Origin of the sequence: Campylobacter sp. RM12637, from assembly GCF_020137645.1 — a bacterium.
Lineage (GTDB): Bacteria > Campylobacterota > Campylobacteria > Campylobacterales > Campylobacteraceae > Campylobacter_E.
On the sequence record NZ_JACGAV010000004.1, the window covers coordinates 1 to 115,343 of the forward strand.

The window sequence follows — 115,343 nt, forward strand, 5'->3', positions numbered from 1 at the left end:
CTTACCTTTAAAAATAAGATTAATTATAGCAAATAAAAAATTATTAATCTATTATTTATTGTCTTAATGCTTTAATTTATATAGTTAATGATTTGATAATTTATTTCATTTGGATATTCTCTTAAATAACACACTACTCCGTAATCTTTATCATTACAGCTTGTTATAAAATCTTTATAAATTATTTTATTATCACATAATGATGGATTGTTTCTAATAAAAACTTCACAATCTCCTATAAATTTTCTAAGCAGATATTGTTTTGGTGGATTTGTGTAGCACTTGCATTGAATTAGCCTTATTTCACTATTTTTATACGCTATTAAATCTATGCCTTTATCGTTTTTACCATTTACAAAACCATTTGGAAAAACCTTATAACCTATATTTTCATAGTATATTTTTATTTGATATTCGTAATTTTTGCCTTTTTTGATATTTTCTAATTTGATTTTATTTTGTGCGTTTTTTTCTTCACTTATTTTTAATTCATAAGACTGAATTAGTTTATCTTTTTCTAGCTTATAGTATCTATTTAATTCTTTTAATTTTTCTTCATAATCTTTTTCTTTTTCTAATATCAATTCTTGTGCTTTTTCAATGGCTATTTTATTAATATCTGAAGTTGTTAAAGTCTGTAATCGTTTTAACTCATCTTTGAGTTTTAATAATTCTTCTTCATATTTATAGTTTTTGTATAGCAAAATATTTTTATCAGTTTTTGTATCTTCGTAATCTTCTTTATCTATTTTTAATGTTTGAATTTCTTTATTTTTATCATTTATAAATTTTTCTGCCTTTTTTATAAATAAAACGAATATACCAAGTAATATGAAGTAAAAAATAGTTATTATTAAGCCATAGTAATTATGTAAAAATTCTAAAATGCTAAATAACATACAATTACCATAGGAATTTCAAATGAAATTCCTAAAATCAATCTAAATCTTTAATGATTTCTTCATCACTTTTTACAACCATTCCAGAGCCGTGAATTACGCTCGGAATACAACTTGTGCAAATATCTACTGGCTTATTGTTTTTATGAGCTCTAATAAATACTGCGTGCTCGTCTTCGCTAGCTTTTAGACTACATACATTACAAATAATTTCATTGTTTAAAACCATAATAATCTCCTTAAAAATAAAATTAAATACTACAAAAAAATCAAAATATAAAAGTTATTTTTAATCAATTTAAAGGCTGTTTTAATCTTAATTCATTTTGAAATAATAAATGAGCTAGAAATATTACAAAAAATACAGGTAGAAAAAACCCAACATAAGGAATATTTGAAGCCAAATAAAATAAAAATACGCAAAAAATATATTTAAATTTAAAAGGTTTAAAACTTAAAAAATCATTTTTATTTAAAACACAACTAGCCACATCGTAAATTAAAAAATTAAAAAATAAATAAAACATTAAGCAAAACATTAAAAATGATGCTATGAAATTTAATATAGGAATTATATGAAATAAAAGCACAAAAAATAAAAAAAATAAGAATTTCAATACGATTTTAAACAAAAGCCAAGTTATTTGAATTAACCCTATTTCATCTAATTTATTGTAATTATAATGCTTTAAATTGATTTCTCTAACTATCATTGGAGTTAAAAATGAAGTAATAACTAAAGCAAAAAATATAGATAAATATAAAGCTAAAAAACCGCCACCTGAAATAGTAATTATCATAATAAATATTTGTATGGCGTGTAGTATCATCGCACCTAAAAAAAAGTTAAAAGCTTCTTCGTTAAAATCTAAACTACCAACATAACTAAATGCAAGTGTTAATAAACTAACAAATATAATTGAGCTTATAATTAATGGAAATAAAGAAAATGCTAAAAATCTAAATGTAAAAAAATCTTTTAAGCTAATAATGAAATTATTCATATTTATACCACTTAATTACTTGAGAAAATAATCCGTTTCCATTAAATCCTATTGGCATATTTTCAATACCTTTAATTTTTTTATTATAAGCTAAAAAATAATTGTAATTTACCAAAAATACATAAGAAGGGTTCATTTTAATCTGCTCTTGAAACTCTTTGTAATAATTCTCTTGCACTTGATTTATGGTATTTTTTGCTTGAGTTTTATTAATCTTATTTGTATTTAAAATAGTTGCAAAATTAATACTATCATATACTTCAATATCTACAATCTTACTAGCTTCATTATCATCATTGTTGGTTTGTAATACATCTGTTAATATTCCAAAATCTTTTAATTGCATAGCAAGATTTTCGGCTATACTTAAGTAGTCTTTATTGTTTTTATCTACATAAATTTCTAATTTTAAAGGTAAATCTAATTTTTTATAATAATTTGCTGTGCTTTCTTTATTAATATTTAATTCTATACTCTTTTTATCTTTATAAAATCCTAATTCATTTATAATTTTTCTAGCTTCTGCTCTATCACAACCATTATTATTTAAACTTAAAATATGTTTATTAATACTAAAATTCGGTAATTGATTTAAAATAGATTTGTTACAAATAATCAAAGAAATTGCATATCTTAATTTCCTATCATAAATTACTTTATTATTTAATTGTAACGCTATAGCATGATCTGATTCTAAAGTCTTATATACTAAATCATCATCAATATTTTTTATATTTTTATAATTAATCAAGCCAACATCAATTATGTCATTATTTAAAGCATTTTTTATTTGAACTTCATTTTGATAAAACTTAAAAACTACCCCATCATTAAGTGCTTTAAAAATAGCATTAGGATTTTTTACTAAAACTATTTGTTCATTGTTAAATTGCTTTAAATTATAAGTACCAAGACCAATAGCATCACTATTAAACCAACTTAAACCATATTTAATAAGAGCATTTTTTGACATAATCCCTAGCGTTAAAGAATTTAAAAAATCATTATCTGGATACTTCAATACAAATTCAACTTTATATTTATCAATTATATTTATTTGAGAAATATTATTATAAAATCTACTATAATTTGAATTAAAAAAGTGATTTATAATTATTTCATAAGTAGTTTTTACATCTTCTGAAGTAAATTCTCCAAAATCTATATTATTTTTTATAAAATGAAGACCTTGTTTTAATTCAAATTCGTATCTTAATTTATCATTACTTATTTTGTATGAATTAGCTAGTGCGGGAATTAATTCTTTATTATTATTTTTATAAAACAAACCTAAATATAATAAATTTACTAAATCATCATTTGGATTATAAATTGGATTTATATTATTTGGTTGATTTTTCATAGCTACTTTAATTAAATCAGCAGATAAAAAATTAATTGAAAATACTAAAAATAATAATAAAAACTTTTTCATAAGTATCCTTAAAATAGCAAGTAAAAACTTGCTATTTCGTGATTAGAAGTTAGCTTTAATTTGTGCTACCCAGTTTGCAATTCTTTCGTCTGTTAAATCTTCTTGATTGTCATTATCTAATGCAAGACCAACGAATTTGCCATCAACTACTGCTTCTGAATCTTCAAAATCATAACCATCAGTTGATACTTCGCCAACTAAATTTGCACCAGCTTCTTTTAAAGCTTTAGCAAGTTTTCCCATACCGCCGCAGAAAGTATCAGAATAGCTTGAGCTATCTCCCATACCAAATACAGCTACTGTTTTACCAGCTAATTTTAGACCACTAAAATCAAATGAATCCCAATCATCTTGTAAGTCACCACTACCCCAAGTTGAAGTTCCGCAAACTAATTTATCAAAACCATTTAGTTTATCAGCATCAACATCAGCGATATTTAATAATTCAGCACCTAGTGCTTCTGCAATTTTTTCTGCTGCGCCTTCTGTATTTCCCATAGCACTTCCGAAAACTACTGCTACTGACATAATTATCTCCTTAATTTGATTTGCGACATAATTTTACCATTTGAAATTATTGTTAATCATTAACCAAATTCTTTTTACAAAAACCTTAGTTATATTAATTTATTAATATAAGAAAAAGTTAATATCACTTATCAAAAATCCTTATTATTACTTCATAATAATTATTAAATTAAAAATATTATTAAAAAATTTTTATTATTTACTAAGTATATTTTATTTTAAAATAAAATTATTATTAAACTTATTTTTTAATTAGGAGGTTTTATGAAAACTAAAGATAGAAGAGACTTTTTAAAGTTTTCTGGCTTAGTGTATGGCTCTATTTTAATGCCTAATATTGCTTTATCTAATAGTATAGATATTGATGATATAAAATGGGATGAATATTATGATGCAATAGTAATTGGAAGTGGTTTTGCAGGAAGTGCAGCTATGCTAAGTCTTTTGGATAATGGTATTAAAAATGTTGTTATGATTGATAAAATGCCTTATTTAGGTGGTAACTCGGCTTATTCAGGTGGTTCAATGGCTGTTGCTGGCTCAAAATTACAAGCTAGAGATGGAATAGTTGATGATATTAATCTACACATACAAGATACATTAAAAAGTGGTAAGAATTTAAATGATTTAGAATTAGTAAATATTATGATAAATGATGGAGTAAAAACTCTTGATTGGCTTATAGATAATGGAGTTAATTTTAAGTGGGTTAGTAGAAGTGGTGGTCATAGTGTTCCACGCTCTCATTCAGCAGGTGCAGGTAGTTATATCACAAGACCATTACAAGAACAAATTCTTAATAGAGGCGGTAAGATTTTAACAAGAGTTATAATGGATGATATTTTATATGATAAAAATCATAAAGTTGTTGGAATTAAAGTAAGAGAAAAATATCAATTTAACTTTGAGCGTGGATATGAAGAAAAAAACAATGAAAGTGGAATTACTAAATATTATAGAACCTTTGGTGGTATTATCTTAGCTACTGGTGGTTGGGGAGCTGATTTAAAATTTAGACAAATATTTGATTCTAGTTTAAGAGATGATGTATTAACCACAAATCATTTAGGAGCTACTGGCTACACAGCACAAAAACTAATAAATGATAATGTTAAATTCATAGATATGCAATATATTCAAAGTATGCACGTAACAAGTCAAGATGAAGGCGGTTTTGGATTTGCTTATAGATGGATTACTAGGGCTTATGCTTATGGAATGATGGTAAATCCTAAAACAGGAAAAAGATTTGTAAATGAAATTACTGATAGAAAACAAGGTAGCGATGCGATATTAGCTATGAATGAAAAAGGTTTAAATCCACCTGTTTTAATTATGGATATAAATGGCACTAAAACGGTTGATATAGAAGATTTAAATAGGGGCTTATTAGTTGGTGCTGTAAAACAATTTGAAACAATGGATGAATTAATAGCTCATTATAATATCAATAAAGAGCCTTTCTTAGAGCAGTTAAAAAGATACAATGAATATGTTGAACTTGCTTCAAAAGATAAAGATTATAAAGACCCAGAATTTAATCGTAATTTTTCAGATTACAAAGGAAAGTATATAAAAATAGAACAAGCTCCATTTTTTGCTGCAAGACCAGGACCAAAAGTTCATCATTGTATGGGTGGAGTAAAAACTAATAAAGATTGTGAAGTATATGATAATGATATGCAATTAATTCAAGGTTTGTATGCGTGTGGAGAAATTACTGGCGGAAGACACGGATATAATAGATTGGGTTCTAATGCGGTTTTAGATTGCTTAGTTTATGGAAAAAGAGCTGGAAATACTCTAGCAAAAAATTATAATTTATTAAGGGGTTAGCAATGAGATTTATTACTATTATATGTTTATTTGCCTGTTTTTTATTTGCAAATGAAAATGTATTGAAGGATTCGTTAGGAAAAGTAAATGTAGATTTTAGTGAAAAAGCCTATGAAGTTAAAGGAATTCATAAAAAATTAAATCTTAAGTGTAATGATTGCCACCTAGAAGCACAAGCGAAAGATTATTCATCAGCTATGCTAAATAGTTGTATAAAATGCCACGGGGATTATTCAAAACTAGCAGAATATACTGCAGGTTACGGACATAATAACAATGTTCATCAAAGCCCACATTATGATAAATTAGACTGCGATAATTGCCATAAAACTCATAAGCCATCTGTTAATATGTGTGCTAAATGCCATAGCCAAGAAATCTTAAAAAATTTAAAAGTAAAATAAAGGAGAATACATGAAAAATAAAATAGCTTTTACTTGTATGATAGTAATCATAACTCTTGTTTTAGTATTCTTAGGAGAAAAAATTGTTCATGTAACAGGCAAATATCCGTTTTGTGGAAGTTGCCATTCTTGGGATGGACCTATAGCAATCACAAATGTTAATGATGATATACACGGGGCTAAAAATCCTAAAGGAGTGGTAGTTAATTGTGCTGATTGTCATTTACCACACGATAATTTGGCAAAATACTTATTAACTAAAGCTAAAAACGGAATAGCAGAAGGCTTTACAACTTTAACAAAAGACCCAACTAAAAAAGATTGGCTAGCAAATAGAGAACACGCTAGAAAAAATTATACTTTTGATAGCTCTTGTCTAAAATGCCACGAAAATGCTTTCGTAAAAGACAATGAAAGCACATTACCAATCCATCTTACCTATCTAAGTTTTAAAGGTAGTGCTGATGAGATGAAATGCACCGATTGTCATAAACATGTAGGGCATAAAGATTTAGCACAAACTTTATATGATTTAAAGGACACAACTCCACATAGTTGGGAAGATTGGGAAAAACAAAGAGCTAAGCAATAAGCTTAGCTAATAGAATTTAGAATTAATTCTAAATTCTATAAATTCTTTTTCAAACTTAACTCAAATTCTTTTTCAAACTTAACTCAAATTCTTTTTCAAACTTAACTCAAATTCTTTTTCAAACTTAACTCAAATTCTTTTTCAAACTTAACTCAAATTCTTTTTCAAACTTAACTCAAATTCTTTTTCAAACTTAACTCAAATTCTTTTTCAAACTTAACTCAAATTCTTTTTCAAACTTATTGATTTTAAAGTTCCATTTGATTTACTTCACGCCAAGCTTCAAGCAAACCATTAGCAACTTTCATAACTTCATCCAATTTAGCAGTATCGCTATCAATTATTACCTTACTAAGTGTGCTAATTTGATGAGAATAAAGCCCTTGTAAATAATAACTAACATCGCCTTGACTAAAGTCTAAATAATTTAATAGCTCAACAAAAATTGCTGTGGCTTTTTTAATATTTTTACATTTGGCTTCTATATCGTTTTTTTCTATGGCTTTTTTGGCACGAGAGCAAAATCTAAGTATGCCCTCGTATAAAAGCTCAATCATTTTCTCATTACTCTCAATTGAAATATTGTTATGAGAATAACTCGCATAAGCATTACTTACCATTTATATTCCTTATTTATTAGCAAATGCTGCATTTGTTAAAGCTGTAATCGTTTGGCTTTGATTATCAAGCTTATTTAAAATAACATCATACATACTTAGTCTAGTAGCTAAAATCTCATATCTTTTCTCAATTTCTTCATTGGTTTTTTTGATTTCTTCATTTAGCTTCTTAACATCATCTTCTAAATTTTTATTATATTTAGTAAGAGTTCCATCAGTGCCTACCATACTATCTAAAGTATCTTTAAATGTTCTAAACACTCCTGTTTGCTCTGTTTTAATAGTTCTTATTGTTTTTTCTTCTAAACCAAGTTGTAATAACTTCTCGCTAGAACCACCTATTTCAAGTGCATTTTTTCCATCACTTGTAATAATAATATTATTTTCTTTACCTAATTTAGCCGTTACACCATCTATTTTCGCATCATTAATAGCTTCAATTAATTTATTTATATACTCTTCTTGAGTAATCTTATTGTCTTTATCATTTAATTTATCTAGGAATTCTTTTTTAAAGGTAATTTCCTTACCATTTATCTTCAAATCCCCTTCAGCTAAAGCTACTTTTTGACTAATTGTCTTACTTGTAGTGCTTAATTCTTGGTATTTTACGCTACCTTGTAAGAAATTTTTAATTCCTTCGCTATTTTTCTTATAAGCTTCTTCAAATTTTGATTTTTTAAAAGTTAAAATTCCTTTTTCATTAAGCTCAAACCCCATACCAGATAAACTAATTCCATTTGAATCAGCCTTAGTAATCATTGATGATAACATTGTTTTTAGCTTACTTACTTCGCTAATTCCTTGCAAACTTCCTGCTGTTTTTTTCTCTTTATCAAAACCTGTTGAGGTAGCAAGAGAATTAACTATAGAATTATAATTCGTTGTAAAAGTAGTTAAATGCTCTGTTAAAGAATCTAAATCATCGCTTACTTTAAAGTTGGTAATACCTTCTTTTTTAAGAGAAATTTTTGCTCCAATTATTAAATCATCAATGGTATTTGTGCTTCTGCTAATCTCAATACCTTCATAAATAAACTTAGCATCTTGCGCTGTTTGAACATGGTTTGATTTTGCATCAATTCCATCATATTTAGTTTGAGCAGCTTTTACATCTAATTCATTTATAAAATAATTTTCCCTAGAAGTTTCAAAAAATTCTTGAATTCCTTTCTTTTGTTCTTCTGTTAAACTATCAAAATCAGTAGCTTTATTTATACTAACTGCTTTCATTTGATTAGTAGCACTATCTTTGTATGAAATATTTAATTCTTCTCCGGTATTTTTAATATATTCAACCCAGTTTTTTGTTTGTTGAGTCATATCAGTTTTATCTTTAAATTCAGCAAAAACTGCTTTTCTCTCATCATCACTTAACTTAGACAAATCTGTATCTTTATTAATAGTAAATTCAATATCCTTCTCAACAATTTTATCACCACCACTTGGGTCATTTACAAAAGCTTTATATGTTAATTTTTTTTCACTACTTAATTCAGAAACTTGTTTTTGAATATTTTCTAAGTATCCACTACCACCTAAAATAACTTTAGATGCGTCTAATTGCTCGTTAGCTTTTTTAAGCTCTGTTTTAGCAGCACTAGCATTTGCAGCGTCTAATAAACCAAGCTTTTTAAGAACTGCTTTTGAAAACTCTGCTGTATTAGGGTCGTCAAGTTTAAAAGCACTTCCAAATACTATTTCATTATCAACTCCTGCTTCTTTACTTGTAATCATAAGCCTATAATTATCATGACCTGTATCTAAAACCTTAGTGCTTACAAAATCGCTTAATTTTTTATTGTTTTCATTTGTAGCTGATAGAATTTTGTCATTTAAAGTTTGTAAAGAATCCCCTGAATTTACCTTAATAGTAAATGTTTGTTTATTTACAGTGATTTTAAACTCTGCTTCTTTTAGCATTTCTTTTTGACCATCACTTTTAATAATACCAACATCGTTAAATATGCCATAAGTTTCGCTAGAAAAAGAATTAGTCTGATAAGCGTCTTTTGTAGCAAGTTGTTTAACATTAATGTCAAAATCACTTACTTTAACACCCTTAGTAGTAGTCATACTAGCACTCTCACCTGTAGCATCTACTTTACTTTTAGAAAATGCTTCTCCTTCTACTAAAGAAGATATATCACCTTTAAAACTGCCTAAAAGTGTTGTTAAATCTGTTAAATCCTTTTGCTTTGCTTGTGTATCAGATAGTTTTTTATTAGGTATTGCTAATAAAGATTTTTGCTCGTTTGCTTTTAAAGCGTCATATTTTTCTTTAAATTGAAATTTATTAGCTCCTGCTATTAATCCTAAACCTGTTCCCATATTTAACTCCTTTTAAATTCTTTAAAGCAATTAACTTTTTTTATCAAAAATAATTCCTATTGCTTCTTTCATACTTTCGCTAAGCTTAATTACTTCTTCATTTGGAATTTTACGAATAATTTGACCTGATTTTGTAGCGATTACATCTACATACATTTGATTGATTTTATCGTTATAACCAAATCTTACATCAGTTTGTAATTCTTCCATATTTTCATTTAATTTTTTAATAGATTCATCAAGCTTTTCTTTTGTTATTTCCTTGTTTATTTCTTCATTTTTTTGCTTACCTGAATTTGTTTCAATATGGGTTTGCTCAACTGGGCGCATTTTAGTTGTTTCTGCACTAGCTTTTAGTTGAGTATCATATTGAGAACTCGCTGCTTTAAAAATCTCCATTACTATCTCCTTTTAATAAGCTTTTTTCTAAATCGGCTAAAGTTTAAAAAACTTCATAGCTTTTGAAAAATTTTTCATCATTTTCTAATAATTTTAAATCTATTAATTTATTTATTACATCTTTATTGCAATCAGTTGTGCTAGGCCATTCGCTTAAATAGCCATCTATTTCGCCTTTTGAATACGCTGCAACTAAAATCCCATTATCATCTATTTTAATATCAGTGCTAGGGTCGTAATTATTAAACGCTCTCCAAATTAACATATAAGGATTATTTAAATTAACTCCTTTATCAAATAAAACAACAATCCCACCTAAGTTATTTTTGCAAGCATTATAAATAGTGTCTAAATTATGCTTTCTATCTAAGCTTATGCATGTAATTTGTGTTTTTGCTTCAGGATAGAAAATGTTGTATTCGTATAAACCAAATTCTTTTAAATCATCTAATAAATTTTTAAGATTTGGTTTAAAACTTGCTTTATCCATTTCTTGTTTTTCTACTTTAAAGGTATGAGCTTTATAAGTAGATTTTGAAGTAGCGTCAAGCCCTAACTTACCACCCATACCTAATTTAGTGCTAGAATGATCTAGTTCATCGCATAATCCATAACTTAATAATAATTTTTTAGGAGAGAAATTATTTAAAATATATTCTGTAATTTTAGGATAATCATTCAGACTAGGTGCATTCTCATCTACAAAAATAGCATTTTTTACAAAACTCATCTGCCCTACTCCCCAAAATGCGTGCATATTAGCTAATGCTAAACCATCATAATTGCTTTTTACTTTAGCTAAGATTAGATTATGAAAAACACCATTTTCAGGCATACAATAATCAATCAAATCAGGGCAAGTTGTCTTAAGTAATGGTAAAAATATTCTCTCTGTTCCATACCCCATCCATTTATCTTCTAAAGGTGGTTTACCAACTACGGTTGCATTATAAATTGGCTCATTTTTGCCTGTAATTTTTGTAATTTTCATAACAGGAAAATTACCTTGCGGAGTATAAAATCCCGTATGATCGCCAAATGGACCTTCAATAGCAAAATGATTTACATCAATTTCGCCTTCTATTACAAAATCACTATTACTTGGAACATACAAATCATTAGTATCACATTTAACTAATTTTGCTCCTTGTTTTTTAATAAATCCATAAAGCATTAATTCAAATATACCTTTAGGCAATGGTGCTTGAGCGCAAAATATATGAAGTGGGTCATCGCCTATTGCAATAGCTATTGGCATTTTTTTATTTGCAGCTTTATATTCGTAAAAGAAATTATTAGCATCTTTATGAAGTTGAAAATGCATTATCAAATACCCTTCATCTAATACTTGCAAACGATACATTCCTAAATTATTTTGCTTACCATCAAGACTTTTGGTATAAACCTGACCCATCGTAATAAATGCACCTGCATCTTTTTCCCAAGTTTTAAGGATTGGAATTTGATTTAGAGAATATGTTTTTTGCTTACAAGGTGCATTTTTGTTTATTTCTCTTTTTGGAGCTATATTTTTTAAAGAAAATAATTTATTTGCAAGGTTTAATTTAGCACCAAATGTAGGTGGAATATGTAGCTTTAATAAGCTCTCAATCTCATCTGCAATCTCATCAGGATTTTTACCTAAAACCAAATTAAGTGCTTTGCTATTTGCAAAAACATTCATAATAATTGGCATATCATAATTTATATTGCCTTTTTTTGGATTTGTAAATAACAAAACTTTTGAATCACTCTTTTTAGCTTCTAAATAAGCTAAATGAGCGATTTCTAACTCAACATCTAAAGGTGTATTTATAATCTTTAAAAGATTTTCTTTTTTTAATTTTTCTATATAATTTTTCATAGCATTTCTTTTAATAATTCTTCATTTTCAGCTAGAATTTCTAAAGCTCCGTGCTTTATAAATTCTTTTGCTAAAACTACCCCAAAATCACTTGCATTTGCTTGATTAATCTTTCTTTGCATTTTTATAATTTTACTAGCATCAATTAAGCCAATAATCGCATTTACGCAAATAATCTCATCATCAATAAAAGCTGCATTAATTCCTATTGGAGCACCACAACCACCATTTAAAGTAGCAGTAAAATCACGCTCAATTTTGCATAATAATGCTGTTTTAGGGCAATTTAATTTAGATACAAGATTTAACACCTTTTCATCATTAATACTCTCAATCGCAACAGCACCTTGACCTGCTGAAGGTATCATAATTTTTGTATCTAAAATCTCATAATTTAACTCATCTAAAAGATTTAATCTCTTAAGTCCTGCATAAGCTAAAACTATCGCATCAAATTCGCCATCTTTTAATTTTTTAAGTCTAGTTTGTAGATTTCCCCTTAATGAATGAATAGAAAAATCATCTCTAATTAATCTTAATTGCATTTGACGGCGAAGACTTGTTGTGCCGATTTTTGCACCTTGTTTTAGTTCATTTAATGATTTTTCATTTCCACGAAAAACCACAACATCATTAGGAGTTTCTCTTTTGCAAATACTAGCAAGTTTAAAATCATACGCCAAACTTGCCCCAACATCTTTTAAAGAATGAACGCTAATTTGTGCAAGCCCATCGTGCATTGCGTTTTCTAATTCTTTAATAAATAAATTCTTCCCACCAATTTTTGCTAAAGGAGTATCTAAAATAACATCTCCTTTAGTGCTAAGCTCTAATAATTCTATATTTAAACTAGGCTCAATTTCTTGTAATTTCGCCTTTACAAATTCGCTTTGCCATAAAGCAAGTAATGATTTTCTAGTAGCTATTTTCATATTTTTCCTTTAAGATTGTTGTTTTATTCTGCAAACTAATGCTTCTTGTAAAAGTGTTCTTGCAACCACTTTTTCTTCTTTTACCATTTTGATATTGTCACCTAAATCTTCAAATATTTTATATTCATCTTTATTTATTCTAATGATTACATTAGCATTTGGGTCATAATCAAGTATTTTTTTACTAACTACTTCTAAGACTTGTTCGTTTGAAATAGTAACGATTACTGCTGCACTTGTTTTAATACTAGCGTTATCAAAACTTGTATTTTGCTCTGCACTAGCATAAAAAACATTTTCTCCCCTACTTTGTCCAAGCTCAACTAAACTCATATCATTTTCTAGCACGATATAAGGAATGCCTTGAGTTTTTAATCTTAGCACAACTTCTTGACCAAGTGAGCCATATCCAAATATTACAAAATGTCCGCTCATTGATTCAATCTTAGGAGCTACGGTAATTATCTCATCATTAGTAATACTTGCAAGAGATTTTATATTTTTTAAAATAAAAGGAGATAAAACCATACTTAAAATTACTGATAAAGTAAGCATTTGAGCTGTATTTGTATCTAGCATTTTATTTGCAACCAATAAAGTAAATATTGCTAAAGCAAATTCTCCAATTTGACTAACGCTTAATGCAGTTTTTAACGAATCACTTTTAGTGCTTTTAAGACTTAATAATAAAAATATACATAAAGTCTTAATTAGCATAATACCAATTGTAAGTGCAATTATTATATACCAATACTGAATGATAATATTTATATTAATTTGAAGCCCAACGGTTATGAAGAAAAATCCTAATAACAAATCTCTAAATGGGATTAAGTCAGCTTCTATTTGGTGTTTAAATTCAGTTTCTGCTATCATCATTCCTGCAATAAATGCACCAAGTGAATATGAAAACCCAAAAAATGAAGCTAAAAACGAAGCACCAACGACAGTGAAAAGTATCGTTGCTATGAATATTTCTTGAGAATTTGTTTTTAATACAAAATAAAGCACCCTGCTATAAATATATTTTCCAATTAAAAATAATAATAAAAGCACAATAAAAGCTGATATTAAAGTCTTAACAACTAAAGTGCTAATTGCAACTCCATCTTGATTGAAAATATCAATCATCAATAATAGTGGAATTACTGCAATATCTTGAAATAATAATATTCCTAAAGCTTTTCTTCCATATCGCTGATTTATGTCTTGATTTTCATTTAGTATTTTTAGAACTATTGCAGTTGATGAAAGTGAAATTGTAAAGCCAATAATTAAAGCAATATCATCAGCTATATTAAATGCGTGGTGTAAAATTACTGCAAACACAATTCCACATATTCCCATCTGTAAAGCACCATTTATAAATACATCGGTTTTCATAGTTAAAAGGTGTTTGATAGAGAACTCAAGTCCTATGGTAAACATTAAAAATACTATTCCAAATTCTGCAATGTGGCTTAATTGTTCTGAAGTGGTTACAAAAAATACTTCTTCAATAATAAAGCCAGTTGCAATATAACCAATAATTGTTGGTATGCTAAATTTTTTAAGCACTACATTTAAAATAATCGCAATAGCACTTGTAATTAAAAATATTTCTAAGAACTCTTGCATTAGCTACTACCTTTATCATCATAAAATATCACATCGTATTTTTGATTTTGTTTAATTAAGGCGTTTTTCTTAGGCTTTTCTTTTAAACCACTTAGCATTTCTTCATAATCTGCTATTTGACTTTTAAGCTCTAAAATAATGCTAACTCCAGCTAAATTTACCCCCAAATCCCTTGTAAATCTTAAGATTAATTTAATTCTATCTACATCTCTTTGCGAATACATTCTAACCTTTCCACAGGTTCTATTAGGCTCAATCAAGCCTTCTCTTTCATATTGTCTTAGAGTTTGTGGATGAATATTTAATTGCTTTGATACTACAGAAATTAAAAATACCGGTTCATCATAGTGCATATTTCCTCCTTTTTATAAATAATCTTTTAAAGCTTTAACTAACTTATCATCAAGCGTATTAATATCAGGCAAAACCACCTTAGCTCTTAAGAATAAATCCCCTTGATTTTTAGAATATGAATTATAAATTCCCCTACCTTTAACACGGATTAATCCACCATTTTTTACATTTTCTTTTAAAGTTACTTTTAAGCCTTGCTCTTTTGGAGTATCAAACTCAACTTTACCACCAAATAAAGCTATTTTTAAAGGAATTTCAAGTTCTTTTGTCAAGTCATCTCCATCACGCTCATACTCTTTTGAATGCTCTATTTTAATAGTTGCTTTTAATGTTAGATTGTCTTTTTGCATAGTTATTTCTTGATTATTTAATACGCCTGATTTAATCTCTACATCAAAACTAACACCCCTTACATTAATGCTCCTAGTAGTTCCTAAAACAGATTCTAAAAAGCTTATTTTTAACTCAACTTGAGCTGGTTTATTATAAGACCTACTTTGCCCTGCTCCAAAACCAAAATGAGAAAATATATCCTCAAATCCACCACTAAAACCGCTTGAATTAAAATTAAAGCCATCAAATCCACCAAAAGAAGGATTATCATAAGCTCTTCTTTTATCTTCATCGCTTAACACTTCGTAAGCTTCGGTAATTTCTTTAAATTTTTCTTCAGCACCCTTGTCTTTATTCACATCAGGATGATATTTTCTAGCTAAACTTCTATATGCTTTTTTTATTGTGTCAGTACTTGCGTCTTTTTTAACGCCTAATATGTCGTAATAATTCTTCATCTTTTAATCCTATAATAATAAAAATTTTTGAGTAATATTAGCTAGTTAAGCTTAATAGAGTTTAACCACTTACTATCAACTCTTAAATTATACTTAAAGGAGTAAAAATGCAAAAATGTATATTAGTAATTACCGATGGTATCGGATTAAACGATAGATTAGAATACAATTCTTTTTATCACGCAAAAAAACCAAATTATGATTTTTTAAACCAAAATGCAAAATTTTCAAGACTTAAAACAAGTGGCAATGCAGTAGGTCTTCCAGATGGTCAAATGGGAAATAGTGAAGTAGGACATATGAGTATTGGAAGTGGTAGGGTTATTTATCAAAACCTAGTTAGAATTGATAACGCTATTAAGGATAAAAGCTTAGAAAATATTAGTATTTTAAAAGACTTTTTGAAAAAATATAAAAATATTCATATAATAGGTTTATATAGCGATGGTGGAGTGCATTCAAGTTATATTCACTTTAACGAAATTGCTAAAATTGCAAGCGTTAATAATAATATTTTTATGCACTTAATAAGTGATGGAAGAGATGTTAAACCAAATTCTTTTAAAGATTTTATAAAAAATAATCCAAGTTTTATAACTCCAAGCAGTATTTCAGGTAGATTTTATGCTATGGATAGGGATAATAACTTAGATAGAACAAATGAATATATAAATATGCTTTTTAGCAAAGCAAATAAAAGTGATTTAGAACAATACATAAACGATAATTATGAGAATAAAATTTATGATGAGTTTTTTAAGCCGCTTAATCTTGGTTTTGATGGCATTGGTAAAGATGATGGAGTTATTATCATTAATTATAGAAGCGATAGAGCAAGGCAAATTGCAAGTGAGCTGAAAAATCGTTTGAGTAAAAATCAAGTTTTATGTATGTGTGAATATGATGAAAAACTTGACTTAGGCGTGATTTTTCCAAAAATTGATATTAAAAATACCTTAGCTGAAGTCTTAAGCAAAAATAATTTAAGGCAATTTCACACAGCAGAAACAGAAAAATATGCCCATGTTAGCTTTTTCTTTAATGGCGGGGTAGAGAAAGAATTTCTTAATGAAAAGCGTGTATTAATCCCAAGCCCAAAAGTAAAAAGCTATGATGAATTACCGCAAATGAGTGCTTATTTAGTTTGTGATGAAGTAATTAAGGCTATGAATGATGGTTTTGATTTTATCGTAGTTAATTTTGCAAATGGCGATATGGTAGGTCATACAGGAAATTATGAAGCTTGTATTAAAGCGGTTGAGTGCGTTGATGAATGCTTAGGCAAAATCATTAAAGCTTGTAAAGAAAATAATTATGCTATGCTACTAACTTCAGATCACGGAAACTGCGAAGATATGAAAGATTTAAATGGCAATATTTTAACAAATCATACAACTTATGATGTTGGCTGCTGGCTTTATAATTATCATAAAGATAGTAATTTAAAAGATGGCTCATTAGCAAATATTGCTGCTAGCGTGCTAAAAATACTAAATTTAAATAAGCCTAGCGAAATGGAAGAAGCTTTATTTTAAATCTTTATTCCTAGTTCAAATTCTTTAAAAAATTAATGGAATTTGAATTAGGATTTTAATAAATTTAAATATATTTTATTATTATCATTTTTTAATCATCATAAACTATATCCGATAAAACTGCATATTTTAACAATTCATTATAACTTGTTTTCATTTTAATTCTCCTTTTAATTTATTTAAATAATTTTGATAAACATCATTAGAACAACTACCACTGCTAGAATAATTACCTAAATCAAGATAATAATTATCAACAAATAACCTAGCAAAAGAATCATAAATTCTATCAAAATCAGGATGCTCTGGGATTTTTAGTCCTCTAAAAGACATATATGATTTTGCGTAACTACAATCCACAAAATAACCATAAATATCATAATTTATTAGCTTATCTTTACTAAGTCTAGTTGGTAATTCTGAAGCTTCTTCTTCAAAAATTTTTTCATATTTTTTATAATTTTCATATAATTGCACTTCTTTATCAACTATTAAATTTACACTTTTAAAAAACTTACCATCTATCGTATAGTTTTGTTTTTTAATTGTGCTTAATAATAAGGTATTTGGTTTTTTAAGTTCTGTTACTTCGTGTTTTGGACTTTGCTGTAAATTAAAATGACTTATTAATAATATTCCGTGAAAAGCAATCATTAAAAATGAGAAAAAATAAAAGATAACTTTAATAAATTTTTGATTTTGTTTCATTATTAACTTATAAAACCACCAAATTAATAGTGAAAATACAATTGGTAGCAATAGTTGTAAAACTACAAATCCCCCACCGATATCTCTATCAATAAGCCCAACTCTTATAACCAAATAAAAAAATAAAATATATAAAGCTATTATAAATCTAGGATAAAGGTTCATTCCTATAAAAAATGTAAGGGCAAAAAGCGTAGGATAGGTAATAAAAAATGGCACATAATCTATAGGAATTAAAATACTAATAATTCCACTAGCTAAACCATGTAAATTATCTAAAAAATATGTTAGATATATTAAAAACTCATTCATATCCTACCTTTAAAATAAAACTAATTATATCAAATAAACAATAAAAATTCATAAAATTTAAAAATATTTATTAAAATTATGTTACTTTTCGTAATAAATAATATTAAAAAATATTTTTTGATTTAATTTCAAATCCCTAATTCAAATTCTTTTAAAATATAGATAGCAAAAGTTTAATTAATATAATCACCAAAATCTCTTTTGCTAAAATCAAACATTTATTATCTTTTCACTTAAAATCTTTTCAATTTTCTTTTGTTGTTTTGCTATGTATTTTTCGCCTAATGGTTGCGCTTCTTCTCTATGCTCTATTTCGTAAGCTCCTTTGCTTATTGCAGAATGTTTTAATCTATATTCAGTGTATAAAAAATAAACCGATAAATCATCAACAAAAGGCAATGAAACTAGCTTGGTTTTAGTTTGATATATTGTGTAAGTTTTTAAGTTTTTACCATTTAAGAAAAATAATATTAAATAACTTGATAAAATATTTAATATTGCAAAAAACATAACTATAGGAAAGAAAATTATTCTAGCTACCCTATAGTCTAATCTATAATTTAAGCTTTTATTTTCTATTTCTTTAGTATTGTAAGTATCTTTATCAAATATATGAGAATACGCTAAAGCTGGTCGTTTAGATTGCAATCTAAAAACTATATCGCTTTTATTTATCGTTTCGCTTACTTTTTTATAACTTTTAGCAATATCAAAAAGACCTTCTTTATCTATTGTATATGTTTCAAAATATATCTTTTCATTATCTACGCTAATATAAAAATCATTATTTTTAACAAATCTAAGTCTTTTAATATGATTTGTCTTTATGAATAAAAAAATAAAAAATATACCGACAATTATTGTAGCTTCGCCTCTTCCTCTTAATCTAATCTCAGTCATTTCTGTGTGAGAAGCTTCTGGTAGTTTATCTAACTTGTAAGCTATAAAACAAATTGTGCAAATTAATAATAAAAAAGTAACAATGTCATTAAATAACCTAATAAGCTCTAAGCTATATAAATAATCGTTTTTTATTTTATAATCTTTTAAATTGTCTATATTCAAATTTATCCTTTGTTTTTAATAAGATTAATTATATCAAACAAACAATAAAAATTCATAAAATTATTAATATATGTTATTTTTCGTAATAAATAATATTAAAAAATATTTTTTATTTAATTTCAAATTCATAATTCAAATTCTTTTAAAAGATAAAAACTAAAAATTTATAATAAGGTTAATTAGTGGTGTGAAATATTTTAGAATTTAAATTAGGATTTTAATATATTAATTTAGTCCTTAAATTTTATAAATTCCTAAAATTATTTAAAACTACACATTCATTAGTTGCTTATGATTTTATATAAAATAAAAAGGAAAAACTTTATTAATTTAAGTTTTTCCAAATTAATCAATCATCAGTTAAAGCAACTGCAGGGATTAGTTTACTAGCTTGTTTAGCAGGAAAATATCCAAAAAATAAACCAACTAAAGTGCTACTTAAAAACCCTAACATAATAGCATCAAAATCAACTATCATTTTAATAGGAGCGTCAAGTAAATTAATACCATAAACAAGCATTAAAGCAATCATTACACCAATACTAGCAGCTACACTACAAAGCACAACCGATTCAATCAAAAATCCCGTGCTAATATAAGATGGACTTGCTCCGATCGCAAGTTTTACCCCTATTTCTTTCGTTCGCTCTTTTACAACGACAAGCATAATATTCATAACACCAATTCCACCAACAATCATAGCAATAAATGCAATGCCAAAAATCATTAAACTAAGTGTATTTGTAGTGCTTTCTATACTTTTTTTAATAGCGTCTTGATTAAAGGTCAAAATTGAATTAGCACCCTTTTTAATCTCTAAAATCTGTTTAATACTATTATCAGCTAATTCACTATTTACATCATCTTTAAGCAATACAACAATACGCCTAATATGTTTATTACCATCAAATTTATTGCTAATTGTGCTATTTGGAACATAAACTCTAATATCAAAACCATCTCGCTCATTTTTATCTTTTTTAAGAACCCCAATTACTCTTAATGGCTGACCTTTTAGATATATTATTTTATTTAATGGACTTTCTATTTTAAATAAAGTTTTAGCTAAATTCTCACTAATTACACATACATTCTTAGCGTCTTGTTCTTCTTGCTCGGTAAAAAATCTACCTTCTTTCATCTCCTTAGCACTAATTTGTAAAAAATTCGCAAAAACTCCTGTAGCATCAGTATCTACTTCGTTTTTTAAATAAGTAATATAAGCACCACTTAAACCACTCTCAACCCCAACTTCTTTTACAAAATCAAGCCTTTTAATAAGCTCTAAATCTTGGTATGTTAAATCCTTAATCCTACCTGCATTTCTATCTCCAAATCTTGAGCCTTTATGAACTATAATTGTATTTGTCCCAAGCGATTTTATCTCTTCTAAAATATCAGCTTTTCCACCATTTCCTAAAGCTATCGTTGAAATTACTGAAGCAGTAGCGATTATAAGCCCTAGCATAGTAAGAAATGACCTTAATTTATTTGTGATTAGATTATTTAATGCAAGTTTTACATTTTGAGAAAAAAAGCTAAAACTAGCTATAAATCTATCTTTAAAATTAGCTTTATTTAAATTATCTTCATTTAAATTGCTTGTTTTAAATTCTTTGACATTTTCATCGCTAATGATAACTCCATCTTTCATTTTAATAATTCTAGTTGCGTATTTACATAAACTCTCATCGTGAGTTACTAAAATAACCCCAACTCCGTTTTCATTTAGCTCCTTTAGAATTTGCATAAGCTTTATTCCATTTGCACTATCAAGCGCTCCTGTTGGCTCATCTGCTAGTATAAAATTTGCATCATTTATAAGTGCTCTTGCCACACTTACACGCTGTTGCTGACCACCACTTAAATGTGCTGCTTTTTTATGAATATGTTCGCTAAGTTCTAATTTTTCTAATAATTTTTTAGCTTTTTGAATACTAGTTTGTTTGTTTTTCTTAGCATATAAAGCTCCCATTATTACATTTTCTAATACACTTTGTAAGGGCATTAAATTGTATCTTTGAAATATAAAACCTAAATTATCTCTTCTAAAGGCTGATTTTTCTTCACTATTTAAAGAATACAAATTCTTATCATAAAATATATATTCTCCGCTACTTGGCTCATCAATTAAGCCTATCATATTAAGCAATGTGCTTTTTCCTGAACCACTTTTGCCTAATAATATTACAAACTCGCCTTTTTTTATCTCAATATTTATATCTTTTAATACTTGAGTTGAGCCGTAAAATTTATTTAGATTGCTTATCTTTATCATTAGTTATTACCACTTCATCATCATCATTTAAGCCACTTGTAATTTCTATATTAAAATTATCGCTCTTACCTAAGGTTATATATGCTTTTTTATAGCCTATCTCGCTATTATCTTTAATATATACAAAATAGCCTTGATTGTCTTTATTAATATAATTAATAGGTAAAGTTAAAGCATTTACTACCTTATCAATTTCTATGGTATTTTGAACATCTATTCCTATTTTTAATTCAGGGTTATTATTTACAAAATATCTAGCATAATAATAAACAGCCCCACTTGAAGTAGCATTATCAATAACACTAACATCAGCACTATCAATACTATTTATGCTAGCTTCTTTAGTGCTAGCCCCATCACTTAATGGAGTATATGTGATTTTTTGCCCTACTTTTAATAAGCTAACATCATTTTGTGCTATTTGCATTCTTACTTCCATCTCATCTAAATTAGCTAATTTAATTAGTGTTGGTGAGCTTTGCTTTGAGTTAATTGTCTGACCTAAACTAGCATAAACACCTATTACGCTACCATCAATAGGAGCTTTTACTATTGTTTCATCTAAGCTTTCTTGCATAGTAGAAATATTTGCATTTGTTTGAATTATTTGAGCTTTTATTGAGCTAAGTTTTGCTTTTGCATTGTAATAATTAGTTTTTGCGTTTAAATAATTTTCTTTAGAGCTAGCACCCTTACTTAATAACTTTTCTTGAGTTTGAAGTTTTACATATAATTCGTTTAAATATACTCTAGCTGCTTCTTCTTCATCATTTAAACTAATCAATTTACTTTTTTCTATAGCCAAATCATTCTTAGCTTTTTCATCATCTAAAATAGCAATAATATCGCCTTTTTTAAGCTTATCTCCTAGCTTTACACGAAATTCTTTAATTTCCCCATTTGCTAAAGTTGCAACATTTACCAAAGAAGGAGAATAAGCCTTGCCTACTGCTTCAACATTAATTGATAAATCCATTCTTTTTGGTTTAATAATTCTAAAATTATTATTAGTTTCATCATTACTAAAATATGCAAAACTAAATATGCCTATAATTATTACTATCAAAATAGCTAGTATTTTTTTCATTTTATCCCTTCTTTAATTTATTTTTGCTAAAATCTCAATTTTTAAAATATTTATCAAAAAAGGTTAATAAATGGCAGAAAACGAAGAAGTTGTAGCACCAAAATCAAAAGGTTCTAGTTTGGTTTTAATTTTAGTAACCGTTTTATTACTTGTTGTATTAATCATAGGCGGTTTAGTTATATTTTTATTAATGGGAAGTGGCGATGAAGAAAAGGCTGATGAAAGTGTAAAAACCGAGCAAGTTGAAAAAAAACCTGCTAAGAAAAAGAACGAAATGTCAGCTGATGTTGGTGTTATTTATCCATTAGATGGCTTTACCGTGAATTTAGTAAGTGATAGTGGGACTAAATATTTAAAATGCAAAATTGAATTAGAGCAAAATATAGAAACACTAACACCAGAACTTGATAAAAAAATACCTATTATTAAAGATAAAATAATAGAAACTCTAAGCTCAAAAAGTGTAGAAGAAATAAGCACAGGAAAAGGCAAAGAAAGATTAAAAGAAGAAATTATCAATAAAATTAATGAAGTATTAAATGATGGCTTTATCAAAAATATTTATTTTACTGATTTTGTGATTACTTGATGATTGGTTGTGATATTGTTGAGATTGCTAGAGTTGAGAAAATTCTAGCTAAATCTCAAATTAAATTCTTAAAAAAAATCCTTACCGAAAACGAATTAAAAACTCTAAGTTCTAATTCAAATTCTATTGCAGGTTATTACGCAGCAAAAGAAGCAGCTAGTAAAGCTTTAGGCTGTGGAATTAGTAAAGATTGCTCTTTTATGGATATAGAAATTATAAAAAATAATCAAAATAGACCTAGTATTTTATTTAGTGAAAAAATTTTTAATAAATTTGGAGTAAAATCAGCTCATCTTAGTATTAGCCACGATGCAGGGATTGCAATGGCTGTTGTTATGCTGGAGAAATAAATTGAAAAATTATCTTGAATTATTAAAATATAGTAAGACTTTTAAAATTCTTATCCTAGTTCAATTCATAACTTATTTTGGGGCTTGGTTTTCACAAATTGGTGTTTATACTATGCTAATTGAGTTTGATTTTAGCGAGTTTAGTTGGAATATTTTAGGCTCTGAAATAAATCACGAAAGTATGAAAAAATGGGCTATATCTTTTTCTGCTGTATTTGCATTTTTGCCTACTATTTTAATGGCGCCAATTAGTGGAATTATAATTGATAGTTTTAAGTCTAAAAAACTTTTATTATTATCAATTATCATTGAATTGTTTTCAGTATTTTTACTAATTTTTATAAAAGACGCTAGTTATATTTTTATACTATTTTTACTAATTTTTATAAGACTTGCGGTTGCAAGTTTATATTTTCAAACTGAAATGAGTTTATTGCCACATATTTTTGATAAAGACAGATTAAAGCTAGCAAATGAGTTATTTTCAGTAGTTTGGGCTATTTCATACACTACAGGAATGGCAGTTGCTGGTATGTTTATACATTATTTTGGGGTTTATAATGCCTTTTTGCTTGATTGCTTTTTATTTTTAATTGGAATTACATTATTATTTTTTATAAAAATAGAAGTAAAAAATGAAAAATTTTATTTCAAAAATATCACAAAAATGGCTAAAGAAGGTTTGTTTTATTTACTAGGAAATAAAAAAATATTACATTTAATATTATTACACGCCTTTATAGGATTTACAGCTTATGATGCTTTGATTAATTTTTTAGCTGGATATGATTATTTAAATAAAGTATATTTTCTAAAAGAAATTCTAAGCACAGGTTTAATAATTGGACTTAGTAATGCAATTAGAGCTTTATCTTTAGTAGTTGGACCTTTAATTTTAAGTAAAGTCGTAAATCACAAAAGATTATTTTATTTTTTTATTTTGCAAGGCTTAGGGATTATTACTTGGGCTTTACTTCAATTTAATTTCTGGGTATCTTTTATAGGTTTAATATTTGCTGGATTTTTTACTAGCACGATATGGTCTTATACTTATACAGCAATTCAAAACAATTGCGATAAAGAATATTATGGCAGAGTGATTGCTTATGTTGATATGATTTATATGAGCTTTTCATTAGCAATTACTTTACTAACTGGTTGGTTATTTGATAATAAAGTTGGCACTTTTTATATTACAATATTAATTGGAAGTTGCTTTATAATAGGTGCTTTTTATTGGTTATTTTATATAAGGAATTATGGATGCGAAAAGTAATTTTAATAGGTGCTAGCACAGGTGGTCCTAGTCAGATTAAGTATTTAATTCAAGATTTAAAACTTGTAAATACAACAATAGTTATTGCTCAACATATGCAAGCAAATTTTTTACCAAGTTACGCACATCAACTTGATAAAGAATGTTTAAGCGATGTTGCGTTATTAGAAAATCCTTGCTTTTTAGATGATAAAAAAATATATATTTGTCAATACAATACGGAGTTATTTTCAAATCTAAGGGCTAATTTTAATAATGGAGTTTTTCCATTTTGTCCTAATGTAGATTTATTGTTTAATAGTGCTTCAAAACTTACAAAAGACTATGAAATACTAGCAATATTATTAACAGGGATTGGAGATGATGGTGCTAAAGGCTTATTTGAACTATACAAAAAAGGTGCTAAGTGTATAGGCGAGAGTGAAAAATCTTGCATAGTTTATGGAATGCCAAAAAGAGCTTATGAATTAAACAATAATCTTTTACAACTTGACATTGAAGATATAAAAAAAGAAATTGTAAATTTCATTCAAAGGTAGGTTTTATGTTTAGTTTTTTATCAAATAAAAAAGATATAGAAAATCAACAAAAAGAAGAGTTTAAATTCCACGATGATAATTATGAGTTTGATATGCTTTTATTGAAAATTAGGCAAGTTTGTGGAATTGATTTAGAAGTTAAAAAAACAACGATAAGACCAAAATTAATCAAATTTTGCACTAATAATAATTTAAGCTCTTTTTCTCAATTAACTAATAAAATGGATTTAAACCTTCCTATTAGACAAGAATTATTTGACTTAATAACGGTTTGTGAAACTTATTTTTATAGAGAACTAAAACAACTTAATGAATTAATTTATATCTTAAGAGCAGAACCTAGCAAAAGAAGAATTTTATGCGCTCCAAGTTCAAGTGGAGAAGAAGTATATTCAATACTAATGCTAGCAAATGAAGCAGGGATTACTAATCTTTCAATCTTAGGAATAGATATAAATGCTGAAATTATTCAAAAAGCAAGAGCTAGAAGATATTCAAAACGCTCATTATATAATCTAAATGATAATCTAATCAAAAAATACTTTGACCAAGACAATGATGAATATGTGATAAAAAGCCAATATTTTTCTAATGCTAAGTTTGAAGTTGTGAATGTATTTGATAAGAAATTTTTAGAATTAGGTAAATTTGATGTGATACTTTCAAGAAATATGATGATTTATTTTAATGAAGAATACAAATACCGCTTGGTTGATAATTTTGTTAAAAATCTCAATGATGGCGGAATGTTTTTCGCTGGACATGCTGATTTAGTTCCAAGTCATAATGAATTAAAAAAAGTATATGCAAATACTTGCACTTACTATGTAAAAGAATAATTAGAAATTAAATTCCTAATTATTCACGCCATAAAGTTAATTTCTCTCCTTTAAAGCCACTGCATTTATATAATTTAGTAGTTTCATCTTTACCTTTTAGCTTTAATTCATCAACTAATTCTAATTCATATATACTAGCGTCTTTTAAGGCTGCTAAAGTGTTATGAGAGATTAAGATATTTGCCTTATAGTTTTTACAAGAGCTCTCTACCCTACTTGCGGTATTTACTCCATCTCCTATGCAAGTATAATCACTTCTTGAAAGGCTTCCCATCTCCCCTACAATACATTCACCTGTGTTAATTCCTATACCTATATTTATATAAGGAAGTCCTTTTTTGCCCCAATCTTCGTTTAAAAGCTTTAAGGCTTTTATTTGCTCAATTGCAGCTTGTAAAGCACAATCAGCGTGATTTTCTAAATCATTTGGAGCATTAAAATACGCCATAACAGCATCACCTATATATTTATCAACCGTTCCATTGTATTTAAAAATAATATCACTCATAGGGGTCATATATTTATTTAAGAAATTAACCAAATCAGAAGCATCCATATTCTCACTAATCGTAGTAAAATCTCTAATATCACTAAAAAATACTGATATTTCTCTTTTGCTTGTGCTAAATACATTGCTATCTGTATTAATTAATTGCTCTGCTACTCTTTTTGAAACCTTTTTTTCTAGCTTAGCTTTTATAAATTCTTTTTGTCTGCTTTCTAAAAAGAAGTTAATTAATATCCCAATTACTCCCATAATAGCTAAAACCAAAATAAGTTCAAATGTATGAAGTAAATACTTCTTGCTAATTATAAAATAATAATGCCCTAAAATAATAGTTGCTAAAAGTATTAAATGCCATAAAACTTGTAAAATTATGCTTTTAAAATACATAAAAGAAACACTAAGAGCAATTATTATTAGTAAAGAAATTAAAAGTATTTCAGATGAATATTTTGGGGTTGTTAGGTATTCATCATTTAATAAATTATCTATCGCATTTGCGTGGATTTCAACACCTGGTAAGTTTTCATCTAATGGATTGCTTCTAATATCATTAAGCCCTACAACGCTAGTTCCAATTAAAACTATTTTATCTTTAAAGAACTCTTTACTAATAGTCCCATCTAAAACATCAATAGCGCTAATATAATCATAATGCGGAGATTTTCCTTTAAAATATAAACCAAGCAATGCGTGAGCATTCACTACAAAGCTATCCTTATCTCCTAATACTAAATGTATATCTTTAAAATTATCCCCAATTGCTTTAATATCATCAATTCCTAGATATTTTGCATACATTGCAAGACTAAGACTTGGCAAGAGTTGTTTAAACTCACCATCATCATAATAAATCATCATAAAGGCATTTCTGATTACATTATCTAAATGTGAATATGAATTAACAAATCCATTTGCATAAGCATTATCACTTAATTCTTCTATACTTGCTGTAATATTTTTGCCATGTTCAAGCAATGAATAATCAATATTATCTTCAGCTATGCTTTGATTACTTAATGGAGCTAATTTTTTTTCCGTATCGTTTATATAAGAGCCTAAGTTTATAGCATAGGCTAAAATACTATTTGTCTTTGAAAGTGCCATAGCAAAAGCTTTATCAGTATCTTGAGTGCGTTGGCAAAAATGATATTTTGGAATGTTTAAAGAATTAAACTCCGTATCATTCATCTTTTTAGTAATTTCTCCACGCTTATCGCTTTCTGCAAAATAAATATCAAATCCTACCACACTAGCAGCATTTAATTTATACACCAAACAAGCAAGAATATCTCTATCCCAAGGCCATTGCCCAAGACTAGCTAAGCTTTTTTCATCAATATCAACTATAGCAATTCTACTATCACCTTTAATATTATGATTAAAATAAGCATTAATTCTAAAAAACATATCGTGAGTTAAATTATCTAGCCTTGTGATGATACCGACTTCTTTTATAGTTATAAAAAATGAAAAAACAATCATTAAAATTGATAAAACTATAAAAGAATAAAATTTCTTAAACTTACTTAAATGTCTAATCAATTTTTAGCCTTTAATTTAATATAAATTTGAAGAATATCAATTGCAGCTGGGGTAATTCCACTAATTCTACTTGCATCAAACAAATTATCAGGCTTATTTTTTTCAAGTTTTTCTACAACTTCATTGCTAAGCCCACTAATTCCACGATAAGTAAAATCATTTGGAATTTTAATCTTAATCAAATTCGCTTGATTTTGAATACTTTCATCTTGCAATTTTACATAATGATAATATTTTGCATCAAGTAAAATTTCATCTAAAACAAAATCATTTAAATTAGCCAAACTTGGTGCTAAAGAAAGCATTTTTTCCTTTGTTATCGTGCTACGAGCTATGATTTTTTGAAGAGTTGTTGGTTGAGAAATCGGCTCTTCATTAATACTTGCTAATAATTCATTGAAAGAATTTGAAGGAACAACCCTGCTTTCACATAAGAACTCTAAACCTTTTTTAATATCATTTATTTGATTTTCATAGTATTTAAAGCTATTTTCATCTCTTAAACCACACTCATAAGCGTATTTATTAAGCCTTGTGATTGCATTGCTTTCACGAAGTAATAATCTAAACTCAGCCCTACTTGTAAACATTCTATAAGGCTCTTTTGTGCCTTTCGTAACTAAATCATCAATTAAAACACCAATATATCCTTCATCACGGCGTAACACAAGTCCATCTTTATTATCAATTGCCAAACTTGCATTTATAGCTGCCATAAGCCCTTGAGCTGCTGCTTCTTCATAACCAGTTGTCCCATTTACTTGACCTGCTAGATAGAAGTTTTTAATAATTTTACTTTCTAAAGTATGAAACAAATCAAGTGGGTCAAAATAATCATATTCTATTGCATAGCCGTGTCTTGTGATTTTAGCATTTTCAAAGCCTTTAACCGAGCGTATCATTGAATGTTGAACTTCAAATGGTAAAGAAGTTGAAAAACCATTTATATAATATTCTGTAGCTTCTTTTGTCTGTGGCTCAATAAATAAATGATGACTTTCTTTATCCGCAAAACGATTGATTTTATCTTCTATACTAGGACAATATCTAGGGCCAACTCCTTTAATTTGTCCTGTAAACATAGGAGCTTTATCAAAATTTGAACGGATAATATCATGAGTTGTTGTATTTGTATGCGCTATATAGCAAGGAAGTTGCGGCAATGTATGAGAAGTAAATTCTAAGCTAAATCCTTTAGTATTTAAATCACTTTCTTGAGTTTCTAATACGCTAAAATCAATACTACTTGCTGCAATTCTAGGACAAGTTCCAGTTTTAAGTCTTCCACGATTAAGCCCTAAAGCAGCTAAATTATCGCCTAACTCACTAGCACTAAGCTCTCCTACACGACCACTTTTTATCTTGCTTAAACCTACATGAATTAAACCATTTAAAAATGTCCCACTGCATAAAATTATTTTCTTAGCTTCATAAGTTTTATTAAGCTCTGTTTTTACCCCATAAGCTTCATTATCTTTTACCAAAAGCTCTGTAACCATTTCTTGAGAAATGTCTAAATTAGGCATATTTAATAATATATTTTTAGCATTTTTATTGTATTCATCCATATCTATTTGAGCTCTAGTCCCACGAACAGCTGCACCTTTGCTCTCATTTAAAGTCTTGTAATTAATCGCACTTAAATCAGTAATCTTTGGCATAATTCCGCCAAGTGCAGCTATTTCTTTTACTAAATGCCCTTTTGCAAGTCCGCCTATTGCAGGATTGCAAGAAGTTGCTCCAATTCTATCGTTTAAAATCGTAAGAAGTAGTGTTTTTTTACCCATTTTAGCACTTGCGTGTGCCGCTTCAACACCAGCATGACCAGCACCAATTACTATAATATCATACATCATTAATCCTTTTTTTTATAATACACTAAGCTTATTGTAAAGGATAAAAATGTTTAATGGTTTAATAAGAGAATGTGGCTTTATAAAAAACTATTCAAATAATGAATTAAGATTAATTTCAAAACTAAAACCAAACATAGGAGATAGTGTAGCAACTAATGGAGCTTGTCTTAGTGTGATAAAAACTCATAATGACGGCTTTAGTCTAAATCTTAGTAGTGAAACTCAAAAAATAATCAAACCTTTTAAAGTAGGTGAAAAAGTGCATACTGAATTAGCAATGCAAGTAGGAGATAGGATTGATGGGCATATTTTAAGTGGGCATATTGATGGGCTTGGTAAAATCATTAAGATAAATAAGCTTACTAGTGGGATAGATTTTTATATAAGTCTTGATGAAAAATTAATGCCTTTTGTGTGTAATAAAGGTAGCATTGCAATTGATGGAGTAAGCCTTACTATCAATGAAGTTTTAAACAATTCTATAAGACTTACAATAATTGATATTACTTTAAAAGATACTTTATTTAATTCGTATAAAATCAATGATTTAGTAAATGTAGAAACTGATATTTTGGCAAGATATGTTCATAGAATGCTAAATTATAAAAACAACTCACTTACTTGGGATGATATTGATAGAATTAGTGCTATTTATTAGGAGTTTTTATGAATGAAGAAATTATGCTAAGAGCTTTAGTGCAAAAAGCACAAGAGATGGATGATGAGTATTTGGCAAATGAAAAATTAGTAAAAATGCTTATTAAAAAACAAGTATCATTTGATAATTACGATAAAATAAACGAGTTTTTAAACTTTATAAAAGACGCTAAAACAAACGCTCAAAAAAGCAAATAAAGGATAAATATGAATATAGTAATAACAGGTGGAGCTGGATTTATAGGCTCAAATCTAGCAAATGAATTATGTAAAAATCATAAAGTTTTAGTAATTGATAATTTTGATAATAATGAAAGATTTTCAAACAATAAAAGAAAATATTTTGGAACTTATAAAAATCTTTTAGAATTTGATGGCTTAATATATTCAGCTAATTTATTAGATGATGAGTTTTATGCAATGATTGATAGTTTTGCTCCTAATGTGATTTATCATTTTGCTGCTATTTCTGATACTACCGTTTATGATGAAGAAATAGTATTTAAAAGTAATATTAATACTTTTTATAAAATTATAGCTCTAGCTAAAAAACACAATGCAAAATTAATTTACGCAAGTAGTGCTAGTGTCTATGGAGATGCACCAAGCCCACAAACCGTAGGACTTAATGAAATGCCTAAAAATCCTTATGCTTTTTCAAAACTAACTATGGATAAAATTGCTAAAGATACAGGAGCTGTAGGGCTTAGATATTTCAATGTTTATGGTAAAAATGAATTTTATAAAGATACAACCGCTTCTATGATTTTACAATTTGGTTTACAAATCCTAAACAACAACTCGCCTAAACTTTTCGTTGGAAGTGATAAAATCTTTAGAGATTTTGTATATATAAAAGATGTTACAAATGCAAATATCGCTGCAATGAATGCTAATGGTGGAGTTTATAATGTAGGTAGTGGCAAGGCTAGGAGTTTTGAGAGTATTGTAGATATTTTGCAAGATTTATTAATAAAGCGTGGAATTTTAAAAGAAAGATTGCAAAAAACATATATCCCAAATCCTTACACTAACGCTTATCAATTTCATACTGAAGCAAAGCTAGATGATAGTTTTTCATATAGACCAATTTATAGTTTAGAAGATGGGATAAATGATTATTTAGATGAAATAATTAAGATATTTAATAATAAATGAATTATTAAATATCTAATTTAAATTCCACGCAAAAGCTCTTAGGCTCGTTGCAATAATATATGTTTGCATTGTGAGCGTTGCAGATTTGTTTGCATAATGCTAAGCCTAAGCCATTGCCTTTTAGCTTAGTTGTATTGAATGCTTCAAAAAGATTAGTAAGATTTGCTATCTTTTCGCCACTATCAAAAACACTAATTTTATATATATTATTTATAATTTCTCCTTTGACTTTGATAGTGCCATTTTCTTCACAAGCATCAATTGCGTTATAAATTAAATTGCTTAAAACTAAGCTTATTAAAGACTTATCAACACTAATTGTAAATGGAGCAAAAGTGCATTCACTTAGAATTATTTCATCACTATTATTATAGGTATTAAAGACATTTTGGCATTCGTTTTCAAATTCTTGCAAATTGAACTCATATTTATTTAGCTTAAACCCACGAGTAAAAAGCAAAGTGCTCTCAATTATTCTCTCAACCCTTTTAATCGCATCTTGCATTTGCATTACAATATGTTTATTTTTAAGCTCAACTTTACTAAAAAGCACCCCTGCTAAAAGTGAAACCGAGCCTATTGGATTTCTAATCTCGTGAGCTAAATTAGCCGCTACTTGACCCATAGAAACAAGCCTTTCATCTCGCTTTTCTTTAGTAATATTTGTAGCCATTATTAGGTGCTTATCAGCGTATTTTATAGATTTGATTTGATAAAAATTATTTAAAAATTCTAATTCATAATGCTCTTTATTAAGGTCAATTTGCCTAAATAATTCATCACTTGCTAATTTGTTTTTCACTACTAGATTTTGATTTTCATCCAAAACCCAAATAGCACTTGGTAAAATCTCAATGATTTCATTTATCATTAGCATTAAACTATCATAAGAAGTCTTTAAAGCCTTGTATTCATTCTCTACTACATAAGTTTGCTCAATTAACGCCTTTAGCCCATCAGCAAAACTCTGCTTATCTGATAAATCTAAGCTATCTAAAATATTTTTATTCATAAATGTCCTTTAAATTTTTAATTATCTTAGCAGTTTTTATAAAAACAAAAAAATTTAAAATTAGAATTTATATATTATTTCACATTGTAGAATATATTTAAAAAGAGAAAATAATAGCAATTATGGAAAAATAAATTATATTTTTTTGATTTTAGCCATTAAGGCTAAAATCTAATTATTCTCCTAATAAATCCTTATTAAGCCTTGCGGCAAAACCTGTTGCTTTGTGGTTTTTGTATTCTTTAATGATTTCGCCGTTTTCATCTAGGATAAAGCACGAGCGAATAAGCCCTTCGTATTCTTTACCATAATTTTTCTTAATCCCCCAAGCACCAAATAGCTTAGCCACTTCTTTAAATTCATCGCTTAATAAAATCTGATTTAAGCCATATTCAGCTTTAAATTTTGCTAGTTTTTCACACTTATCAGGGCTAATTCCGATCAGCACATATCCTGCATTAAGCAATTTATCAAAACTCTCACTTAATTCACAATTTTGCTTCGTGCAACCTGGAGTGTAAGCTTTTGGATAAAAAAACACTATCACCTTTTTACCGCGAAAATCACTTAGATTAATCGCTACTTCATCTTGATTTAATAAAGTAAATTCCATATTTAATCCTTTAAAACTTCTTTTATAATATTTGCTAAGTATTCTAATTGATTAGGTAAAACGCTCCTTAAATCAATTATTATGCTATCTTTATCATAATTAGCCACTACGCCTTTATTTAAAAGTTCGTTTATCTTGCATTTATTAGCCTTAATTTTTAAAGCATAGCCGCTTAGTAATTTTTCAGGCATTGAGCCACCCCCTACTAGACTTTTGCTCTCTACGATTTCGCCAAAATTTATTAGCTCTTGCAAGGTTTTTGCTTTGTTTAAGACTTGAGATTTTGTATCATTTAATAAAGCTAAGCTTGGTAGATTTGCATAGTCTTTATTTAAATAATTTTTAACAGCTTTTGTAAGTATTAATAAGCTAGTTTTATTTAGCCTAAACATTCTTAAAAGCTGATTTTTGCGTAATTTTTCAATTAGTTCTTTTTTACCTAAAATAATTCCTGCTTGAGTGCTAGAAAATAATTTATCCCCACTAAATGAAACCAAGCTAATACCTTTAGATATTAGGCTTTTTACACTAGGTTCATCCCTTAAACTATCATTTATTAAATCCACATAGCCACTACCTAAATCATAATAAAATATTTTTTCATTTTTACAAGCTAAATCATTTAGGCTAATCGCATCTACTTCTTGACTAAATCCACCGATATAAAAGTTTGATTTATGAGTTTTTAAAATCATTTTTGCATTGTCTAATTCGGCTTCATAATCGCTCATCTTAGTCTTATTAGTAGTTCCTACTTCAATAAGCCTTGCTCCACTTTCACGCATCACATCGCTTACTCTAAATCCCCCGCCAATTTCTACTAGCTCGGCTCTACTTGTAATTACACCTTCGTTTTTGCCTAAAGTATTTAATACTAAAAACACAGCAGCAGCGTTGTTATTTACCACAAGTGCATCTTCGCAACCAAAAAGCATTTTTAAATAAAATATGAGATTTTCATCTCTTTTACCCCTTGCATTGCTTTCTAAATCAAATTCTAAATTAATATTATTAGTATGAAAAGCCTTTAATTCATCATAATCACTCTCGCTCATTAAAGCACGACCAAGATTTGTATGAAGCACCACACCAGTAGCATTTATCAATGCTCTTGGCTCTTTTAATAGCCTTTTATTAATTCTTTCATTAAGCTCTTTGAGTATCATCTCGTAACTTTGCTCTTTATTAGTAGCTCTTAGTTCATTTATTAATTCTTTAGCCAAAAAGCTAACTAAAAAACTAGGTTTATCATTAAAGGCATTAATTAATTTTGATATTTGTGGTAGCATTTTAAAATCCTTAAATATTTTTTAAAATACTAGCAAGGAAAGGTAAAAATGAAAGAATTTGCATATTTAAAAAAGGCTGATTTTATAGATGATTTAGGCAAAAATATAGCCGTTATAAATAGCCCTACTAGTGAGAAATTTCTAATAGCAAATGATAAGGCTTTAAATGCTTTAATCTATGCTCCTGAAATTGATTTTTATATAAAAAACTCAAGTGCTTTTAATAATGAAAAATTAGAAAAATTATATGAAGCAAGAGCTATTAATTATGATTATTCAAGTGAGATTAATTTATATGCGAATATTGATAAAAGAATTTGCATATTATTTGATGATAAAGATTTAAAAAATAAATTAATAGATAATGGTTATAAGGCTGTTTGTGTTAGTGAATTTGAGTTTGTTTATGGTGGGATTGGCTCACTTGTAGTAGTTACTAAAGAAGGCGAATTAGATTGTGATTTAGCTATTTCACAAACAAAACTAAACAATCACGCAGTATTAATAAATCATGAAAATATATTGCAAGATTTAAATTCTTTAACGGGTAAAATTAGCTTTACAAGAAAGATTGAGTTTAATTCAAGTTTATGCCAATTAGATGGGCGTAGGAGTGAGCATTGTGGTTGGTGCGTTGAGGCCTGTCCTAGCGTGGCTTTAAGCACTGATGATAAAAAAATCATAATAAGCGAAATTGATTGTATTAATTGTGCAAAATGCGTAAGCGTATGTCCTACTAATGCACTTGAGTTTTGTGAGTTTAATAAAGATTGCATAAAAGAAATTAGCAAAATCTATGAAAACGAGCAAATAATAATAACTCAAAATTATGATAATGATTTTAATATAAAGCATTTTTTACCATTTAATATACCTTTTGATTTATTGGATGAATTAATACTTTTACATTTAATAAACACAAGTGGTAAAAGCATTGCTATAGTTGGAGATATTAGCGAATTTTTAGCCGAAAAAATCAACTTAGTAAATGATATTTGCAAGGCAATCACAGGAAAAATAGCCATATATGTAAATGCAAATTTAGATGAAATTCCAAATGAATTGATAAAAGAATTTAAATCAAGCGAAAGTAATTTTAGACTAAATAAAAGAGAGCTTTTTGGCTTAAAAATCTCTTCTATGTTAAATAATTTAGATAAAGGTGTAATCACTGCTAAAAATTATGCAAAAATTAGCATAAATGAAAGCACTTGCACCCTTTGTGCTTCTTGTGCTGGGGCTTGTAATACGAACGCAATTTTAGCTGATAGTAAAGAAAATGCTATTAAATTTAACGCATCATTATGCACAAGTTGTGGATATTGTATAAATTCTTGTGCTGAAAAAGATACTATTTTTATACAAAAAGATATTTTAGAACTAAATCCGATTAGCTTTACTCATAAAACTTTAGCTAAAGATGAATTGTTTGCTTGTATTGAGTGTGGTAAAGAATTTGCTACTAAAAAATCAATTGATAAAATAGCTGGTATTTTAGGGGCAGCTTTTAGCTCTGATGTTACGAAAAAATATTCGCTTTATTGCTGTGCTGATTGTAAGGCTAAGATAATGATGCTAAAACAAGCTCAAGTTTTTGATGATACAAATAGTTTTTTTGCACCACTTGAAGAAAAATTAAATAAATTTTTGAAAGGTTAAAATGAACGAAGAATTAAATATAACTAGGTCATATTTTTACGAATTTTGCGCTAGAGCAATTAGTTTTATGAATAATGATGATTTTAATACTTTAAGAGAACAAGCTAAGTTTTTTTATGATAATTTAGATGATTTAAAAGATGATTTTAAAGTAATTTTAGATACTGATTATGCAGCTTATAAAGATGAGCAAAATGCTGTTTTTTATGATTTTTCTTATGTAAATGTGCCTACTGATGCTAGTTTTTATGATGAAGGGCGTGATAATGGCAAAATGAGAATAATTGCAACAGGAATTTTAAAAAGAGCTAATTTAATCAAAAACACAAATCTTAGCGATAATGAAGATAGTATGAATTTTTTATTTTATCTAGGTAGTGTTTTATGCAAAAATAATGATGAATTATGTCAGGAGCTATTTTCAAGAATTATTAATGAAGTTGTAGATGAGTTTTGTGAAAAACTACAAACTCATAAAAACTCAAAAATATTTACTCATATTGCAAATATAATATCTTATTTAATACAAATTGAAAGGGCATTTTATAGTGTAAATGCACCTGCTAAAAAAGAATCGGTTGCAGATAAAGCATTGCAAAGAATACCTTATGAACCAAGACTTCCAACCGAGTTTTCAAAAATCAATATGAGTGAGCTAACTAGCTTTAAAGAAAATATAGAATAAGTTTTATAAAGGAATAAAATGAAGATAATGTTTGTATGTTTAGGCAATATTTGTCGCTCTCCTATGGCTGAGTTTATTATGAAAGACTTATGCAAAAATAAAGAATTTAAAATAACAAGTTCAGGAACAGCAGGTTATCACGATGGAGAAGATATGCATATAGGCACGAAAAAACTTTTAAAAAATAAAAATATTGAATGCGATAATTTCGTATCAAAAAAACTCACAAAAAAATTATGCCAAGAATATGATTTAATCCTTACTATGGATGAGAGTAATTATAAAGATGTTTTAAATAATTTTTATGAGTTTAAAGACAAAGTAAAACCAATATGTTCTTATTGTGATTTAGGATATAAAAATGTGCCTGACCCTTGGTATACAAATAATTTTGATGAAGTTTATATGATTTTAAATAATGCTTGCAAAAATATCCTAAAAGAAATTGAAAATAATAAGATTTAGCTAAAAACTAAATCTTATCTAAATATCTGAAATGTAAAAAACTCTGATTTGTATTCATCATTCATTTTCTCATATTGTGATATAGCTGATTCATAATTTTTTGCTTCGTGATAAAGTAAAGCTAAAGCCAATCTTGATTCAAGATTGCTTGGATTTTTTACACGAGATAGCTCAAGTAAGGCTATAGCTGAATTATTATGCCCTGCTCCAATAGCTGCAACACTAGCTAAAAATAAAATATCAGAATCTTCAATATGATAATCATCAATCAAACTATTATAAATTGCAAAACTCTCTTCAAATTCATTAGCATAAATATCTATATAAGCAAGTGCTTTTAAAGCTCCTATGTCTTCATTAGTTTTTAAATATTGCTTTAATTTTTCTCTTTCTTGTTGTAAAAGACCTGAAATCTGCATTAATTTTACATAGTTATACCCTACTATTTTAGCACCACCAAATAATGAGCGATAATCTAATTTTTTGTTTAGAAAATACATTTGAACATCTTTAGCATAGGCTTTTACATCTTTTTTATTGTTTTTTAAAGAAAAATATAAAATATTTGCAATTATGTCATTATCACTTAAGTCTATTAAAACTTTTGATTTATCTATCATCTTGTCATAATCATTTTGCATATAAAATCCAAGAATTTCTAAACTAATATTACTAATATTATTTGTATTAGTTTGGTTCAAAAAACCTTGCATATTTACATAATCTTTTTTCTTAATTGAAAGCAATGCTAAATAATAATTTCTATCTTTTTCATCTTCAACATAATTTAAATTATATTGTAAATCTTGCTCTAATTTCGTAGTATCATCATATAACAAATCCGAACAAAATAAAGCATAAATTCCTGCTCTTAAATCCTTAGGGTCTAAATGATAACTAGCTAAAAAGTGCTTTTTTGCTAAATCATATTTGCCTAAGAGTGCATATGCTAAACCTAAATCATATTGCAAAATACTATGCTGCGGATAAAGCTTTACTAATTCTTCTAATAATTCACTAGCACTCTTTATATCATAACTAAAAGCATAATTTAAAGCTTTTGTAATTTGTATATTTATCTTTGATAAAGTTTGACTATTCTTAAGATAATTTGAGCTTTTATCTAAATCATCTAAGTAAATATTAACATTTGCCTTATTTATCATCTTAGTCGCACTTGTCGCATCAAATACTTTAAAAGGCGAAAAATAAAATATCAAATCATATTTTTGTTGCTTTGAATCTATAAAGGTTTTTTCATAAGTATGTTGAGCGTAATTTATATCAAATATCCTATCATCTATGGTTGTTTTGACATTATAACTTGACTTAAGCCACTCTAAATCATTTTTCTCTAATTCTCTTAAAAACCTTGAAGCTTCTTGATATTCTGCTAATTTTATATCAACTAAAGCTAAAGCTAATTTTGTCTCTTTTGGTTTTATTCTTTTTTCAAGTGCATTTTTTAAATAAAATCTTGCTTTGTTATATTCAGCATTTCTTGCATAAAGTAATCCTAAAGATAAATTTTTATCATAAGAATCTTGTAAATTAATCTCTCTTATAGAATCAGAACTTTTATTAAATGAGCTTAATATCTTTGCTCTTAAATATCTTGCGTCGTTTTGATAAAGTGGATGGATTTGTTTATTTAATGCTTGTAAAGCTTCAGGATAAAATCCTTTATAAAAATTCACTAAACCTAAGTAATAATAATAAAGGCTTGAGTTTTTTTCATTACTTAAATAAGAATATGCTAAATCTATATAATATTTAAATTCTTTATCTTTTTGCAATTTTAAAGCACAAACAGCAGCATTTAAAGCAGCCACCGTGTTATTTTCATTATTTTCTAAAGCCTTTTGAAAACTCTCTAAAGCTCCTTTATAGTTTGCTTGTTTCATTCTTGAAACTCCTAAATTATAATGCGAAAAACTCTCATTATATTTAGCTATATTTTCATATATTTTTAAAGCTTCACTTTTGTTTCCACTCTCATATAAAGCATTGGCTTTTGCCACCATTAAATCTAATTTTTGGCTTTTAAATTGTTGAATGCTTATTTTTGGCTCTATTAGCTCATTTTGCTCAACTTTAATTTCTTTTGACTTATCTTGAGTAAAAATTAAAAAAAGTAAAACTACTAATAAAATAATAATAAGTAAAGAAAGTCCAGCGATTAAAATTATACTTTTTTTGCTGAACTTACTTTGTTTTACTGGAAGAGTATTTCCTTCTTCAATAACAATTACTTGTTCTTCTGCCATACTTTATCTTACATATATTTTTGTAATACTTCAGGTATTGCTATTGTGCCATCTTCTCTTTGATAATTTTCCATAATAGCTACTAAAGTCCTACCTACTGCAAGGCTTGAACCATTTAGTGTATGAGCTAATTTGTTTTTACCATTTTCATCTTTATATCTTATTTTTGCGCGTCTTGCTTGAAAATCATAGCAATTACTAACAGAGCTAATTTCACGATATTTATTTTGTGCTGGTAGCCACACTTCTAAATCAACGGTTTTTCCTGCACTAAAGCCCAAATCCCCACTACAAAGCATTAAATGTCTATGAGCTAAACCTAAGCTTGTTAATAAATCACTTGCACAACTAAGCATATCTTCAAATACTTTATCGCTATCTTCTTGAGTGCTAATGCTTACAAGTTCAACTTTTCCAAATTGGTGTTGGCGGATAATTCCTTTTGTATCACGTCCTGCACTTCCTGCTTCTTTTCTAAAACAAGGTGAATAGCAAGTCATTTTGATAGGTAATTCATTTAAAGCTATAATTTCATCATTATATAGATTTGTTACACTAACTTCACTTGTAGGGATTAAATACAATTCTTCGCCATCAATTTTGAATAAATCATCTTTAAATTTAGGCAATTGTCCTGTGCCAAACATAGTATTAGCATTTACAATATAAGGAGTATTTACAAACTCAAATCCTCTTGAGCGGTTAAAATCTATCATATAATTATATAATGCTCTTTCAAGTCTTGCACCTTCACCACGTAAAGCTACAAAACGACTTTTAGCAACTTTTACACCACGCTCAAAATCAAGCCAACCAAGTGCCACACCTAAATCATGATGGTCTTTTGGAGTGAAATTAAATGTTGGTGGAGTTAATACCTTTTTAATCTCTACATTTTCTTCTTCATCATTTCCAATAGGCACACAATCAGCTATTAAATTTGGAATACAAGCTGCAATTTCATTTAATTTAGCTTCACTTACGCTTACTTTTTCGTTTAATTCAGCTATTTTTTTCTTATTTTCATCTAAAGACTTTTTAAGCTCACTTATATCTTCTCCTGATTTTGCTTTAAGTCCCATTTCTTTTGAGAATTTGTTTTGAAAACTTTGAGCGTTTTCTAATTCTATTTTTAACGCTTTTGTATCATTGTAGCTATCTAATAAACTTTTTAAAACTCCATCATCTACTTTTTTTGCTTTTAATTTTTGATTAAAAACTTCATAATTTTCTTCAATTTTTCTTAAATCTATCATAATTTCTCCTTATAAACTTAAAGCTTTATAAACTTGTTGCATTTTATTTTGCGCTAATATACTAGCTTTTTTTGCACCATCGTTTAATATATCAGCAATTTCTTTACCTTGCAATAATCTTTCATACTCACTTCTAGCCTTGTCAAAATACTCCCAAATAACATCACATAAATACAATTTAAAATGTCCGTATCCTTCTCCACCTTTTTCATACCTTGCACGAAGACTTGCTAAATCATTTTCATCTAAAAATAATTCAGCAATTTTATATATATTACAATTTTTCCAATCCTTAGGCTCTTCAATAGGAGTGCTATCGCTTACTATTTTATTTACTTGTTTTTTAAGTTGTTTATAACTTGTGAAAATATCAATAGTATTGCCATAACTTTTACTCATTTTAGCACCATCTATGCCTACTATTGTTTGAGTATTTTCATCAACTAATGCTTCAGGGATAGTAAATACATTTCCAAATTCATTATTAAATTTAATTGCAATATCTCTTGTAATTTCTAGGTGTTGAATTTGGTCTTTTCCAACAGGAACTAATGGTGCATCAAACAATAAAATATCAGCCGCCATTAAAACAGGATATGAAAATAAGCCGTGATTTGCACTAAGACCTTTTGCTATTTTATCCTTATATGAATGTGCTCTTTCAAGTAATCCCATAGGAGTAAATTGCGATAGTATCCAATAAAGTTCTAAGACTTCTTTAACATCACTTTGTAAATAAAATATACTTTTATTTGGATTTAATCCTAAAGCTAAAAATGCAGCTGCTGCTTTGTTAATATTATCTTTAAAATTACTAGCTGTTTTTTTATCCTTTAAAATACTTGTCATAGCGTGATAATTTGCAATAAACATTATCATTTCATTATCATTTTGTCTTTTCATCATTGGAGCTATTGCTCCAAAATAATTGCCTATATGCAAATCCCCACTTGGCTGAAGTCCTGTAAAAATTCTCATTTGTTCTCCATATCTTTACTTGTAATTTAAAATTTATGCTTAATATAGAGCAAAAAAATTAATAAAGGAGCTTAAATGCTATATGATTTAGTAGTAATAGGTGCAGGTCCAGCGGGAATTGCAAGTGCTTATGAAGCACATAAAAATGGTTTAAAAAATGTTTTATTAATAGAAAAAGCAGCAGAGAATTGTCAAACTTTTAGAACTTATTATAAAGATGGAAAAAGAGTTGATAAAGTTTATAATAAAATTGATATTCCAAACTTAGGAAATATACCTTTTGAAGATGGAACAAAAGAAAGCTCATTAGAATTATTTACAAGCCTTTGCGATGGTTCTTTTGAAGTAATGTTTTCAAATGAAGTTGAGAAAATCAAGCAAGTTGATGGAAATTTAGTTGTATATTCAAGTAAAGGCGAATTTAAAACAAAAAATGCAGTAATTTCAATCGGTAGAATGGGAAAACCAAATAAACCAAGTTATAAACTACCTTCAAAATTAAGTAAAGTTATCAATTTTAACGCAAACGATGCTAAAGAAAATGAAAAAATCTTAGTAGTTGGTGGTGGTAATAGTGCTGTTGAATACGCTGTTGATTTAAGCAAAAAAGCAAATGTTACATTATGCTATAGAAGAGCTGAATTTAGTAGAATTAATGAAATAAATCATAAAAATGTATATGAAGCAAAACTTACTTTAAAATTAGCAACTGATATTAGCGAAGTAAATGAAGTAGATAACAAACCTGAAGTTACTTATACTAATGGTGAAAAAGAGATTTTTGATAGGATAATTTATGGAATTGGTGGCTCTACTCCAGTTGATTTTCTAACAAATAGTGGAATAGAAATTGATGATAAAGGCGTTCCTACTTTTGATACAAATATGCAAAGTAATGTTAAAAATATTTTCGTAGCAGGAGATATTGCTAGTAAAAATGGAGAAAGCATAATAACTGCTTTAAATCACGCTAAAAAAATTGCTGATTATATTATTAAGGGTTAAGCTTGGCTAAGAAGAATTTAACACTATATAGCTTAGGTGCTTGTGCTGTTATTTTAGGTGGAATTTATTTTGTAATTCCATCTAAAGACACAAAAACAAACCAAACACCAATAAAACCACAAGTAAAAATAGAGCAAAAACAACAAACAAAACAAGTGCAATTGCCAAAACTTGAAGAACAAAACTATAAGATATTAAATGATAGAATTGTAAAGCTTACAAAGCAAATAGAAAGCTTAAAAAATAGCAATACCAAAGCCAATGAAATAGAAAATCTATATCAAGAAATTGAAAAATTAAAAATACAAAACGAACAATTAGAAACTAAGAATAATGAATTAGTTCATCGTTTAAATAACGAAAGTTTATTAGTAAATGAAAATAGCAAAAACTCATATCAGCAAATGATAGATAAGCTAAATGAAGATTTAGCAAATTATAAAAGCGAAAACGATAGTTTAAAATTAAGCTTAAATGATAAAGAAAACGCTGTTAAAAATCTAAATTCTTTACTAGGAACTCTTAGTAATCAAAAACAAATGGACGAATTTGAACACGATAATTTAGCAAGAAAATTGCAAGATGAATTAGATAAAGCAAATGCAAAAATCATAGCAAATCAAAAAAATTACACAGATGTGGTTAAAGAAAATGATATTTTAAAACAAAGAGTAAAAAATCTAGGGAATTTAGAAAGTGTAAATGCTGAATTAAGTAAAGTAAATAATGAACTTAACTTAAAAAATCTTGAATTAAGTAAAGAAATAAAAGCAGCAAGCAAGCTAAATGATGAATTAAAAAGCAATAATAATTCTGATTTTGTAAAGCTTAATTTGGATAATAAAAATCTCCAAGCAAAATTAGATGATGCCAAAACTTCAATATTAAAACTAAATCAAGTTAAAAATGATTTGGAACAAAAATTAGATAATTTAAAAAATATTGAAAAACAAAGAGATGAATTAAAAAATGAAGTTTTTCAAGCAAAACTAGAACTTGAAAAATCTAAAAACGAACAAACTAAAGTGATTAAGGATTTAAGTGATAAAAGCCAAAATTCACTTGATAATCTTACAAAAGAGCTAAATAAAGTTAATGAATCTAATGCTAAATTACAAGATAAAAATACAAAAAATGAAATAGCATTAAAAGATATGCAACTAAAAAATAAAGAACTAGAATTAGACTCAAAGAAAAAAGAAAAAGATTTAAGTGAAACAATAGCAAAGCTTCAAAAAATTGATGAGCAATTAAAAGCAAGTAGTGCAAATAATATGGATTTAAAAACAAAATTAGATAATTTACAAAAAGAAAAAATAGAATTAACCACGCAATTAAATAAAATTAATAATGAGTTTTTAAACTATAAAAACGATAGCTTAAGTAATAAACAAAACGATGTTAAGGACTTAAATAATAAACTTTACGAAAGTTCAAAAGCTTATGATGAGCTAAATGTAAAATATATAGCTTTAAAAGAAGAATATGCGGCTAAAGAACTAGATAATAATAAAGCAAAACAAGAAAACAAAACACTTTTAGATGAAATTGAACAACTAAAATTAACTATTAGTAAGGATACAAATTCTGAAAGAGTTTTAGCCTTAGAAGAAGAAAAAGATAAGCTATTAAAACAACTAAATGAAATAAATATCAAAACTTTAAATAACTATAATCAAGAAAATAGCGAACTAATAGCAAAAAAAGAAAAAATTCAAGAATTAGAAAAAAAACTTGAATTAGCTCAAAAAGGAAGTTCGTTAAATACAAATAGTTTAAAACTACAAGATACTTTTGTTTGTGATGATATAAAATCAGGAGTAATTGGACTTAGTAAAACTTGCTCGCTTGAACTTGATAAATTCTTAGCAAAATATAATCAAAATTATTTATATGAGATAACTCCTATAATTGATGATAGTGGCTTTAAGAGTTTAAGTGCTATTGATGGAGTTCATATGGCTAGCAAAGAAGTGCAAAGATTAACTCGCTTAGCTAATTTTGGATTATCAAAAGATAGAACAAAAAGTGCTGCAAGTTATATAAAATCAAAAATTCCTAATGCACTAATTAGCTCAAGTTTAGAGCCTGAATACTCAAAAGATAATAAAAAAGGCTTTATTTTAAGAGTTTATAAATGATAATTTATCAATATAAAAACGGCTATCGCTACAATAGTGATAGCATAATTTTATATGATTTTATAAATAAAGATAAGCTTAAAGGAATAGGACTTGATATTGGTGCTGGAAGTGGAATTTTAAGCCTATTATTAAGCGAAAATAAAAATATAAAAATAGATGCAATTGATATTCAAGAAGAAAATGTAAAACTATGCAAAAAAAATTATGAAAAAAATAATCTTGATTATAAAGTAATTTTAGGTGATATTAAAGATTATAAAGTTTATAATTATTATGATTTTATAATCTCTAATCCACCATTTTATTCTAAAATGCAAGCACAAAATAAGCATTTAAATATTTCAAGACATATTGATTTTTTGCCACTTGAAATATTGTTAAAAAGTGCTGATAAATTATTAAAACCAAAAGGTTTTTTATATTTTTGTTATGATGCTAAAAAAATTGATTTAATATTTGAAACCTTAAAAAATACGAATTTAAAATGCGAAATAATAAGATTTATTCACACAAAAGCCGAAAAACCATCAAATTTAGTATTAATTAAAGCAAGAAAATTAAGCAAAAGTGATGTGCTGATTTTGCCACCTTTAATATGTAACGATAGTAATGGCACAACAAAAGAATTTAATTCAATTTATCAAAATATCAAGGTTCAAAGTTATGATTTACAATAAAGATTACTCATATTCATTTGATGAGAGTAAATGTAGTGAGTGTGGCGGTAAGTGTTGCACGGGTGAGAGTGGTTATATATTTTTAACTAGCGATGAAATTATCCAACTAGCTAAGATAAAAAATACAACTTTTAATGATTTTGTTAATAAATATTGCATTAAAGTAGGCGTTAGGTTTAGCCTAATTGAAAAGCCATACAATAATGGCTTTGCTTGTATATTTTTTGATGAAATTAATAAAAATTGTGGAGTATATGAAGCAAGACCTATGCAATGTAGAACATTTCCGTTTTGGGAATATTTTAAAAATAACCTAAAGGAGCTTAAAAAAGAATGTATTGGGGTAAATTAATACTAATCTTATTAGCTAGTATTACTTTTGCTGATAGTATTGATGATTTGCGTTTAAACGCAATGTTAAACGAAAATAATAATGCTAAATTATCTAGCGAATCATATTTAAAATTATATGATGAAACAAAATTAAAAGCTTATTTAGAAAATGGAATAAAACAAGGTTTTATTGCTAATTTAAATATGGATAAAGCAGTAAATACTTTAAGAGATATTGATAAAGATAATAATTTAATCAAAAAACTAGATATTGTTAAATTAGTAGAACAAAAAAATTATAAACAAGCAAAAAAAGAGTATTATAAATTCATATCAAAAAACGAAGATTTTACACTAGCTAATGCTATGAGTAAGGAGCTGTTTAATCAAGGATTAAAAAAAGAAGCCTTACAAATATCTAAAGATTATTATAAAAAATATAGCAATTTATACTCATTATATTTATATATTGAAATGCTTATGGCTAACGAAAAATATAAAGATGTAGTAAAACTAACAGAAGAATTTAATAAAACCGCAGAAGAAAATAATAAAGTAGATACAGAATTAGCTCCTTTTTTATTAATGCGTTTAAATGCTTTAAAAGCTCTTAATATGTGGGAGAAAACGATTAGATTAGACCCTAAAGGCTATTCAGAACAAATATTAAAATTATTTAAAGAAAAAGATTATAAAAATATCAAAGAATATACTAAATTAGTGCCTATAAATCCTGATTATTCATTGTTTTTGCTGTATAGATTAGAAGCGCTTTATGAACTTAATAATTCTTCAGATATTGATGAGATTTTTAGCTTAGGAATGAAGCTTTATGAATTTACAAATAATAAAGATATTTTATACACAATAACTAAGAAATTATTGGAATTTAACAAGAAAAAAGAGCTTTATGAAATAGCTAATTTAGATGATGAATTAGCTTATAAAGTATATTTTAATTTAAAAGAATATAAAAAACTTAGTGAATTTTTATATCAAAAAGCAATTAAAGAAAATAATAATAGTTATTTAATAGAATCATATATATACGAAATGCTAGATAATCCTAAAGAATTTGATTATTTCAAATTAGATGAATTAGTAGCTAAAGGTGGCGTTGCTCCTAATATGCTAAATATATATGCTTATACAATAATTGATGAAAAAATTGATATTGCAAAAGGTATAAAACTAATACAAAAAGCTTTAGAACAAGAACCTGATAATGCTTATTTTCTTGATACTTTAGCTTGGGGATATTATTTAATAAATGATTGCAAAAACGCACAAGAAACTATGCAAAAAGTATTACAAAACGAAGATGTTTTAAATGAAGATGAAATAAAACTGCATAATCAAAGGATAAATAAATGCAAGAATTAAGCAAAGAAATTCTAATAAAAAGTCTTGGATTTAATCTGTTTTATCCAAGAGATTTAAGTGAATTTAAAAATGAAATAATTAAATTTAGCTATGACTTAAATGATTTAAATGATGCTTTTATTACCAGTGATTTTGATGAGCTAGGTTATGCTAGGCGTTATGTTAAAAAGCATTTATTTTATTATTCAAAAAACTTAAGCGAAGATGAATTAATCAAAGCTAGTATTTACGGAGCTGATGGGATTGTTTTGGATAAAATTGCTAATAATGATTTATTAAATCTTGCAAAAAATTGTGGTTTTAGCTTAGGGTTTTTAGCTAAAAACAATATAGATTTATTTAAAGCTACCATAAAACAATTTGATATTTTTATTGCTAACGATAAATTATTAAAAAATGTTCCAAATACTAAATATAAAGGAATTCTTAATGCAACACCTAAAAGCACCTTGGCGTGATAAATATTTTAAAGAAGATAGAAGTTTATGTCCTTTTTGCGAAGATAGTGAAGTGCTAGTTTATGAAGATGAGTTATGTAGGGTTTTAATGAATAAATACCCTTATTCTCCAGGACATATTCTAATAACTCCTAGAAAGCATGTTGAGTTTTTAAACGATTTAGATGAGATAACTTGGCTTAGAATGGCAAAAATAGCTAGATTTGCTGAAAATATTATGAGAACAACCTTGCATGCACAAGGAGTAAATATCGGACTTAATTTAAGCGATGCAGCAGGTGCTGGTATAGCAAAACACTTGCATTTGCATGTCTTACCAAGATGGCATAAGGATACTAATTTTATAACCACTATTTGTGATACTAGAGTTATAGGGACTAGCCTAGATGAATTATATTTAAAGATAAAAGAGAGCTTTAAAAACTACAATGCAGCTAATTAGTGCTAAAGAATTTTTAAATACTAATAAAAATATTTTAATAGACGCAAGAAGTCCAAATGAATACAAAAAAGCACATTTAAAAAAATCCTTAAACTTTTTTGCCTTAAATAATGAAGAGCATAAATTAGTAGGGACAAAATATGCTACTAATAAATTTAACGCAAAATTATTAGGAGCTAGTTTTATTTGCAAAAACACAAGCATTCATCTTAAAAAAATACAAAATATAGCAAACCCACATAAAGATGAAATATATATTTATTGTGCTAGGGGTGGTCAGCGAAGTGGTGCGATAGGTCATATTTTAAGTGAGATTGGATTTAAAGTCTATAAATGTGAAGGTGGTTTTAAAGAACTTAGAAACGAGATGATTTCGTATCTTAATAGCTATCAAAATCCTAATTTTGTAAGCCTAGCAGGAAATACAGCTTGTGGTAAAACAAGGCTTTTAAAATTACTTGATAATAAAATAGATTTAGAAAAATTAGCCCATCATTTCGGCTCAACTTTTGGCTCTCGTGGGTTTTTACAACCTAGCCAACAACAATTTGATATAAATCTAATAAATGAATTAAAAGCATTAAAAGATGCAAAAGTATTCATAGAAGCAGAGAGCAAAAACATAGGAACTATAACTTTATTTAATAATTTTTACGAGCAAATGAATAGCGGTATTAAGGTGTTTTGCGAAGCTAGTTTGGATATTAGAGTGCAAAATTGTGTGAATGATTATCAAAACATTAGCTCGGAGTTTTTTTATTTTTGTCTTGAGAGATTAAAGCCTTATTTAGGAAATGCCTTAGTTTATGAGCTAAGCACTGCTTATAATAATAAGGATTTAAAAAGTGTAGCAAAAATACTTTTAATCAATTATTATGATAAGGTCTATAAAAAACCTAAGGAATTTGATTTATTATTAAATCTTGATGATTTAGAAAAAGCTAAAAATGAGTTAATGAAATTGTAATTTTATAATCTAAAGGATTTTTATGGATAATATAAGCTCAAGCATATTAACTTTTGATAAATTAACCAAACTAAATCTTAGCATACCTGATTATCAACGCCCTTATGTATGGGAATTAAAGCAGGTTAAAAAATTAATTGAAAGTATAAATAAAGATGAAAAATTACTTGGTTCAATCGTGTTATATAAAAATAATGATACCTATGAAATAATAGACGGGCAACAAAGACTAACCACTATAAAACTTATTTTAAAGGCTTTAGATAAAAATAATAAGTTTTTAGAAAATGCTAAATATTATCATCAAATATCACACATAAAAATCAAGCAAAATTACGAATACATTCAAAAATACTTAAAACAAAATAATAACTTTTATGATAAATTACAAAATACTAATTTTATTTGTATTAGCACTAATGATATAAAAAGAGCTTTTGTGTTTTTTGATAATATCAATACTAAGGGCAAAAAGCTAGAAAATTATGATTTAATCAAAGCATATTGGGTATTAAATACCAATAATGATTTAATTAATTACTATGTTAAAAAATATAATGATTTTATTGAAGATGGGAAAAAGCACGAACACCCTACATATAATGGAGTAATTTATAATAATTATTTTCAATATTTTTTAAAAAATATAGCTATGATTAGGGGGTATATGCGTGAATATAATAAAAACTATCAAGATATTAATATCATAGATGAATATTGTAAAATCACTCCTTTTAGTGCTGGATTAAATATAAATAATATAAATGCAAGTTTTACTAATGGGGTTAGCTTTTTTGCTTGGGTAAAAAAGCACTATGAAAATACAAAATTAATAGCAAAAAGTGATTTTATAAGTAAATTTCAAAAACTATATGTAAATAATAATTTATATCACTATACTATTTTTGTTTTGATTGTATATCTTGATAAATTCCCTGATGGTGATTTTAATAAAATAGCTAGAATGGTAGTTAGAATTACTTATTATAGAGCAATTAACAACGATACAAAATATTCTTATCAATCTTTAATCCAAGATTGCAAATATATAATCCAAATCATTTTAAGCTCAAATATAGAAGAAGAATTAATTTATAGATTAAATGATTTAATAGCTCATTATCCTTACAAACAATGTATTAAACAACTTGAATTTTTAGAGCAAGAATTTAAAAATTATGGTATTTTAGGAGCTTCTTATGAATAGCAAAATCATTAAAATAAGCGAAATAAATCAAAGCATTGTAATACCGATTTATCAAAGGTTATATGAATGGGATAAAGAGCAAATAAGAACACTTTTAGATGATATTTTAAACGCAAACGAAGAATATTTCATAGGCACAATTACAACTAGCTTAAGAAATAATGAATTAATAATAATTGACGGGCAACAAAGGCTTAGCACTATATTTTTCTTATGTGCTTATATGTGCTATGAAAATAACAAAATGCAAAAAGCTGAAGGAGAATTTGCAAATGCTTTTAATTTTGCGTATTTAGAAAATGAATGTAGATTTAAAATGCCTTTAAGAGAAGATATAACAGATGCTATTTGGGATTATGATTTTAATAATTTAGGCGAGAATATAGACAATGCCTTTAATACTTTTGAAGAGTATTTTAAATACAACGATATGTCAAAATTAAACGAAAACCTTTTTGAAAATATAAAAATTAATTTAGTAATTTTAGATGATAATTTAGGCGAATATTTTTTAACTATGAATAGCAATTTAATTCAATTAAATCCAAGTGATATTTTAAAATCATATTTACTAAATCTCTTAAAAGATGATGATAAATATTTTTATTATTCAAATATTTTAAATGAATGTATGCAAATGGATAAAATAGCTGATTTTAATACAGAATACAAAGCTCTTAGTATAGATGATATTTTAAATACCAAAAATCATGAAAATAATATAAAAATATACGAAAGCCTTATTGATTACCCTACTTTTGTTTTGCATATTTTTAGGATTTTATTTGGAGATGAAATTAAAATTGATAAAACAAAATTCTTAGAAAATACTTGGAATAAAATAGAGCAAACAAAAGAAAACGCCATAAAAATAATAAATGCTTTAAAAGAATATAGAATTATTTTTGATAGAAGAAGTGTTAGAAAAACTCACGAAGATTATAAGCTTTTAGGAGATTTAAAGGATGCTAAGCTTGAATTGTTTTTAAATTATTTAAGAGTAGCTAGAAATCCTAGTGAATATTTAGAAACTTTACTAACTTGTAAAAGTGATGAAGATTTATTTAAAGAACTAAAAAACCTAGATGATAATCTAGCAAAAAACGACAATCTTGATGATTTAAATTATAATCATCCAAATATTGTTTATTGGTTACAACGCTATGAATACTATCTAATGCAAGATGTTGATTTTAAAAATAACTATAAAAATTACATTGCAAATTATCGCTTTAGAGATATTAATTCAGTTGAGCATATTTACCCACAAAGCAAAAGCAAAATTGATGACTTAGGCAATTTAGCCCTAATAAGTGATAGTGAAAACTCACAATTTAGCGATAAAGATTTTAATAAAAAGAAAAATATTTTTCAAAATTTCATAAATGAAAAAATAATAATTAGTCTAAAATTATTAGAAGTCTATTCTAAAAATAGCTGGGATTTAGAAGAAATTAATGCCTATCATAAAAAAATGCTAGATATTTTAAATAATTCCTTTTAAGCTAAATACAAAATTATTTTAAATTCTATAAAAATATTAAGAATTTAAAATAGATTTTGTGTTTAAAAAGTCTTTAGATAAAACGACTAAAATAGCCCTAAAGGATAAATTATGGATTTTACACATTTACATTTACATACAGAATATTCGCTTTTAGATGGCGCAAATAAAATTGATGAATTAGCAAAAAGATTAAAAGAGTTAAATTTTAAATCTTGTGCAATAACTGATCACGGGGTTATGTTTGGAGCAATTCATTTTTATAAAAGTATGAAAAAGCACGGAATTAAGCCTATTATTGGATTTGAAGGCTACTTGCACGATGATGATGATTTAAGCAGCACTGCAACCAATCGCCGTTGGCATATATGTTTATTTGCTAAAAATCAAAAAGGCTATGAAAACCTTATGTATCTTACTTCAAGAGCTCATATAGATGGTTTTTATTATCGCCCTAGAATTAATAAAAAATTATTAAAAGAATATAGCGAAGGTATAATTTGTAGCTCTGCTTGTCTTGCAGGTGAGATTAATTGGCATTTAAATGATAAAGAAGTTCGTCGCAATGGAAAAACAAATGCTGATATGGGTGCTAAAGGCTATGAAGGTGCAAAAGCAGCCGCACTTTGGTATAAAGAAGTTTTTAAAGATGATTTTTATCTTGAAATTATGAGAATGGGTATAAATTCTCAATTAAATATAGATACAAATATACTTAAATTAGGAAGAGAATTAGGCATAAAAGTAATAGCTACAAACGATTCGCATTATACTTATAAAGATAGGGCTCAAGCTCAAAATATCTTTATGGCAATTAGCACAGGAGATATTGTAGGGGTTGATCCTGAAAGTGATGAAGCCAAAAAAGACAATGGCTTAAGACATACAATGAGTGAAATCTATGTAAAAAGCGCTGAAGAAATGCACGAATTATTCCTTGATGTGCCTGAAGTTGTGCAAAATACTCAAGAAATAGTTGATAAATGCAATTTAGAGCTAAACTTAGGAAACCCTACTCCACCAAATTTTAAATTCGCTCTTGAATACGCTGAAAAAATCGGCTTAGAATTGCCTAGTCAAGATATGTTTAGCTTTAGCAATGATGATGTATTATTTGAAAGGCTTTGTTGGGACGGGCTTAATAAGCGTTTAGTATATATTGATGAGAGCAAACACGAAACCTATAAAGAGCGTTTAAGAACTGAAATCAACATTATTAAAAATATGCGTTTTAGTGGTTATATGCTAATCGTTCATGATTTTATAAAAGCTGCTAAGGATATGGGTATTCCTGTTGGACCTGGTAGGGGCTCTGCTGCAGGTTCATTGGTATCGTTTTGTTTAGAAATAACCGACCTTGACCCACTTCCTTATAATCTACTTTTTGAGCGTTTTTTAAATCCTGAGCGTGTATCTATGCCTGATATTGATGTGGATTTTTGTCAAAATAGGCGTGAAGAAGTAATTGATTATGTTGTAAAAAAATATGGTCGCTATAACGTAGCTCAAGTAATTACCTTTGGTAAATTACTTGCAAAAGGTGTTATTCGTGATGTTGCAAGGGTTTGTGATTTACGCATAAAAGATGCTGATACTTTAGCAAAATTAGTCCCTGATGAGCTAAAAATCACTCTAAAAGATGCTTACGAAAAAAACCCTGATATTAAGGCTTTCATTGAAGATTTAGACAATCGTGCAGAGTATAAAAATATAGTTTGCCACCCTGATGATGTAAGGGGCAAAAGCAAAATCGGAACTAGGGTTTGGGAGTATTCATTAGCACTTGAAGGACTTAATAGAAACGCAGGAATGCACGCTGCTGGAGTGGTAATTTCAAACGAAGAATTATGGAAAAAAACCCCATTGTTTAAACAACCAAAATCAGACGCATTAGTAACTCAATATATGAAAGATTATCTTGAAGATGTTGATTTGATTAAGTTTGACTTCTTAGGACTTAAAACTTTAACCGTTATTGATAATGCTATAAAACTCATTAAAAAACGCCATAATATAGATATAGACTGGAACAAAATTGATGTAAATGATAAAGGCGTTTATGATTTAATTCAAACAGGAAATACTCTTGGGATTTTTCAAATAGAAAGCTCGGGAATGCAGGATTTAAATGCTAGGCTTAAGCCAACTTGCTTTGAAGACTTAATCGCTGTTTTAGCACTTTATCGCCCAGGGCCACTTGATAGTGGAATGGTTGATGATTTTATAGATATTAAGCACGGAAGAAAACCAGCTGTATATGCTTTCCCTGAATTAAAGCCTATTTTAGAGCCAACTTATGGAGTTATTGTATATCAAGAGCAAGTTATGCAAGTAGTTCAAACCATTGGTGGATTTAGCTTAGGTGGAGCTGATTTGGTTCGTCGTGCTATGGGTAAGAAAAAGCTTGAAGAAATGGTAAAATTAAAAGGAGAATATCTAGAAGGTGCTATAAAACAAGGCTTTGATGAGAAAAAGGCTGATGATTTATGGGAGCTTATTTTAAAATTTGCTGAATACGGCTTTAACAAATCTCACTCAGCAGCCTATGCTCTAGTAGCCTTTCAGACTGCTTATCTTAAAAAATATTATGAAACAGAATTTATGGCAGCATTACTAACTAGCGAAGAGGGAAAAGTTGAAAAAATTGAAAAATATAAAGATGAGCTAGATAGATTAGGAATAGAACTTTTACCACCTAATATAAACGATGGCACAAGGGAATTTAACGTTACTATGAAAGATGGAAAAGCTGCTATTGTCTATGGGCTTGGCTCAATTAAGAGCTTTGGAATTCCTAGTGCTGAAGGACTTGCAAAAGCTAGGGGAAATAAGCCATTTAGCGATATGAAAGACTTTATTGCAAGGGCTGATGCTGCTTATATGAATAAAAAAGGCTTAGAAGCTTTAGCTAAGACGGGTTGTTTTGAATGTATTGGGATTAATAGAAAAAGTGCTTTAAATGCAATTGATTATATTATTAATGAGTTTAAAGCAAAAAAAGAGCATGATAAAAGATTGCAAGAGAGTTTATTCTCTCAATTTGAAACAGAATATCATAGTAGTATTGATATTACAAACCAAGAAGAATTTAGTGTAGCAGAATTGGCCGAGTTTGATAAAGAATATTTAGGAATATATCTTGGCTCACACCCGCTAGATGAGTTTAAAAAAGAAATTAAATCAATTGAGCATTATAAAAGTAGTGATTTTGAGAATTTAGATGATGGGGAATATCAAGCATTTTGCTTAGGAATTATTGAAGAAGTTGATTTTAAACAAAGCAAAAGCGGTAAAAGCTATGCAAATATTAAAGCGCTTGATTATTATTCAAATTTTAATATTTTATGTTTTAACCCTGATTTAATAGATGTTTTAGCATCAAAATATAAAGCAATGAACCTAGCAGCTCAAGATGTAAAAACCAAAAAATCTCTTTACGCATTTATTTTAAATCTTAAAAGAGATAATGCAAAAAATACTTTATTTTTAAATAATTTAATAGAAGTAAATGCTAGTGAAATAGGTGTAAATACTGATGATAAAAACGCTCTTGGATATGAAGTGTTTAGTAAAAAGGGTGGTAAGAAAATTAAGGGCGATATTAAAAGATTTTCTCATCTAACTCAAAATATTGAATACTTAAAAAGTAGCGATTTTAACAAGGCTGATTATGGAGATTACAATGCTTTTTGCTTAGGAATAGTAACTGAAGCAGAATTTAAAGTAAGCAAAAAAAATAAAGCCTTTGCTAAGCTTAAAGTGGTTGATGAAGGTGGAGAATTTGATATTTTATGCTTTAATGATGAAGTGTATAAAAAGCTAGAAAATGAGTTTTTTAGTAAAGAAAAAGAAGAGAATTTATATGGATTTGAAGTTAGTTTAAGAGCTGATGAGAATGGAGTTGGGGTATTTATTGATGATTTTTTCTTAATTACTAACGAGCTTATAAAAGAGCCAAGTGAGAATAAAAACTCATTAGGTTATGTGGTATTTGAAAAACGAATAGCAAAACCAAGAAGGCAGTATTCTAAAGAAAATAAAGAAGAATTTACACAAAGTCCAAAAGCTTTTGAAGGAGAATTCATACAAATTGATTTATTAAATATCAGTGCAGAGATTTTGCAAGAAATCACAAGATTGATTAAAGAAAATTTAAGTCAAAATGTAAGTGCAAAAGAAATAGTTTTAGAATTTTTAGATGATTCTTGTGTGAATAAGTATTCAAGAAGATTTGGTTTAAATAATGAAGCTATAGAGAAAATAAAGGAATTATCAAAAATTAGCTAAAAAATTAATATTTAAATTCTAGTGGATAAAGAATTTATAAAATAAACTATAAGACTTTATCCACTAAATAATCTTTTAATTTTATAACTAACTTAGATAAAAGTAAAAGAATTTAAAACATAGATTTTTAATAAGTCCTTATTAAGTATAAAATGCTAGTTAAGTAACATAAAATAAGTTGTATAAAAATTTTAAAAAAGCTTTAGAATTAGGCGTTTGCTAGTATTTTTTAAAGTTAGATAAGACTTAAAGCTTTCAAAACTAAAATAGATTTTTCTTACATGGTTTAAACTGATTAGCTAAGTGTAAGCTCTCATAAAGCAAACCAATCAGCTAAAACAAGTGTGCTTAAAACCTTTGCTTGTTATGATTTTTATAAAAAAAGCAATACGCAAAAATACCTAAAAGAATACGAAAATCAAATTCTAAACAAAATAATAAATGCTTAAAATAATAATTTAAAATGACAAATTAGTATAATTTACTTCCGAAAAAGGAGATAAATTGAAAAAGTTATTGTGTTTTATACTTTTAAGCATTTGCATTATCGGTTGTTCTAAAACAAATATGCTAGAAAAAATCAAATGCGATCAAGATGATTACATTGCTTGCGTTCTCTTAGGTTCTAATTATAAAGATAATTATGGTTATCAAAAGGCTGCACAACTAGCTACAAAAGCTTGTAATGATGAAGATTTTGAAGCTTGCTATCATTTAGGAGTTTTATATGAAAACGCACAAGGAGTAGAGCAAGATTACACTAAAGCATTTAATCTTTATAAAAAATCTTGCGAAGGTGGGTTTATTTATAGTTGTAATAATTTAGCTGGTTTATATGTTAGCGGAAATGGCACAAAACAAGACTATGCAAAAGCAGTAAAGCTTTATACTAAAACTTGTAGTGATGAGTATGCTGTTAGCTGTTATAATTTGGGATTTTTATATAATATTGGAGTGGGTGTAAAGCAAGATTATACAAAAGCAATTCAATTTTATACAAAAGCTTGCGATAAAAACTATGCGAGTGCTTGTAGTAATTTAGGAACTTTATACCAAAAAGGTGAAGGTGAAAAACAAGATTTTGTTAAGGCTGTAATATTCTATCATAAAGCTTGTGAGAAAAATAATGCAATAGGTTGTATCAATTTAGGGTTTATGTATTTTAAAGGACAAGGTATAAAGCAAGATACTCAAATAGCTAAACATTTTTTCAATAAAGCTTGTGATTTAGGCAACAATATAGGTTGTGAGAATGCTATGCAACTTAAATAAATATATTTAATTATTTTTAACTAAAAAATCTATATAAAAATAGTGATTTAATGTAATTGCTATATATAAATTTAACTAAGTAAGAATATTTTTGCTTAGTTAAAAATAAAATTAGCTTTATAAAAAGTGTGTTAAAAACACAAAAACATTTTTATTTGTAACGAGCATAAATAAATCAATTTTGTTTTATGAAAAGCTTGGGTTTTGCATAGAACAAAAATAAGAGATTAAAAAACTTTTGTCAATTAAAAATGTCTAGATAATGCTACAAGATATAAATAGGATTAAATAAGAGTTTTCGTTTCTAGCAAATCTAAAGGCAGCTATGAAATAAAAGAATTTGTAATGCGAGATTTTAATGGCTATGTATATATAATTGCATAAAAAAAATAATTAAATTTAAAGGAAAATTATGAAAGCAGCAGTTTTAAATAATTTTAAAAGTGATTTAGAAATAAAAGAAATTGATATTCCAAAAATAACAGATGATGAAGTTTTAATTAAAGTAACTTATGCAGCCGTAAATCCACTAGATAATCTTATAAAAGATGGTGCACTAAATATAATAACTCCTTATAAATTACCACTAATTTTAGGCAATGAATTAGTAGGAGTTATAACTAGCATAGGTAAAAATGTAAAAGAATTTAAAGTTGGGGATAGAGTTTATGCAATGTGTGAAAAAGCATTTGCTGAATATGTAGCGATAAATCATAAGTATATAGCAAAAGTGCCTAAATATTTAAAAGATGATGAAGCAGCTTGCGTGCCATTAGCCTCTTTAACATTTTTACAAGCTATTAAATTAATGAATGCTAAAAATGAAAACTCAATATTTATTTCTGGAGCTAGTGGGAGTTTTGGAAATCTTGCTTTGCCACTTGCAAAAGAGTTTAAAATATATGCTAGCGGAAATGCTAATTTTAAGCAAAAAGCCTTAGAATTAGGCGTTTGCGAGTATTTTTCAAAAAGCGATGATTATACAAAAATTAAAGTAGATTTTGTAATAGATTGCATTGGTGGAAATGAAACTTTTAAGCAGTTTAAAATCCTAAATAAAGGTGGAAAGTTAGTATCTTTAAAGGGTATGCCTGATATGAAATTTACTAAAAGCTTGAAGCTTTCAAAACTAAAGCAGATTTTATTTTATTTTGCAGGATTTAAGCTAAACAATGCCGCTAAAAAAGTAGGCTGTGAGTATCATTTTATGTTTGTTAATAAAAACGGCGAAGAGCTTAATCAAATATCTTATATGCTAGATAATATAAAATACCGCCCATCAGTCGGTGAGATTTTTAGCCTAAATGATATAAACCAAGCTTTAAAAAGTGTAAAAAATAACAATAAAATCGGTAAGGTTTTGATTAATTTAAATAATTAGAACGCTTATAAAATATCTTTCTAATTTAAATTCTAAGAATTTAAATTAGACTAATTATATTTATATTTTAGTTAAAAAACTCAGGGTGTTTGTCTTTTAATAAAGCCATAGTTTCTAAAATAAGCTCAAAATCATCTTCACTCTTAGCTTCATCAATTAGCTCAAGATAAGTAAATGCAGCCTTTTCTAGGCAGTTTTTCTTAACTCCTGCATAATACAAAGCAGCTTTGTGCATTAAAGCAATCTCATACATTAAATCTTCAATTTCTTCATTTTTCATTAAATTTCTCCAAATAAGTTTTAGTTTGTTCGTAAATCTTAGAATATACACTACTATCTTTATAACTTGTAAATATCCCGCCACTAGCATTTGCGTGACCGCCACCATTAAAAGCCGTTTTTGCAAATAAGCTAACATCAATTTTATTATTAGCCCTAAGAGAGATTTTCTTGCCAGGATTAATTTCTAAAAAGAAATCATATTCAGGATTTTTTACTAAAAAATCATTCCCTATAACGCTAACATTTCCTATATCATAGACTAATAAGCCTTTTTTATCTTTATAATAAATCGTATAATCTTGCTTATTTTCGCTTAAAATCCTTACTAAATAATCGCTTATTAAATTACACAAAGTATCGTTTTTGTCATTTTTAAAAAACTCTTTTTTAATACTATGGGTTGCATCTTCTAAAGCAATATTTGGATTTTCAAGATGAAAATATTCTCTAGCTTTGTTTAATAAAAAGAACATATAAGCGTGATTTTGCTTAGCAAACATAGTTCTATTTATCTCCTTACTACTAGCAATTATTTGCATTAAGATTTTGCCTAATTCAAAATATTTGCTATCACTTAGCCAAATATCAATGCTATTTATAATATCTACCATTAGGCTTAGCTCTTTATTTTCTCCAAAAATTTTACTAAAAAAATCATAAGTAATCTTAGTAGCACACCTTGAACTATCTAAAAAATACCAAGGATATTTTTCCATACAAGCTTTGCCTGTTTGATGATGGTCAAGCAATAATAATTTTGCGTGATTTAGCCTTGCAACCCTAGAAGTAAATTCTTCGCAAACACTTTCAATAGGATTTACATCAGTTATTAAAATAAGAGCAAATTCATCAGGATTTGCTTCTACTTTTATCATAATTTCTTCAAATTTTTCTTCAATTTCTTTGCCATAATTAGAATTATAAAATTCACAATCCTTAAAATAATTAGCTACCACATATTGGCAACCATATCCATCTAAATCAGTGTGGCTTAGGTGATATATTTTCATTATTTTCCTTTCTAAATTGCTGCATCAACATTACCTATATTATCAAAATCAGCGTTATTTGCAATCTCGCTATAAGCAAGAACAACAACTTGTTTTAATCCAAATCTTTCACAAATCTCTTTTATCTTTCTTCTAAGACTAGGTTCTACTAATAATATAAAAGTATTTGAATGCATATTATAATGCTCTTTTACTTTATCGCTAATTGCTGTATATAAAGCGTGGGTTTGCTCTGTATTGATTGCTAGGGTTGTTGTGCCGTTCTTATTAGTTACTAGCATTTCCAATAAACGCCTATTCACTTGCATTGATAGTGCATAAAATTGTAGTTTGTTATTATCATCTAAATACATATTAGTAATTACTCTATTAAGACTAGCTCTTACATGATCTGTTATTGTATCAATATCTTGAGTATAAGGCACTAAATCAGATATTGTTTCTAATATACTTATCATATCTTTTATTGGAATTTGCTCTTTTAATAATTCTTTTAATACCTTTTGTATAAGACCTATTGAAGTGATTTTCAATACTTCTTCAACCAATACACTTTGAGTAAGCTTTAATCTATCTAATAAAGAATTTACTTCTTGCCTAGTTAAAAGTTCGGCTGCGTGTTCTTTAACCAACTCACTTAAATGTGTGCTAATTACTGCACCAGGATGAACTACTACATAACCACTCATTGTAGCCTTATTTTTTTCACTTGGGTCAATCCAAATAGCTTTTGAACCAAAAGCAGGTTCTATTACTTCTATTCCTTCTATTTCATCGGTTTCATCAAAACCATTATCAATTGCTAAAAATTTATCAGGATATATAATATTTTTTGCAATTGAAATTCCTTTAATTCTAAAATCATATTCATTAGGGTCTAATTGAATATTATCAATTATTCTAATATCTTGCATTAAAAAACCTAGATTTTTAGCTATTGTTTGACGCATTGTTGGAATTCTATCTATTAAATCACTTTCAGCAACTTTTACTAAAGAATATCCGATTTGTAATTCAAGCATTTCAAGATTTAAGCTTTCTTCATTTTTCTTTTTACGCTCTGCTGCAATTTCAGCTTCACTTTTTCTAGGTGGTGTTGTGCTTTGAGCTGGTGCTGCTCCACTTGTGTTTGGTTGTTGAGCTGCTCCTTTTTGCTTTGGTTTAGGACTTAATAAATCTTCATCTTTAGTCTTCATAAGTAAAAAGCCAAGCCCACCAAATACAAAAGCCATAAAACCTAGTGAAATAGTAGGAAGACCAGGGACTAAAGCAAATACGAACAAAATAAACCCAACTATAAATAAAGTTTTATAATCTCCAAATAATTGCTCTAAAGATTTTTCAGCAAATGGTTTTTCTTCTTTGCTTGCACGAGTAATAATTATAGCTGTTGCTGTTGAAGTGATTAATCCTGGGATTTGAGATACAAGTCCATCTCCTATAGTTAAAATAGTATAACTAGAAGCAGCAGCATTTAATTCTAAATCGTGCTGAAACATACCTATTAAAAGTCCGCCAACTATATTAATAATAGTAATGATTATACCTGCAACTGCATCACCTTTAATAAATTTAGAAGAACCATCCATAGCTCCATAAAAGTTCGCTTCGCCTATTATTTCTTGACGCCTTTCTCTAGCTTGTTCTTCTGTAATAAGCCCTGCATTTAAATCAGCATCAATTGCCATTTGTTTTCCTGGCATTGCATCTAGCGTAAATCTAGCTTGAACTTCACTAACACGAGTTGAACCCTTTGTAACAACCATAAAATTAATTAATACTAAGATACAAAATACAACAACCCCTATTACATAATTTCCGCCTACAACAAATTCTCCAAAACTAGCAATTATATCACTAACCGCAGCAGGACCTTCATGCCCTTTGCTTAAAATCATTCTAGTGGTTGCGATATTAAGGCTTAGTCTAAAAAGAGTAATTATTAAAATTAATGTTGGAAAAGTAGTCAAATCAGTCGGTTTTGGAATATACATAGCTATTAAAATCATCAAAACCGATATAGCAATACTAAGTGCTAAGCAAAAATCAAGTATTCCAGATGGTAAAGGAACGATAATAATTGCTAAAATAGCAACTATTAAACCTACCATAGAAAGACTTTTAAATTTTACAAGTGGCTCTAAATAAGGAGCTACTAGGCTTAGCATAGTATTTTTTTGTTTTGCCATTATTTTAAAATCTGCTCTAAGGTAATATCAGTTAAAAAAGAATTTATTTTATCTTGTAAGTTGGTAATTATAGGATATATTTTACAAGTATCGTGCCTATTGCTAGGACACTTATCATCTCCTGTGCATTCAAAAACTAAAGGCTCTTTTTTTTCAGCAGATATTATGACATCTTTTATATTTATTAAATTTGGTTCTTTTGCCAGAATAAAACCACCATTAATACCTTTATAAGATTTTAAAATATGCGCTCTTGCTAAATTTTGTAATATTTTTGCTAAAAAGCTTCTTGGTATATTTAATTCACTTGCTAAAGTATCTACATCTATTGGACTTTTATGTTTTGCAATGTAAATTAAACTAATTAAAGCATATTCACTAGCTCTTGTAAATAACATTGTTTTCCTTAAAATATTTTTATTTAAATCTTAACTTTTTTTATTTAATACATAGACTAAGCAATAATCATTCTTGATTAGGAGTTTAAAAAATATTTATTTTATACTAAAATTAAAAAGGAATTTAAACTCAAAAAATGAGTTTAAATTCTTAAAAATTATAAAGAATACACGCTTAATGATATTTCTTCTAAAGCCTTTAAATAAGCTTTTGCAATATCAAGATTTGTAAAGCTTGCAACCTTACTCTCACTTGCTGCGCGTCTTATTTTAAATCCATCACTAAGGCTATTTTTTGCATCTCTTGGGGTATTAATTACTAATGTAATTTCTCCATTAACAATTTTTGAAATTATGTCATCTTCATCGCCTAATTTATTAACACTAATTGCATTAATTCCGTGATTATTAAAATAAATTGCTGTATTTTTAGTAGCTAAGATTTTATAACCTAAGTTCATAAATCCACGAGCAAGCTCAAGTGAATCAGCCTTATTTTTATCATCAATACTAAATAATACTCCGCCAAATTCTTCTATCCTAACGCCACTTGCAACAAGACCTTTATAAAGTGCTTTATTAGCACTTGTGCTAGTTCCCATAACTTCTCCAGTGCTTTTCATCTCAGGCCCTAAAACTGTATCAACTAAAGATAATTTTGAGAAGCTAAATACAGGAACTTTTACATAATACATTCCTTGTATTTCTTCAAATTCTTTAGTAATTCCTTGCTCTTTTAAGCTTATTCCTAAAGCAGCTTTTAAAGCTATATTTGCTAGGTTTTTATTAATTACTTTACTTAAAAACGGCAATGTTCTTGAAGCTCTTGGATTTACTTCTAATACATAAAGTTTATTTTCAAAATATACAAATTGTATATTTAAAAGTCCTTTAATTTTTAAAGCAAGTGCAAGTTTTTTAGTGTAATTAATAATTTCTTCTTTTACCTCATCACTTATACTAACACTTGGAGTTATTGCTGTGCTATCTCCACTATGCACACCTGCTCTTTCAATATGCTCTAAAATACTTGGTATATAAACATTTTCTCCATCACAAATAGCGTCTACTTCAAGCTCTTTTCCGCATAAATATTTATCAATTAATATAGGTTTATCAAGGCTTACTTCTGTTGCTTCTTGCATATATTTTTTAAGTTCTTCATCATTAAATACAACTTGCATAGCTCTACCACCTAAAACAAACGATGGACGAACTAATACAGGATAGCCTATTAAATTAGCATTTTTGATAGCTTCATCAACACTAATTGCGGTAATTCCTTTAGGTTGATTTAAGCCTAAATCACTCATTAATTTTTCAAATAATTTTCTATCTTCAGCAGTATTTATACTATCTAAACTTGTGCCTAAAATCTTAACTCCATTTGCTTCTAAAAACTCAGCTAAATTAATAGCAGTTTGACCACCAAAACTAACAATTACCCCTAAAGGTTTTTCAATATTAATAATTTCTAAAACTTCTTCATTGCTTAAAGGCTCAAAATAAAGCTTATTAGCTACGCTATAATCAGTTGATAATGTTTCAGGATTGTTATTAATTATTATTGCTTCATAGCCCATTTCTTTAATAGCCCAAATAGCATGCACGCTAGAATAATCAAACTCAATTCCTTGACCAATTCTAATAGGGCCACTTCCTAAAACTATGATTTTTTGCTTATTGCTAATTTCATTTGTGTCTTTAAATTCTTTATTATAAGTTGAATAAAAACTTGGAATTAGATTTTTATAATCCATCGGCTGAACGCATTTATAAATAGGTCTTATATTGTTTTTAGCTCTTAATTCATACACTTCTTTTTGCTTGCATTCCCAACGATGTGCGATAATTTTATCAGCTAGTCCTATTTGCTTAGCTTTTGTAAGTGCTTGAATATCAAATTTTTTCTCTTTTAATTCGTGTTCTGTGTCAATGATTTGCTTAAATGTATCTATAAATAATCTTTGCATTTTAGTAAGATTCATAATCTCATCAACACTAATTCCACGCCTTAAAGCTTCTCCTATGAAAAATATTCTTTCATCTCCAGCTTTAATTAAACGCTTTTTGATTTTTTCATCTGTGTATGTTTCGCCGTTTTTAAGACCTAGATGACAAATTCCATATTCAAGTGATTTAATAGCTTTTAAAATACTTTCAGCTAGGCTAGTTCCTAAGCCCATTACTTCACCCGTTGCTTTCATTTGAGTGCCTAGATAACGATTAGCATCTTTAAACTTATCAAATGCAAATCTAGGAGCTTTAGTAACTATATAATCAAGATTTGGTTTATACTCAAGATAGCTTAAACCACTTGCTTCGTTTTTAATCTCATCTAAAGTTTTGCCTATTGCGATTTTTGCTGCGATTTTTGCTATAGGAAATGAAGTTGCTTTACTAGCTAAAGCACTTGAGCGTGAAACTCTAGGATTTACTTCAATAATAAAATATTCTTTTGTAATTGGGTTTAAAGCTATTTGAACATTACAACCACCTTCAATTTTTAATGCTCTTATTAATTTAATAGCAACATCTATCATTTGTTGTTTGATTTTTGGCTCAAGTGTTTGAGTTGGTGCAACAACCAATGAATCACCTGTATGAATTCCAACAGGGTCAATATTTTCCATATCGCAAATTAATATAGCATTATCAGCTCTATCTCTTATAACTTCATATTCAAGTTCTATAAATCCTGCTATTGATTTTTCAATTAAACATTGTCTAGTAGGAGAATAAATTAAGCCTTCGCTAGCTATTTTTTTAAGTTCAGCTTCATTTTCACAAATTCCGCCGCCAGTTCCACCCATAGTAAATGCTGGACGAACAACAACAGGATAACCACATTCATTAGCAAAAGAAATTGCACTCTTTGTATTATTTACAATAACACTTGGTGGAACAGGTTCATTTAATTCATTCATTAATGCTCTAAATAATTCTCTATCTTCAGCCTTATTAATAGTATCTAAGCTAGAACCTAATACTTTTATATTATATTCTTTTAAAATCCCTACTTTATCTAATTCTATTGCCATATTTAAAGCAACTTGTCCGCCTAAGGTAGCCAAGATTGCATCAGGGCGAGTTTTTTTAATAACCTTTGTTACAAATTCTAAAGTAATTGGCTCTATATAAATCTCATCAGCAATATTTTTATCAGTCATAATAGTAGCTGGGTTTGAATTGATTAATATTACATATTTACCTTCTTCTTTAAGCGATAAACAAGCTTGAGTTCCTGCATAATCAAACTCTGCTGCTTGACCAATTATAATAGGACCACTTCCTATAACTAAAATTTTATTTACATCTTGCATTTTATTCTCCTTTAAAAATAATTTTTCCATCACAAATTGTAAGCTCTACTTTTGAGCTTAATACACTTCCTAAATAAGGCGTATTCTTGCCTAAACTAACGATTTCATCTTCTTTTAATTCCCAAGTTTTATCTAAATCAATTACTACAATATCAGCTATCGAACCAACTTTAAGCTCCCCTGCATTTTCTAAATTAAATCTTTTTTTAGGATTAGTGCTAAAAGCGTTTAGAATTGTTTCAAGTTTTACTAAATTAGTTTTTACTAATTTTGTATAAAGCAATGAAAACGCAAACTCACTTCCTATAATTCCAAAATAAGCCTTATTAAATCCACCTTGCTTTTCGTCTTTTGAATGTGGTGCATGGTCTGTTGCTATTACTTCAATTATGCCTTCATTTAAAGCATTTATTAAATAATCTCTATCAGCTTTGCTTCTTAAAGGCGGATTCATCTTCCACATTCCATTATCTTCTTTAATATCTTCATCACAAGAAATTAAATGATGTGGAGTTACTTCACAACTTATATTTACTCCAAGTTTTTTGCCAAACTCAACCATCGCAACACTTTCTTTAGCACTTATATGGCATACATGATAATTTGAATTGCATTCTTTACAAAGTAGCATATCTCTTGCAACTTGCACGCTCTCGCTTGAACTTGAAATTCCTTTAATTCCTAATTTTTTAGACTGAACTCCATCGTGCATATGACCGCCTTCAACTAGGTCTAAATCTTCGCAATGTGCAATTACATATTTATTTAATTTCGCACATTCTTTCATTGCATCTTTCATAATTTTTGCATTTGCAACACCTCTTCCATCATCGCTAAACGCAAAAACAAAAGGAGCTAATTGGCTAAAATTAACTAAGCTTTGACCTTTTTCTTCCATAGTAATAGCTCCATAAGGAAGAACTTTCATACAAGAATCTTTTTGAATTAAATCTAATTCAAGTTTTAAATTCTCTAAAGTATCAGGCACAGGTTTTAGATTTGGCATAGCACAAGCTGTAGTAATTCCACCTTTTGCATTCGCCATTGAACCTGTTTTTATGCTCTCTTTGTGTGAATATCCTGGCTCACGTAGGTGCTGATGAATATCAACAAAACCCGCACTAACAAGCTTACCTTTAACATCAATTATTTCTCCACTATAATCAATATTAGGAGCTATTTTTACTATTTTTTTACCTTCAATTAAAATATCAGTTTTAACAAATTTATTATCTATAAATGCATTACAATTTTTAAGAAGCATTTTAAATCCTTTCATACACATAATCAAGTATTGCCATTCTAGCAAATACACCATTACTCATTTGGGTAAAAATCTTTGATTTTTCACATTCAACCAAACAACTATCAATCTCTACTCCACGATTAATTGGGGCTGGGTGCATTATGATTGCATCATTTTTTAATCTTTTATAATTATTAGTTGTAAGTGCGAAAGATTTTCTATATTTTTCTAAATCTAATTCGTTTTTATCGTGTCTTTCGTGTTGAATGCGTAAAAGCATACAAACATCAACCTCATCTATAATTTCATCTAATTTATAGTATTCATTATAAGAATTATCTTGATAAATAGGAGGTGCAGCTAAAAATACTTTAGCTCCAAGTCTTTCAAGCGCATCTTTATTTGATTTTGCTACACGAGAATTTTTTATATCTCCAACTATTGCTATTTTTAAACCATTAAAAGTATTAAAATGCTCATAAATCGTTACTAAATCAAGCAAACATTGAGATGGGTGTGCTCCACTTCCATCACCTGCATTAACCACTTTAGCATTCAGTCCTACTAAATCATCAAAATAATTATTTTGTTTATGTCTAATTACTAAAACGCTAGTTCCAAGACTTTCAAAAGTCTTACAAGTATCATATAAACTCTCGCCTTTATTTACACTTGAACTACTAGCAGAAAAATTAAGCACTCTAAAGCCAAGCTTAAGCTCAGCAACTTCAAAACTTGTCCTTGTTCTTGTAGAATCTTCAAAAAATAAATTAGCTATGATTTGATTTTCATAATTTTTAAAAAAGCCATCGTGTTGTTTGTAATACAAAGCTTTTTTTATAAGCGTATAAAAATCATCATTGCTAAGATTTTTAGTTGTTAAATAATCACGCATTGTCCTTCTCCCACGAGAGTAAGGCCTAACCGCCATTAGAAAACAATTTTAAATAAAGGGGATTGTATAAGTGAAGTTCAAAAAAATCTGTCAATAATAATATTTTAAACTTAAAATAAAATTAATTTTTATAAATTTTAGTAAAATATATTTTAGGAATTTAAATTCCTAAAATATTTAATTCTCTCTAAAGAATTTTTGTGCCATTTGGTTTGCTTTTGCTTTATCACGACCTTTTTTAAAGCTTTTATAAATTCCACTTACATAGTTTTCAAAAGTTTCTTGAGAATCAAGAGCCTTTTCATCTTTTTCTATCTTGGTATAAATTCCATTCTCATCAAGCGTGTAAGCTAATTGATTATCACTTAATTGAAGTCTTAAAATCTCTGCTAATTTAGCGTGCAAACTCTCATTTAATATAGGCGTCATTAGTTCAAGCCTACGCTCAAGATTTCTTGGCATCATATCAGCACTGCTTATATAATATTGTGGAGTTGCATGTTTAAAATAAAAAATCCTAGCGTGTTCAAGATATTTTCCAACTATACTTCTTACTCTTATATTTTCGCTAAAGCCTTTAAGATTTGGTTTAAGACAACAAATCCCACGAACTATTAAATCAATGCTTACACCTTTGTTTGACGCTTCATAAAGTGCTTTTATAATGTCTTCATCAACAAGCGAGTTCATCTTCATTATAATTTCACCCTTTTTACCTGCTAGGCTTTCAGTTTTTATCATTTTTAAAATCTGCTCTTTTATCTGAAACGGGCTCATTGATAGAGTTTTTAAGCGTTTATTTTTGCAATAGCCTGTAAGTATGTTAAAAAACGCTGTAATATCAGTATTTGCTATATCAAAATTAGATGTAAAAAAGCTAATATCAGTATATACTTTAGCAGTAGCGGCGTTATAATTACCCGTGCCTAAATGTGCGTAAAATTTAAGCGTGCCATCGTCTAATTGGCGAATTACTTGAGTAATTTTTGCATGCACTTTAAACCCTGCTATTCCATATACTACATGAGCTCCTGCGTTTTCTAATTCTTTTGCCCAATAAAGGTTATTTTCTTCATCAAAACGAGCCTTTAATTCAACCATAACCGTAACTTGCTTTCCATCATTAGCGGCGTCCATTAAAGCCTTAATAATTTGCGAGTTTTTTTCTAAGCGATATAGGGTCATTCTAATTGATATTACTTTTGAATCCTTACTAGCTTCTTTGATAAAACTTGCAACTGGGTCAAAACTCTCATAAGGCTGATAACATAAAATATCTTGCTTATCAATTACTTCAAATACACTTACATTCTCATCAAATGGTGGCAAAATCTTAGGCACATAAGAAGCATTACATAAATGACTTAATTGCTTATTATTTACGATTTGTAGCATTGATGATAGGGCTAATGGGGTTTTGTATTCGTAAATATCTTTATTAAATACTTTTAAATGTATGCTTAAAAAGTTTTTAATCTCTTCGCTAGCACCGCTTTCAATTTGAATTCTAACATAAGCACCTTTTCTTCTAAGTTTTAAGCCTTGCTCAAGTAGCATCATAAAATCATCTGCTTCTTCTTCCTCAATTATAATATCAGCATTTCTAGTTACTCTAAAAGCTGCACTTTCTACCATAGTAAAACCTGGGAAAATATCTTCTAAATGCTCTTTAACCACGCTTTCAATAGGAACGAAAAGCCCCCTATCAGCTTCAAAAAATCTAGGCAATACTCTAGGAATTCTAACCATAGCGAATTTATCGTGCTTTTCATCTTCGCTTTTTAACTTAACAGCTAGTGAGAAAGATAGATTATTAAGTGGTGGAAATGGGTGCGTTGAATCTACTGCAATAGGAACAATTACTGGCATTATGGTGCTAAAGAAATATTCTTTAGCTTTGCCTTTTTGATTTCTTGTTAAATCATTATAAGTTTTAAGCTCCACACCCACTTTTGCTAATTCGCTCATTATAGAAAAATAATTTTGTTCTAAAGTGTCTTTTTCTGCGTGTAAATATTCACGAATAGCGTTTAATTGCTCTAATGGTGGTAGTTCATTTTGTGGCACTACTCCTGCTGCAAAAAGTTGCTTAAGTCCAGCAACTCTAATCATATAAAACTCATCTAAATTCGTGCAATATATACTAATAAATCTTAATTTTTCTAATAAAGGTATTTTTTTATTGCACTGATCAAGCACCCTTGAATTAAACTTAAGCCACGATAATTCTCTATTAAAAACCAATTCCTTCTTCATTAATTATCCTTAATTTATAAAACCACTTGCTACTACTAAATCACCTTGATAAAATACTGCTAATTGTCCTTTTGCTAAAGCATATACGCTTTCTTCTAATAAAACCTTTTTTTCATTTTTTAGCAATTTACAAGGCACTTCTTTAGTGTTATATCTGATTTTTACCTTACAATCAATCTCATCAAAATCACAAAAAGCATTTACATTTTTTAATTGAAATTCTTTTACAAATAATTCTTCTTTTGAACCTACTATTATTACATTTTCTTTCGCATCAATTTCTAATACATAATGTGGAGTTAATGCACCTTTTACACTAAAACCACGCCTTTTACCGATAGTATAGTGCATATAGCCTTCGTGCTCTCCTACAACTTCGCCCTTAGTATTTTTTACTAAGCCTTTTTGATTAACTTTTACATAATCTTTTAAAATATCGGTGTAATTTGTGGTTACAAAACATATTTCAGAGCTTTCTTTTTGTTCGCTGATTGATTTTAACATAGGGATTTTTAGTGCTTGTTCTTTTATGTCTTTTTTAAATTTATCCCCTAGTGGAAAAAGCACATCATTTAAGCTTTCTTTATTTACATTTGCTAGAAAATATGTTTGGTCTTTGCTTAAATCTACGGCTTTTTTAAGCATATTGTTTTCTATTTGAGCGTAATGTCCTGTCGCTAACTTTGCATTTTTGCTTTTAGCATAGTCTAACAATGCTCCTAGTTTTATTTTTTGATTGCATAAAGCACAAGGATTTGGAGTAAGTCCATCTTCATAAGTCTTAATAAATGGATTAAAAACTGCTTTGCTAAATTCATCAGTAAAATCAATAATATCATAAGAAATTCCTAAAAAATCAGCCACTCTTTGTCCATTTTCTATATTTTTTTCGTGATAGTTTAAACGATTGTGTAATTTCATATAAACACCACTTACATTAAAACCTTTTTCTTTAAGCATAAGAGCTGTATAAGAGCTATCAACCCCACCACTCATTGCTAAAACTACATTCATATAATTTCCTTTCCATCTAAATACATATTTTTTATTTTATTCGTTCTTAAAATTATTTGAGCTAATACATTATCCTTATCATAGCCAAAATCATCTAGTAAGATAAAATCTGCCTTAGCACCATTACTTAAAGGCTTTAAGCCATTTAAAAATAAATGAGAATTATCAAAACAAGCCGCCTTATAAATTATGTAAGCTAATTCGTTTAATTCAAATTCATTATGAGTAAATATAAAAGCTCTTAGCTCATCAAACATATTTAAACTATTATTTGAGCTAAGCCCATCTGTGCCTATGCTAAGATTTAAATCATTTGCTAAAAGATTTTTAAGCCTAATTGCACGAGAGCCTAAAAATCTATTTGATTTAGGACAAGTCGTAATTATATGATGAGATTTAAAAATACTAAAATCATCAACATAATTACAATGAGTAAAAATAGCTCTTAAATCATCAAATCCACTTAAAAAATCCTTAGTAATTAAACTAGGATTAAATCTAGCTAAATAATTGCTTAAAGCGTTACTTTTGCCTTGCAAATACTCCTTTTCATAAGCACTTTCTAAAAAATGTGTGCTGATTAATAAATCATTTTTCTTAGCAAAATTAAGTGCGTATTCATAAGTCTTATCACAAATTGAATAAGGACTATGCAATGATATATGATTATTAAGGTTTGAAAATCTTGAAAATCTCTCTTCAAAACTCTTAATATTATTTTTTAAAGTTTCATCATTAGCACCTAAAATCTCGTGAAAAATAATGCTTTTTATCTTGCTATTTGATAGAATTTCTAGGTTTGCTCCAAAACTTGAAATTTCGCCTAGATACCCTACCCCGCTTTGCATTAGAATTTCAATTTGTCTATTAATCTCTTTACTTAATAAATCCTTATTTATTACTTCACGATTTTTGATAATGCTCTCAAGCCATTTTGCAAAATCTCCATAATAAAGCTTAGATAGACAAAACTCCAAATGTGAATGCAAATTGCACAATACAGGGCTTAAAATATATTCGCTTTTATCAATTATTTGAGCGTTTTTGTATTCACTTAAAGTCTTATTAAAATCACATATTTTAATAATCTCTTCATCAAATACTAAAGCTTTATTAGTTTGTAAAAATTCATCTTGGCTAAAGTCTAAAATAGCCTTAGTTTTCATAATTTTAATCATTTTTTTCCTTTATGAAATATTACGAAACTTTTTTTAATAAATGTTGTTAAAAATATCAAATCGGATAATAAAAATCCTTTTTAGATAAAATTTAATCCATAATTTAAATTCTTTTGATTAAAAATATGTATTAAAGCTTAATAAAATCACCAATTTTAAAGTATTGCTCATAATATTCAGATAATTTTAAAACCCCTTCATTACCCATTACTAAGGCACTATCATTATGAATTTTAAGGGCAGAACCATATGGCAGAGCAAAAACAGAAGAATTTTGATTTAGCTTAAAATATTCATAAAGCTTCATTGAATATTCCCTATCTTGAGGGATATATTCAGTGATTATTTGGTATTTTAAAATACCTAAAGCTTGCAAATTACTAGGATACAATATAGGTAAATCATTACAAGTTTTAATATCTTCTGATAATACACTAGCCCCAGCACCCCAACCAGCATAGGTTATAGAATTTTCTATTTTATCTTTTAAAATATCTAATAAATTTAGCTTTTGCAATCTATGTAAAAGAACAAATAAATTACCGCCACTTACTAATATCCCATCGCTATCGTTTAATATATTAATAGGGTCATTGTGTATAGAAACTATTTTTGAGTTTATTTTATTTTTAAGAGTTTTTTCGTATTCATCAAATCCATCAATTACTTGAGCATAAGGAACTAGAGCTATTTGTTTAGTTTTAGCAAAAAAATCATTTAATATACTAGCACACCAATCAAAAGAATCTAAGTTTTTATATCTATCACTACTTAATAATAAAATATTTCTCATACTATTTTCCTTTTAAAACTCATATCTATAATTAATCATACTTGTATAATTTAAACTATCATAAAAATTATGATTTGAATTTTGCTTATCATAAATCAAAGCGAAACTCAAAGATTGATTATAATCTAATTTATAATCAAAAATACTAGAAATAACTATTTCATTATCTTTTCTTTTTGAATAATAAGATGAATCAACCTTTTTGTAAATTGTATGATTATAACCAAAACTTGGCTTAAAACTAACTTTATTTAATATAGGAATAATAGCCCCGATTTTTATACCATAATTTTTAAAATCAGAATTAGCACTAAAACTATCTTTTGCATTTTCTAAATCATAATTTAAATTAAAATAATAAATATTATCATTATATGCAAAAACATTATTAAGACCTAAAGAATGATGAATAAAATTAGAATCTTTATCCATACTATCAGCAAATATTCCTTTAGATAAATCATAAGAAATTAAATATAAATAATTATCATTTACATTATTTTCATAATTAATACCCATATTTAAACTATGCAAAAACGCAGCTCTTCTAAGTAATACAAAATCATAACTAGCATTTAGAGTAATTTTGTGATTATCCCTTACATAGCTTGGATTAATTGCTAATGTTAATACATTTAAATCAGGATAATTTTCGCTTTTATTTTTTAAATATTTTTTATTATTTAAACTCGCATAAAGCTCTGCAAAATAATTATTTCCTAAATCTAAATTATAAGCACCATCTATATTAAAATTAAAACTTAAAGAACCACTTGCTTTTTCATTTTTAAAATTTCTAATCTTCTCACCAACAAAATCAGTGAAATTATCATTGCCATAAAGCGGGTTTGTATCATAAGCAAAACCCAAATTAAGCCCTATAAAATAAGGCTTAGCAACTTCTTTTGTCAAATTATCTAAATTATTTAGCATATTATTAATTCTAACTTTTTGAGTAGAACTTAAATCCAAATTATTTAGCATATAATTTAATTCATCTCTCATAAGCTCTGGATTATTATTTTCATAATATAAATTAGCTATTGAAAATCTAGCTTCAATATTGTTTTCATTAATAATTAAAACCCTATCGTAAGCTGCAATTGCTTCTTTTGTATCTTTTAATTTTTCAGCACTTTTTGCCAAAATTAGGTTAAGTTTTTCGTCACTACAATCAATCTCACATTGAGCTTTAGCTAATTCTAAAGCTTTTTTATAATTTTTCTTATTAAACTCATCTATATAATTAGCAAAAGCAAGAGAGCTTATTAAAAATGATAAAATAATCTTTTTTATCATTTTTGAACTCCGTAAGTAGAATTTCTTTGCCTATTGTTTTGATAGTCTTTACCATTTAAATATCCCTTATTTGCATAATTTATTTTATTTTGTATGCAATAAGTATTGCCATTACATATTTTAATAATATCTTTAGATATTGAATTGGTATCTAAATCCCTTATTCTTTCATTATTGTATTTATAATTATTTTTATAATCTTGATAATTTTTATTTTGATAATATTCTTGTTTTGCTTTTATCATTTCTTCTTTAGAATTTAAAAACTCATTAAAACTTTCGCTATTTTTATAAGATTGTTTAGTATTTACTTGACTTTCTTTACCTGTATTAATAGTTTCAAATTCCTTAGGCACTATCTTTTCAATCTTAATAACCTTATCATTATCAAATCTTAATTGATTTCCTGCTTGAACTAAAGAAGTTTTATTTCCTACTTTAACATCTATTGCACCTTCTAAACAACCTACTTTATCAACCTTTCCAAGACTTCCAACAAACACGGTTCCTCTAATTCCAATCGTCGCTGTTTTTGCTTGAAATTCAAAATTCTTTCTAGCTATTTTTGAAATATTTCCTGATATTACTTTAAAATGTCCGTTATTTACTTCAAGACTTACTTTTGATTTTTTACCATCAATTACATAATCTTTAATATTTAAAGTTGTATTTTTACCTAGCGTAACTATTGTATTATCTATGAATTTAATTTGTAATTTTGCATTATTTTTTGTGATTATTTTGTCATTTTCTTCTAAAATATCATTTGTTTTTGCAATTCTTTCTTTGTTGTCACTTAAAATTACAACATCTCCTCTTAATGTAACTATTTTTCCAATATTTGCGAAAAGTGAGCTTGCTAAAAACACAATTAAAGCTATTTTGTTCATATTTTCTCCTATTTTTATAATTTGATTACATTAAAACTACTTGGTTTTAATTTTTCTAATTTGATAATTCCTAAATTTTTATAGTGTAATCTCTCTCCTTTTTTTAAATTATATTTTTTACCGCCTACTCCAACTTCAATTTCTCCTGAAATACAATTAACAAAACCATTATTAACATCTCCACTAAATCTAGTTCCACGAATGCCAATGGTCGCTGTATTTGCTTGGAAAGTAAAGTTTTGTCTAGCTAGCTTAGAAATCTCTCCACTTACTAAATCGTAGCTTCCTTTTTTAGCTTTCAAGTTCACTTTAGAATTTGCTCCATTAATTAAATATTTATTGATTTGTAAAGTTGAGTTTTTACCTAAAGTAAGAGTAGTATTATCTATAAATTTTATTTGAACTTTTGCATTATTTTTAGTAAGAATAATATCGTTTTCTAATAGCTCATAATTTTTATGATTTACATTAATTGTTGATTGATTTCTTAAAACCTCAACATCTCCTACATAATTTACAATACTTCCAACATTAGCAACTAATGAAATTGAAAAAAACACCAATAAAAGCAAAATACGCATAATAAGTCCTTTTTTAAGATTTAATCAGTGATTTTATGATATTAACTTTAATTATAAATTAAAAATATATTAAATAAAAAATATAATCAAAAGTAAATTTTATTTATAAAATAATAAATTTATAAATAATTCATCACAATAATTTTTATCTTATTGTGATGAAAGAAGATTAGAAGTTATATCTATATACTAGGTTAAAGCTATAATCTATGTTTAGATTACCACCGAATGTTTTTTCAAATTCTAAGCCTATATTTGAACGATTATTTAGCTTATAAGAGCTTGATAAATTAACAAATACTCTTGAATCTCTTTTACCATTATTAATACTTATAGTATCTAAATCTTTTATAGTTTTCTTAGAATTATTTACCAAATCACTAGCAAGTCCAACGCCTGCTCTAAGTGATAAATCATTTTTATTAAAACCTGTAAAGATAGCTGTTTTTAAATTAAGTGGGATAAAAGAATCTGATTGTAAATATAATTTTTTATCACTACTTGTTAATTCTTGCTTACTTACATAACCTGTTATTAATTCAATTTGTGGTTCTAAATAAAAATTATTAAAATCTTTTCTATATCCAATCTCAGCACTAGCTAAAAAAGTATAAGAATTATTTGGTTTTAAAGAATTTGTAACTTCGTTTTGATTTTTAACATATAAATTAAAATCATTTTTATAATTTATATATTTTGCTATTACATCAAAATACAATCCATTATCATATATAGTGCTAGAGTATGCTCCAAAACCATAACCTTTTATACTGCCATCTAAATTATCACTTAAACTATATTTACTAGCATTAAAAATAAGCCCTGTGTAATTTACATAATTATTGCCTTGATTTAATTTATCAGCACCTAATTGCATTTCATAAAACTTAGTCTTGTTTGCGTGTTCGTAAGAGCTTTGACCTGTATAAGCTCTAAACCAAATTCCAGCATTTGCATCTGTATTATTTCTTAATTCTCCCATTCTTTTTTGCAAGTTATTCCATTCTAACACATAGCTAAAAAATACTTGATTTAACGAGCTATCAATCATTTGTGTAACTTCTTTATTTTCTTGAACGAAGAAATAATCTTTAACACTAGGCTTATTTAAATCATCGTTAGGTTTAGTAGGTTCTGGCTTTGTTTCTGGCTTTGTTTCTGGCACAATAGGAGTTGTATTTTCAATATCTTCTTTATTTACCTTTACTAAATACCAATTAGCCTTGCCATTTTCATTAACAAACTCAACATTAGGTGTATAAATACTGATATTTTCTTTATAATCAAGTGCTTTTAAATAATCATTATTAATAGTATTATTAGTATTTACAAGACTTGCTAATAAAAACTTATTAGCATTAGCTAAATCAGGTTTAATCATAAAAGTATTTTGCCCACCTAGTGTGCTTATACTTGATATTAGAGTATTGTTTAAACTAAACATAAAATTAGTCTTGCTAGCATTTAAATTAGCTACATTTATATTTGCATCAATATTTGCATTATTTAGCTTTAAAGTAGAATTATTATCTTCTGTGATTATAGAACCACTAAAATTAGAATTATTCATAATGCTAAGAGTTGAATTATTTTTTAATTTCACATTTGCAGTCACTTCAATATCTTTTGCAACTGAACTAAACTCATTAGCAAAAGAAGTAAATACTAAAGAGCTATTTATATGATTTGCATCATATTTATCAAGATAAATCAAATTCTCTCCTATACTAAGATTTGATTTATCTAAAGTAATATTATCTGATGTTAAATTGCTATGTTTTAATATTTTAAAGGTTGAATTACTTAGATTTATATTATTTGTTTTACTTGTTCTATTTTCGTATTCATCTTGAGTATTTGTATTAGGAGCAATATTTACACCTAAAGAATTAGCTAAAGATTGATTTAGAAAATAAGAATGCTCTAAAGGATGACCTTGTAATATCGTAGTTCCACCATTTACACTTAATTCATCAGCTTTTATTTCTCCATCAAATACAAAAGTCTTAGAATTATTCAGTTTTAAATTAATATTATCGCTAATTTGTCCATGATAAATACCTATATCATTAGTGTTATTTATACTTAGAGTTGATTTTTTAGAATTTGAATTAATAATCTTAGTTCTAAAATCATTTGCTTGAATTTTATCAAAACTTAAATCAACTCCATTTAAATCCAAATATCCACCATTAAAAACTAAATTAGCATTATTAATTTGATTTGCATTAGTTATTTTTAGCCCTGCATTGTTTAGAAGATAAATTGAACTAAACGCTTTATTGCTTGTATTTAAAATCGTTAGCCCTTCGCCACTTCTTAATCCACCTGCACTTTCTTTGCTAATTTCTAGCGTTCCTTTTCCCATTTTATGCAAATTATCATTAGCTGCTGTTTTTGCATTAAAATTAAGTGTCTTACCATCATCTATCACAACTCCACCCAATAAAACTTCTTCGCCATTTAAAGTAGAATTATCTTTAAAATAAAACACACTTGAGCCAAAATTTTCATTATTTTTTAAAGCAATACTTGCAGCTTTACTAAATACTAAATCTTTATTATTTTCATTATATTTATCTTTAATATTTGAATATATATCATTTGAATTATAAGAATTACCACTTAAATTAGCAGTAAAATCATTCTTAAAATCATTAATTATAAAACTATTTATAAGAGCATATTTTGTATAAGAGCAAGTTGTATTATCATCACCACAATCGCTTCTACTAACTACTCCAATTACTAGCCATTCTTTTTTCAGATTATCCCATACATAAATAGCACTTCCACTATCTCCTGGAGCTGAAGTATTTGAAAAATCAAGCCTTATATCTTTATAATAATCCTTTGCACTTAAATGTAAATATCCTGTTTCTGTTTTGCTTTTATCTTCATCTACATATAAAATTCCGCCGGTTAAAAACTCTGAAGGATCAGCTACTTTTTTAGGAAAAATATTTGTATTAATATTACCAATTTTTTGAATTCCACTACCTGTTCTTGCATATACGCTAAATCTTTCTGGATTATTTAAAATTTCACCTTTTCCTATATTATCATCATCTTTTTCACCGCTTGTTTTAATATATTCTTTATAAGCTTTAATATCCCACTCACTAGAGCTATTTTTATTAAAATACTTATCTTGATATATTACATTTTGGTCATTTTTTAAATTTTCACTAACATTTGTGTTTTTAAAATAAAATTCTTTATCAATTAGCTTTGCACTTTCATTGATATTTAATTTACTCATTTTAATTACAGCAAAATCTTTTAAATCATCAACTTGAACTAATTCACTACAAGATTTATTCCATTTAAAATAATCTTTAAAATTTGTATCACTTGCTACTACTTTTGATTTTACTAAGCCAAATTCATATTCTTTATCTTTTTTTATTAAATCATTTCTATATGTAGGACTAATCATATGAGCTGCAGTGATTGCAAAAGAGCCGCCTATATTAGTAAGCTCACCCATTAAATCTCCTGTAGTATTTGCTGCATTAAAACTTGGCATAGGAACTTTAAAATCAATAGTTTTTCCATAAATATCTGTAACTTCTATATTATTACCTACTTTAAATTTGCCTTTGTTATTTCCAAAATCTAAATAATCTTGATAAGCAAAATTAGGATTTACAACACCTGCAAATAAATTAACACTAAGTAAAATGGCACTATATTTGATTTTCATAGTGGCTCCTTATATTAAAATTATGTTTTATAATAATATCAATATACTTTAAATTCTCTTTAAAGAATAATTTTTATTAAAGGAAAAAATATGAAATTATTAAGCATAGCTTTAGAAAATTCTGCAAATTCTCATCTAAAACATATATTAAAAAAATTAGATAATATAGAATTATACGGGATTTATGATATTAATTTAAAAAATGAAATTCCTATTTTAAATTCTAATAATTATTGTGATTTTACAGAATTTAATGCTATGGGTTTTGTGCAGATTTTGCCACTTATTTTAAAAGCAAAAAAAGCTATAAAAGATTTGGTTCAAATAGCACTTAATGACAAAATTGAAAAGATTTTATTAATTGATTCTCCTGCTTTTAATATACCATTTGCAAAAGCCTTAAGAAAAGCAGGTTTTAAAGGCAAAATTATTTATTTTATCTTGCCACAAGTTTGGGCTTGGAAAAAAGGTAGGATTAAGGTGGTTGAGAGTTTATGTGATGAATTAGTTGGGATTTTGCCTTTTGAAAATCAGTATTTTAAAAAATCTCATTATTTTGGAAATCCAAGTAATGAAGCATTGAAAGATTATTTTAAAGAAAACTCAAATTCTAAAAAATTAATAGCCTTTTTACCAGGTTCAAGAAAAAGCGAAATCAAATCTTTAATGCCGATTTTTAGGAATTTAAAACAAGATTTTAAAGACTATGAATGCGTAGTTTGTGTGCCAAATTTTTTAAAAGATAAATTATATTTATATGGGGATTTAAGCGGCTTTACTATCTCATATGATACTAAGGCTACTTTAAAAGAATGCGAGTTCGCTTATATTTGTAGTGGGACTGCAAGTCTTGAAGCAGGGCTTATTGGAAATGCTTTTTGTTTATGTTATAAGGCTAAAATGATTGATTATTTCATAGCAAAAACTTTAGTAAAAATCAAATTTATTGGACTTTGTAATATTATTTTTGATAAGCTCAATTTGGGCGAATTTCATAAAGAATTCATTCAAAATTTAGATAAGACAGAGTTATTAAAAGCATTTGAAAATGCAAATAAAGATGAATTTTTAGAAAAATCAAAAAAATTAAGAGAATTAACTAAAGGTGAAATAGCAAATAATTTAGCAAAATTAATCAAGGAGTAATAATATGGAAATGATGACACAAAAAGGATATGAAAAATTATTTAAAGAATTAGAGCATTTAAAGGTAGTTGAGCGTCCTAATGTGGTAAAAGAAATTGATATTGCAAGGTCTCACGGAGATTTAAAAGAAAACGCTGAATATCACGCAGCAAGAGAAAAACAAAGCTTTTTAGAAGGCAAAATCGCAGAACTTAGCGAAATTTTAGCAAATGCTAAGATAGTAAATCCAGCAGAATTTAATCACGATAAAGTAAGATTTGGTAGCACGGTTTTGATAATGGATTTAAATACAGAAGAAGAAAAAACATTTAGCATAGTAGGAAATAGTGAAAGCGATTTAGATAAAGGTTATATTAGTATAAACTCACCTATAGCAAAAGCTATGATAGGTAAAGTTGAAGGCGATGAGTTTAATGTAGTATTACCTAAAGGTAAAGCTAGTTATGAAATACTTGAAATTTATTATAAAGAGCTTGATATTTAATGCTTGTATTAAAAGAAGGAGCAATTTTTATAGCCGATGTGCATTATGATAGCACTAGGCTTGATTTTGTAGATTTTATAGATTTTTTAAAAAAGACTAATCCACCACAAGTAATACTTCTAGGAGATATTTTTAATCTTTTAATAGGTGGAATTTCAAGTTGTAAAAACGATAATTTAGATATTATAAAAGCATTAGATGATTTAGCTTTAAAAATAGAAATTATTTATTTTGAAGGAAATCATGATTTTAATTTAACTAAGCTTTTTAACAATGTAAAAATCATTAAAAATCAACCAATTTTAGCAACTTATAACAATAAGATTTTTGCTATATCTCACGGAGATATATTCTTACCAATCATCACTCAAATAGCTTTAAGATTTTTAAGATTTAGCTTTGTAATTTTTATATTAAATTTATTAAATATTTTAAGTTTTGATAAAATTTATCAAAAGATTTGCAATCAACAAAAGGTAAAAAAGCTATATAAAAAATTAGATTTTTTTAAAAAATTAATGGAATTTAGAATTAAAAAATATAAAAGTTTTTTTGTAAAAAAAGGCGTAAATATTGATTATATAATAGAAGGACACTTTCATCAAGGAGATGAGTATTGCTTAGAAAATATAAAATACAAGAATTTAGAAGCTTTTGCAAATGACCGAAGTTTTTTTATACTAGAATATGACTTTATAAAAAAATATAACTTACCCAGAAAGGAGTAAATATGGCAGAAGATAAAGTCTTAAAGGCTGATTCTAATGAAATGGAACTTGTAGATTTTCGTATCTATAAACAAGGACAACATAAAGTCTATGAAGGAATTTATGGAGTTAATGTTGCTAAAGTTAAAGAAATCATAAAAATACCTGCACTTACAGAATTACCAGGTGTTCCTGAATATATTGAAGGAGTATTTGATTTAAGAGGAGTTGTAATTCCTGTAATAAATTTAGCTAAATGGATGAATATAATTGAGCCAAAAGATATGGTATTAAAACCTAGAATTATTATTGCTGAATTTTCAAATATTATGATAGGTTTTATAGTTCATGAAGCAAAAAGAATTAGAAGAATTAATGCAAGTGATATTAGAGGTTCTGATTTTTCAACAAATACAGGCGGATTTGATAAAAGTCAAATAACAGGAATTGCTAAGATTGAAAATGATGAAGTTTTATTAATCTTAGACCTTGAAAGAATTGTTGAAGAGCTTGGAATTTACTCTCCAAAAATTGATATAGAAGAAAAAGAAATCAAAAAAATGACAGGAACAGCAGTTGTATTAGATGATAGCTCAACTGCTAGAAAATTAGTTCGCGATGCACTTGATAAAATGGGCTTTAAAGTAATTGAAGCAAAAGATGGTGTAGATGGACTTAATAAAATGAATGAACTTTATGAAGCATACAAAGGCGATATTGCTAATCAAGTAAAAGTTATTATTAGTGATGTTGAAATGCCACAAATGGACGGATTTCACTTCGCTTCAAGAGTTAGAGAAGATATTAGATTTAAAGGTATTCCAATTATCTTCAACTCATCTTTAAGCAACGAATTTTCAACTCTGAAGAGTAAAGATGTAGGTGGAGATGCCTTTTTAACCAAATTTGATGCTAATGTATTTTACAAAGAAGTATCAAGAGTAATTGAATCATATATTAATAAGTAAGGAGCGTAAATATGGAAGATATGCAAGAGATATTAGAAGACTTCTTGGTAGAAGCTTTTGAATTAATTGAACAAATAGATCACGATTTAGTTGAGCTTGAGAGTAATCCTGAAGATTTAGAATTACTAAACCGCATTTTCCGTGTTGCTCACACAGTTAAAGGAAGTTCAAGCTTTTTAAACTTTGATGTTTTAACAAAACTAACTCATCATATGGAAGATGTTTTAAACAAAGCTCGTCACGGCGAATTACTAATAACTCCTGATATTATGGATGTTGTGCTTGAATCAATTGATATGATGAAAGACTTATTACATTGTATTAAAGATAATGGCAATGATACAGCAATAAATATGGATATTAGCTCAATTTGTAGCCGTCTAACTGCAATTAGCGAGGGTAAAATTTTAAGCGAAGTTAAGGCTGAGCCAAAAAGTTTAAATGAAAAAATTGAAGAATTAATTGAAAAAGATTCAAATAGTAATGAAGAAGAAGTAGATGTAAATTCTTTAAGTGCTGATGAAGTAGAAGCTGAAATTGAAAGATTATTAAAACAAAGAAAAGCTGAAGATAAAGCAAGAAGAGAAGAGAAAAAACAACAAGAAGCAGTGGTAGAGACTAAAAAAGTTGAAAAAGTAGTTGAAACACCTGTTGAAAAGCCGGTAGAAAAAATCTCTGAAAGAGCTAGTGAAAAACAAGATACAAGAGAAGCTAGAAATGCGAAACAAGCACCTGTAGCTGCTGATAAAGGCAACTCATCAAATATGGAGCAAACTATTAGGGTTGAAGTAAAAAGACTTGATAACCTAATGAACTTAATAGGCGAACTTGTATTGGGTAAAAATAGACTTTTAAAAATCTATGATGATGTTGAAGAAAGATATGAAGGCGAAAAATTCATAGAAGAATTAAATCAAGTTGTAAATCAATTAAGCGTAGTAACAACTGATATTCAATTAGCTGTAATGAAAACAAGAATGCAACCAATTGCAAAAGTATTTAACAAATTCCCAAGGGTTGTTAGAGATTTAAGCCGTGATTTAGGAAAACAAATTGAGCTTGAACTTGAAGGTGAAGAAACAGAACTTGATAAATCAATCGTAGAAGAAATAGGCGATCCTATTATGCATATGATTAGAAATTCTTGCGATCACGGAGTTGAATCAGCAGAAGATAGAATTGCAGCAGGCAAACCAGAAAGAGGAACGGTTCAGCTAAAAGCATACAATGAAGGAAATCACATAGTAATTGAAATAGCTGATGATGGTAAAGGACTTAATGCTGAAGTATTAAAAACTAAAGGTATTGAAAAAGGAATTATTAGCGAAAGAGAAGCTGATAATATGAGCGATAAAGAAGCTTATGGTCTTATATTTAAACCAGGATTTTCAACTGCTAAACAAGTAACAAATGTAAGTGGTCGTGGTGTTGGAATGGATGTTGTTAAAACAAACATTGATAAGCTAAATGGTATTATTGAAGTAGATAGCGAGTTAGGAAAAGGAACGGTTATAAAACTAAAAATCCCATTAACACTAGCTATCATTCAATCACTACTTGTAAAAACTCAAGAAGAATTCTATGCAATTCCACTTGCTAGTGTTCTTGAAACAGTAAGAGTTGCTATTGATGATATTTATACAATTGAAGGCAAAAATGTTTTAAGACTTAGAGATGAAGTTTTATCACTTGTAAGACTTAGTGATTTATTTGGAGTAAAACAAGTACTTGAAAATAGCGAACAAGCTTATGTAGTTGTTGTTGGTGCAGCAGCTTCTAAACTTGGAATTATAGTAGATACTTTAATAGGTCAAGAAGAAGTTGTAATTAAATCTATGGGATATTATTTACAAAATATCACAGGAATTGCAGGCTCAACCATTCGTGGAGATGGTAATGTTACATTAATAGTTGATGTTGGTGCAATGATGGATATGGCAAAAGATGTTAAAGTAGATATTAAAGCAAGTAGCGAAAGTGGTGCTAAAGTTTCAAAAGAAAAACCAAGTGATTATGTAGTTTTAGCTGTTGATGATTCTCAAATTGATAGAGGAATTATGAAAAAAGCATTAGAACCACTTGGAATTAAAGTAATTGAAGCAAGCAATGGTGTAGAAGCTTTAAATATAGTAAAAAGTGGCGAGCATTCAATAGATGGAATGCTAATTGATATTGAAATGCCAAGAATGGATGGTTACACACTAGCAGCAGAAATTAGAAAATATGCAAAATATAGAAATCTACCACTAATTGCTGTTACAAGTAGAACTAGCAAGAGTGATAGATTAAGAGGCGTAGAAGTAGGAATGACTGAGTATATTACAAAGCCTTATTCTTATGAATATTTAGAAAATGTAGTAAGAAAGAATTTAAAATTAGGATAATGTAATGGAAAGATTAAATCAAGTTTTAAATAGACAACAAGAACAAGTTAAAGGTGCTTCTGGTAGAGATGTAAAAGAAGAACAAATTAGACAATTAGTAGGATTTATGATTGATGAAGAAGAGTATGCAATTCCAATTCTAAGCATACAAGAAATCATAAAGCCTATTGAATACACTAGAGTTCCTAGCGTTCCTGATTATGTATTAGGAGTATTCAATATGCGTGGTAATGTAATTCCATTAATTGACCTTGCAAAGCGTTTTGGCTTGGGTAGTTCAAAACATACTCAACATACAAGATATATAGTTTTAAAGGGTGAAGAAGGAAATATCGGTTTTGTTATTGATAAATTAACAGAAGCTATCAAAATTAAAGAAAGTAATATTGACCAACCACCTGAAACTTTACTTAAAGAAAAAGGTATGATTGATGGGATTGGCAAGCAAGAAAATAGTATTTTAACTATATTAAAAGTTGAAGCTTTAATGAAAAGGGATTTTTAATGAGTGGATATAGCATTTGGTGTGATTTTATTGAAAATAGTTTTTTAGATAATGAATTTTTACAAATGCTAGCTAGTGGCACTATAAATGGTGCTACTAGTAATCCTAGTATATTTAAAAATGCAATTACTACTTCAGCATATTATAAAGAAAGAATTAAGCAATTAAATATAAAAAATAAAGAAGAATTATTTTTAACTCTAGCCTTAGAAGACATTAAAAAAGCAGCTATTAAAATGAGCTATTTATATGCAAAAGATAACAATAATGGTTTTATTAGTTTTGAAATAAATCCACTAAATAGCAATAATGCAGGTCTTAGTATTGCAGAAGGTTTAAAGATTGCTAATTTAATAAATATGCCAAATTTAATGATAAAAGTGCCGGCAACTAATGCAGGATATGAAGTTATGAATACATTGGCAAGTTATGGAATTAGCATAAATGCTACACTGATTTTTTCTTACGAACAAGCAAAAAAATGTAATGATGCAATAGCACAAGGTATGAAAAAATATAAAGCAAAAAATCCTAATGGAATAATTAATAAAGGTGTAGTTAGTATTTTTGTAAGCAGAGTTGATAGCTTATTAAATAATAGATTTAGCGTTAAAAACCAAATAGGAATTCAAAACGCAATTTATTCAGCATCTAAAGTAGATAGTGAAAATATAAGAGCTTTATTTGCAAGTACAGGAACAAAAAGTAATGATTTAAGTAAAGATTATTATTTAAAAGAACTAGAATTTAATAACACTATAAATACAGCTCCAATTAATGCTATAAATGCCTATAAACCTAGTAAAACTATAAAGAATTTAAATCAAGAAATAATTTCAAATTCAAAAGATTTTATATTCTCAACTATAAACGAAATTGAGTATAATGCCGCTTGCAAAAAACTTTTAGAAGATGGATTAATCCAATTTGAAAAAGCATATATAGATATTTTAGAAAGTCTTTAAAGGTTATTAATGGAAATAGATTTAGAAAATATTCGTTGGGAATTAAGAGATAATTTAGATGGTTGGTTAAATACCTTAATTGAAGTTGGTGGAAGTGATTTACACCTTAGCTCAAACCTAAATCCAAAAGGTAGAGTAAATGGAGAAATTAGCGAAATAGCACCTGATATTATATCAAGAGAAGATATGTTAGATTTATGTAAAGCCCTAACAAGGGGAGATTTTACAAGATTTGTAGATAATAAAAATATAGACTTTTCTTATGAACCTAAAAATAAAGATAAATTTAAATATAAAGGCTCTTTTCGTGTGAATTTATTTTTTACAATGAATGGACCTAGTGCTGTTTTTAGAACAATCCCTGATACTATGCCAAGTTTTGAAGCATTAAAACTGCCAGAAGTTATTAAAGATATAACAACAACAGAAACAAGGGGATTAATATTAGTTACTGGACCAACTGGTAGTGGTAAAACGACTACACTTGCTTCAATCATTGAATATATCAATCAAAACTACCATAGACATATTATCACTATTGAAGACCCAATTGAATTTAAATATAAACCTGCAAAATCAATAGTAAATCAAAGAGCTATAGGACAAGATGCTTTAAGCTTTCAAGATGCACTAAGAGCAGCTTTAAGGGAAGACCCTGATATTATTCTAGTAGGTGAGATGAGAGATTTAGAAACCATTGAAGTAGCAATGCACGCAGCAGAAACAGGACACTTAGTTTTAAGCACACTTCACACAATTAATGCACAAGAAACATTAAATAGGGTTTTAGGAATGTTCCCTAAAGAAGAGCAAAACAGAATTAGAAGTTCATTTTCTGGAGTATTAAAGGCTGTTATTTCTCAAAGATTATGTAAAACCACAGATGGAAAAAGAACAGCTGCTATTGAAGTTTTAAGAGGAAATGAGCGTATAAAAAGACTTATTTTAGAAGGTAGAGAAAACTCAATAGGCGATGTATTAAAAGAAGGCACAATGAAAATGCAAAGTTTTGACCAACATTTGCTAATGCTATATAAATCAGGAAGAATTACAGAAGAAGAAGCGTATGATAAAGCAAGTAATGCAAATGACTTGAAAGTATTAATTGATGGTTATAAATTTGGAGAAGCTAAAAAATCATCATCTAATGTAAGCACTGGTTTTCAATTTAAACTTGCTTCTCAAGAAGAATAATATTTTTATTAAACTTTTTATAGTATTATTCACACTTATTTTTTTTGAAAGGACATTTTATGTTAGAAGGACAAATTAGACAGAGTATTGGTAGAAAGTCAGCTAAAGCTGCTAGACAAGATGGTATGCTAATTGCTAATATCTATGGCAAAGGCGTTGAAAATATCCATGCGGTATTTAAAACAAACGAATTTATTAAAGAAGTTCGTAAAAAAGACGGATTAATTTTCCCTGTTAGTGTTGATGGTAAAACTTATGAAGTTGTAATTGTTGATTATCAACACCATCCAGTAACTAGCGAAATTAAGCACGTTGATTTAAAAATAGCACTAAAAGGTGTTGAGAGCTTTTATATGGTTCCAGTAAAAGTTGTAGGAACTGCAAAAGGTCTTAAAAATAAAGGTGTATTAATTCAATCAAAACGCCGCTTAAAAGTAAAATGTAAAGCAGAAAATTTACCTAATTTCTTTGAATTAGATGTAACTGATTTAGATGTTGGTGATGCTTTATTAGTAAGAGATATTAAAGTTGCTGATAATGTAAAAATTATTGACGCTGGTCGTGTAGCTGTTGTTGGAGTTGAAAAAGCTAGATGATTTTAGTAGTAGGCTTAGGAAATCCTGGCGAGAAATATGCAAATACTCGCCACAACCTAGGCTTTATGTTAATTGATAAATTACTTAACTCTTCTTACACTAAACAAAGTTTAAACTGTAATGGAGAACTTTATAAAAAACAAAATATATTACTACTCAAACCACTAACCTATATGAATAATTCAGGGGAAAGTGTAAAGAAAGTCGTAGATTTTTATAAACCAGAAAGAATAATTGTATGCCACGATGAAATGGATATAAATTTTTCTAAGCTAAAAATTAAAAAAGGTGGTAGTTCTGGTGGTCATAATGGATTAAAATCCATAGATAACTTTATAGGTAATGATTATGAAAGAATTAGATTAGGGATTGGAAAACCTGATTTAAAATATGAAGTTATTAATTATGTTCTTGACAATTTTAATGAAAATGAAAAAAAAGAATTAGAAAATTTCTTAAATTATTCAAAAGACGCTTTAGAATATCTTTTGGACAATGATATATTAAAAACTCAAAATAAATTTCATAATTAAACACTTTCAAATAATTAATAAAATTATTATTCTTAAATAATTAATAATACAAATATGTATTTAAATAGCCTAATATTTTGGTTATTGTAGTTTTGCCAAACTCATAAATAAATTACAATTTATAATAATCGTGGTATAGACTTAAAATAAATCATATTTAAAGCCTATTTAAAATGTTTATTTAAAAACAAAATTTTTCAAAATAAGATAAATTAAATTGCAAATATAAAATTATTTATCAATTAATTCCATTGACAAAATACTCATTAAATATTTATAAATGTTTAAAAAGTTAATTTTATGAATTTAAAAATATACTTATATAATTAAATCACAACAATAGAATTTATAAAAAACTTAATATAGTCAAAATCTACATATATTTCTAAAAATATAAAAGTAAAAATTAACAAATTCTCTAATTTGAACTATTTATAAAACACTTAGAAAATAATTAATTTAGCTAATTGATTATATCTAATAAGTTACTTTAATAACCTATAATCGCGACATTTTTTTAAAAAAAGGATTAAAGTGGCAGAGATAAAACTACAAGGACATACACTAAAATCATTTGACTTAAAAACAAAACCAATTATGCAAGAATACTTAAAGGATTTTGATGTTAATGTCAGTGATTATTCATTTTGTGCGAACTATATTTGGCTTTCTAAAGCTAGTGGATTTTATTCAATAATCAATAATACATTTTGCTTATTTGTTATGAATGGTGGAGAATTATCTATGTTATTACCACCACTAGGAAAACCTCAAGATTGTTATGATAGCATACCAGAATGCTTTAAGATTATGAATGAAAACAATACTTCTACATATTACTCTAAAATTGAATATGTTTGTGATAACTTCTTAGAAGGATTTATTACCCATACAAATGAAGGTGAAGTTATGTTTAGCTCACTAGATAATTATATAATAGAAAAAAAATTAGCAGATTATATATATGTAAGCGATGATTTAATAGAGCTTAGGGGTAATGCTTATCACACTAAAAGAACCGAAATTAATAAATTTAAAAGAGTATATCCAAATTATTTTTTACAGACATTAGATTGCAAAAAACATAGCGATGATATAAAAATGCTTTTTGATAAATGGGTAAGCGATAGGATTAAATATGTTCCAAAAGCAGAAGTAGATGCGTTTTTAGATGGAATTTATCAAGAAAGATTAGCGATTAAAAAATGCTTACAAGATTACGAGACATTAGGACTAGATGGCTTAGTAATTTATATTGATGATGAATTAAAAGGCTTTACAATAGGCGAAAAAATATGTAGCGATACAGCAAGTGTATTGATTGAAAAAACTGATTTTGAAACTTTAGGTTGTGCTCAATTTATATTTAGAGAGTTTTCAAAAGTTTTAAAAGAAAAATATGATTGTAAATACATAAATGTGGGAGATGATATGGGCTTTGAAAACCTAAAAAAAGTTAAAATGTCGTATCGTCCAGAAAAAATCATACCAAAATACACAATATATCAAAAACTATGATTATAAAAGCTACTAAAACTCATTTAAAAGACCTTTTGCTAATTGAAGAAGAATGTTTTAAAAATGATTGTTTTAAGTTAAGTAAAAATAATTTCTTATATCACATAAAAAAAGAAAATATATTTATTTTTTTATGTGATAAAAAGGTAGCTGGATATATTATGAAGCTTACTTATAAAAATAGTATTAGAATATATTCTTTAGCGATAAAAGATGAATTTAAGGGTTTAAAAATAGGCACAAAATTATGCGAAGAACTAATTAATAATGCTAAAGTATTAAATAAAGAAAAGATATTTTTAGAAGTAAGAGTAAGCAATATAAATGCTATTAATTTATACAAAAAACTTCAATTTAAAGAAGAAAAAATCTTAAAAAATTATTATAGCAATGAAGATGGTATTAAAATGACGCTTATATTAAAGCCTAAAAATTAGGCTTTAAGTTTATTTTCTAATATGGGCGTTTCCTATGATTTGATATTTTGTAGTTGTTAATTCATTTAATCCCATAGGACCTCTTGCGTGAAGTTTTTGAGTGCTTATTCCTATTTCAGCCGCATAGCCAAATTCCGCACCATCGCTAAATCTAGTGCTAGCATTTACATATAAAACTGCTGAATCAATCTCATCTAAGAACTTATTAATATTAGTATAATCTTGAGAAATTATCGCTTCTGAATGATTTGTGCTGTATTTTTGAATGTGAAGTATAGCTTCATTAATATCATCTACTATTTTAATAGCTAGTATTAAATCTTCAAATTCTTCTTCCCAATCACTATCATTTGCCTTTTTATAATTTTTTAAAAATTTCTCACACTTAGCACAAACCCTAAGCTCTACATTAGGCATTTTGCTTTCTAATAAAGGCAAAATTTCGCTAGCTATATTTTTATTAATGAGTAAAGTCTCTACACTATTACATACCCCTGGTCTTTGCGTTTTAGCATTATTTATTATATTTATAGCATCATCTATTTTCGCATTATAATCAACATAAATATGACAATTCCCTACTCCTGTTTGAATACAAGGAATTAGACTATTATTTTTAACTTCATTAATCAAACTAGCACTACCTCTTGGAATTACCACATCTATATAATCATTCGCCCTTAAAAGTTCTTTTACTAAATCCCTGTTAGTATCACTTACAATCTGAACGAAATTCTCATCTAAATCAAATCTTTTTAATACCTTTTGAAAAATTGAAACTAAAAATAAATTAGTATTTAAAGCTTCCTTTCCACCCCTTAAAATCACTACATTAGAGCTCTTAAAACATAGTGCAAAAGCATCTACGCAAACATTAGGACGAGATTCAAAAATAATAGCAACTACTCCTAAAGGCACCTTAATTTGCTGCATTTTTAGACCATTTTCTAAAGTCTTTCCAAATACCACCCTACCCACTACATCATCAAGTAAAGCGACATTTCTTAAAGTGCTTATCATATTATTTATTCTATTTTCATTAAGTCTTAATCTATCTACAAAAGCACTTTTTAGATTTGAATTATCATTAATATCTTTAAGGTTTGCTTTTAATAAACCATCAATATTTGCAAGTATTTCATCAGCACAAGAATTTAAAACTTCTTTTTTAATACTTGAATTAAGCTTAGCTAATTTAGTCTTTGCATTTTTTGCGTTTTGGCATAAAATATCAATCATTTTTACTCCTTATCAAAAATAGTTCCTATATCAGCACCACTAATTAACTCGCTAATATTCATAGGATTAGAGCCATTTAAAATAGCCATTCTTACACCATTTTTAGCACAATTACTTGCAGCTTGTAATTTTGTCTTCATACCACCTATACTAAACTCACTACCTTTATCTCCGCCCATTTGCATAATCTCATCTGTGATTTTTTCTACATAAGAAATTCTTTTTGCATTAGGATTGTTCTTAGGATTTGCTGTATAAAATGCGTCTATATCACTTAAAATTATTAGCAAATCAGCCTTGATTAGACAAGCAACACTAGCTGAAAGGCTATCATTATCACTAAATTCAATCTCATAAGTTGAAATAGTATCATTAGCATTAATTATCGGGATAATTTCGTATTTTAATAAAGTATTTAAAGTGTTTTCAGTATTTTGTTTTCTTTGTTCTATTTCAAAATCATCTTTAGTTAGTAAAACTTGTGCTACAAATGAACTAAAATTAGCAAATGCGTTTTGATAAATATGCATAAGCTCTGCTTGACCTATTGCTGCTGCTGCTTGTTTTTCCATGGTAATTGTAGGTCTTTGCTTAAAGCCAAGTTTTTTTGAACCAACCCCAATCGCACCTGAAGTAACCAATACAACTTCTTTTCCTTGATTTTTCAAATCAGCTAAAACCCAAGCTAACTTATTAATTAATCCTAAGTTTAAATTACCATTTTCATAAGTTAGAGTTGATGTGCCAACTTTGATTACAATTCTTTTGCTATCTTTTAAATTAATTTTTAAATTCTCATTCATATTTTCCCCTTATTTAGAAGAATATTAAATACTTTAAATTAATGCTTAAATATAAAAATTACAAATGAGAATTTAAAATGATTGGAATATAAAATAATAATATTTTACCCCTAATATTAGGGGTAAATTTTAGTAAAATATTATATGAACTTTTTGACTTCCATGAACTCCAAAAACGGTTACAAGCTCAATATCAGATGTTCTACTAGGACCTGCAATATATAAAATATTAGTAGGTAAAATCTCATTTTCAGCCTTTATTCTAGCAAGACCACTAGCAAGTGAAGGCTCAATTTTTGTTTTATCAAGTAGCATAATGCAAAGCATTGGAGCAAGGCTTAACATTCTTGGTTGATTTGCACTTGATTTTACACAAGCAACCCCATGTGAGCTAATAGCAAATTCTACATCAATTACTGAAAAATCACTATGAAAAACTTCACTTCTTAATTCTTCTACGCTTTTATCAAAACAAACTTTTTTACTTGCATTTATTTTTTCTACATCAGCACTTAGGCTTTTTGGATAAATTAAAGATGAATATCCATAAGAGCTTGTGATTTTGTTTATTTCATCATAAACATTGTCTAAGCCACTAACTTCATGAACTTCAAATTTGTTTTCACTCATTTTAGTTTTAGTTTCTTCTAAAGGATTATCGCTTTGTTTTATATGCACACTTGGGTCTATACTTTTATCATTTAACTCGTGTCTTACACCACATTCAATTGCGTTTAAAATCTGATTTCTTGAGCGATTGCTTATCTCTTCAATTCTCTTATTCATAAGAAACTCCTTCTAAGTTTTCTAATTCTTTATAAATATTTCCTTTAAGTTCAGGTAAGTCTTTATAAGTAGCCCAATTTTTAAGCACAGGTAGGCTTGTTCCTAGACTTTGTAATAGCCAGTTAAACTTACTTGCGTTACCAATAGCAACTCTCCACATTTTTGGACTTGTAGCAATATCAGCAAACTTAGCAAATCCATAGCTTTCCATTGCACTATGCTCTAATTCATTTGCACCTAGTGGAGCATTGTCCCCAGCTTCACCTATCTTATCACGGCGTAATTTTCTAATCATACTATCAAGTGGGATTTTTACAGGGCAAACTTCAGAGCAACGACCACATAAAGAGCATAAGCTTAAAATATCTCCATGCTCTTTCATACCGAATAATTGCGGAGATATAACTTCTCCAATTGGACCAGGATAAACAGCATCATAACTATGACCGCCGATTTTATCATACACAGGACAAAAGTTCATACAAGCACCACATCTAATGCAGCGTAATGCTTCATAATAATCTTCGTTACTTAAAATATTTGTTCTATGGTTGTTAAATAATATTATATGCACTTCTTTAGGGCCATCTAATTCATCAACTTTTCTAGGGCCTGTAATGATATTATTATATGCAGGGATAAATTGTCCTGTAGCAGATGGAGTTAATAATGTATCAGTTGTAGCTGCATCAGTAAAACTCTCTACTATTTTTTCAATTCCACAAATTGCTACATGAATAGTTGGAGCAGTTGTGCACATTCTACCATTGCCTTCATTTTCAATCAGCCAAATAGCACCTTCGCTTGAAATTGCAAAATTTACCCCGCTAATTCCCATCTCTAAACCTTCAAATTCATTTCTTAGATGAGTTCTAGCAATTGCATTTAATTTTTCAGGCTCACTTTCTTTAGCTACGCCTAATTTTTCGCTAAATAACTCTCCTATTTCATAACGATTTTTATGAATTGCAGGAACAACTATATGAACAGGAGTTTCATTACCTAATTGTAAAATTAGCTCTCCTAAATCAGTTTCAATTGCATTTAAGCCTTTGTGTTCTAAATAGTGATTTAAGCCTATTTCTTCACTAGCCATTGATTTGCCTTTTAAGACTTTACTGATTTTCTTTTCCATCATTAGCTCATAAATTATCTCACAAGCATCTTCTTTAGTATTTGCAAAATGCACTTTCATTCCATTTTTTGTAGCATTTTTTTCAAATTCTAATACCCTATCTTTTAAGGTATATAAAGCATTATTTTTAGCTTTTTGTGCTTTTGTTCTAAGCCCTTGCCAATCTTGAAATTTTGCATTTATTAGATTTTTTCTTCTATCTTGTAAGGCGTGCATTGCAGAGCTTACATTTTCTCTCATTTGTTTATCAGCTAATTTAGTTTTAATTAATTCACTATGATTTTTCATATCTTTTCTCCTTGCATTCTAGCAGCTAAAAAGTCATATAAATGATAAGTTTTGATATCAAGACCCATTTTTGCAATAGTTCCACGAATGTTTAATAAACACCCACCATCAGCTGAAATTATAACCTTTGCTCCACTTTCAACTATATCATTTACTTTTGCAGTTGCCATAGCGTTTGAGATTTCAGGCTCTTTTACACTAAAAGTCCCACCAAATCCGCAGCATTCTTCTTCGTATTTAAGCTCAACTAATTCAACATTTTTAAGACTTCTTAATAAATTTTTAGAAGCTTCAATGCTTTTTTGCACTCTTAAAGCGTGGCAATTGCTATGCCAAGTAACCTTAATAGGCTCTCCTTTATCTTCTATCTTAAATCCGATTTGTTCTAAATATTGACTAAGCTCTATTACTTTTGAGCTAAATTTTTTAATTTTTTCATAATTTGCGTCATCTTTAAAAAGCTCAACATAATCATGGCTCATCATACCACCGCAACTTCCACTAGGAATTACTACTGGCAAATCTTCACTAAATAATTCGGCATTATATAAAGCTACTTTTTTAGTATCTTTAAAATATCCTGTGTTATAACTTGGCTGACCGCAACAGGTTTGATCTTTTTTAAAAATCACTTCAACTCCAGCACTTCTTAAAAGCTTAATAGAGTTTAAAATAGTATTCTGCATAGCAGCACTTGCTAGACAGGTCGCATAAAAATATACTTTTTTTTGCATTTTTAACCCTTTTTAATAAAATGATAATTTATTATATAACTTTAAAAATATTAAAGGGTTAAAATGGTTTTTTATGCGATTATTTTTTTAAATGTGTTGATTTATTTACTTGAATTTTTATTTGGTAAATCTGTATTTATAAATAACTTTGCACTTTATTATGGAAGTGATTTTTATACATTTTTTACCTACTCGTTTTTGCACGGAGATTTTGAGCATATTTTTATGAATATGGTAATGCTTTTTATGCTATCTCAAATTCTTAGATTTTTAAATATCAAACACTTACTAATTGTATATTTTGTAGGTGCAATTATTTCATCTTTGGGGTATTATTATTTAATGATAAATATGGGATATTATAATTTCATTTTACTTGGAGCTAGTGGAGCTATTAGTGCTTTAATGGGTTATGCTGCAATTATTTTAAGACAAAATGGATTTTTAATAGCTATTGTAGTAACTAGTATAATTTCTGCTGTGATTTTTCAAAATATTGCTTGGCAGGCTCATATTTTTGGTGCTATTTTTGGCATAATCTATGCTTATGGAATTTATTTTTTAAGGAGATAGAATGAAAAATTTTTTAAAAGGTTTTAGCTTATGCTTTAGTTTATTTATATTCTTTATATTAGGATTAATATCTACTAAAATTTATGAGTATTTAATAAATAAAGATGAAATTGTTATTGAGCAAACAATAGAAGTAGAAAAAAGATTAAATTATGATTCTTATATTTCAAATCCAAAATTTACTATGACAAAACAACTTAGTGTAAAAGAAAATCTAAATGAAAATGAAAAAAATGAAATAGAAGAATTGTTCTCTAAGGTATTAGAAAGAGTAAAAGAAAGTAATTTATGTGAAGGTGGAAGCTATATATTACAACCTAATATAGCCTATCAAGATGGAATGAATATTCCAAATGGTTATAAATTTGATTCTGCTTTAAGATGCGAGTTTAAAAAAGAAGAATATCAAAACTATAAGAATTTATTAAAAGATATAGATAACATACTAGCTAATAATGAGTATATTACAATTAATTCTCCTGCCTTAAATCTATCAGTTAGTAAAGAAGAAATAAGCATAATAAAACAAGAATTGTATGATGAAATATTTAAAAAAGCTATAAGTATAAAAGATAAATATTCTAATCTTACAAATAAAATTTGTGAAATAAAATCAATAAAACATTATGAATTAGCACAAAATCAAATATTAGGTGCTGATTATAAATACGATGATACACCAATAGAAAAAGATAGTGATTTTAAATTAAACGCTACTTTAGAATTAACTTGCAAATAAGGAAAAAATATGAGTGAAATTATAACTAAAGGCTTTGCAGCTTATGATGAAAGTGCTAATTTTAAGCCAATTACTTTTAAAAGAAGTGCTTTAAGAGATGATGAGATATTGATTAAAACTATGTATTGTGGGATTTGCCATAGTGATATTCACGCTGCTAAAAATGAATGGAAAGCTACAAAATATCCTATAGTTCCAGGTCATGAAGTAGTTGGCTTAGTAGTTGAAATCGGTAAAAATGTAAAAGAATTTGAAATAGGAAATTACGCAGGAATTGGTTGTTTGATTAATTCTTGTGGTGAATGTGATGCTTGTTTAAACTCAAATGAGCAATTTTGTCAAAAAGGTGCTGTTTGGACTTATAATAGTGTTGATTATTTTAATAATTCAGAAATTACTAAAGGTGGATATTCAAATTATATAAAAGTTCATAAAAACTATGCAATTAAAGTTCCTAATAATGCTCCACTAAAACTAATTGCTCCACTTTTTTGTGCGGGAATTACTACTTATTCTCCACTTAAATTCTCTAAAGTTAGTAAAGGTATGGATGTAGCAATAGCAGGATTTGGAGGCTTGGGTGTAATGGCTTTTAAATACGCAAAAGCAATGGGTGCAAATGTTAGTGTAATAGCTAGAAACGATACTAAAAAAGAAGCAGCTATTAAACTTGGAGCAAGTAATTATTATAATGATATTAATAAGGTTGATAAAAAATTTGATGTAATAATTAGCACAATTCCAAGTAAATACGATGTCTTAGCGTATGCGAGAACTTTAAAATACGGCGGAGAAATGGCAATCGTTGGCTTACCACCAATAAACGAACAAGTATCAATTAGTCTAAATGCCTTAATTAGAGTAAGTCATAAGAAAATTTATGGCTCATTAATAGGTGGCATTAAAGAAACTAAAGAAATGCTTGAATTTTCATTAAAACACTCAATTTATCCAGAAGTTAAAATTATAAAACCTAATGAAATCAATAAAGCTTATGATGACTTATTGAATAATTCAAATTCTTTTAGATATGTAATTGATTTTAATGAATAAAAATCTAATTTTAAGCCTAATATCTTTAGGCTTAATATCATTTTTAAGCGTATTAATTGAAACTTCTTTAAATGTTACTTTTGCTTATTTAATACAAACTTTTAATATTGATATTAATAAAGCTTCTTTACTTACTTCTATGTTTTTACTAGCAATCACACTTACAATGCCACTAAGCTCATATTTAGTAAATCAAATTAATACTAAAAAACTTTTTATTTTTACTAATTTATTATTTTTAATAAGCCTAATAATTTGCTCAAGTGCAGGTGAGTTTTATATTTTAGTTTTTGCTAGATTTTTACAAGGAATTGCTGCAGGTATTGCTCTACCACTTATGTTTAATATGGTAATTTTTAAAGCTAGTGAAAAATACTTCGGATTTTTAATGGGATTTTGTATATTTTTAGTAGCGACTGCACCTGGTTTTGGGCCAATTTATGGTGGATTTATTATGAAATATTTTCAGTTTAAAGATATTTTTATATTTTTAATACCTTTTTTGGTTTTTGCCTTTGTTTTAGGAATTAAAAATATTCCAAATCTTGGAACAAAATATAAATTAGACTTAAAAGAATATATATTAATTGTATTGCTAGTAATTAGTGTTGCTATAAGTATTAAATATATTTATATTTTATTTTTTAGTATTTTAATTATTTTTATGCTAAATAAAAGCAAAATTATTGCAAGTGCTAAGAATTTGCAATTTTTCTCATCTACTTTAATTGTATTTTTAATGCAGTTTTTTGCTTTAAGCTACTCATTAATATTACCAAATTATTTAATTATGAGTAAAAATTATAATAATTTTGAAGCTAGTAAAGTAATGCTTTTAGGCTCATTAATTGCTGCTATTTTATCTCCAATAAGCGGATATTTAAGCGATAAATTTGGCTCTTTTAAATTAAGTTTGCTAGGTATTTTTATCATAATAATTGCAAATATTTTATTATTAAATATTGAAGAAAAAACATTATTAAATCTTTCAATATGTTATTTAATTTATGCTTTCGCACAAGGCTTATCTATGAGTGCTTTAATTTCTTACTCTATAAAAATTTCTAAAGATAAAACAAATGCAAATAATTATATAAATACTTTTCAACAAAGTTTTGGAAGCTATGCTGTGATGATAATATCTATAATTTTTAATAATAATTACGAAATTGGCTTTTTAAATTCTATAAAATTAATACTATTTTTAGCGTGTTTACAATTAATCTTAATTTATTTTGCTTTTAGAAAAAAAATCTAGCAATGGTTTTTAATCATTGCTAGATTTTTTATTATATAAACTTATGTAAAGAATGTAAGTGATATAAAATAAGTTGAAAGCTTTATGTGCTCGTTATTTAAGCTTGATTTTTGTAAAATGTAAGTGCTTTACAAAGTGTATAAAATAAGAGTTTTTGCTTTACATTTTATAAAATACTTTCAAAAAACCTTTACAACATACTTTACAAAATCTTTATAAAAGCCCATTAAATCGGCTTTGAAATACTTTTAAAATCTTTTTAAATAAATATATGCAAAAAATATTGCGGGGACATTTGGGAGACATTTTGTCCCCCATAAATAAAATTGTAGCAACATTTTGAGCTACATTTTTTATATTAATCTTGACCATTTCTAACGAATGCAGGTTCGTTAAAATCTCTAGTTTTATAATCTACTTTTATTGTTCCGCCACTTACTTTTTGCATTTCAGGTTGAACTATTTTATAGCTTAACTCTTCTTCACGCTTTTTGCTCTCTTGCTCAATTTTAGCTTTTTGTGCTCTTGTTTCATCAAAACCTGTAGCTATAATAGTAACTTCAACAGCATCAGCTGGCAAGCTAGTATCTAATACATGTCCGCAGAATACATTTAAATCTTCGTTACTAGAATTTGAAATCTCTTCCATTGTCTCAACAAGTTGGAAGAAAGGAATATTTTCACCATAGCTAAAAAATACTATCATAGCTTTAGCATCTTGTAGGTTAGTTGTATAATTTTCTAATAATGGAGAATCAATTGCATTTGCATACGCTTCTTTAATAGCATTTTCACCTTCAGCTCTTCCCATTCCCATAAGTGCTGTTCCACGATGGCTCATAACAGAAGTAACATCTGCAAAATCTATATTAGTATCAGCTTCAATTAATAACATTTTAATTATGCCGGTTACAGCATTTACTAAAACATCATTAGCAAATTTGTTAGCTTCTCTAGTATTTAAAGTTTTTGGAACTACTAATTTTAACTTATCATTTTGGATTAATATAACGCAATCGCTTTCTTTTTTTAGCTCTTCTAATCCTTTTTCAGCAGCTTTAATTCTAGCTTTTTCATAGCTAAATGGGAATGTAGCAACAGAAACAACAAGTATGCCTAAAGATTTTGCAATTTTAGCAATAACTGGACCTGCACCAGTGCCAGTTCCACCACCTAGACCTTCGGCGATAAATAATAATTCTGTTCCTGCTAAGCGTTCTTTAATTTCATCTTCAACTTCTTCAGCTGAAATTCTACCTATTTCAGGATTTGCACCAGCTCCACGACCATTTGTCTTCTTTGGTCCTAATTGTATTTTAATGTTTGCTTTTGACCTATTTATATCTTGAATATCAGTATTTGCAATCATAATATCTACATTAGAAATATCAACTTTTAAAGAACTAGCACAAGTTTCTACAATATGATTTATCATATTTCCACCTGCTCCACCAACACCAATTACTTTTATCTTAACGCCGCAATCCATTTCACTCTCCATTACTTTAAAATCTATATTATCACCTAAAATATCAAAATCCATTTCTTAAAATATCCTTTCTATATAAGCACAAACTTTCTTCCAAGATTTAGCAAAAACGCCTTCAGATTTTTCTTCGTTAGAACTAATCTTTAATGACTCTAATACTTCATCTTTGTCATTTTTTTCAATCTTAAGCAATTTTTGTTCCTTAACATCTATATTTGTGTAATAAGAAGTATTATTTTTAGTTTCTATTTCTTTATCTACCGAAAAATCTATGATTTTTTCTAATTCTGTGGTTTTTTGTCTAGTCAATAAAACACCACTAGAATTAAGCTCATATTTAGTATGAAAACCACAAGAATACATACATAGGCCTAATAAACATGTATATTCAGGCATAGTAAAAATCTCATTATCACCATAAAATACGCTATTTTTTTCTATAACGGTTCTTACGGCTTTATTGTTAAATTTAGGAGTTGCTCTTTCAGCCATATTGTCTATTTTAAAACAACCTCCAGTTAAAACTACTCTTGAGAAAAATTTCTCATAAGGACTATCATCTATGCTAGCATATATACATTCAAGCATTTCTGTAAGTCTCATATTTACACACTTTGAAACTGATTCAACAGATACTCTATCAAGAGTTTGAGAACCGGTTTTGTAATATTCTACATGAGTGCTATTTTCTTCATCTTTAAATAAAGAAAATTGTAATTTAATTTTATCTGCAACCTCATTGCTAGCGGTAAGATATTTAGCAATATCGCTTGTAATATGCCAAGAACCAAAAGGAAAATAATACATCCATATAATTGAATTATAAGCATATATTGCAATATCACATACTTGTGAACCACAATCAATGATAGCAACACCATTTTCTCTTTCATCGTTATTTAAACAATAAATTGAATTAGCATATATAGAAGATACTAAAACATAGTTTTTTATATCAGCGTTTGATAATATTTGCTTTATATTTTCATAATCATTTTTATTCATAGTAATAATATTAGCTTCCAATCTAAAGCTTGAAGCCATCATACCAAGTGGATCTTCAATATTATCAGTATTATTCGCTCTAAATCTATAAGGCAGTATATGAATTGGAATTTGATCGCTATGAATATCTGCAGATGTTCTAGCAGCATTAATTGCTTTTTCTATATCCTTAATCGTAATTGCCGAGCCATTAGCATCTAGCCTTATGTCAGCATATCCAGTTACAGAATTTGTATAAGCTCCACTAACAGAAACAGCAATTTTATCTATATTAATACTTAAATTTTCCTTAACCTTATTTACTGCTTTTTTAATGGAATTACTTGCGTCATTAATGCTTGTAATTTTTCCAGATTTAATTCCGTAAGTTTGTGTATTAGCAACACTAACTACTTTGATACCTTCCCCATCAAAACTAACAATAGCTACTTTTATTAAACTAGAACCAAGATCAATAGCTAAAATATTCAAAATTCACTACCTTTATAATAATTTTTAATTTCATAACGCTTATCTAATTCTTTTATTAAATCATCAAGCATAAGAGTAAAATTAATATTTTTCAACTCATTACTTAAATCAGTATTATTCTTTTCACTTGTATTATCAACTAATTTTTGAGAAAGTATTTCATATACTAATACTTTATCATTTAAAAGCACATAAGATTTTTTAGTATTTTTCAAAAATAACTCGCTCACAAATGTAAAAAATTCTGTATCCGTTAAATCGGTATTATTTTTAGAAACTTTAGATATAAAACCTATATTTTTTCCATTAATTTTATCTTTTTTTAATTCTTCTTCACCTGTATTTGACAATAATTCTTTAAATTTTAATTCTCTTAAATCTTCTTCTACCATCATTTTAGCTTTTTCAAATTCTAAAGCAGTTGGCTGATTTATTTTATCAAGTCTTACTATGTAATATTTATTATCCATAATAAAAGGCTTACTCATTTCACCTACTTTTAAATCTTTATTTTGTAAAACTAATTCAGAATAAGCATTTTGATTTGTAGTTGATTGGAATTTAATTTCATTATTTTTTAACTTAATGTAATCAAGTTTAGCTTCTTTTTCTAACAAACTTAAAGCAAAATCTATCTTAACATCATTTAATGCTAGTTCATATTCTTTAATTTTGCCTTCTTCATCTTTATAATTAAATTTATTATTTTCCCAATAAGCTTTCATATCACTTTCAATTAAATTGTCTAAATTAGGATTTAATGTATATACAGAATAATCATATAATAGTTCAGTTTTATATTCATCTTTATGTTCTTGCCAATAAGACTTTAATTCATCTTCGCTTAATTTGATTTTATCTTCTTCTTTAGACAAATCTATAGTTTTTAAATTTATCTCATCTTGCATATTTAAACTAGCATTTGCAATTTCTAATTCTTCTTTATTTGCTGGAACTGCTAGTAATTTTAATAATTTAGAAATTTCTAATTTATTTTTAATTTGATTAGCAAAATCTGCTTCACTCATTCTTAAATTTTTCAAATATGTTAAATATTTACTTTTATCAAATGTTTTATCTTCTTCACTTTTATTAAATAACTCATAGCTAGCTATTGTTTTTACAACTTCTTCTTCACTAGCATAAAATCCCAAATCATAAGCATAATTTAATAATAATTTTTCTCTTATTAATTCCACTAATGCTTGTTTATCAAGTCCTAATTTTAACGCTTGTTCTTCTGTTAATTCACCATTAGATAATTGATTTTGAATATAAAATAATTCGCTATATTTATCATTAAATTCTTTATGTGTTACGCCTAAATTTCCTACTTTTGCTACATATTTGCTTCTTGAACTATTTAAATCTACACTACCCCAACCAACAGTTCCTGCACCAACAAATGCTATAACGCTAATCCAAATTGTAACAACTAAATATTTTTTATGACGCTGCATCCAAGTAATCATTATTTATCCTAATTTCAAGTGTTTTTAAAGAAAAATCCTATCTTATAAGCATTAACAAAGATTTAATTTATAAAGAAATTTTAGCCTGCAAATCTATATCAAAAATTTTAGAAAATAAACCATTAAAATCTCTATCAAAAATCAATAATCCAAAATTCTTTATCATTAAAAAATTAGATTTATTTTTTCTTAATTTATCTATTAAAACATTCATATCTTGTAAAATTAATTCATTTTCTATAAAAATATTTTGATTTTGATATTTCAAACTTGAACCATCGCATATTTTCATTATATCTTTAGTGCAAACTACGGCTATCACTTTAGCTTGTGAAAAAGAATTATATATTTTTGAATGTAATTTTACATATTTACAAGCATCATATTGCTTATAATTTTCATTTAATAATAATTTAATAAAGAATGAATTATCATCATTAAATATTGTATTTTTGTTTATTAAAAACGCATTATCTTCAAATCTTGAAGATATAGAACCATTAAGTCCATATATAAAGTCTTTTTCATACATTATTTTTGCGTATTTTTTGATTTCAGCAAACATTATTATATCCTTGTTAAAAAGTTTTATTTATTATATATACAATATTAAATTACAAGGTAAGCATTTGCAAATTCATATTCCCGTTTTAAAAGATGAAGTAGTTAAATTATTTAAAGATTTAGATAATGGTTATTATCTTGACGCAACTTTGGGCTATGCAGGACACGCTAGTGCTATATTAAAAAATAATAATAAACTAAATCTAATAGCGTGCGACCAAGATATAGAAGCCATCAATTATTCTAAAGAAAAATTAAAAGAATTTAATGTAGATATTCAAATTTATAAAACAAATTATGAAAATATATTTTCTTTCATTAATAACAAAAATGAAATTAAAGGTGTATTAGCAGATATTGGAGTATCTAGTTTGCAATTAGATAAAGATGATAGGGGTTTTTCTTTTGATTCTAGTGAATTAGATATGAGAATGGATAAAAATAAAGATTTTGATGCAAAAACTCTAATTAATACCTATACTAGCAAGCAACTAAGTGAAATTTTTAAAAATTACGCAGAATTACCAGAAAAACTAGCTTCTGATATAGCTTCAAATATTATCAAAAATAGACCTATTAACTCTTGCAAAGAACTTAGTAAAATAATAGGAAATGCAAAGTTAAACAATCGTAGTGTAAGCCTAAAAACTTTAATATTTCAAGCAATTAGAATTGAAGTAAATGATGAATTAGGAGTGCTTAAAAGATTTTTAGAGCAACTAAAAGAATTTAAAAATTGTCTAATTTGTATAATTACTTTTCATTCTTTAGAAGATAAAATAGTAAAAGACACTTTTAAAAAATGGGCAAATAATTGCATTTGTGATGAATTTGCAATTAGATGTGAATGTGGTAATAACCATTCCTTAGGAAAAATTATTACTAAAAAACCAATTGAACCTAGCAAAGAAGAAATAAAATATAATTCTAGGTCAAGTTGTGCAAAACTTAGAGCATTTTATTTAAAATAATGAAAAACATAAGAACAAGTACAGAAGAAAAAGAAGAATTACTAATAAATAAATACCAAGATTATTCTATTTTAGGTTTTAACAAAAGGCTAATATTATTATTTTTTATAATAATGATTATATCAATTAGCTTAGTTTGGGTTAGACTTCAACTCTATGAATCAAGTAAAGTTTATGCTCAATTAAAAGACAAAAGAGAAGTATTAAGCGAAGAAAATAAAGAGCTTAAAAGAAAAATAGAAGCTTTACAATTTAAAAATAAAATTACAAATTATTTTGAAGTGCAATATGGAACTAAATAAACAATATTTTATTAATTCGTATCAAAAATTAAAAGTGTATTTTCATAAATACGACCCTAGTAATTTTTCATTACTATACGCTATGAAAGCTTGCGTTGGACTTGCTATTTGCTTAATCATAAGCTATTTTACAATTCACGAAAACTATACTATTTTTAGTGTTTTATCTTGTGTTTTTATATTTTATATGAACAATCTTAATTCGGTAGGAACTAAGAAAATATTATATTTGCTAGCTTTTACTTTTTTTGGTTGTTTTTTTGCTCTAGTAGTTCCTTATTTAATCAAACTTGATTTTTTTATGGCAATTCCTAGTTTTATTTGGATTTTCGCTGTTATTTTTGCAGGTGCAATTTCACAAGACGCACTCAAAGTTGGCATATATGCAACCTTACTTGTTATGGCTATGTTAATTAGTGCTAGTCTAAATAATTTTGATTCTTTAGAAGTATTTTATGCGACATTAATTGGCTCTTGCGTAGCAACTATTTTTAGAACTTTTGCATTTTATACTTATGGTGGATTTACTAGAAGAAGTTTTATAATGCTTTTAAATGATTTGATTTATATGAGTGAAAATATGACAAATAGCAAATATGAAATGTGGCAAAATTTATTCGTAACAAGGATAAATGAATTTAAAAGACTTTTTGAAAGTAAATCAGTAAATATAAAAGATTCAAGCCTTATAAGACACCAAGAAATGGCTATGTTTTATTTGCTAAAGTGTGAAGAAATAGCACTTGCTTTATTTTCACTAAGGACATTTTTTAAACAAAATTCAAAAAACGCTCATATAAAAAATATTCAAAATGAAATTATTTTTAATCTTGAAGAATTAAAAAAGATATTTAAAGATGAAAAAGTCAATCTCAAATCATTTTGTCTTGATAGATTAAAACAATTAAATACATTACCAATATTATGCACCTTAGTAGAGGTTCTTTATTACAAGCTTGAATTATTTAAGCAAGGTGGAGCAAAACAATTAACATTAAAACCAAAAGATAAAAAAATCACAATTAAAACTATTTTAGAAAAGTTTCATTTTGATAATAAGTATTTTAAATTCTCAATAAAAGTTGCATTAGCAACTTCGTTTTCGTTATTTTTAGCATTATTTTTCAAAATTGACCACGGAATTTGGATAGCGATGGGTGTTTTTACAATGTTTAAAGAAACCATCAATTCAACTACAATTAATAATAAAGAAACCATTTATGCAGCACTCATAGGCTTTGCATTAGGACTTTTGATTATCTTTTCAATACATTCAAAATTAATTTTTGTAGTGCTATTTTTATCATATTTTGCTTGTATATATTTTAAGCATTTTCCATATTTTATAGCAACTATTTTTATTATGCTAAATCTTGCTATTTTATTTGCGAGTTTAGGACTTGATTATGAAAGATTACTTGTATATAGATTAATTGATTTTATTGTAGCATTTTTTATAGTTTATACCTTTTCGTATCTTTGGCCTAGCAAAAGCGAAGATGATATAAAACCTACTTTAAAAGACGCAATAAATAATCTTAAAAACTTCTTAAGTGCTGTTATTAAAAAAGAAGATTATTTAAATTATGAAAATAAAATTTTATTAAATATTAAAAGCCTTAAAAACCTTTTATACGAAAGCAGAAACAAACATAATAAAATTGAACAAATTAGACTACTAGAAGCAGTTTTGGAAATGAATAACTTATGTATATCATTAAATGAGTATTTATATTCAAAATATAATAAAATTCAATTAAAAGAACAATCAGATATTGGAATTTTAATCACTAGATTTAAAATGATGGAAAATATAAGCAATGACTTGCCTTATTATTTTTATGATGAAATAGATGATAAAATTCTAACAAACGATGAGAGAATTAAGTATTTTATAAACCAAATCTCAAAACGCCAAGATATAGTATATAAATATCTAATTGATAACTAAAATCACTCTAATTCAACTTGCTCTAATAATAATTCATCGCCACTTTTAATCTCAACATTATTGCTAGAGCAATTTTTGCAACAAAACTCATTTTTATTTTGAATAAAACTACAATTACAATCTTTGCAAAAAAGTTCAAGTTCTTTTAAAACTACTTCTAATTTAGCATTGAAATAGCTTGAATTATTATCGCTAGTAAAAGCATTGAAAGCTTCTTTAAAATAATGCTCTTCAACACCACTAAGCCTACCTATGCTAACTCTTACTCTAGTAATTTTTGTAGCTTTATTATTTATTCTAATTCTTTCACACTCATCTAAAAGATTATTAACAATTGCCATTTCATGCATTAGCAAATCCTTGGCAATAATTCGCCTTTTGGCATTTGTAAAATCCTACTTCCACCATAGCTATTATTAAGCTTTACTGATGGGCTTTTTGACTTATGCACTACACCTATTATATTTGCAAAATCATTGTATTTTTTTAATTCTTTTAATACATTTTGCGCATCTTCTTTAGAACAAATACAAACAAATGTTCCTTCATTAGCTAATTCTAAAGCATCAAATCCTAACAATTCACAAAGCCCTAAAACCCCATCACTTATACTAATATCACTTTCATTGATTATAAATTCCAAGCCACTTGATTTTGCTAATTCATTTAACACGCTAGATAAACCACCACGAGTAGCGTCTCTTAGACATTTTATATCGTATTTTAAAATATCTTTTACTTCATTATATAAACATTTTGCATCACTTATAATATCGTAGTTAAAACCAAATCTAGCAGCCATTACACAAGCTCCATGCCTTCCTAAATCACCACTTACTATAATAGCGTCGCCTTCTTTTATATTTTTTGTGCTAATTTTATTATTATTAATAAATCCATTTGCATCGCCTATACAAGTTGTATTTATATATATCTTATCAGCCTTACCCTTAGGAACTACCTTTAAATCCCCACACTTAATTCCTACTTCAAATTCTTTTGCAGTATTTGATAAATCATTTAATATTTTTGCTAAATCATCAAGTAAAAAGCCTTCTTCTAAAATAAGACCTAAAGTAAGATATTTAGGCTTTGCTCCCATCATCAAAACATCATTTATAGAACCACAAGCTGCGATTTTACCTATATTTGCACCATTGATAAAAATTGGGTCAAGCACAAAAGAATCAGTTGAAAAAGCGATTTTAGAAAAACCATCACACACAGCAGCATCTTCGCTAAGTCCTTGAGAATTATCAGCATGAATATGTTTTAAAATAAAATTATTTAAAAACTCATTCATCTCATCTCCGCCACCACCATAGCTTAATAAAACTTGCTTTTGCATAATATTTCCTTTAATTTCCTATTGTGTAATCTCTTGCTAATCTAATTTTTGCTACTTTTGATAAAGCTTCTCCTGTCTCAACACTAATTCTTGCTAAAACGGTGTTTTTATCAAATTTTAACGCCTTAGAACTATCAACTTTTGTATATTCTATTGTGATTAAATATTTTCTATCACTATTACTAGGGTAATAGTAATTCTCGGTTATTTTTGCGTTTGACATAATACCTGAATTAACTATAGGATCGCCTGATTCAAACCATCTACTTAATGCCTTTGCTCTAGCCCCGTCCATTATAAGTTCAACCTGCTCTTTAAGATAAGCTCTAGCTGCAAATGACACGGTGCTTTTTGATGATTGCAAGGTTAAAACTCCAACAACGCTTACTAAAATAATAAATATAATAGCAGTTATCATACTAAAACCTGATTTTTTCATATTATTACCCCACTTTTGCAAACTTTAAGGCTTGTCTTTTTAGTAATAAAACTACCTGGCAAATCATTTACTTCTAAGCATAATTTAATTTTAGTAACGCCGTTATTATTACTAATAATAAAATCACTAACATTATTTACAAGTGTTACTTTATCAATGGTATTTGTTGCGAAATTTGGTCTTTTATCTTTAAAATCATAACTATAATATTTTAATTCACCATCTTCAAACTTAATACCTTCAATCTTATCAACTAATACATATACATTACTAATTGTAAAAATCTTATCACTTAGTTTTAGTTCAATTTTTGCATAATCTTCTTTCTTACCACTACCAACATTTCTTTCAGCTATTTCTAAATCATACAAATCTTTTTCCATAAAAGAAGTTGAAGTTGCTATATTATCCCCTAAAAAATATACGCCTAACTTATCTCCTAAAGAATACGAATTAATAATTTTAGTATTAATACCTTTTTGTTTATGAGAAAAACAATTAAAATAATTTGTTCCATCATAGCAACTTGCTTTATCATTTACAGCTGCATTAATAACGCTTCTAGTTTCGTTAAGCCCGTCCCATTTATTATGCTTTTTATCAATAATAGCAATCCTAGCCCATTCAAAAATCTTAAAATCATTCTTTAAAGAATCATCTTCAATATTAAAAACAAACTTACAATCAGTTACAGAATTTACACATTCAGAATTTTCAGCTTTTTTAAGTCTAAAGCTATTTTTAATGGCATTGTTTAGGTGTGTTGTTAAAAAGTCCATAGTAGCTTGAGATTTAAGCTCAAGTTCATTTAATGCTCTAACTCTTTGTTCGTTATCGTAAGAAAATTTAATAATCTCTATTCCAAGCCCTGCAATTATTCCTAAAATAACAATAACAACAATTAATTCTATTATCGTAAAAGCCTTTTTCATCTACTTCCTTATAAACTTAAATAATTTTTTAATTTTGCTTCATTAGTGCTATCCCAAGTGGTATCACTAGTCTTCATTGCATATTGGCTATAAATACTATCTAATCTTCCAAATTTATTAAAAAATACATCAAATGATACAACAGGATTAGCTCCATCTAAAATCTGCATTTGACCTACATACATTGTGCTAGTCCCGCCTATATCTCCACATATACTATTTGTTGATACAGCACAATCAGTAGGGGTTTTAAAACCAAATTTATAAGATGAATCTATTTTTGAATACTTACCATATATATAATTTATCTTTTGACCTAAAACATTAGAAAAGCTTACATTTTTTTGATTATTTATAGAAATATTATTGATATTTGCAGCACTTCCTGATGAAGTAGCATAATATCTTGAATTAATATTAATTTGATTTAACTCATCAACTTTATAAGTTATCTTACCTTGTAAAGCAGGAGTTAATATATATTGAGATAATAAGCTATTAGTTTTGTATTCATCATAAGCTATATTAGAATTATCATAAGGTAGATTTCTAATAAGTCCATAAAGCTCTTTTACTTCATAAAAATATTCTTGTTTATAACCTACCTCATCGCCTTCTAAACTAGCATTAACTATTTTTGGAATAGCTGCTAAGCTAATTCCAATTACAACCATAGAAAATATAAGCTCAATTAATGAAAAGCCTTTTTTCATCCACGAACCCTTTCGTATTCTTTCATATATTCGCCTAAAATTTTAACTTTTTCTAAACTAGCACTATTGTAAATACTAGCTCTTAATCCGCCAAGTTTTTTATGACCTTTTAAACCTAGCATATTGTGTTCTTTAGCAGCTTTACTCCAAAATTCTAAGTCTAATTCATCATTTCCTGTAGTAAAGCAAACATTCATAACTGATCTATCATCATTATTTACATAAGCTTTGTAAAAATTACTATTATCAATAATATCATAAAGATATTTAGCTTTTATTTCATTTTCTTGATTAATTACATCAAGTCCGCCTTTAGCTTTAATCCATTTCATAATTTTTGCATATACATAAATAGCAAATGTAGGCGGAGTATTAAATAAAGAATTATTATCTGCATAAGTGTTGTAATTAAACATTTTAGGCATAGTTTTATTTTTACTGCGTTCTAATAAGTCTTTTCTAATAATTAAACATGCAAATCCTGCTATACCAGCATTTTTTTGAACTCCACCATATAAAACACCTATATTTGAAAAGTCTAATTTCTTAGAAAAAAAGTCCGAACTAGCATCAACAATCAAAGGAGAATTTGAAATAGGAAGTTGCTTATATTGAGTTCCATGCACCGTGTTGTTTGAACAAATATAAGTATAAGAACTATCATTATTTAAAGCAATTTTTGGAATATAATTATATTTACTATCTTTTGAACTAGCTACGATTTTTGCATTTACTCCAGCTAAGATAGCTTCTTCGCAAGCCTTTTGCGTCCATACATCAGTATCAATGTATTCACAAGGCTTATTATCTAGGCTAAAATTCATAGCCAATAAGCTAAATTGCATAGTAGCACCACCTTGAACGAAAATTACTTCATAATCATCATTTATTCCATAAAGCTCTTTTGCATCTTTAATAGCGTCATTGTGCATTTGCTCATAATAACTTGAGCGATGACTAATTTCCATAATAGAAAAGCCGTTATTTTTATAACTTAATAATTCTTCTTGAATTTCTTTTAAAACCTCTAATGGTAATTCAGATGGTCCTGCACTAAAATTGTATTGTCTCATTTTTACTCCTTTATAATCTTTGCTATTTTTACACAATCAATTGATTTTAGCGTGATTTCATCGCCTTCTTTTAAAGCACTAAGTTTTATGCCTTTATTATCTTTCATAACTCTAGCATACTCTTTAATGCTTTCTAAGAATGCTTGATGAGTGCTTAAAATCTTTTGATAATTGTTTATTTTTACATATTTTTCTTTAAATTTAGGTTTAAAGCTGTTATTTAATAGTATTTTTTGATTTTCTAGTTTGTCTTTTGCTAGTTTTATTTTAAAATCAATGATGTTTTTACTCTTTATAAAATCATTTAAAGATTGATTTTTATTTAAAATAGCCTTATTAAATGATTGTTTTGCTAGTTTTTCATATTGATTTAGGCTAAATTGCATACTTGAAATATTGCTTTTAAGCTTTGTGATATTTATCTTATTTTCATAAATATTATAAAGCCTTTCTTTATTTTCTAAGGCTTTATGAAAATTATTATTTAAAATAGTTTTTTGATTATTTAAAATTAGCTCATTTTGTTTTAAAATATTTTTTAGCTTATTTTGAAATAAAGTCTTTTTATTTAAAAGATTATTTTTATATGAATTAAATTTAAAATTCACTTCTTTTTTAGAAAATTTACTTGCTAAATATAAATAATTTTGCTCTTTTTTATCCAAATGTTTTTTAATAGTTAAATTAAAATAATTTTGTAAATTATCTAAATCTAGCATTCTATCAAACTTATTATAAACCAAGCTTTGCATAGCCGCAGTTGGGGTCGCATAATACTTACTAGCTGCTAAATCGCTTAAATGAGTATCTATTTCGTGTCCTAAACCTGTAATTATTGGGATTTTAGATGCTACGATTTGTCTTACTAAAGCTTCATCGTTAAAGCAAAATAAATCTTCTTTACTACCACCGCCACGAGCTATTAATATAATATCAAAATCAAATTCATTAGCCTTTTTAATACACTCAATTACTCTTTTACTAGCATTTTCTCCTTGCATTAAACTATCAAAAAACACTAATTTTATTAAATAAGCTTCGTTGTTTTCATAAACTCTTAAAATATCTTTAGCAGCAGCTGAATTAATAGCTGTAATTACTGCAATTTTTTTAATATTTTTTGGAATTTGTTTTTTATAAATATCTAAAAACAAGCCTTCATCTTTTAATTTCTTATAAAGCTCATTAAAAGCTGCTTGTAATTTACCCAATCCATCGGCTAATTCATAATCAGTGCAGTTTAGTTGATACTTTCCACTAGCAGGATATATGGTAAGTTTTCCAATGGCTATTATTTTATTGCCTACTATTAAATTAGCCTTACCTTTGTTATAACTTGAAAACATAGTGCAATCAAGGCTTGATAACTCATCTTTAATAGTAAAATACCAATGCCCTGAAGTATGATTTGTAATCTTGCTAACTTCTCCTTGAATTGCGATATTTAAAAAAGTATTTTCTAAATTATTTTTAGCAAGATTATTGATTTCGCTTACACTAAAATATGTTTTTTCTAGTTTATTTGCTAACATTTTTACTCGCTATAAACAATGAACTAACTCCAAAACTATAAGTTTTGAAAAGTTTTAAATCAAAATTATGCTCTTTTAATTTATCTTTAAATTCATCATTTGAGTAAAAATCATCAATAGAATTAGGTAAATATTCATAAGCTGCTTTGTTTTTGCTTAAAATTCCACCTATTATAGGTAATATTTTTTTTAGATAAAAATCACGGAAAAATCCTATTATACCGCCCTTTTCTCTTTTAAAAAACTCTAATACCAAAAGCGTTCCATTAGGCTTTAGCACTCTTTTAAATTCTTCTAATGCTTCATCTTTTTCAACCACATTTCTAAAACCATAACTAATAGTAATTAAATCTACGCTTTCATTATCTAATGGCAAATTATTTGCATAGCCTAATTTAAAATCAATTTCTAAATGACGCTTTTTAGCCACTTCTAGCATTCCACTACTTGGGTCAATCCCTACAACCTTTGCATTTGGAATTTTACTTAGCAAAACACACATATCGCCTGTCCCACAAGCAATATCAGCTATATTTAAATTAGAATTTAAATTAAGAAAATCTTTAACCTTACTAATCGCATCAAATCTCCATTTTGCATCGATACCAAAACTTAAAACCTTATTAGCTTTATCATAGCTTGGAGCTATTTCATTAAACATTTCTACTATTTTTTCTTGTTTTTGCATATTTATCCTAAATAATAAGTTCTAGCTATTTTACTAATTTTTCTAGCTATTTTTTTAACGCTTTTATTTTTTGCTAATTTTTCTTGAAAATCTAATTTT

At 27.4% G+C, this 115,343-nt stretch carries 105 protein-coding genes (1 of these 105 running past the window's edge); 47 read left to right on the forward strand and 58 right to left on the reverse strand.

Annotation, left to right across the window (positions count from 1 at the left end; genetic code table 11):
- Positions 1-71 precede the first annotated feature (71 nt).
- From AVBRAN12637_RS02955 to fldA, 5 genes are all read right to left on the reverse strand, one after another.
- Positions 72-899: a restriction endonuclease gene (locus AVBRAN12637_RS02955; RefSeq protein ID WP_214150618.1), complete on the reverse strand. Its 828-nt coding sequence runs from the start codon at positions 897-899 to the stop codon at positions 72-74.
- A 37-nt stretch (positions 900-936) separates the two neighbouring features.
- Complete coding sequence (locus AVBRAN12637_RS02960) at positions 937-1,128, reverse strand: hypothetical protein (RefSeq protein ID WP_214117910.1); 192 nt, start codon at positions 1,126-1,128, stop codon at positions 937-939.
- Between the two features lie 64 nt (positions 1,129-1,192).
- On the reverse strand, positions 1,193-1,903 hold the full coding sequence (locus AVBRAN12637_RS02965) for an EI24 domain-containing protein (RefSeq protein WP_336615290.1): 711 nt from the start codon (positions 1,901-1,903) through the stop codon (positions 1,193-1,195).
- Entirely contained in the window at positions 1,896-3,338 is a 1,443-nt protein-coding gene (locus AVBRAN12637_RS02970; protein WP_336612559.1) for an ABC transporter substrate-binding protein, read from the reverse strand. Before AVBRAN12637_RS02970 ends, AVBRAN12637_RS02965 begins: the two co-directional genes overlap by 8 nt.
- Before the next feature lie 42 nt (positions 3,339-3,380).
- Complete coding sequence (gene fldA, locus AVBRAN12637_RS02975; RefSeq protein WP_336607219.1) at positions 3,381-3,866, reverse strand: flavodoxin FldA; 486 nt, start codon at positions 3,864-3,866, stop codon at positions 3,381-3,383.
- Positions 3,867-4,130: 264 nt separating this feature from the next.
- Here fldA and AVBRAN12637_RS02980 point away from each other — a divergent pair, with 264 nt between their 5' ends.
- Genes AVBRAN12637_RS02980 through AVBRAN12637_RS02990 form a run of 3 tightly spaced genes read left to right on the forward strand, consistent with a single transcriptional unit; the run spans position 4,131 to position 6,698 of the window.
- The gene (locus AVBRAN12637_RS02980; RefSeq protein ID WP_214120628.1) at positions 4,131-5,702 is read left to right on the forward strand and encodes a flavocytochrome c; all 1,572 of its coding nucleotides are present in this window, start codon (positions 4,131-4,133) and stop codon (positions 5,700-5,702) included.
- A gap of 2 nt (positions 5,703-5,704) precedes the next feature.
- A complete protein-coding gene (locus tag AVBRAN12637_RS02985; RefSeq protein ID WP_336615291.1) occupies positions 5,705-6,106 on the forward strand; it encodes a cytochrome c3 family protein in 402 nt (133 codons plus the stop codon).
- A 10-nt stretch (positions 6,107-6,116) separates the two neighbouring features.
- Positions 6,117-6,698 carry a cytochrome c3 family protein gene (locus tag AVBRAN12637_RS02990; RefSeq protein ID WP_214117904.1) on the forward strand — a complete coding sequence of 194 codons (582 nt, stop codon included), beginning with the start codon at positions 6,117-6,119 and terminating at the stop codon, positions 6,696-6,698.
- 248 nt (positions 6,699-6,946) lie between these two features.
- Here the strand turns inward: AVBRAN12637_RS02990 and fliS are convergent, their stop codons facing one another.
- From fliS to AVBRAN12637_RS03030, 8 genes are read right to left on the reverse strand one after another with little or no spacing between them, the layout of a single operon-like run.
- Entirely contained in the window at positions 6,947-7,318 is a 372-nt protein-coding gene (gene fliS / locus AVBRAN12637_RS02995) for a flagellar export chaperone FliS (protein ID WP_214116767.1), read from the reverse strand.
- Positions 7,319-7,327: 9 nt separating this feature from the next.
- Positions 7,328-9,649: a flagellar filament capping protein FliD gene (fliD, locus tag AVBRAN12637_RS03000; RefSeq protein WP_336615292.1), complete on the reverse strand. Its 2,322-nt coding sequence runs from the start codon at positions 9,647-9,649 to the stop codon at positions 7,328-7,330.
- A gap of 30 nt (positions 9,650-9,679) precedes the next feature.
- Positions 9,680-10,048, reverse strand: a complete 369-nt coding sequence (locus AVBRAN12637_RS03005) for a flagellar protein FlaG (protein WP_214116763.1) — start codon at positions 10,046-10,048, stop codon at positions 9,680-9,682.
- A 43-nt stretch (positions 10,049-10,091) separates the two neighbouring features.
- On the reverse strand, positions 10,092-11,912 hold the full coding sequence (locus AVBRAN12637_RS03010) for a menaquinone biosynthesis decarboxylase (RefSeq protein WP_336615293.1): 1,821 nt from the start codon (positions 11,910-11,912) through the stop codon (positions 10,092-10,094).
- Positions 11,909-12,844 (reverse strand): hydroxymethylbilane synthase, encoded by a 936-nt coding sequence (gene hemC, locus AVBRAN12637_RS03015; RefSeq protein WP_214116758.1) that lies wholly within the window; start codon positions 12,842-12,844, stop codon positions 11,909-11,911. The genes AVBRAN12637_RS03010 and hemC overlap by 4 nt, the downstream gene beginning before the upstream one ends.
- A 9-nt stretch (positions 12,845-12,853) precedes the next feature.
- Positions 12,854-14,461 (reverse strand): cation:proton antiporter domain-containing protein, encoded by a 1,608-nt coding sequence (locus AVBRAN12637_RS03020; RefSeq protein WP_214116756.1) that lies wholly within the window; start codon positions 14,459-14,461, stop codon positions 12,854-12,856.
- Complete coding sequence (locus tag AVBRAN12637_RS03025) at positions 14,461-14,814, reverse strand: heat shock protein transcriptional repressor HspR (protein WP_214116754.1); 354 nt, start codon at positions 14,812-14,814, stop codon at positions 14,461-14,463. The genes AVBRAN12637_RS03020 and AVBRAN12637_RS03025 overlap by 1 nt, the downstream gene beginning before the upstream one ends.
- A gap of 12 nt (positions 14,815-14,826) precedes the next feature.
- The gene (locus AVBRAN12637_RS03030) at positions 14,827-15,606 is read right to left on the reverse strand and encodes a DnaJ domain-containing protein (protein ID WP_214119978.1); all 780 of its coding nucleotides are present in this window, start codon (positions 15,604-15,606) and stop codon (positions 14,827-14,829) included.
- A gap of 107 nt (positions 15,607-15,713) precedes the next feature.
- On the opposite strand from AVBRAN12637_RS03030, the gene gpmI reads away from it, so the two are divergent.
- The gene (gene gpmI / locus AVBRAN12637_RS03035) at positions 15,714-17,141 is read left to right on the forward strand and encodes a 2,3-bisphosphoglycerate-independent phosphoglycerate mutase (protein WP_214119979.1); all 1,428 of its coding nucleotides are present in this window, start codon (positions 15,714-15,716) and stop codon (positions 17,139-17,141) included.
- A 153-nt stretch (positions 17,142-17,294) separates the two neighbouring features.
- Here the strand turns inward: gpmI and AVBRAN12637_RS03040 are convergent, their stop codons facing one another.
- The 4 genes from AVBRAN12637_RS03040 to AVBRAN12637_RS03055 form a co-directional block, all read right to left on the reverse strand.
- A complete protein-coding gene (locus tag AVBRAN12637_RS03040) occupies positions 17,295-18,161 on the reverse strand; it encodes a hypothetical protein (RefSeq protein WP_336615294.1) in 867 nt (288 codons plus the stop codon).
- Between the two features lie 210 nt (positions 18,162-18,371).
- Entirely contained in the window at positions 18,372-19,226 is an 855-nt protein-coding gene (locus tag AVBRAN12637_RS03045; RefSeq protein WP_336615295.1) for a hypothetical protein, read from the reverse strand.
- A 349-nt stretch (positions 19,227-19,575) separates the two neighbouring features.
- Complete coding sequence (locus AVBRAN12637_RS03050; protein ID WP_239802717.1) at positions 19,576-21,504, reverse strand: ABC transporter permease; 1,929 nt, start codon at positions 21,502-21,504, stop codon at positions 19,576-19,578.
- On the reverse strand, positions 21,479-22,591 hold the full coding sequence (locus tag AVBRAN12637_RS03055) for an efflux RND transporter periplasmic adaptor subunit (RefSeq protein WP_336615296.1): 1,113 nt from the start codon (positions 22,589-22,591) through the stop codon (positions 21,479-21,481). Before AVBRAN12637_RS03055 ends, AVBRAN12637_RS03050 begins: the two co-directional genes overlap by 26 nt.
- 70 nt (positions 22,592-22,661) lie before the next feature.
- Here AVBRAN12637_RS03055 and fliL point away from each other — a divergent pair, with 70 nt between their 5' ends.
- Genes fliL through AVBRAN12637_RS03080 form a run of 5 tightly spaced genes read left to right on the forward strand, consistent with a single transcriptional unit; the run spans position 22,662 to position 26,184 of the window.
- On the forward strand, positions 22,662-23,180 hold the full coding sequence (gene fliL, locus AVBRAN12637_RS03060; protein WP_214116740.1) for a flagellar basal body-associated protein FliL: 519 nt from the start codon (positions 22,662-22,664) through the stop codon (positions 23,178-23,180).
- The gene (gene acpS, locus AVBRAN12637_RS03065; protein WP_214116738.1) at positions 23,180-23,530 is read left to right on the forward strand and encodes a holo-ACP synthase; all 351 of its coding nucleotides are present in this window, start codon (positions 23,180-23,182) and stop codon (positions 23,528-23,530) included. The genes fliL and acpS overlap by 1 nt, the downstream gene beginning before the upstream one ends.
- A gap of 1 nt (position 23,531) precedes the next feature.
- Complete coding sequence (locus tag AVBRAN12637_RS03070) at positions 23,532-24,806, forward strand: MFS transporter (RefSeq protein ID WP_239802719.1); 1,275 nt, start codon at positions 23,532-23,534, stop codon at positions 24,804-24,806.
- Complete coding sequence (locus AVBRAN12637_RS03075) at positions 24,794-25,345, forward strand: CheB methylesterase domain-containing protein (RefSeq protein WP_214120045.1); 552 nt, start codon at positions 24,794-24,796, stop codon at positions 25,343-25,345. Before AVBRAN12637_RS03070 ends, AVBRAN12637_RS03075 begins: the two co-directional genes overlap by 13 nt.
- 5 nt (positions 25,346-25,350) lie before the next feature.
- Positions 25,351-26,184 carry a CheR family methyltransferase gene (locus AVBRAN12637_RS03080; protein WP_214116732.1) on the forward strand — a complete coding sequence of 278 codons (834 nt, stop codon included), beginning with the start codon at positions 25,351-25,353 and terminating at the stop codon, positions 26,182-26,184.
- A gap of 19 nt (positions 26,185-26,203) precedes the next feature.
- On the opposite strand, the gene AVBRAN12637_RS03085 is transcribed toward AVBRAN12637_RS03080, so the two are convergent.
- Positions 26,204-28,234 carry a CHASE2 domain-containing protein gene (locus tag AVBRAN12637_RS03085; protein WP_336615297.1) on the reverse strand — a complete coding sequence of 677 codons (2,031 nt, stop codon included), beginning with the start codon at positions 28,232-28,234 and terminating at the stop codon, positions 26,204-26,206.
- Positions 28,231-30,087 carry a tRNA uridine-5-carboxymethylaminomethyl(34) synthesis enzyme MnmG gene (gene mnmG / locus AVBRAN12637_RS03090; protein ID WP_214116728.1) on the reverse strand — a complete coding sequence of 619 codons (1,857 nt, stop codon included), beginning with the start codon at positions 30,085-30,087 and terminating at the stop codon, positions 28,231-28,233. Before mnmG ends, AVBRAN12637_RS03085 begins: the two co-directional genes overlap by 4 nt.
- Positions 30,088-30,136: 49 nt before the next feature.
- On the opposite strand from mnmG, the gene AVBRAN12637_RS03095 reads away from it, so the two are divergent.
- The 3 genes from AVBRAN12637_RS03095 to rfaD are packed head-to-tail and all read left to right on the forward strand — an operon-like array spanning position 30,137 to position 31,905.
- A complete protein-coding gene (locus tag AVBRAN12637_RS03095) occupies positions 30,137-30,748 on the forward strand; it encodes a riboflavin synthase (protein ID WP_239802721.1) in 612 nt (203 codons plus the stop codon).
- An 8-nt stretch (positions 30,749-30,756) separates the two neighbouring features.
- Positions 30,757-30,945: a hypothetical protein gene (locus tag AVBRAN12637_RS03100; protein WP_214120047.1), complete on the forward strand. Its 189-nt coding sequence runs from the start codon at positions 30,757-30,759 to the stop codon at positions 30,943-30,945.
- 9 nt (positions 30,946-30,954) lie between these two features.
- A complete protein-coding gene (gene rfaD / locus AVBRAN12637_RS03105) occupies positions 30,955-31,905 on the forward strand; it encodes an ADP-glyceromanno-heptose 6-epimerase (RefSeq protein ID WP_336615298.1) in 951 nt (316 codons plus the stop codon).
- A 4-nt stretch (positions 31,906-31,909) separates the two neighbouring features.
- Here the strand turns inward: rfaD and AVBRAN12637_RS03110 are convergent, their stop codons facing one another.
- The 3 genes from AVBRAN12637_RS03110 to selA form a co-directional block, all read right to left on the reverse strand.
- Positions 31,910-32,917 (reverse strand): sensor histidine kinase, encoded by a 1,008-nt coding sequence (locus AVBRAN12637_RS03110; protein WP_336606926.1) that lies wholly within the window; start codon positions 32,915-32,917, stop codon positions 31,910-31,912.
- Positions 32,918-33,092: 175 nt separating this feature from the next.
- Positions 33,093-33,530, reverse strand: a complete 438-nt coding sequence (bcp, locus tag AVBRAN12637_RS03115) for a thioredoxin-dependent thiol peroxidase (protein WP_214120049.1) — start codon at positions 33,528-33,530, stop codon at positions 33,093-33,095.
- Between the two features lie 2 nt (positions 33,531-33,532).
- Positions 33,533-34,819: an L-seryl-tRNA(Sec) selenium transferase gene (gene selA / locus AVBRAN12637_RS03120; RefSeq protein WP_336615299.1), complete on the reverse strand. Its 1,287-nt coding sequence runs from the start codon at positions 34,817-34,819 to the stop codon at positions 33,533-33,535.
- 48 nt (positions 34,820-34,867) lie between these two features.
- On the opposite strand from selA, the gene AVBRAN12637_RS03125 reads away from it, so the two are divergent.
- The 3 genes from AVBRAN12637_RS03125 to AVBRAN12637_RS03135 are packed head-to-tail and all read left to right on the forward strand — an operon-like array spanning position 34,868 to position 37,628.
- Positions 34,868-36,478 (forward strand): 4Fe-4S binding protein, encoded by a 1,611-nt coding sequence (locus tag AVBRAN12637_RS03125; RefSeq protein ID WP_336615300.1) that lies wholly within the window; start codon positions 34,868-34,870, stop codon positions 36,476-36,478.
- Between the two features lies 1 nt (position 36,479).
- The gene (locus AVBRAN12637_RS03130; RefSeq protein ID WP_214120052.1) at positions 36,480-37,163 is read left to right on the forward strand and encodes a hypothetical protein; all 684 of its coding nucleotides are present in this window, start codon (positions 36,480-36,482) and stop codon (positions 37,161-37,163) included.
- Between the two features lie 18 nt (positions 37,164-37,181).
- The gene (locus AVBRAN12637_RS03135) at positions 37,182-37,628 is read left to right on the forward strand and encodes a low molecular weight protein-tyrosine-phosphatase (protein WP_214120053.1); all 447 of its coding nucleotides are present in this window, start codon (positions 37,182-37,184) and stop codon (positions 37,626-37,628) included.
- 14 nt (positions 37,629-37,642) lie between these two features.
- Here the strand turns inward: AVBRAN12637_RS03135 and AVBRAN12637_RS03140 are convergent, their stop codons facing one another.
- Genes AVBRAN12637_RS03140 through trpS form a run of 3 tightly spaced genes read right to left on the reverse strand, consistent with a single transcriptional unit; the run spans position 37,643 to position 42,129 of the window.
- Positions 37,643-39,895: a tetratricopeptide repeat protein gene (locus AVBRAN12637_RS03140; RefSeq protein ID WP_336615301.1), complete on the reverse strand. Its 2,253-nt coding sequence runs from the start codon at positions 39,893-39,895 to the stop codon at positions 37,643-37,645.
- An 8-nt stretch (positions 39,896-39,903) separates the two neighbouring features.
- Complete coding sequence (gene serS / locus AVBRAN12637_RS03145; protein ID WP_214120055.1) at positions 39,904-41,151, reverse strand: serine--tRNA ligase; 1,248 nt, start codon at positions 41,149-41,151, stop codon at positions 39,904-39,906.
- A gap of 9 nt (positions 41,152-41,160) precedes the next feature.
- Entirely contained in the window at positions 41,161-42,129 is a 969-nt protein-coding gene (gene trpS, locus AVBRAN12637_RS03150; RefSeq protein WP_336615302.1) for a tryptophan--tRNA ligase, read from the reverse strand.
- Positions 42,130-42,204: 75 nt separating this feature from the next.
- On the opposite strand from trpS, the gene AVBRAN12637_RS03155 reads away from it, so the two are divergent.
- The 13 genes from AVBRAN12637_RS03155 (at position 42,205) to AVBRAN12637_RS03215 (ending at position 59,189) form a co-directional block, all read left to right on the forward strand.
- A complete protein-coding gene (locus tag AVBRAN12637_RS03155; protein ID WP_214116693.1) occupies positions 42,205-43,134 on the forward strand; it encodes an NAD(P)-binding domain-containing protein in 930 nt (309 codons plus the stop codon).
- Between the two features lie 2 nt (positions 43,135-43,136).
- Positions 43,137-45,275, forward strand: coding sequence for a hypothetical protein (locus AVBRAN12637_RS03160; protein WP_214116691.1), 2,139 nt, complete (start codon positions 43,137-43,139; stop codon positions 45,273-45,275).
- Positions 45,272-45,955 carry a tRNA1(Val) (adenine(37)-N6)-methyltransferase gene (locus tag AVBRAN12637_RS03165; RefSeq protein WP_214120057.1) on the forward strand — a complete coding sequence of 228 codons (684 nt, stop codon included), beginning with the start codon at positions 45,272-45,274 and terminating at the stop codon, positions 45,953-45,955. Before AVBRAN12637_RS03160 ends, AVBRAN12637_RS03165 begins: the two co-directional genes overlap by 4 nt.
- A complete protein-coding gene (locus AVBRAN12637_RS03170) occupies positions 45,942-46,307 on the forward strand; it encodes a YkgJ family cysteine cluster protein (protein ID WP_214116687.1) in 366 nt (121 codons plus the stop codon). The genes AVBRAN12637_RS03165 and AVBRAN12637_RS03170 overlap by 14 nt, the downstream gene beginning before the upstream one ends.
- The gene (locus tag AVBRAN12637_RS03175; protein WP_336609243.1) at positions 46,289-47,671 is read left to right on the forward strand and encodes a tetratricopeptide repeat protein; all 1,383 of its coding nucleotides are present in this window, start codon (positions 46,289-46,291) and stop codon (positions 47,669-47,671) included. Before AVBRAN12637_RS03170 ends, AVBRAN12637_RS03175 begins: the two co-directional genes overlap by 19 nt.
- Complete coding sequence (locus AVBRAN12637_RS03180; protein ID WP_214116683.1) at positions 47,659-48,129, forward strand: hypothetical protein; 471 nt, start codon at positions 47,659-47,661, stop codon at positions 48,127-48,129. Before AVBRAN12637_RS03175 ends, AVBRAN12637_RS03180 begins: the two co-directional genes overlap by 13 nt.
- Entirely contained in the window at positions 48,101-48,571 is a 471-nt protein-coding gene (locus AVBRAN12637_RS03185; protein WP_336613795.1) for an HIT family protein, read from the forward strand. The genes AVBRAN12637_RS03180 and AVBRAN12637_RS03185 overlap by 29 nt, the downstream gene beginning before the upstream one ends.
- Positions 48,558-49,538 carry a tRNA 2-selenouridine(34) synthase MnmH gene (gene mnmH, locus AVBRAN12637_RS03190; protein WP_336615303.1) on the forward strand — a complete coding sequence of 327 codons (981 nt, stop codon included), beginning with the start codon at positions 48,558-48,560 and terminating at the stop codon, positions 49,536-49,538. Before AVBRAN12637_RS03185 ends, mnmH begins: the two co-directional genes overlap by 14 nt.
- Before the next feature lie 22 nt (positions 49,539-49,560).
- Complete coding sequence (locus AVBRAN12637_RS03195; RefSeq protein WP_336615304.1) at positions 49,561-50,745, forward strand: DUF262 domain-containing protein; 1,185 nt, start codon at positions 49,561-49,563, stop codon at positions 50,743-50,745.
- Positions 50,738-52,249, forward strand: coding sequence for a DUF262 domain-containing protein (locus AVBRAN12637_RS03200; RefSeq protein WP_336615305.1), 1,512 nt, complete (start codon positions 50,738-50,740; stop codon positions 52,247-52,249). The genes AVBRAN12637_RS03195 and AVBRAN12637_RS03200 overlap by 8 nt, the downstream gene beginning before the upstream one ends.
- Before the next feature lie 108 nt (positions 52,250-52,357).
- Entirely contained in the window at positions 52,358-56,536 is a 4,179-nt protein-coding gene (dnaE, locus tag AVBRAN12637_RS03205; protein WP_442862429.1) for a DNA polymerase III subunit alpha, read from the forward strand.
- 504 nt (positions 56,537-57,040) lie between these two features.
- Positions 57,041-57,808: a tetratricopeptide repeat protein gene (locus tag AVBRAN12637_RS03210; RefSeq protein WP_336615306.1), complete on the forward strand. Its 768-nt coding sequence runs from the start codon at positions 57,041-57,043 to the stop codon at positions 57,806-57,808.
- 412 nt (positions 57,809-58,220) lie between these two features.
- Entirely contained in the window at positions 58,221-59,189 is a 969-nt protein-coding gene (locus AVBRAN12637_RS03215; protein ID WP_336615307.1) for an NADP-dependent oxidoreductase, read from the forward strand.
- A 67-nt stretch (positions 59,190-59,256) separates the two neighbouring features.
- On the opposite strand, the gene AVBRAN12637_RS03220 is transcribed toward AVBRAN12637_RS03215, so the two are convergent.
- The 15 genes from AVBRAN12637_RS03220 to AVBRAN12637_RS03290 form a co-directional block, all read right to left on the reverse strand.
- On the reverse strand, positions 59,257-59,469 hold the full coding sequence (locus tag AVBRAN12637_RS03220) for a hypothetical protein (protein WP_214116664.1): 213 nt from the start codon (positions 59,467-59,469) through the stop codon (positions 59,257-59,259).
- Positions 59,459-60,481, reverse strand: a complete 1,023-nt coding sequence (locus AVBRAN12637_RS03225; protein ID WP_214116662.1) for a DHH family phosphoesterase — start codon at positions 60,479-60,481, stop codon at positions 59,459-59,461. The genes AVBRAN12637_RS03220 and AVBRAN12637_RS03225 overlap by 11 nt, the downstream gene beginning before the upstream one ends.
- An 11-nt stretch (positions 60,482-60,492) precedes the next feature.
- Entirely contained in the window at positions 60,493-62,670 is a 2,178-nt protein-coding gene (gene flhA, locus AVBRAN12637_RS03230; protein WP_214116660.1) for a flagellar biosynthesis protein FlhA, read from the reverse strand.
- On the reverse strand, positions 62,670-63,068 hold the full coding sequence (locus AVBRAN12637_RS03235; protein ID WP_214116657.1) for an Rrf2 family transcriptional regulator: 399 nt from the start codon (positions 63,066-63,068) through the stop codon (positions 62,670-62,672). The genes flhA and AVBRAN12637_RS03235 overlap by 1 nt, the downstream gene beginning before the upstream one ends.
- Positions 63,069-63,226: 158 nt before the next feature.
- Entirely contained in the window at positions 63,227-66,391 is a 3,165-nt protein-coding gene (gene carB, locus AVBRAN12637_RS03240; RefSeq protein WP_239802737.1) for a carbamoyl-phosphate synthase large subunit, read from the reverse strand.
- Between the two features lies 1 nt (position 66,392).
- A complete protein-coding gene (locus AVBRAN12637_RS03245) occupies positions 66,393-67,655 on the reverse strand; it encodes a dihydroorotase (RefSeq protein WP_239802738.1) in 1,263 nt (420 codons plus the stop codon).
- A 1-nt stretch (position 67,656) separates the two neighbouring features.
- Positions 67,657-68,532, reverse strand: coding sequence for an aspartate carbamoyltransferase catalytic subunit (locus AVBRAN12637_RS03250; protein ID WP_214120028.1), 876 nt, complete (start codon positions 68,530-68,532; stop codon positions 67,657-67,659).
- A 177-nt stretch (positions 68,533-68,709) separates the two neighbouring features.
- A complete protein-coding gene (locus tag AVBRAN12637_RS03255) occupies positions 68,710-70,788 on the reverse strand; it encodes an RNA degradosome polyphosphate kinase (RefSeq protein ID WP_214149729.1) in 2,079 nt (692 codons plus the stop codon).
- A 9-nt stretch (positions 70,789-70,797) separates the two neighbouring features.
- A complete protein-coding gene (gene mnmA, locus AVBRAN12637_RS03260) occupies positions 70,798-71,802 on the reverse strand; it encodes a tRNA 2-thiouridine(34) synthase MnmA (RefSeq protein ID WP_214149728.1) in 1,005 nt (334 codons plus the stop codon).
- On the reverse strand, positions 71,799-72,980 hold the full coding sequence (gene mqnF / locus AVBRAN12637_RS03265) for an aminofutalosine deaminase family hydrolase (RefSeq protein ID WP_336615308.1): 1,182 nt from the start codon (positions 72,978-72,980) through the stop codon (positions 71,799-71,801). Before mqnF ends, mnmA begins: the two co-directional genes overlap by 4 nt.
- Positions 72,981-73,110: 130 nt before the next feature.
- The gene (locus AVBRAN12637_RS03270; protein ID WP_214116644.1) at positions 73,111-73,773 is read right to left on the reverse strand and encodes a Type 1 glutamine amidotransferase-like domain-containing protein; all 663 of its coding nucleotides are present in this window, start codon (positions 73,771-73,773) and stop codon (positions 73,111-73,113) included.
- Between the two features lie 12 nt (positions 73,774-73,785).
- Entirely contained in the window at positions 73,786-75,072 is a 1,287-nt protein-coding gene (locus AVBRAN12637_RS03275; protein WP_336608476.1) for a porin family protein, read from the reverse strand.
- Entirely contained in the window at positions 75,069-75,962 is an 894-nt protein-coding gene (locus tag AVBRAN12637_RS03280) for a FecR family protein (protein ID WP_239802741.1), read from the reverse strand. Before AVBRAN12637_RS03280 ends, AVBRAN12637_RS03275 begins: the two co-directional genes overlap by 4 nt.
- Before the next feature lie 14 nt (positions 75,963-75,976).
- Positions 75,977-76,543: a FecR family protein gene (locus tag AVBRAN12637_RS03285; RefSeq protein WP_214116637.1), complete on the reverse strand. Its 567-nt coding sequence runs from the start codon at positions 76,541-76,543 to the stop codon at positions 75,977-75,979.
- A 169-nt stretch (positions 76,544-76,712) separates the two neighbouring features.
- Positions 76,713-80,249, reverse strand: a complete 3,537-nt coding sequence (locus AVBRAN12637_RS03290) for an autotransporter outer membrane beta-barrel domain-containing protein (RefSeq protein ID WP_336615309.1) — start codon at positions 80,247-80,249, stop codon at positions 76,713-76,715.
- Between the two features lie 90 nt (positions 80,250-80,339).
- Between AVBRAN12637_RS03290 and AVBRAN12637_RS03295 the strand changes: the two genes are divergently transcribed.
- From AVBRAN12637_RS03295 to rimI, 12 genes are all read left to right on the forward strand, one after another.
- Positions 80,340-81,395 (forward strand): lipid-A-disaccharide synthase, encoded by a 1,056-nt coding sequence (locus tag AVBRAN12637_RS03295; RefSeq protein ID WP_336609233.1) that lies wholly within the window; start codon positions 80,340-80,342, stop codon positions 81,393-81,395.
- A 4-nt stretch (positions 81,396-81,399) separates the two neighbouring features.
- Positions 81,400-81,879, forward strand: a complete 480-nt coding sequence (gene greA, locus AVBRAN12637_RS03300) for a transcription elongation factor GreA (protein ID WP_239802743.1) — start codon at positions 81,400-81,402, stop codon at positions 81,877-81,879.
- Complete coding sequence (locus AVBRAN12637_RS03305; protein ID WP_336615310.1) at positions 81,879-82,607, forward strand: UDP-2,3-diacylglucosamine diphosphatase; 729 nt, start codon at positions 81,879-81,881, stop codon at positions 82,605-82,607. Before greA ends, AVBRAN12637_RS03305 begins: the two co-directional genes overlap by 1 nt.
- 2 nt (positions 82,608-82,609) lie before the next feature.
- Positions 82,610-83,554, forward strand: coding sequence for a chemotaxis protein (locus AVBRAN12637_RS03310; protein ID WP_214116629.1), 945 nt, complete (start codon positions 82,610-82,612; stop codon positions 83,552-83,554).
- An 11-nt stretch (positions 83,555-83,565) separates the two neighbouring features.
- Positions 83,566-85,938, forward strand: a complete 2,373-nt coding sequence (locus tag AVBRAN12637_RS03315) for a hybrid sensor histidine kinase/response regulator (RefSeq protein ID WP_336615311.1) — start codon at positions 83,566-83,568, stop codon at positions 85,936-85,938.
- 4 nt (positions 85,939-85,942) lie between these two features.
- Positions 85,943-86,443, forward strand: coding sequence for a chemotaxis protein CheW (locus AVBRAN12637_RS03320; protein ID WP_214116625.1), 501 nt, complete (start codon positions 85,943-85,945; stop codon positions 86,441-86,443).
- Positions 86,443-87,408 carry a transaldolase gene (locus tag AVBRAN12637_RS03325; protein ID WP_336615312.1) on the forward strand — a complete coding sequence of 322 codons (966 nt, stop codon included), beginning with the start codon at positions 86,443-86,445 and terminating at the stop codon, positions 87,406-87,408. Before AVBRAN12637_RS03320 ends, AVBRAN12637_RS03325 begins: the two co-directional genes overlap by 1 nt.
- 9 nt (positions 87,409-87,417) lie before the next feature.
- Positions 87,418-88,602: a type IV pilus twitching motility protein PilT gene (locus AVBRAN12637_RS03330; protein ID WP_214116621.1), complete on the forward strand. Its 1,185-nt coding sequence runs from the start codon at positions 87,418-87,420 to the stop codon at positions 88,600-88,602.
- Between the two features lie 59 nt (positions 88,603-88,661).
- Positions 88,662-89,198: a 50S ribosomal protein L25/general stress protein Ctc gene (locus AVBRAN12637_RS03335; RefSeq protein ID WP_214116615.1), complete on the forward strand. Its 537-nt coding sequence runs from the start codon at positions 88,662-88,664 to the stop codon at positions 89,196-89,198.
- Positions 89,195-89,731 (forward strand): aminoacyl-tRNA hydrolase, encoded by a 537-nt coding sequence (gene pth / locus AVBRAN12637_RS03340; protein ID WP_214116613.1) that lies wholly within the window; start codon positions 89,195-89,197, stop codon positions 89,729-89,731. The genes AVBRAN12637_RS03335 and pth overlap by 4 nt, the downstream gene beginning before the upstream one ends.
- Before the next feature lie 534 nt (positions 89,732-90,265).
- A complete protein-coding gene (locus tag AVBRAN12637_RS03345; RefSeq protein ID WP_336606890.1) occupies positions 90,266-91,249 on the forward strand; it encodes a DUF2156 domain-containing protein in 984 nt (327 codons plus the stop codon).
- Entirely contained in the window at positions 91,246-91,686 is a 441-nt protein-coding gene (gene rimI, locus AVBRAN12637_RS03350) for a ribosomal protein S18-alanine N-acetyltransferase (protein WP_214116611.1), read from the forward strand. The genes AVBRAN12637_RS03345 and rimI overlap by 4 nt, the downstream gene beginning before the upstream one ends.
- Positions 91,687-91,695: 9 nt before the next feature.
- Here rimI and AVBRAN12637_RS03355 read toward each other — a convergent pair whose 3' ends face one another.
- From AVBRAN12637_RS03355 to AVBRAN12637_RS03375, 5 genes are all read right to left on the reverse strand, one after another.
- On the reverse strand, positions 91,696-92,925 hold the full coding sequence (locus AVBRAN12637_RS03355; protein ID WP_214150423.1) for a glutamate-5-semialdehyde dehydrogenase: 1,230 nt from the start codon (positions 92,923-92,925) through the stop codon (positions 91,696-91,698).
- 2 nt (positions 92,926-92,927) lie between these two features.
- A complete protein-coding gene (gene proB / locus AVBRAN12637_RS03360) occupies positions 92,928-93,728 on the reverse strand; it encodes a glutamate 5-kinase (protein WP_214116606.1) in 801 nt (266 codons plus the stop codon).
- A 129-nt stretch (positions 93,729-93,857) separates the two neighbouring features.
- Complete coding sequence (locus AVBRAN12637_RS03365; protein WP_214150424.1) at positions 93,858-94,514, reverse strand: LutC/YkgG family protein; 657 nt, start codon at positions 94,512-94,514, stop codon at positions 93,858-93,860.
- Positions 94,507-95,937: a LutB/LldF family L-lactate oxidation iron-sulfur protein gene (locus AVBRAN12637_RS03370; protein WP_336615313.1), complete on the reverse strand. Its 1,431-nt coding sequence runs from the start codon at positions 95,935-95,937 to the stop codon at positions 94,507-94,509. The genes AVBRAN12637_RS03365 and AVBRAN12637_RS03370 overlap by 8 nt, the downstream gene beginning before the upstream one ends.
- On the reverse strand, positions 95,934-96,671 hold the full coding sequence (locus tag AVBRAN12637_RS03375; RefSeq protein ID WP_214116599.1) for a (Fe-S)-binding protein: 738 nt from the start codon (positions 96,669-96,671) through the stop codon (positions 95,934-95,936). Before AVBRAN12637_RS03375 ends, AVBRAN12637_RS03370 begins: the two co-directional genes overlap by 4 nt.
- A gap of 63 nt (positions 96,672-96,734) precedes the next feature.
- Between AVBRAN12637_RS03375 and AVBRAN12637_RS03380 the strand changes: the two genes are divergently transcribed.
- From AVBRAN12637_RS03380 to AVBRAN12637_RS03395, 4 genes are read left to right on the forward strand one after another with little or no spacing between them, the layout of a single operon-like run.
- Positions 96,735-97,244, forward strand: coding sequence for a rhomboid family intramembrane serine protease (locus tag AVBRAN12637_RS03380; RefSeq protein ID WP_214116597.1), 510 nt, complete (start codon positions 96,735-96,737; stop codon positions 97,242-97,244).
- A 1-nt stretch (position 97,245) separates the two neighbouring features.
- Positions 97,246-97,983, forward strand: a complete 738-nt coding sequence (locus AVBRAN12637_RS03385) for a hypothetical protein (protein WP_239802753.1) — start codon at positions 97,246-97,248, stop codon at positions 97,981-97,983.
- 9 nt (positions 97,984-97,992) lie between these two features.
- A complete protein-coding gene (locus AVBRAN12637_RS03390) occupies positions 97,993-99,036 on the forward strand; it encodes an NAD(P)-dependent alcohol dehydrogenase (protein ID WP_336615314.1) in 1,044 nt (347 codons plus the stop codon).
- Positions 99,029-100,294: an MFS transporter gene (locus AVBRAN12637_RS03395; protein WP_336615315.1), complete on the forward strand. Its 1,266-nt coding sequence runs from the start codon at positions 99,029-99,031 to the stop codon at positions 100,292-100,294. The genes AVBRAN12637_RS03390 and AVBRAN12637_RS03395 overlap by 8 nt, the downstream gene beginning before the upstream one ends.
- A 358-nt stretch (positions 100,295-100,652) precedes the next feature.
- Here the strand turns inward: AVBRAN12637_RS03395 and ftsZ are convergent, their stop codons facing one another.
- The 4 genes from ftsZ to AVBRAN12637_RS03415 all read right to left on the reverse strand — a co-directional run bounded on the left by ftsZ (position 100,653) and on the right by AVBRAN12637_RS03415 (position 105,296).
- Positions 100,653-101,837, reverse strand: coding sequence for a cell division protein FtsZ (gene ftsZ / locus AVBRAN12637_RS03400; protein ID WP_214116589.1), 1,185 nt, complete (start codon positions 101,835-101,837; stop codon positions 100,653-100,655).
- 3 nt (positions 101,838-101,840) lie between these two features.
- Positions 101,841-103,259, reverse strand: a complete 1,419-nt coding sequence (ftsA, locus tag AVBRAN12637_RS03405; protein ID WP_214116587.1) for a cell division protein FtsA — start codon at positions 103,257-103,259, stop codon at positions 101,841-101,843.
- A complete protein-coding gene (locus AVBRAN12637_RS03410; RefSeq protein WP_336615316.1) occupies positions 103,256-104,731 on the reverse strand; it encodes a SurA N-terminal domain-containing protein in 1,476 nt (491 codons plus the stop codon). The genes ftsA and AVBRAN12637_RS03410 overlap by 4 nt, the downstream gene beginning before the upstream one ends.
- Positions 104,732-104,798: 67 nt before the next feature.
- Positions 104,799-105,296 carry a hypothetical protein gene (locus AVBRAN12637_RS03415; protein WP_336609224.1) on the reverse strand — a complete coding sequence of 166 codons (498 nt, stop codon included), beginning with the start codon at positions 105,294-105,296 and terminating at the stop codon, positions 104,799-104,801.
- Between the two features lie 64 nt (positions 105,297-105,360).
- Between AVBRAN12637_RS03415 and rsmH the strand changes: the two genes are divergently transcribed.
- From rsmH to AVBRAN12637_RS03430, 3 genes are read left to right on the forward strand one after another with little or no spacing between them, the layout of a single operon-like run.
- Positions 105,361-106,266 (forward strand): 16S rRNA (cytosine(1402)-N(4))-methyltransferase RsmH, encoded by a 906-nt coding sequence (gene rsmH, locus AVBRAN12637_RS03420; RefSeq protein WP_214116580.1) that lies wholly within the window; start codon positions 105,361-105,363, stop codon positions 106,264-106,266.
- A complete protein-coding gene (locus AVBRAN12637_RS03425; protein WP_214116578.1) occupies positions 106,266-106,568 on the forward strand; it encodes a hypothetical protein in 303 nt (100 codons plus the stop codon). Before rsmH ends, AVBRAN12637_RS03425 begins: the two co-directional genes overlap by 1 nt.
- Positions 106,555-108,519, forward strand: coding sequence for an FUSC family protein (locus AVBRAN12637_RS03430; RefSeq protein ID WP_214116576.1), 1,965 nt, complete (start codon positions 106,555-106,557; stop codon positions 108,517-108,519). Before AVBRAN12637_RS03425 ends, AVBRAN12637_RS03430 begins: the two co-directional genes overlap by 14 nt.
- 2 nt (positions 108,520-108,521) lie before the next feature.
- Here the strand turns inward: AVBRAN12637_RS03430 and AVBRAN12637_RS03435 are convergent, their stop codons facing one another.
- The 9 genes in view from AVBRAN12637_RS03435 to AVBRAN12637_RS03475 are tightly spaced (at most 10 nt apart) and all read right to left on the reverse strand, a layout consistent with a single transcriptional unit that may run on beyond the window.
- Positions 108,522-108,869, reverse strand: coding sequence for a hydrogenase maturation nickel metallochaperone HypA/HybF (locus AVBRAN12637_RS03435; protein ID WP_214116574.1), 348 nt, complete (start codon positions 108,867-108,869; stop codon positions 108,522-108,524).
- Positions 108,869-109,867: a hydrogenase expression/formation protein HypE gene (hypE, locus tag AVBRAN12637_RS03440; protein WP_336615317.1), complete on the reverse strand. Its 999-nt coding sequence runs from the start codon at positions 109,865-109,867 to the stop codon at positions 108,869-108,871. Before hypE ends, AVBRAN12637_RS03435 begins: the two co-directional genes overlap by 1 nt.
- Positions 109,868-109,877: 10 nt before the next feature.
- A complete protein-coding gene (locus tag AVBRAN12637_RS03445; protein ID WP_336615318.1) occupies positions 109,878-110,306 on the reverse strand; it encodes a hypothetical protein in 429 nt (142 codons plus the stop codon).
- A complete protein-coding gene (locus AVBRAN12637_RS03450; protein ID WP_336615319.1) occupies positions 110,303-111,238 on the reverse strand; it encodes a prepilin-type N-terminal cleavage/methylation domain-containing protein in 936 nt (311 codons plus the stop codon). The genes AVBRAN12637_RS03445 and AVBRAN12637_RS03450 overlap by 4 nt, the downstream gene beginning before the upstream one ends.
- 8 nt (positions 111,239-111,246) lie before the next feature.
- A complete protein-coding gene (locus AVBRAN12637_RS03455) occupies positions 111,247-111,951 on the reverse strand; it encodes a type II secretion system protein (protein ID WP_336609221.1) in 705 nt (234 codons plus the stop codon).
- Positions 111,948-113,024: a 3-phosphoserine/phosphohydroxythreonine transaminase gene (gene serC / locus AVBRAN12637_RS03460; RefSeq protein ID WP_336615320.1), complete on the reverse strand. Its 1,077-nt coding sequence runs from the start codon at positions 113,022-113,024 to the stop codon at positions 111,948-111,950. Before serC ends, AVBRAN12637_RS03455 begins: the two co-directional genes overlap by 4 nt.
- A 2-nt stretch (positions 113,025-113,026) precedes the next feature.
- Complete coding sequence (xseA, locus tag AVBRAN12637_RS03465; protein WP_336613823.1) at positions 113,027-114,556, reverse strand: exodeoxyribonuclease VII large subunit; 1,530 nt, start codon at positions 114,554-114,556, stop codon at positions 113,027-113,029.
- Positions 114,543-115,244, reverse strand: coding sequence for a bifunctional demethylmenaquinone methyltransferase/2-methoxy-6-polyprenyl-1,4-benzoquinol methylase UbiE (gene ubiE, locus AVBRAN12637_RS03470; RefSeq protein WP_214116559.1), 702 nt, complete (start codon positions 115,242-115,244; stop codon positions 114,543-114,545). The genes xseA and ubiE overlap by 14 nt, the downstream gene beginning before the upstream one ends.
- A 2-nt stretch (positions 115,245-115,246) precedes the next feature.
- Positions 115,247-115,343, reverse strand: the end of a protein-coding gene (locus AVBRAN12637_RS03475; protein WP_336615321.1) for a hypothetical protein. 707 nt of this gene lie beyond the right edge of the window; 97 of the gene's 804 nt are visible here — the last part of the coding sequence; its start codon lies off the right edge, out of view; its stop codon occupies positions 115,247-115,249.

Excerpts from the sequence above, each read along its gene's own strand:
- AVBRAN12637_RS03295 (WP_336609233.1), top strand. The coding sequence starts at position 80,340 with ATGAAATTATTAAGCATAGCTTTAGAAAATTCTGCAAATTCTCATCTA.
- serS (WP_214120055.1), bottom strand. The coding sequence starts at position 41,151 with ATGATAGATTTAAGAAAAATTGAAGAAAATTATGAAGTTTTTAATCAA.
- proB (WP_214116606.1), bottom strand. The coding sequence starts at position 93,728 with ATGAATGAGAATTTAAAAATTAATTTAAAAGATAGCAAAAGAATTGTA.
- AVBRAN12637_RS03425 (WP_214116578.1), top strand. The coding sequence starts at position 106,266 with ATGAAAAACATAAGAACAAGTACAGAAGAAAAAGAAGAATTACTAATA.
- AVBRAN12637_RS03020 (WP_214116756.1), bottom strand. The coding sequence starts at position 14,461 with ATGCAAGAGTTCTTAGAAATATTTTTAATTACAAGTGCTATTGCGATT.
- AVBRAN12637_RS03285 (WP_214116637.1), bottom strand. The coding sequence starts at position 76,543 with ATGCGTATTTTGCTTTTATTGGTGTTTTTTTCAATTTCATTAGTTGCT.
- selA (WP_336615299.1), bottom strand. The coding sequence starts at position 34,819 with ATGCTACCACAAATATCAAAATTAATTAATGCCTTTAATGATAAACCT.
- AVBRAN12637_RS03235 (WP_214116657.1), bottom strand. The coding sequence starts at position 63,068 with ATGTTATTTACAAGAGCTAGTGAATATGCTTTAATTAGTTTAATTTAC.
- AVBRAN12637_RS03430 (WP_214116576.1), top strand. The coding sequence starts at position 106,555 with ATGGAACTAAATAAACAATATTTTATTAATTCGTATCAAAAATTAAAA.
- AVBRAN12637_RS03325 (WP_336615312.1), top strand. The coding sequence starts at position 86,443 with ATGAGTGGATATAGCATTTGGTGTGATTTTATTGAAAATAGTTTTTTA.
- AVBRAN12637_RS03135 (WP_214120053.1), top strand. The coding sequence starts at position 37,182 with ATGAAGATAATGTTTGTATGTTTAGGCAATATTTGTCGCTCTCCTATG.
- AVBRAN12637_RS03275 (WP_336608476.1), bottom strand. The coding sequence starts at position 75,072 with ATGATAAAAAAGATTATTTTATCATTTTTAATAAGCTCTCTTGCTTTT.
- AVBRAN12637_RS03215 (WP_336615307.1), top strand. The coding sequence starts at position 58,221 with ATGAAAGCAGCAGTTTTAAATAATTTTAAAAGTGATTTAGAAATAAAA.
- AVBRAN12637_RS03110 (WP_336606926.1), bottom strand. The coding sequence starts at position 32,917 with ATGAATAAAAATATTTTAGATAGCTTAGATTTATCAGATAAGCAGAGT.
- acpS (WP_214116738.1), top strand. The coding sequence starts at position 23,180 with ATGATTGGTTGTGATATTGTTGAGATTGCTAGAGTTGAGAAAATTCTA.
- AVBRAN12637_RS03040 (WP_336615294.1), bottom strand. The coding sequence starts at position 18,161 with ATGAATGAGTTTTTAATATATCTAACATATTTTTTAGATAATTTACAT.
- AVBRAN12637_RS03250 (WP_214120028.1), bottom strand. The coding sequence starts at position 68,532 with ATGCGTGATTATTTAACAACTAAAAATCTTAGCAATGATGATTTTTAT.
- trpS (WP_336615302.1), bottom strand. The coding sequence starts at position 42,129 with ATGAGAATTTTTACAGGACTTCAGCCAAGTGGGGATTTGCATATAGGC.
- AVBRAN12637_RS03220 (WP_214116664.1), bottom strand. The coding sequence starts at position 59,469 with ATGAAAAATGAAGAAATTGAAGATTTAATGTATGAGATTGCTTTAATG.
- AVBRAN12637_RS03155 (WP_214116693.1), top strand. The coding sequence starts at position 42,205 with ATGCTATATGATTTAGTAGTAATAGGTGCAGGTCCAGCGGGAATTGCA.
- AVBRAN12637_RS03320 (WP_214116625.1), top strand. The coding sequence starts at position 85,943 with ATGGAAAGATTAAATCAAGTTTTAAATAGACAACAAGAACAAGTTAAA.
- gpmI (WP_214119979.1), top strand. The coding sequence starts at position 15,714 with ATGCAAAAATGTATATTAGTAATTACCGATGGTATCGGATTAAACGAT.
- AVBRAN12637_RS03380 (WP_214116597.1), top strand. The coding sequence starts at position 96,735 with ATGGTTTTTTATGCGATTATTTTTTTAAATGTGTTGATTTATTTACTT.
- fldA (WP_336607219.1), bottom strand. The coding sequence starts at position 3,866 with ATGTCAGTAGCAGTAGTTTTCGGAAGTGCTATGGGAAATACAGAAGGC.
- serC (WP_336615320.1), bottom strand. The coding sequence starts at position 113,024 with ATGAGACAATACAATTTTAGTGCAGGACCATCTGAATTACCATTAGAG.
- fliS (WP_214116767.1), bottom strand. The coding sequence starts at position 7,318 with ATGGTAAGTAATGCTTATGCGAGTTATTCTCATAACAATATTTCAATT.
- hemC (WP_214116758.1), bottom strand. The coding sequence starts at position 12,844 with ATGAAAATAGCTACTAGAAAATCATTACTTGCTTTATGGCAAAGCGAA.
- AVBRAN12637_RS03355 (WP_214150423.1), bottom strand. The coding sequence starts at position 92,925 with ATGATTGATATTTTATGCCAAAACGCAAAAAATGCAAAGACTAAATTA.
- ubiE (WP_214116559.1), bottom strand. The coding sequence starts at position 115,244 with ATGCAAAAACAAGAAAAAATAGTAGAAATGTTTAATGAAATAGCTCCA.
- AVBRAN12637_RS03195 (WP_336615304.1), top strand. The coding sequence starts at position 49,561 with ATGGATAATATAAGCTCAAGCATATTAACTTTTGATAAATTAACCAAA.
- AVBRAN12637_RS03415 (WP_336609224.1), bottom strand. The coding sequence starts at position 105,296 with ATGTTTGCTGAAATCAAAAAATACGCAAAAATAATGTATGAAAAAGAC.
- AVBRAN12637_RS03395 (WP_336615315.1), top strand. The coding sequence starts at position 99,029 with ATGAATAAAAATCTAATTTTAAGCCTAATATCTTTAGGCTTAATATCA.
- AVBRAN12637_RS03130 (WP_214120052.1), top strand. The coding sequence starts at position 36,480 with ATGAACGAAGAATTAAATATAACTAGGTCATATTTTTACGAATTTTGC.
- xseA (WP_336613823.1), bottom strand. The coding sequence starts at position 114,556 with ATGTTAGCAAATAAACTAGAAAAAACATATTTTAGTGTAAGCGAAATC.
- rfaD (WP_336615298.1), top strand. The coding sequence starts at position 30,955 with ATGAATATAGTAATAACAGGTGGAGCTGGATTTATAGGCTCAAATCTA.
- AVBRAN12637_RS03185 (WP_336613795.1), top strand. The coding sequence starts at position 48,101 with ATGCAACACCTAAAAGCACCTTGGCGTGATAAATATTTTAAAGAAGAT.
- AVBRAN12637_RS03330 (WP_214116621.1), top strand. The coding sequence starts at position 87,418 with ATGGAAATAGATTTAGAAAATATTCGTTGGGAATTAAGAGATAATTTA.
- AVBRAN12637_RS02960 (WP_214117910.1), bottom strand. The coding sequence starts at position 1,128 with ATGGTTTTAAACAATGAAATTATTTGTAATGTATGTAGTCTAAAAGCT.
- AVBRAN12637_RS03050 (WP_239802717.1), bottom strand. The coding sequence starts at position 21,504 with ATGATAAAGATAAGCAATCTAAATAAATTTTACGGCTCAACTCAAGTA.
- AVBRAN12637_RS03270 (WP_214116644.1), bottom strand. The coding sequence starts at position 73,773 with ATGAGAAATATTTTATTATTAAGTAGTGATAGATATAAAAACTTAGAT.
- AVBRAN12637_RS03075 (WP_214120045.1), top strand. The coding sequence starts at position 24,794 with ATGCGAAAAGTAATTTTAATAGGTGCTAGCACAGGTGGTCCTAGTCAG.
- AVBRAN12637_RS02970 (WP_336612559.1), bottom strand. The coding sequence starts at position 3,338 with ATGAAAAAGTTTTTATTATTATTTTTAGTATTTTCAATTAATTTTTTA.
- AVBRAN12637_RS03450 (WP_336615319.1), bottom strand. The coding sequence starts at position 111,238 with ATGAAAAAGGCTTTTACGATAATAGAATTAATTGTTGTTATTGTTATT.
- AVBRAN12637_RS02990 (WP_214117904.1), top strand. The coding sequence starts at position 6,117 with ATGAAAAATAAAATAGCTTTTACTTGTATGATAGTAATCATAACTCTT.
- AVBRAN12637_RS03455 (WP_336609221.1), bottom strand. The coding sequence starts at position 111,951 with ATGAAAAAAGGCTTTTCATTAATTGAGCTTATATTTTCTATGGTTGTA.
- AVBRAN12637_RS03365 (WP_214150424.1), bottom strand. The coding sequence starts at position 94,514 with ATGAATAAGAGAATTGAAGAGATAAGCAATCGCTCAAGAAATCAGATT.
- AVBRAN12637_RS03125 (WP_336615300.1), top strand. The coding sequence starts at position 34,868 with ATGAAAGAATTTGCATATTTAAAAAAGGCTGATTTTATAGATGATTTA.
- AVBRAN12637_RS03390 (WP_336615314.1), top strand. The coding sequence starts at position 97,993 with ATGAGTGAAATTATAACTAAAGGCTTTGCAGCTTATGATGAAAGTGCT.
- mnmA (WP_214149728.1), bottom strand. The coding sequence starts at position 71,802 with ATGAATGTAGTTTTAGCAATGAGTGGTGGGGTTGATAGCTCTTATACA.
- AVBRAN12637_RS02965 (WP_336615290.1), bottom strand. The coding sequence starts at position 1,903 with ATGAATAATTTCATTATTAGCTTAAAAGATTTTTTTACATTTAGATTT.
- AVBRAN12637_RS02980 (WP_214120628.1), top strand. The coding sequence starts at position 4,131 with ATGAAAACTAAAGATAGAAGAGACTTTTTAAAGTTTTCTGGCTTAGTG.
- bcp (WP_214120049.1), bottom strand. The coding sequence starts at position 33,530 with ATGGAATTTACTTTATTAAATCAAGATGAAGTAGCGATTAATCTAAGT.
- AVBRAN12637_RS03435 (WP_214116574.1), bottom strand. The coding sequence starts at position 108,869 with ATGCATGAAATGGCAATTGTTAATAATCTTTTAGATGAGTGTGAAAGA.
- AVBRAN12637_RS03170 (WP_214116687.1), top strand. The coding sequence starts at position 45,942 with ATGATTTACAATAAAGATTACTCATATTCATTTGATGAGAGTAAATGT.
- AVBRAN12637_RS03375 (WP_214116599.1), bottom strand. The coding sequence starts at position 96,671 with ATGCAAAAAAAAGTATATTTTTATGCGACCTGTCTAGCAAGTGCTGCT.
- AVBRAN12637_RS03280 (WP_239802741.1), bottom strand. The coding sequence starts at position 75,962 with ATGAACAAAATAGCTTTAATTGTGTTTTTAGCAAGCTCACTTTTCGCA.
- AVBRAN12637_RS03315 (WP_336615311.1), top strand. The coding sequence starts at position 83,566 with ATGGAAGATATGCAAGAGATATTAGAAGACTTCTTGGTAGAAGCTTTT.
- AVBRAN12637_RS03310 (WP_214116629.1), top strand. The coding sequence starts at position 82,610 with ATGGCAGAAGATAAAGTCTTAAAGGCTGATTCTAATGAAATGGAACTT.
- AVBRAN12637_RS02955 (WP_214150618.1), bottom strand. The coding sequence starts at position 899 with ATGTTATTTAGCATTTTAGAATTTTTACATAATTACTATGGCTTAATA.
- fliD (WP_336615292.1), bottom strand. The coding sequence starts at position 9,649 with ATGGGAACAGGTTTAGGATTAATAGCAGGAGCTAATAAATTTCAATTT.
- AVBRAN12637_RS03385 (WP_239802753.1), top strand. The coding sequence starts at position 97,246 with ATGAAAAATTTTTTAAAAGGTTTTAGCTTATGCTTTAGTTTATTTATA.
- fliL (WP_214116740.1), top strand. The coding sequence starts at position 22,662 with ATGGCAGAAAACGAAGAAGTTGTAGCACCAAAATCAAAAGGTTCTAGT.
- mqnF (WP_336615308.1), bottom strand. The coding sequence starts at position 72,980 with ATGATTAAAATTATGAAAACTAAGGCTATTTTAGACTTTAGCCAAGAT.
- AVBRAN12637_RS03175 (WP_336609243.1), top strand. The coding sequence starts at position 46,289 with ATGTATTGGGGTAAATTAATACTAATCTTATTAGCTAGTATTACTTTT.
- AVBRAN12637_RS03030 (WP_214119978.1), bottom strand. The coding sequence starts at position 15,606 with ATGAAGAATTATTACGACATATTAGGCGTTAAAAAAGACGCAAGTACT.
- mnmH (WP_336615303.1), top strand. The coding sequence starts at position 48,558 with ATGCAGCTAATTAGTGCTAAAGAATTTTTAAATACTAATAAAAATATT.
- AVBRAN12637_RS03055 (WP_336615296.1), bottom strand. The coding sequence starts at position 22,591 with ATGAAAAAAATACTAGCTATTTTGATAGTAATAATTATAGGCATATTT.
- mnmG (WP_214116728.1), bottom strand. The coding sequence starts at position 30,087 with ATGTATGATATTATAGTAATTGGTGCTGGTCATGCTGGTGTTGAAGCG.
- AVBRAN12637_RS03080 (WP_214116732.1), top strand. The coding sequence starts at position 25,351 with ATGTTTAGTTTTTTATCAAATAAAAAAGATATAGAAAATCAACAAAAA.
- pth (WP_214116613.1), top strand. The coding sequence starts at position 89,195 with ATGATTTTAGTAGTAGGCTTAGGAAATCCTGGCGAGAAATATGCAAAT.
- AVBRAN12637_RS03305 (WP_336615310.1), top strand. The coding sequence starts at position 81,879 with ATGCTTGTATTAAAAGAAGGAGCAATTTTTATAGCCGATGTGCATTAT.
- AVBRAN12637_RS03225 (WP_214116662.1), bottom strand. The coding sequence starts at position 60,481 with ATGAAAATATATCACCTAAGCCACACTGATTTAGATGGATATGGTTGC.
- greA (WP_239802743.1), top strand. The coding sequence starts at position 81,400 with ATGGAAATGATGACACAAAAAGGATATGAAAAATTATTTAAAGAATTA.
- ftsZ (WP_214116589.1), bottom strand. The coding sequence starts at position 101,837 with ATGGATTTTGATATTTTAGGTGATAATATAGATTTTAAAGTAATGGAG.
- AVBRAN12637_RS03100 (WP_214120047.1), top strand. The coding sequence starts at position 30,757 with ATGAATGAAGAAATTATGCTAAGAGCTTTAGTGCAAAAAGCACAAGAG.
- hypE (WP_336615317.1), bottom strand. The coding sequence starts at position 109,867 with ATGCAAAAGCAAGTTTTATTAAGCTATGGTGGTGGCGGAGATGAGATG.
- AVBRAN12637_RS02985 (WP_336615291.1), top strand. The coding sequence starts at position 5,705 with ATGAGATTTATTACTATTATATGTTTATTTGCCTGTTTTTTATTTGCA.
- AVBRAN12637_RS03180 (WP_214116683.1), top strand. The coding sequence starts at position 47,659 with ATGCAAGAATTAAGCAAAGAAATTCTAATAAAAAGTCTTGGATTTAAT.
- AVBRAN12637_RS03370 (WP_336615313.1), bottom strand. The coding sequence starts at position 95,937 with ATGAAAAATCATAGTGAATTAATTAAAACTAAATTAGCTGATAAACAA.
- AVBRAN12637_RS03200 (WP_336615305.1), top strand. The coding sequence starts at position 50,738 with ATGAATAGCAAAATCATTAAAATAAGCGAAATAAATCAAAGCATTGTA.
- AVBRAN12637_RS03410 (WP_336615316.1), bottom strand. The coding sequence starts at position 104,731 with ATGATTACTTGGATGCAGCGTCATAAAAAATATTTAGTTGTTACAATT.
- AVBRAN12637_RS03335 (WP_214116615.1), top strand. The coding sequence starts at position 88,662 with ATGTTAGAAGGACAAATTAGACAGAGTATTGGTAGAAAGTCAGCTAAA.
- carB (WP_239802737.1), bottom strand. The coding sequence starts at position 66,391 with ATGCAAGATGTAAATAAAATTTTAGTTATAGGAAGTGGTCCTATTATA.
- AVBRAN12637_RS03025 (WP_214116754.1), bottom strand. The coding sequence starts at position 14,814 with ATGCACTATGATGAACCGGTATTTTTAATTTCTGTAGTATCAAAGCAA.
- AVBRAN12637_RS03245 (WP_239802738.1), bottom strand. The coding sequence starts at position 67,655 with ATGCTTCTTAAAAATTGTAATGCATTTATAGATAATAAATTTGTTAAA.
- flhA (WP_214116660.1), bottom strand. The coding sequence starts at position 62,670 with ATGGCAAAACAAAAAAATACTATGCTAAGCCTAGTAGCTCCTTATTTA.
- AVBRAN12637_RS03255 (WP_214149729.1), bottom strand. The coding sequence starts at position 70,788 with ATGAAGAAGGAATTGGTTTTTAATAGAGAATTATCGTGGCTTAAGTTT.
- AVBRAN12637_RS03445 (WP_336615318.1), bottom strand. The coding sequence starts at position 110,306 with ATGAAAAAATCAGGTTTTAGTATGATAACTGCTATTATATTTATTATT.
- AVBRAN12637_RS03165 (WP_214120057.1), top strand. The coding sequence starts at position 45,272 with ATGATAATTTATCAATATAAAAACGGCTATCGCTACAATAGTGATAGC.
- AVBRAN12637_RS03140 (WP_336615301.1), bottom strand. The coding sequence starts at position 39,895 with ATGGCAGAAGAACAAGTAATTGTTATTGAAGAAGGAAATACTCTTCCA.
- AVBRAN12637_RS03290 (WP_336615309.1), bottom strand. The coding sequence starts at position 80,249 with ATGAAAATCAAATATAGTGCCATTTTACTTAGTGTTAATTTATTTGCA.
- rimI (WP_214116611.1), top strand. The coding sequence starts at position 91,246 with ATGATTATAAAAGCTACTAAAACTCATTTAAAAGACCTTTTGCTAATT.
- AVBRAN12637_RS03005 (WP_214116763.1), bottom strand. The coding sequence starts at position 10,048 with ATGGAGATTTTTAAAGCAGCGAGTTCTCAATATGATACTCAACTAAAA.
- AVBRAN12637_RS03010 (WP_336615293.1), bottom strand. The coding sequence starts at position 11,912 with ATGAAAAATTATATAGAAAAATTAAAAAAAGAAAATCTTTTAAAGATT.
- AVBRAN12637_RS03095 (WP_239802721.1), top strand. The coding sequence starts at position 30,137 with ATGTTTAATGGTTTAATAAGAGAATGTGGCTTTATAAAAAACTATTCA.